The organism is Ruegeria sp. 6PALISEP08, assembly GCF_001238295.1.
Classification (GTDB): domain Bacteria; phylum Pseudomonadota; class Alphaproteobacteria; order Rhodobacterales; family Rhodobacteraceae; genus Ruegeria.
This window is the reverse complement of record NZ_LGXZ01000018.1, coordinates 1-84,005: the sequence shown is the minus strand read 5'-3', so window position 1 is coordinate 84,005 and position 84,005 is coordinate 1. Positions and strand designations below refer to the sequence as shown.

The following is an 84,005-nucleotide window of genomic DNA, read 5'->3' as shown; positions in this document are numbered from 1 at the left end:
CTTGAGCCTAGCTAAGTGCGATTCCGCAGAAATTACGAGGCGACCAATTCAAACGGAGCACAAAAAAATGGCGGCTATGTTGGCGGGTAGCTGGTAAAACCGCCATTTTTTCCAATGAATTCAAAGGAAAGTGGCGAACCGAGGAGCAACCATATATTTTCTTTAATTTTTTGTTAAATATATATAAAAAGAAATGCACTCACACGCATACCACCAAATATACCACACTGAACATTGGAACTGGCGTTTCAAAGCCTCAGGTTCGAGCATGACGGAACGACCGGCAAACATAAGAATAGCAGACATTCACACAAAGTGCAGCGAACGTCTTCTCCGAGCCCAAAACGGAAGTTCACCCGCCTAAGGCGAAACAATTGGCTTTGCACGACTTTGCATTAGGCTAAACCCAAGTAGAAAAGATAGAAATCCCAATGCCAACCCGATTGCGAGGGCATTGACGGCGAATAGACCGCCAAACAGGGATGCCGCTGTTCTTCCCGCCTGTTCGATAGACGTGTCTGCTACGACTGATACCCAGTCTTGTAGGTATAGTGCGAACAGGACCGCGATCCCCACTGGTGAAATAATTAGCGCTGCGCCGAGGGAGGCCAATCCTCGCCCAAGGACGGCCCGCAGTGTTGACCCTTTCAGTACTATTGCGGCTGTGGAAGCAAAAACGACAAGCGCAGAGAGCAGGGCGAGTAACATGTCCACAACAGGGGAGAGGTCTTTCGTGGCAGTTCCCGTAAGGGCCGAGGTGAAGGGCAACAGAACGAAGGTCGCAAGCCCTGCAGCAAGAAGCCCAGTTAGCAACTTTGGCAACATGCTAGACGAGCGGCTAGCGCCACGTTTCTTTTGCTGAGGTGGAGTGGGCAGAGCCGGATCGATCTGATCCCAATGCACGGATATTGATTTTGGACGAGAAAGCATCACAGCCTCCTTGAATTATCAAAAATGAGACGACCCAGCAAGCCACGTGTTATTGGGAATATGGTAAGCTGGAACGGGGTTTCTTTCTGCGCTTGGACTAATGTTTGCGCGAGCTGGACATGCCGACGCGCGAGCATTGGTATCTTTGCGATTTCAGGTGATGAACAACCTGATTGCGTAAGCGACAGTAGCAAGGCACAAGACGCTGCCAAACCAGATTGCGCCGAACCAGAAAACTTGCTTTAGCAGTTTCAATGGTAGTTCTCCTCTGGATCGATCTTCCCGCGGAAAACCCAGTATGTGTAGGCGGTGTAAGCCAGGATCACAGGTAGCAGAATGACAGCTCCGACCAGAGCAAATGCCAAACTGCTGTCTGGCGCCGCGGCTTCAGCAATCGTGAGGCTTGGGGGTAGCATATAGGGATAGAAGCTGATCCCAATGCCGATGAAGCAGACGACGAACAGAGCAACGGCGCAGAAGAAGGGTTGATAGTCTCGCTGTTCCCTCAGGCTGCGATCAAGCATCCATGCAATGACAGCAACGATAGCCGGCACTAGCACAGAGAAAACAACACCGGGCCAGGAAAACCATCTGATCAGATAGATCGGGTCTTGGAATGGGGTCAAAAGACTGACCGGACCGATCAACGTAAGCGTCATCAGCATCAGCGGGCGGGCATAAGAACGCATCCGGCGCTGTATCTCGCCCGTGGTTTTCATATTGAGCCAGGTCGCGCCCAGCAAAGCGTACCCGATCACCAAGGCCAAACCCGTCAGGACTGAGAACGGCGTCAGCCAATCCCACTGTCCACCTGCGTACACCCGATCCTCGATCGGGATACCCTGAACCAGCGCGCCAAGCGTGATGCCTTGGCCGAAGGCGGCCAGGGTTGACCCACCGTGAAACGCAACATCCCAGAGCCAACGCCCGCGAACCGTTCGCCACCGATATTCAAAGGCGACACCGCGAAAAACAAGCGCAAGAAGCATGATGATGATGGGAATATAGATCGCAGGCATCACCACAGAATAGGCCAGCGGGAAAACTGCGAACAAACCGCCGCCTCCCATGACCAGCCAGGTCTCGTTCCCATCCCATACCGGTGTAACCGAGTTCATCATGACATCACGATCTTTGTCGGTTTTCGCGAATGGAAAGAGGATTCCAATTCCAAGATCGAACCCGTCCAAGATCACATAAGTCAGAACGGCAAAGGCAATGATACCTGCCCAGATTGTCGAAAGTTCAAGCATTACGCTGCCTCCGCCAAGGTAGAGACTTCAATGGGTTTGTGACTTTGCTGGATACCTTCGACAGGTGGTTTTCCCATGAGGCGCAGCATGTAGAACGTGCCAGCTCCGAACACGGCGAAATACACGACGATGAAGGCAACCAGAGACGCTGCAACAGCGGGCCCATCCACTTGTGAAAGGGAGTCCGACGTCCGCAACAGCCCGTACACTGTGTACGGCTGGCGCCCCACTTCGGTGGTGATCCAACCGGCCAGTACCGCCACAAACCCGCTGGGCGCCAACAGAACGGAGGTCCGGTGCAACCAGCGATCTTCGTTGAGGCGGCCGCGAACGCGCTGAATAAGCGACCACAAGCCGACGCTCAGCATGGCTAAACCGATAGCGAGCATGATGCGGAAGCTGTAGAACACGATCGCGACCGGGGGTTCTTCGTCGTCTGGGATAGTGTCCAGCCCGTCAAGCGGCGCGTTTGGGTCATGTTTCAGGATCAGGGATGATAGTTTCGGGATTTCGATAGCATAGTCCACACGCTTTTCATCCTCGTTCGGAATGCCAAAAAGGATCAGCGGTGCACCTTTGGGATGGCTGTTAAAGTGACCTTCCATCGCCATCACTTTCTGCGGCTGATGTTCCAGCGTGTTCAAACCATGAAGGTCGCCGGCAACGATTTGCAGAGGGGTGACAAGAACGGCCATCCACATTGCCATCGAGAACATTCGGGTAACTTCAGCCGTGCGATTGCGGCGTAGCAAGTGCCAGGCAGCAACCCCGGCCACCACGAAAGCAGTGGTGAGGTAAGCGGCAAGAACCATGTGTATCAGGCGGTAGGGGAAGGACGGACTGAAGACGATCTCCCACCAGTTAACGGGAATGAATTGCCCCAGCTCGTTGATGTCGAACCCAGCCGGGGTTTGCATCCAAGAATTGACCGACAAAATCCACGTAGCCGATATCAGAGTGCCAAGAGCGACCATCCCAGTGGCCATCATGTGCAAACTGGGACCGACGCGTTCGCGACCGAAAAGCATAATGCCGAGGAAACCTGCCTCAAGAAAGAAGGCTGTCATGACCTCGTATGCCATCAAGGGCCCGATTACAGGGCCTGCGGTATCCGAGAATGTGCTCCAGTTCGTGCCGAATTGGTACGACATCACGATGCCCGACACGACACCCATTGCAAAACCAACTGCGAAAATCTTTTTCCAGTAGTTGAACAGGTTGAGGTAAGTCCTGTCGCTGCGCCATAGCCAAAGGCCATTGAGAACGGCCAAGAAGCTTGCCAAGCCGATTGAGAAGGCTGGGAAGATGATGTGAAACGACACAGTAAAGGCAAACTGAATGCGTGCCAGGGTCTCTGCGTCGAAGTTTGCAAGTAGGTTCATTGCCGTTTCCTTTGGCGTTGGATTGCAAAGCGCGGCATTCACCAGAGTTGCGTCTGTTGCCGGCCCGCCGATGTCGTTCGGATGAGCCAGATTTGGGGTCGTTGCCTGTTTCAGTCCTTTGGGTTCTGGACGGTTGTTTTTGGGTTTTGGACAAAACCCGGGTCGCGTTGGGTGGGGCTGAGGTTGAAATTTGAACCCGCGCCTTCAGGAAACGCGTTGCGTTCGAGGGCTCAAAACAAAGTTGCCACCCGGCTCGTTTATGAGCTGGATGGCAACCTATCAGAAACTGTGCGAGTTCTGTGTGGGGGTTGGTCAGCCAAGTTGCGTCTGGATGCTAACGGTGCATATTCAAGGGAGCTTGTGCTGACCAGTCAGGTTTGTTGGGCTTTGCTTCCTCCTTTTTTGTTGTGCTGGCGGTCGAGTTTCAGTCTTTCCAATCCCTGCGGTCTTCTTTGAAATCGTCACGGCGCTCTTGTGCTTCGTCCTGCGCGTCTTCGAAATTGTCCTTCTGGATCGCACCGCCCACAGCGCCAACTGCGGCGCCGGCGGCCGCGCCACCAACGATGCTTTCGCCTGCGATACCGGCGACAGTAGCGCCGACAACTGCGCCTTTGATCGCTTTGTCGGTGACGTAGTCAGCATGGGCTGTAGCAGCCATGGTGATCAGAAGGGCGCCTGAGATCGGGGCGATAAAGAATTTTTTCGAGGTCTTCATAGGGTTCATCCTTGTTCTGGGTCAGCAACCATTGCGGCTGCTGTGTGCCATTGAACTAGGTGACCCGATGGCCTGCTTTCTTTTGGAAGCGGGACAAGGTTTTGTGGATCTTGGACATCTTCCACTCCCGCACGCTGCAGGAGGAAGGGCTACTAGCGGCCAGCTTTACGGAACCTAGCGGGCGTTTCACCCGTCCATCGCTTGAATGCCACTGAAAAGGCGGCCTGATCCGCGAACCCAAGCATGAATGCCACGCGAGCGACACCCTCGCCGCTACGAAGCATCCGCTTGGACAGGTCGCACAACACCCCTTCCAGTAGTGCCTTAAAACTTGTTCCCTCAGCCGACAGATGCCGGGTCATAGTGCGCCGCGTTAGTCCAAGCTCTCCGGCTATATCGTCGCCGTTTGGTATCGGCCCGGGAAGACGCTCCCCGAGCATGTCCACAATGCGGTCGGACAGACTGCGGACTGCATCAGGCTGAGCCTTCAGTTGCTCTTCCCCGTGCCTACGTAAATGCCCCAATAAGGTGGGGTCTGCCGTTGGTATCCGAAAACTCATGCCGTTTGAAGGCAGCGCCAAGGCGTATCCGGACTTGAAGCCTAAGACTTCACATCCCGCCAAGTCCGCCAGCAGTCGGCAGTGCTCGGCATCGTCCGTTTCCAACTCGACAGAGATCGGGGAAAGCCCGCCAGAGGTGATTTGTTGAACGCGCTTATAAAGGCCGAATATCAGCATTTCGCGATGGCGAGGATATTGATGCGCCGGGATTACACTGCTCTCCAGAGTGATCTTTGGCTCATCAGGTGCACCCACGACGGCGAGGCGCAGGTCAGGGTCTTGAATTGCATAAAAGCGCTGCGTCAAAGCCAGCGCGTCTTCCACCGTTTCGGCTGCCCGGACGATGTAAGCCAGAAGTGTCCCGGGACCCTGCGCTGATAGCCCCACGCGAGCAGCAAAGGTTTTATCTTCCAGAACCCGGCACGCAGTTTCAACTGCGCCCGCCTCATGCAGCAACTCGACAGTGGCGTCGGGGCTGCCGCCAATATCAATTGGTGCCCCTGCCATTTCCAAGACTTCAGGAAACGGAATGCACGCGCCGGGTTCTTGCGAGTAACGCAGCCCGACGTTTTGCAGTCTGTAAGCGCTGATGCGTGGCACTTTTGCGTCCTCCCCTGAATTGCACGCAACTCCCTGCAGTCACTGCAATTGTCCAGAAGCCAACAACAAATGTCCAGAACCCTCAGGATCGCAGGCCCGATGACGGTTAGGTCCCGGTCATCAGAAAGGAAACGACCATGAACTACTTCGCAAGGTACTACCGCGTTATGAAGGCAATCCAAAACTCCGCCAAACGAGAGTGGTCCGGGGAACACATCCACGGTCTGCACACTTCGCCACTTGGTGAGAAAACACCGAACGGGCGTCGTTGGGATCCCCCCTATGCCCCGCAGGAACAGCCCTCAGAACCCGCACAACAACCAACCGAGTATTGACGTTCTCAAGACACCGAAATCTACACGCGCAGCTTGGCTGCGCAAAAAAAAGGACCTGAATTATGAAACCACTAGCGTTCGTGATGGCGCCAATACTTGGCCTCATCTCAACTCCTGCCTTTGCCGCTGGCGGCGATCCCAGATGGTGGGTCGCGCCAAATCAAACTGACACCTACGCGTGGGTCGGCTTGGTCGTTCTCGCCCTTGCGATCCTGCTGGTCGTACACCTCTATGCACGCTTTGAACGTTACACCGAACACAAATCAATCGGCACTCCTCTGCGTACAACTATTCCGACGATGCTTACCGTAGCCTTGGCTTATGAGCTGATGCCTGCCCTTAGCCACTTCAGCAGTCTACTGCCGGGCGCCCTAATCCTAACAGCAATCGCTCGCGACTTCATGTTGTGGTGGCGTCCTTCGAAAAAGGAGTTGGTAAAATGATTGAGCTGCTCGTCACATCTTTTCCGTTTGTCCTGCGCGTGATCTATCTGAAATGGCGCGGGCTGCCAGTCACCCTGTACAATGTTCACCGTGCGCTGTTTATGTGGTTCGTCCTGGCCCTGATCGTGTTCTTTGCTGTATTCTACTATTATCCCAAGTCCTACACTGGCCTTGTGCCCTTTAGAACTGTTCCGGTTGTTGCTGAGAACGGCGGAACAGTGACCGATATCTACGTAAAGGGTGGAGATCATGTTGAACCGGGCGATCCACTGTTTGCCGTCGAGAATGCGTCGGAACAAGCCGCTGTAGATCTCTCGATGCGCAAAGTTGAAGAGATTGAAAGCGCGAAACTGGCAGCTGAGTTGCAAGTCCAGACCGCGCAGGCCGTTCTGGATGCCGCGATCACCGCTAGAGAACAGGCCGAGTTGGTGCTTATGGACCACGAGGCGCTTCGAGCAAAAGACTCTGCGGCATTTCAAGTAAGCCAACTGGAACGCGCGCAGGCGACCTTGAGCACTCGAGAAGCAGAGGTTGAGGCTTCTGAAACGCAACTTGGTGTGGCACAAGTTCAGGCAACTGCTGTTCTGCCCGCCCAACTTGCATCAGCGCGTGCATCGTTGAAGCAGGCTCAAGTGGAGCTGTCAAAGACTCTGACTCTCAGCTCTGTCGACGGTGTAGTTGAACAAGTCACCCTAAACGTTGGGTCACGCGCAGCGCAAGCTGCAATGAGTCCCGCCATGCTGATCGTACCAGACCGAAAAAATGTAGAGAAAGGACGTATCGTAGCCGGTTTCTCACAGGTTTCTCGCACCGAACTGTACGAAGGTATGGCCGCAGAGGTGGCATGCGAAAGTAACTTCAACATCTCGATGCGCAACACCGTTCTTCCTGCAAGGATCGTACGTATTCAGGAGCAGATTTCTTCGGGTCAGCTAGCGCCTAGCGGTCGCCTGATCGAGCCCAGTGAAAAGGCGAAACGGGGTCAGATCGTTGTGCATCTCGATCTAGTGCACCCAGAACACCGCGAACTTTTGGTGCCAGGTAGCGGTTGCATCGTCCAATCCTACACCACCAATTTTGAAGGTGAAATGGAAGGAACACTTGTCGCCCACGGGATCCAGGCTATGGGAATCATCAAGGCGGTCGGTCTGCGGGTTAAAGCTTGGTTCGGTCTGACTTCGGGTATCGGCTTGATCGGCGGTGGACACGCCTGACTTCCCAAAGACCCTCCTGTTTAATTAACACGGCTCCCGATAAACGTTGGGTGCCGTTTCTTCTGTTTTGGGGACAGATCACATGCAATTAATGTGATTTCAGTTACAGCTTTCTGCTACCCGGCGAAAGGTTGGCAGGTCTGCTCAGGTCGTCATATGCAGGAAAATGACGACCACATACTGTAGCACGGAATGTCCGTTTCGTCCGCATAGCGGTTATTGACGCGCTTCGTAGCGAACGTCTGCTCCGAGCCCAAAGTGGCGGATGCTGCGCTCGGCACAAACGGGTGCGAAGCGCGCATTGCAGCCATTGGACATCGCAAGGGCGGCCCTTAGCTGCCATTCAAGAGATCGATATTGCTGCTGGCGGCGCGCCAGAAAGCGGACGTTCGTAGAGACCTAGTTCTCTTTGATGAATATTTGAGGACGGCGTGCCTTTGGGTTCAGTTCGTTTGCTCTGTGCGTTCTCCGCAAACACAAAGAAACGAACGGGACAACTGTGGCGCAGTATTGTCAACACTCAGGAAATGAACTTCCTGCGAATGTACGTCCGGGCAGTCCAATCATAGAACGACATTTTTCTGATCGAACTCAAAAGACTGAGTTAGTGCTTTCTTCACAATGTGCATCATCCCAGCTTAGTCTGCCCAATAATCTGGATTGAGCTGTGTGCCGGGTGTCGCCGCGCGGAGATTACCGCGCATTCTCCTCCAAAGATGCAGGTTCCTATTCCATCGTTCGAAGCAATCGATACTTCAAAAATGTCCCCCACTATTGGGTCCGTATCCACTTCACAACAGAAGCCCGTTTGGCGTCCATGTGTTGCAAAAGGGTGATAGCAAGATTTTTGCCGTCCCGGGCGACGAGATATTCGAGAATCTTCTCGTGCTCCTGCACAGCATCGTACCAACGGCCATCGGTCATATTTGCCAGGTAACGGGCCCGCTGCATCCGCAAAGACAGGGCTTGGCAAGAGGTCCTCAATGTCCCGTTTCGGGCCGCAAGCAGGATGGCACGGTGGATCTTCTGGTTGATGCTAAAATAGGCGCCCAGATCCCTGCTTTCATAGCTTTCGATCATTTGTGCGTGCATTGAGCGCACTTCTTCTATTTCAGTGTCCGTAATATGCTTGCAGGCCAATTCGCCAGAGAGCGCTTCAAGCGCGCCCAGCACAGGAAAGACATCTTGCACCTCTTCTTCGGTGACCTGCGTGACCCAAGCCCCTCGATTTGGCTCCAGCCGCACAAGCCCATCGGACGCAAGCACCTTCAGCGCTTCTCGGAGCGGTGTTCGTGACACACCGAACCGATCACACAGTTCCTTTTCGGGCACCTTGGCCCCGGGCTTTAATTCGGAGTTGATGATCAAGGTCTGGAGCCTCTCAACCAGCTCGTGATGCAGAGACTTCCGCATGATTGTCTGAGACGTGTGAAGTGTCATAGCGTTACCTCAGGGCTTCAATGCACGTTCCAGCAGACGCGCGATATGGATAGGTTGACGATCCGTCAAGTCGGCTACTTGATGACGGCATGACGTGCCATCGGCAACAACAATCGTGTCTTCTGAGGCCGCACGCACCGCAGGGATGAGATCAAGCTCGGCCATCTTGCGAGATACTTCGTGTGTTTCGACGCCATAGCCAAAGGCACCCGCCATGCCGCAGCAGCTGGTCTCGACCACCTCAATCTCCGTGTCGGGTAAACGGGCGAGTGTCTTTTTGATTGAGGACATCACGCCCATCGCCTTTTGATGACAATGACCATGCAGCAGTACTTTTTGCGTAGGAGAGGTCAAAGGAAGGACAAAGTCAGGGTTTTCGGCTTGGTCTGCGATGAACTCTTCCAACATGCGGGCGTATTTGGCCAACAGCTTGGTATCTTCACCGGGCAACAGGGCTGGAATTTCATCCCGGAGAGTCAGCAGGCAGCTGGGTTCCAAACCTATGATCGGAATACCGCTTTTGGCATGGGGCAACAGGGCGTCGACAAGGCGTTGTGCTTCCTGCTTTGCTTCCTCAATCAGACCAGCCGATAGGAAGGTCCGCCCACAACACAATGGCCTTTCGCCTTTCGCAGGGGATGCAATCTGCACCGGTACATTGGCGGCCCTGAGCACCTTCAACGTCGCCCGAAGGTTTTCTGGTTCGAAATATCGGTTGAACGTATCGGCAAAAAGAACCGCTTCAGGCGCTTCTTGCGGTGCGACCTCGGCGTCTTTGAATGGCCGCGCATGCCATTTTGGTAAATCGCGCGTTTCGGTAAACCCGCTGAATTTCTCGGTCAACTTTGCAAGCCCCGGGACGCTGTTGCGCAGGTTCAGCAGGAACGGCATCCGCGCTGCCCAGCGGGCGTAGCGCGGCAGGTACGCAACCAGCCTGTCATGCAGGCTGAGCCCATTTTTCTTGGCCCTGGCTGACTGCACTTCGATTTTCATCCGGGCCATGTCCACGCCGGTCGGACATTCCCGTTTGCATCCTTTGCAAGATACGCAAAGCTTCATCGTCTCTGCCATCTCATCAGACGTCAGTGCATCCGGCCCCAACTGACCCGAAATCGCCAAACGCAGAGTATTCGCACGCCCGCGTGTCAGATCCTGCTCCTTGCGAGTCACCCGGAAAGATGGGCACATAACGCCGCCTTTCAACTTGCGACAGGCGCCGTTGTTGTTGCACATCTCAACGGCGCCCTGAAAGCCTCCGCCACTGCCTGTCCATTCTGACCAATCAAGGCCAGTCCGAAATTCAGGCACGTTGTAAACCGGGCTGTACCGGAAGAGCGAGCGGTCGTCCATTTTGGGCGCGTCGACGATCTTTCCGGGATTAAAAAGACCGTCGGGGTCGAACCGTCGCTTCACCTCGGAAAAATTTGCCACCATTCGCGGTCCGAACATCTTTTCATGAAATTCCGAGCGCACCAGCCCGTCGCCATGCTCACCTGAATGCGAGCCCTTGTAGCGCGCAACCAAATCAAAGCATTCCTCCGCGATTGCGCGCATCTTTTTGACGTCCTGATCCAGCTTGAGGTTCAGGACAGGCCGCACGTGCAAACAGCCAACGGATGCATGCGCATACCACGTGCCGCGCGTGCCATGTTTTTCGAAAATCTCTGTCAGACCCGCCGTGTATTCGGCCAAATCAGGCAATTCGACCGCGCAATCCTCAACAAAGGATACTGGCTTTCCGTCCGCTTTCATTGACATCATGATGTTGAGGCCGGAGCTGCGCAGATCGGCGATGCGTGCCTGCATCTTCGGATCGGGCACCGCCGTCACACCGCCCCAGTTCTTGCCGCTCTTGTCCCAGGCAAAGCCCAGATCGCCCATAAGCTCCTCAAGCTCTTTCAGCTTTCGGGGGTGCGTGCTGGTGTCTTCTTCGGCGAACTCCACCAAGAGGAGCGCGTCCGGTTTACCCGTCACGAATTCCTCAATCGTGTCGCGGAACATCGGTATGTCGCGGGCCAACGCAATCATCGTTGCATCGACCAGCTCCACTCCCTGCGGGTTCAGCTTGACCAGATGTTGGGCTGCATCCATCGCCTGATGGAAGGTGGGGAAGTGACAGACGCCCAGCACCTTCTCTGACAGAATGGGCCATAGCTTCAGCTCGATCGCGGTAGAATAAGCCAACGTGCCCTCTGACCCCACCAACAGATGCGCAAGGTTTTGAGGCGTGTCGCGAGGCACTAGCGCGTCGATGTTATACCCCCCGACCCTGCGCATCACATTGGGGAATCGGGAATCGATCTCAGCCGCTTCCCGCGCGCCGAGCCCCAGCAGGTCATCGCGCAACGCTGCAAATTCGAGGTCCCCCGCGTTTGCAACCAACCTGAAATGGTGCTTGCTGCCGTCTGCCAGAAAGGCCTCTATCGACAGAACATTGTCACGCATCATTCCGTAGCGCAGAGATTTACCGCCACAGGAATTGTTTCCCGTCATCCCCCCAATCGTCGCCCGCGACGCGGTGGAAACATCGACCGGGAACCATAGCCCATGCGGTTTCAGCGCACGGTTCAACTCATCCAGCACGATGCCGGGTCGCACAACGCAGCGCATCCCCTCGACATCCAGCTCAAGAATATCATTGAAATACTGCGTGTTATCCAGCACCAGCGCGGTGTTTACAGTCTGGCCGCATTGCGATGTACCACCGCCGCGCGCCAACACCGGGACGCTGTGCTCTTGCGCGATATCAAGAGCCGCTCGGATATCATCCTCGGACTTCGGTGACATTACACCAACCGGCATCATCTGATAAAGTGACGCATCCGTCGCATAGCGCCCGCGCGAAAATGCGTCGAACAACACATCACCCTCAACACGTTTTTTCAGGGCTTCGGCAAGCTGCGGCATGGGCGGTCCATTATGTTTTGAAGGAGTCTTTTTCGTTTGACTTAATTATGAATTCAAAATTACGCTGGCACAACAGAAATCAAAACCTGTGGGCCCAAGCACTGTGCGATGCCCTCCAAAACGTTTGACTGTGAGACCTGCAATCATGAGAAAAGCCGGCCGCCATTTTCTGCAAATCCCCGGCCCCAGCGCTGTTCCGGATCGCATCCTTAGCGCGATTGGTCAGCAAACCATCGACCACCGCGGCCCGGACTTTGCCAAGGTAGGTCTTCGTGCGCTGGAGGGGATGAAAAGCATCTTCAAGACCGATGAACATGTGTTCATCTATCCGGCTTCAGGCACTGGCGCATGGGAGGCTGCATTGGTCAATACACTCAGCCCCGGCGACCGTGTCTTGATGTTTGAAACAGGGCATTTTGCGACGCTCTGGAAAAAGCTGGCAGAGAAACTGGGTCTGAAGGCTGAATTCATCGAAGGTGACTGGCGTGGGGGCGCGAACCCCGATCAGATCGAAGCCTATCTGGCCGAAGACAAGTCACATGAAATCAAGGCTGTCTGCGTTGTGCACAATGAGACCTCGACCGGCTCCGTCTCCCCTATTGCGGAAGTCCGCAAAGCGATTGACCGCGCGGGGCACCCCGCCTTGTTTATGGTCGATACGATTTCGGGTCTGGCGTCGCTGGATTACCGCCATGACGAATGGGGCGTGGATGTTACGGTTTCAGGCTCTCAGAAAGGTCTGATGCTGCCCCCCGGTCTTTCATTCAACGCCGCAAGCGCCAAGGCGATGGACGCGAACAAGAACGCCAAATTGCAACGCTCTTACTGGGATTGGGCCGACATGGTTGGCCCGAACAAAACGGGATACTTCCCCTATACGCCCGGCACAAACCTGCTGTACGGCCTGAACGAAGCCATCGACATGCTGCACGAAGAAGGGTTGGACAATGTCTTTGCCCGTCATGCCCGCCACGGTGCAGCGGCGCGCGCAGCGGTGCGCACTTGGGGGCTGGAAGTGCTTTGTGCTACTCAAGGTCAGGAAAGCGGCGTACTTACGGCTGTAAAACTGCCCGAGGGCCACAGCGCCGATGCTTTCCGCGCCACTACGCTAGAGCACTACGACATCTCCTTTGGCAATGGCCTGTCCAAGGTCGCAGACAAAGTGTTCCGCATCGGCCATCTAGGTGATTTCAACGACTTGATGTTGCTTGCAACCCTTGCCGGTGCCGAAATGGGCCTGAAACAGGCGGGAGTGCCCCATGCGACTGGTGGCGTGCAGGAGGCGATGACCCACCTCAGCTAACCGAATGCGCAGCAGACTTCCGCGCCAAGACCGACAACAATAAACATCGACGCTCTGGGAGGAGAAAACCATGAAAGTAATCTCAAGACTGCTTGCAGCCACCACAGCCATTGGCATGGCGACAAGCGCATTTGCTGCTGATGTGACCATGAAATTCGGCCATGTTGGCAACCCCGGCTCGCTCTTCGAAGCCTCGGTCAACAACTTCGCTGAATGCGTCAATGGCGCGATGGAAGGCAAGGTCGAAGTGCAAACCTTCGGGTCTTCGCAGTTGGGCAAAGACAAAGAACTGCTGCAAAAGCTCAAGCTGGGACAGGTTGACTTCTCGTTGCCGTCGTCGGTGATGTCTTCAGTCGATGACACCTTCGGTATCTTTGAGATGCCCTACATCATTTCTGACCGCGACCACATGCGCCGCGTGCAGGGCGAGATGATGGATGTCTTCCAGTCCGCAGCAAACGACAACGGCTATCACATCGTCGGTCTGGCCGAGAACGGCTTTCGCAACATCACCAACAATACCCGCCCGATCAACGTGCCGGGTGATCTTGAAGGCATCAAGCTGCGCACGCCCAACGGCGTCTGGCGTCTGAAGATGTTCCAGGAATACGGCGCAAACCCCACGCCGATGGCTTTCTCCGACGTGTTTACCGCGCTGCAGACCGGCGTGATCGACGGTCAGGAAAACCCATACGCGCAGATCGCTTCTGCCAAGTTCCAGGAAGTGCAGAAGTATCTTTCCGTCACCGGCCACGTCTACACGCCGGCATACATCCTGATGTCGAAAACAAAGTTCGACGGTCTGGACCCGGACATTCAGGCGGGCCTGACCGATTGCGCGAACAAGACGCAGGACTTCACCTACGAGAAAGCTGCCGAGCTGGAAGCGAGCTTGCTGAAGGTGATCGAAGACGCGGGCGTTGAGGTGAACACCGCTGACAAGGCTGCGTTCATCGAAGCCTCTGCACCGATCTACGAACAGTTCGCGGCTGAGGTCGAAGGCGGTCAGGCAATGATCGACAAAGTTTTGGGTCTCGGCTCAGGCAGCTAAGCCTTCAGCCGCACAACACAAGAGTTTTCTCCGTCCGTGTCATGCGGGCGGAGAAATGATGTCACTCTTCCACAGGTTGCCCCTCATGGAAAACGAAGCCTACCCGACCCTGTCGCGGATCAACCAGGGTCTCAGCAAGGTGCTGGAATGGATCACCATCAGCCTGATGGTCTTGCTGACCGTCGTCGTCACCGCCGCGGTGATGGCACGTTTGATGGGGCAGAGTGTTTCCTGGTACGATGAGGTCGCTGCAATCATGCTGGCTTGGATCACCTACTACGGCTCGGCCCTTGCAGCGCTGCACCGTCGCCACATCGGCTTTGACACAGTGCTTTTAAAGCTACCGCCTAACCTGCGCCTGGCAGCCGTAATGTTGGGTGAGGCCATTGTGCTGATATTCTTCTTCCTGATGGCGCGCGCCGGTCTGCAGGTCCTCGAAGTTCTCGCAGGCGACACGCTCATTTCGCTTACATGGATGCCCATCCAAGTCACCCAATCCGTCATCCCAATCGGGGCCATACTCTTTATCATTTGCCAACTGCTCAGCCTGCCGAGCTACCTCAAGCTCACGGCGGCGGGCATATCGCTGGAGCATGCAGAGATCGAGGAAGAGGTTGAAACCGAGCTCGAAAAGAACAAGGATCGCGTCTGATGTTGATGGCAGGTATTTTCATCGCGATGCTGCTTATGATCTGCATCAACATCCCTATCGCCGTCGCTTTGGCTATGGCCGGGGTTCTGGGCCTGCTGGCCACCGAAGGCCCTGGCAGCCTCGTCACCATCGCGCTTGATATGTACGACGGTTCCACGAAATTCTCGCTGATTGCGATCCCGATGTTCGTGCTGGCCGGGGCCATCATGAACGCAGGCGGCATAACCGACAAGCTGATCAATTTCGTCGGTGCCATCATCGGCTTTATCCGAGGCGGTCTTGCGATGGTAAACATCGGCGTTTCGCTGTTCTTTGCAGAGATCTCGGGCTCTGCCGTGGCGGATGTGGCCGCGATGGGCTCTATTCTGATCCCTCAAATGAAGAAGCGCGGGTATTCCAAAGAATTCTCTGCGGCGGTCACTTCATCCTCTGCATCACTTGCCATCATCATCCCGCCTTCAATCCCGATGATCCTTTATGCGGCCTCGGCCAATACCTCTGTCGAGCAGCTTTTCATTGCAGGCATCGTGCCCGGCCTGCTGGGCGCGGGTGGGCTTATGACCGTCGCCTACATCTTTGCGAAACGCTACAACTTCCCGACCGAAGAGGCCTTCCGCCTTGCCCGGCTGCGCGAAACCTTTGTGGATGCGTTGCCCGCCTTCACCCTACCGGTGATCATTCTGGGGGGTATTTTTGGCGGCTACGTCACCGCGACCGAAGCGGCAGGCCTAGCTGTGCTGGCGGCTTTGCTGGTTTCTGCGTGGTACGGCAATCTAGATTTCATCCACCTGCGCCGTGCGATGCTGGATGGTGGAATCCAGACCGCTGTGGTCATGCTGCTGGTCGCAGCCTCTGTCCTGATGGGGGGCTTCCTGACACGGGCGCAGATCCCACAACAGCTGGCCGAAGGCATCCTGTCGATCACAACCCAGCAGTGGGCCATTCTGCTCATCCTGAACTTCTTCTTTCTGATCGTCGGTTTCTTCCTCCACTCTGCAGCGGCAATCATTCTGGTGATTCCGATTGTCATCCCGCTGATCACCGCCGCTGGCATTGACCCGGTCCACTTCGGTCTTGTCGTGACACTGAACCTTGCTATCGGACAGCAGACGCCGCCCGTGGCTTCGGTGCTGGTCACCGCGTGCTCAGTGGCAAGGGCAAACATTTGGGAAGTCTCCAAGGTCAACATCTGGTTCATCATCGTGCTCTTTGCCGTTCTGATGCTCTGCACCTACGCGCCGTCCGTGCCGATGTTCCTAGTGGAGCATTTCTACCGATGACCGCAGAGATCACCGATGAACTGAAGGACGGCATCCTCTGGGTCACCTTCAACCGCCCCGAGACGCGCAATGCGCTGACCTTTGGCATGTATGACCAGCTGGCTGAGCTGTGCAGTACCATGCCAAGCAACGGCTCGGTCCGCGCTGTCGTGATTTCCGGAACGGGCGGCAAAGCCTTTGCTGCAGGCACCGACATGACACAGTTCCGCGCGTTTGAGACACCGCAAGATGCGCTGGACTACGAACACCGCATAGACGAAGTGCTCGAAGCCGTGGAGCGATGCCCGTTGCCCACGATAGCTGCGATCCATGGCGCCTGCACAGGCGGTGGCGGGTCCATTGCGGCGGCTTGCGATATCCGCATTGCCTCCACCAGCCTCAAGTTCGGCTTTCCCATCGCCCGCACGTTGGGCAATTGCCTTGCCGCAGGAAACCTAGCGCGCCTCTCCGAATTGATCGGTGCTGCGAAGGTGCGCGAGATCATCTTCACCGCGCGCCTGATTGAAGCAGATGAAGCGCTCTCTGCTGGATTGGTCAGCGAAGTGCTGCCCGATGAAGCCGCCCTCATGGCCCGCGCGTTAGAGCTTGCAGAACGCGTGGGAAGCATGGCACCACTGACCTTGCGCGCAACCAAAGAAGCCCTGCGCCGCAACCGCGCCGCGACGCAGGTTGACGACTCGGATCTGATAATCTCCTGCTATATGAGCGAGGATTTCCGCACCGGTATGGAAGCTTTTCTCGCCAAGCAAAAGCCTGTGTGGAAGGGCAAATGACCGCTAAGACCGGCCCCCTCAGCGGTATGCGCGTCATCGAACTGGCGCATATTATGGCAGGCCCCGTCTGTGGGCTGATGCTGGCCGACATGGGTGCTGATGTCATCAAAGTGGAGAAACCCACCGGTGATGACAGCCGCCGCTTCACCCCGCCCGAGATCGAGGGTGAGGCTGCCGCCTATATGATGATGAACCGCAACAAGCGTGGCATTTCCCTGAACCTCAAGGACCCAGTTGCGGTCGAGGTTCTGCGCAAACTGCTCGCGGACGCGGATGTAGTCGTCGAAAACTACCGATTGGGCACAATGGAAAAACTCGGTCTTTCTTATGAAGACCTCGCCGCCGTGAATCCGCGCATCATCTATTGCGAAATCTCCGGGTTTGGCCGCACTGGACCCTACGCCGAACGCGGTGGGTTTGATTTGATCGCACAGGGCATGTCGGGCCTGATGTCGATCACGGGTGAAGGCCCGGGCCGTCCACCCATCAAGGTCGCCGCCCCTATCTCGGACATCAACGCCGGTATTCTGGGAGCCATGGGCGTCTCCGCCGCCTATGCCAACATGCTGCAAACGGGACAGGGACAGAAAGTTGACACGTCTCTCTTTGAAGCAGCGATCACGCAAACCTACTGGCAATCCGCGATCGCTTTTGCCACCGGCATCAAACCTGAACCGCTCGGCTCTGCTCATCCCTTAAACGCGCCCTATCAGGCATTCCGCACCAGCGATGGCTGGATCAACGTCGGTGCCGCCAATCAATCCAACTGGTTGCGCTTTCTGGATGTCATCGCCGCCCCTGAGTTGAACGAAGATCCGCGTTTCAACTCAAATGCAAATCGCATTCAGAACCTCTCGACGCTTATAGAAATCCTCAACCGGCATATGGCAAAAGAAACTACCGCAACTTGGCTGGCCCGCATGGAGGCAGCACAGCTGCCAGCCGGACCGGTCAACGATATTCTGCAGATGCACCAAGACCCGCAAGCGATTGCGCGCGAGATGATCATTGACGTGGACCACGCCACCGCAGGTGCAGTCAAAACCATCGGCCACCCTGTGAAATACAGCAAAACGCCTGCGAAAACTGACAGAGCCGCGCCGGTGCTCGGCCAACACAGCCGGGAAGTATTGGCTGAGATTGGTTATACAGCTGACCACATTGAAGCGCTTGTCCAGTCAAACGCAGTAGTCGCTGCTTAGCGGGCTTTCCTTTCTACCACTTTACGTGAATTTCATATGGCATCTGGGGAAACGACAATGACGATAACACTGACGCAAGCACAAAACATCATCCAGGATTGCCTGGATTGGCGCAAAGCACATGATCTCAAACCGCTGACAGTGGCCGTGCTTGACAGTGCAGGCTCTTTGGTGGCTCTGGCGCGCGAAGATGGAACGAGCACATTGAGACCAGACATTGCTCAGGGCAAAGCGCGGGGCGCGGTCGCGATGGGTCTGGGATCAAGAGCGCTCTACGAACGGGCGAAGCTGGAACCATTCTTCATCCAAGCCATGAACACCTTGTCAAAAGGATCACTCGTTCCCGTCGCAGGAGGTGTGCTGATCAAGCACGACGACACCATCATTGGTGCCGTGGGCATTACTGGAGACAATTCAGACAACGATGAAGCCTGTGCGATCGCAGCAATCGAACAGGCAGGGTTCGTCGCGGACGGAGGATAGTGTCCTATGCTTTGAGGTCCGAGAAACCGTACAAAAGCGCCGGGTTGTCGACTAGGATCTGCTTTCGCAGCGCCGCATCGCAGGCCCAATCGCCGAGCATATCAAGCAACGCACCATCGTTTGGCATGAAGCCCGGCAGGCGCACATGGGGCCAATCCGTTCCCCAAACCAGACGAGAGTGGTTAGCCGCAATCAAGGCGTCGGCCATCGGATCGATATCTGCGTATGGTGGGCCGTCCGCCTTGCTGATCCGGTAAGGCCCTGTCAGTTTGACCCAGGCTTGCCCCTCTTTGAACGCATCAAGAAAGCGCCGAAAACCCGGGTCGTTTACGCCTTTGCTTGCGTTGGTGTAGCCAAGGTGCCCGAACACCACAGGCACTTTTGAAGTTGCAAGAAGCGCTCCGATATCTTCTATTTTTTCGACATGGGCGAGGAATTCTATGTGCCACCCCAAATCCGCAATGCGTGAGGTAAAGCTGATTGCGTCATCCACAGACGGAAACGTCATCCCGCCACTGTCAACGACGTTCACGCGTATGCCGCGTGCTCCGGCCGCGTGAAACACCTCAAGTTCAGCGTCCGTGACATCCTTTGTGACAGAAACAATAGCGCGAAGCGTCTCCGGGTGCGCCGCCGAAAACGACAGAGTTGCTGCGTTATCTTCAGCAAAGACGCTCGGCTGAACAACGACACCGCGTTCCAGCCCCAGAGTTTGAGCGACTCTTCGATATTCCGTAATCTCTGCCGGCAGAGGCGTGTAACTCCGCTCTGGCACGTAGCGCTCTTCATAGCCGGTCGGGAAAATGTGGAAATGCGTGTCACATGCGCCTGTCGGCATCTGAAAAGCAGGCTTGCGAGGGACCGGGTCGGGAGCTGCGCAAAAAGGGATGTCGTCATGCCGATCCATCATTCTTCCCCCGTTCGGCTTTTGCTACAATGAGCGCGTCAGGTGCGTAACTCATATTACTACTACATGCTTGGAATATTGCACCAGCAGCGCGCGGTAGCTCAAGCCATTCCAGGCCATGCACAGGTTGCCGGAGTGTGTAGTGGACACTCAGATGAGAGCGCCGTTTTTAATGAGTGCTCTGAAAGCTCGACCGGAGCTGCGTCAGCCAAATCACCGCCAAATTCACACCCCCGGTAGCAGCGCGAGGTAGGAAGGCATGAACATCAGGCGCTCCGAAATCGCTCAATGGCCCGAGACGTCAGAAGTCATGTTAGGAAGGATTGAGGTGAACGAATGCCAAATCAATCATAATGGTTCTCAGACTTTGGCATTGCAAAACGGTCCGCATCCGGACGTGAATGGCAGCACTCTAGAGATCGCGAACAGCACTTTGCGCCAGCCGCCAAAGTCCGCTTCCCGCCCTTGGTGCTTTTCACTGCTGACGCGATGCGCAGAATGCGGCCGTTGGGGCGGGCACGACGAATTGCTGCTTCGTCCGCAAAGTGGACATTCGCCAAGATTGAGCGAATGTCGGCTCAGAGCCCATTTTTCACCGATGCTGCGCGATGTCCCAATGACAGCAATGCGCAGGAAGCGGACTTTGCAAACTCACGTTGGCCACGGCGGCGTAAGATGAGCAATCGGCCTATTACCCACTTTCGACGGCAGGTGATAAGCTTGCGACATAGTATTTCAAAGCGGTCGTTCGCGGCTGGCATGCGGTCCAATCCAAGCTGAGCTCGCGCGTGCCAAAGCGGCGTTCAGGGGCCGCCACCTAAAGCATGACCAGCGGATACTTCCTGCTTTGAAAATTTGACTGCGATGAACTTCGGCTACATTCCAGAAAGCCCAGCATTGGTATTCAATAGAAACTGGCGGAAAATTGGGCTGCTAGCCGCCCCAATGCCGCGAGCGTTTTCCCCAACCGCAGCGGCCTCAACGACCGGAGGAATCAAGCCGCGTTTGTCTTGGTTGACTAAGTAACGGCGAACCCTTGACACCAGTTCTTCCCGAACCTCAGGCGGGAACGCGCCATCGATGAAAATGGCCTCAAAGTCGATGACAGCACAGATTGAAAGAGCGGCCTTAGCTAATTCTTGCGCCGTGGTGCCAATCCACGGCTCGACATAGCGAGAAATGCTGCTCCAATCCTGGGGCTTCTCCCATAGAATCCCCGGGTCGACACCCGCTTCGATCAATCGGTCCTCGAGCAAAAACAGCGACGCCGTGTCGATCAGTTGTTGGCTTTCACCCAAAGGACCGGTCGTGCGCATGGCGCCCAATGCACCAGCATTGCCTTGGTTGCCTTCGAACACGGTGCCGTTCAGTGCAACACCGCCGCCGATCATTGAGCCAATATAGAAGTAGAAATAGTCACGGTATTCCGCCCCACGCCCATAGATATGCTCTGCGTGACATGCGGCTGTCGCGTCGTTGACCACAAAAACCGGCAAGTCGCTGAACTTGGCGATCTCGGAAAAGAAGTTCACGTTTCTCCAAGACCGGAATTTTTTTGCAGCAAACCCAGACAGATCGTGCCATTTCCAAAGTTCGAATGGGGTTCCGATCCCGATCCCACAAACACGATCACGAAGCCTCTGAGGTTCGTGGGACAGAAGCGTTTCTAAACCAGACTCCAAAAACCCGAAAATGACCTCTGGTAACGGATAGTCATAAGTCGTGGAAAGTTGGCGGCGCGGCGTGCCCGTAAAGTCGATCAAGAGCAGATCGGCGCTACGCCGCCCGATCTTCATCCCAACCGACAAGATGCCTTCCGGGTTTAATTTCATAGGGATTGAAGGCTTTCCAACCTTCCCGCGCAGTGGGGTTCCACGCTTGAGAATCGAGTCCTTTTCAAGCTTGCGCAGAATGATTGATACAGTCTGAGGAGACAGGCCCGTTAATCGCGCGACGTCGGCGCCTGCGGCGGGTCCATGCCGCTGTAAAACCGTCAAAATCAGACGTTCGTTGTGATCGCGAACCCCGCTTTGACTTACCCCACCGGTCAGTGTGTTGAGCGCCTCTCTCTCCATAAGCCTGAACATAAACACCTTGTTTTCTTATGAAAAGATGCTTGGGTAAATTAATAAATAAACTTTATTTATTTATTGACAAGGGAATCAGAATCACAGTTTCTTGAATTAGACCTTCATTGGAGGATGAGGGCGAGTCTCGTTGGTGCGCAATGCGGGGCATCAACAATTTTCTGGGAGGAATACATGAAAAATCTATTCAAGATTGCCGCGTCTGCTACCGCGCTTACGGTGGCTGCTGCATCTGCTCACGCGGCCGGAGAGACCGTTTGTCTAATCACGAAGACAGATACCAATCCATTCTTTGTAAAGATGAAGGAAGGCGCAACGGCCAAGGCAGAAGAACTTGGTATGACTTTGAAGGCCTTTGCCGGTAAAATCGACGGCGACCATGAAACTCAAGTTCAGGCCATTGAAACTTGTATTCTCGACGGCGCAAAAGGAATTCTCCTGACGGCCTCGGACACAAGCTCGATTGTCCCCGCTGTTCAGCAGGCGCGTGATGCTGGCCTCCTGGTTATTGCTCTGGACACGCCGCTAAGCCCGATTGATTCCGCTGACGCAACCTTTGCGACAGACAACTACAAAGCTGGCCTGTTGATCGGACAATGGGCGAAGGCAAAGATGGGCGACGCAGCGGCAGACGCAAAAATTGCGACGCTTGATCTGAACGTCAGTCAGCCAACCGTGGACGTTCTTCGCAATCAGGGCTTCCTCGACGGCTTTGGTGTGGACCTGGCAGACCCCAATGTCATCGGCGATGAATCTGATGCACGATTGGTCGGCAGTGACGTGACCGACGGCAACGAAGAAGGTGGGCGCCGCGCCATGGAGAACCTTCTGGCCAAGGACTCGGCGATCAACGTTGTTCACACGATCAATGAACCGGCAGCGGCAGGTGCCTATGAGGCTCTGAAATCCATTGGACGTGAAAACGATGTGCTGATCGTTTCGGTCGACGGTGGCTGCCCCGGTGTACAAAATGTGCAGGCCGGAGTTATTGGAGCTACAAGCCAGCAGTATCCGCTTTTGATGGCTTCGCTTGGGGTCGAGGCTGTCAAAAAGTGGGCTGAGGAAGGCGTAAGGCCTGAAAACACGCCCGGAAAAGACTTCTACGATACTGGAGTCGCGCTCATCACGGACCAACCTGTTGATGGCGTGGAATCGATTTCGGTCGCCGATGGCTTGGAGCTCTGCTGGGGCTAAAACAGACCTAATGTATGAGGCGCATGAGAGCGCCTCATCACTCCTTTCACCAGCAAACTGAAACTTCCTGTACACTCATCTCGTGGGCGTAACGCCGCCCGCGAAAAGGGGGAGATATGTCCGAAGCAAACCAAAGCGCCAAGGAATTTGAATCCGCTGCCAGCAGAACAGAAACTGTTGCGGCTTTTGAGGACCATCGGCGTGGCGTTCTGGGGAGGTTACAGCATCTTCTCCACGTCAACCCATCCTTTGTGCCGCTTATCGTTCTGGTCGGTGCGATATTGATTTTCGGACTGCTATTGGGGTCAAAGTTCTTCTCGCCCTTTGCCATGACCTTGATCCTTCAGCAGGTTCAGATCGTCGGAATCGTGGCCGCAGCGCAAAGCCTGATCATTCTGACCGCCGGCATCGATCTGAGCGTCGGCGCAATCATGGTATTTTCTTCTGTTATCATGGGGCAGTTCTCTTTCCGATACGGCATTCCAGTGCCAATAGCTGTAATGTGCGGGCTTGCAGTTGGAACCTTGATCGGAGCACTGAACGGCTGGCTTGTCAGCCGCGTTAAACTCCCCCCCTTCATTGTCACACTCGGGATGTGGCAGATCGTACTGGCGACCAACTTCCTGTATTCCGCGAACGAGACTATTCGCAGTCAGGACATCGAAGCCAACGCTCCCTTCCTTCAATTCTTCGGAACCAAGTTCAGCATTGGTGGAGCGACCTTTACTGTTGGCGTCATTTTCATGCTGGCCCTGATTTTTGTGTTGGCCTATGCACTTAAACACACGGCTTGGGGAAGGCATGTCTATGCCGTGGGTGACGATCCTGAGGCCGCCGAACTATCAGGGGTCAACGTCCATCGAACGCTCATGTCCGTCTACATGTTGTCTGGCTTGATCTGTGCCTTCGCGGGCTGGGCTCTGATTGGGCGCATCGGATCAGTTTCGCCAACGTCCGGCCAATTGGCCAACATTGAAAGCATCACCGCTGTTGTGATCGGAGGCATCTCTCTGTTCGGCGGGCGGGGCTCCATTTTGGGATCGCTATTCGGCGCACTGATCGTCGGAGTGTTTACTCTTGGGCTAAGGCTCCTTGGTGCCGATGCGCAATGGACCTTCCTATTGATCGGTCTTCTCATCATCGCAGCGGTCGCTGTCGACCAGTGGATCAGAAAGGTATCGGGCTAATGTCAGGCACAACTCCAGTCGTCCAAGGGCGCGGGATCGTGAAGCGCTACGGCCACGTCACCGCCATCGACCATTCCGACTTTGAACTGCGGCAAGGAGAAATCCTAGCCGTTATCGGAGACAACGGCGCTGGCAAATCTTCCATCGTCAAGGCGATATGCGGGGCCACAATCCCGGATGAGGGCGAGATCCTGATCGAAGGAAAGAAGGTAAACTTTAACTCTCCTATCGACGCCCGGAATATGGGTATCGAAATCGTCTATCAGCAGCTTGCCATGTCTCCTGCACTTTCGATTGCGGACAACATGTTCATGGGGCGGGAGATCCGCAAAAAGGGTTTCATGGGCAAATACATGCGTCAGCTCGACCGGCCAGCTATGGAGAAGTTCGCCCGCGAAAAACTGACTGAGCTTGGCCTCATGACCGTGCAGTCAATCAATCAGGCGATAGAGACGTTGTCCGGCGGCCAGCGTCAAGGCGTTGCCGTCGCGCGGGCAGCCGCCTTTGCGACCAAGTTCATCATCATGGATGAGCCCACAGCAGCTTTGGGCGTGAAAGAGAGCCGCAAGGTGCTTGAGCTGATCCAGGACGTACGCGCACGTGGTATTCCGATCATCCTGATCAGCCACAACATGCCACATGTCTTCGAAGTCGCTGACCGAATTCATGTGCACCGGCTCGGCAATAGGCTCTGCACGATTGATCCCAAGGACTACACGATGTCCGACGCCGTGGCCTTTATGACCGGTGCCAAAGAACCACCAAAAGAAGGTACCGCGTGATCGAGCAGGATGCAAAGCGCGTGTGCGACCTGATCTCCTCCCGGAAGCAGGTTGGGGTTCGGACGATTGTCGCAATCGCCGGCCCCCCTGCATCCGGAAAGTCGACCCTGGCAGAATCCGTTGTGAAATCGCTGAACGCACAACAGAACTCGTCGGTTCCGTTAGCCACGTTAGTGCCTATGGATGGCTACCATTTAGACAATCGTGTACTTGAAGCGCGAGGATTGCTGGCGAGAAAAGGCGCGCCAGAAACCTTCGATGCAGTTGGGTTTTGCAATGCAATACAAAAGTTGCAATCCGCGCAGCATGAATCCTTTCACCCCAGATTTGATCGTCAAATGGATCTCGCCATTGCCAACGCGATTGCGGTTCACCCGGACACTCCGACTGTTGTTGTTGAAGGGAACTACCTTCTGATGGATAGCGACCTGTGGAGAACATTGGCGGATGTCTATGCCGCAACGGTTTTTGTCAGCCCAACTTTGGAAGAACTCGAAAAGCGGTTGCAACACCGCTGGATCAAGCATGGATTTGATCCGAAAGCCGCGTTGCAACGCGCGAAAACGAACGATCTGCCCAACGCTGAACGTGTCATCCGTGATAGCCGGAAAGCCGATCTTACACTGAACCAGAATTACACCGAATTCGGGATGCGCTACGCATTCTGAATTTGCGCATTGGATTCACCCATCCGTTAAAGCAGCACCTCTAGGCGGGTTCAGGTGCAACCAAAATCACTCCATTCACGATGAGGAAACCTCATGAAGTTCTTTGTGGACACAGCAGAAGTAGACGAGATTAAAGACCTTATAGCCTTTGGATTAGTAGATGGTATCACCACCAATCCAAGCCTGATTGCCAAGTCCGACCGCAATTTCAAAGAAGTTATCGCCGAAATTTGCACCCTGACAGATACACCCGTGTCGGCAGAAGTTGCAGCCCTTGATACTGCGGGAATGATTGCAGAGGGAGAGCATCTTGCAGCAATCGCCGACAACGTCGTTGTCAAACTGCCGCTGACACTGGATGGCCTCAGGGCCTGTGCTCATTTCAAAAAGGAAGGGATCAGCACGAACGTCACACTCTGTTTTTCAGCCAATCAGGCACTCTTGGCGGCGAAAGCGGGTGCGACCTATATATCGCCTTTCATTGGCAGATTGGACGATATCAATCTGGATGGGGTCGACCTCATTAGTGATATCCGGAGCATCTTCGACAATTATGACATTGAAACTGAAATCATTGCAGCATCCATCAGAAGCTCCAATCACATAACTGAGGCTGCTTTGGCCGGATCCGACATTGCCACGATACCCCCGTCCGTCATCCGCAAACTAGTCACGCATCCGCTGACAGACGCCGGCATTGAACAGTTTCTTTTTGATTGGAAGTCTACAGGGCAATCGATTCTTTAATGGCCTTTCATTTTGATTGAAACGGGATGACCTGAACCAGACCTTGAACGGCTGAGTAGCAAGGCCATGTTTCGGGACTTAAAACTAAATGAGACGCTCCTTGATTTGACGAACAGGCCGAGTTTCGTGGGAAACTGTCAAAACTCCTCTTCAATAGCGGCATGAACACTGCGGCAACAGCAGACCGCTCCAACGTCCGCTTTGTTGAAGTGACTGGAGACTTTGGCGCGGTCGCAGCGACACGTCCGCTTCCGGCCCCGAGCGTCGGACTCAAACGTCCGCTATGGGCTGAGACCAGTCATCAGAAAGCGATGAGACTACGGCAACTTTGTCCGCAAAGCGGTCACTCACGCCGAGTGCGGCGAAGGTCTTCTTCGAGCCCAAAGCAGAAACGCCATGCGATTAAGCAGAAGAACCTGCTAGCACCAAAAATCAGTGGTCAACAATCTTACTCAATTTCCGAGGATCGCGCCCAGAGATTGATTTCCTCTTCCGAGCTGACCTCGTCAATCTTAGCGAGTTCCGCTTCGGTAAATTCCAAATTCTGGACCGCACCTACGCAATCCACGATCTGCTCAGGACGCGAAGCGCCAATAAGGGCTGTCGTAATCCGGTCACCTCTCAGCACCCAAGCAAGCGCCATCTGAGCTAATGATTGACCGCGTGACGCCGCTATATCGTTTAGAGCCCTGACACTCGTCAATGAACGTTCGTTGATCATGCCGTCCAATAGAGACTTGCCTTGGGTCGCACGACTGTCTTCGGGAATGCCGTTCAGATACTTCGATGTCAAAATACCCTGGGCAAGTGGCGTGAACGCAATCGATCCCACGTTCAATTCGTCAAGCGTATCCAACAGCCCGTCCCGCTCAACCCAACGGTTGAGTAGGTTATACGACGGCTGATGAATCAGGCACGGCGTGCCAAGGTCTTTCAAGATGGCCAGCGCTTCGCGCGTTCGTTGCGAGTTGTAGCTTGAAATTCCGACGTAAAGTGCGCGCCCAGAGCGCACTATATAGTCTAATGCCCCCATAGTTTCTTCCAGAGGGGTATCTGGATCGTAACGGTGGGAATAAAAGATATCTGCGTATTCTAACCCCATCCGCTTGAGCGACTGATCACAAGAGGCCACAAGATACTTTCGTGATCCCCACTCCCCATAGGGGCCCGGCCACATATCATACCCTGCCTTGGTAGATATGATGAGTTCGTCCCGATAACCTGCGAAATCAGTTTTTAAAATTTCACCGAATGCTTCTTCCGCCGATCCCGGCGGCGGGCCATAGTTATTTGCTAAATCAAAGTGCGTTATACCCAAGTCAAAAGCAGTGCGGCAGAGATCGCGCTTTGTCTGGTGCGGGGTATCCCCACCAAAGTTGTGCCATAGCCCAAGGCTTATCGCGGGTAGCTTTATGCCAGACTGCCCACAACGGCGATAGACCATTTGCTCGTAGCGGTCCGGATTAGGAAGAAATGGGCGTGGCCGAGGCTTCGGAGGGCGTTGTAATTTGCTCATCTGTCCATAATCCGAGATCATCACCCTGTGTCAATTCAACGAGATAGTAATCGGCAATCAGCGAAGCCTGCCGTATAGACGGAACATGCCTCAGGCATTGCCAGCGCAAATTGTCAAACTGCAAACTAGTCCTCGAATAACGCGCGAACCTTCGACATATCATAGGCATGTTCCGTCAGGTTTTCAGGATCCCATTCGCTCCGCTCAGCTTCAAAAAAATCCCCGCCGTATACGTGGATTGCTCCGGTCAACTTGGGGATAGGGTTTGTAACCGAGTGAATGAGCTCCTTACCAAGCGGAGCATATTCACCCGTCGACAATGCTCGAGCCCCCGCCGCTTCAATGCGTCCGTTAGGGTCATCTGCTACGCGCCGCCAAAAAATGTTATCTTCTCGACCACCATAAATACCGATCACGGCCCACATTTCGTGATTGTGGGGCATTATGGTCATTCCTGGCTTCCATACGACGTTGACGATTGTCAGATCACCTGACTTGTAAATGGGAAAGATACCGCTTTCGGTCGGCTCTCCCAAGGCTTGCGTCACGCCCGCGGGATCGCGCATCGCCCGGTCCACCACTTCAGCCACCGATTTGTGAGACGCGTCCTGATCTACTGCGGTCCGGCAGTCCGCTACAAACTGTTCCATGTTCCACAAATCTTCAGCCCCCAATTGCATACGATAAATGCAACAGGGTAGCACAGGCAGTAAAATAGACGAAATTGGGACCCAGATTGCAGCTGCATGTATCGGGTATCTAAGACTTCCAATGACTGCTTGGCCTGCTTAGCGTTCTTTCGCCAGATCGGGGCGGATGTCTACTTTGCGGAACCATCCGTCGATTGCATCGCATACATTAGGCTGTCTGTTTGCTTAATCGAAAATGCGTTCGCCCTGCTCGTCGATCACCTGTTTCGCCTTTGCGATGCTGAAGCTTTCGCCCTGATCCCGGGTCTCAAAAACATCCGCCCGGATCACAGTATGGGCCTTGCGATCTCCGTCGATGGTCTTTTCGATACGGGCTAGAAGGCGGTATTTGCCACCTTCGGGCATCAGGTCCGGATAGATTTCGAACCCTCTGTAAGAGACTGGCTCCAGCTCCGACTTTTCACCACCACCGAAGAGTTTAGAGAAGAGGGACATTGGGCGGCTCCTTTCAGCGTTGCTATGACGGGAGACTAGCGCCGCTTAGGACAGGCGTGAAGCATGTCGTGCTATCACAACATTTGCCTTCGATCCGTTGGCACGCTCCTTGCGTTGCCTCATACGTTCAGATCCGCAGTAAAAGTCCATTCCCCACACCACGCTCCCTTGTAAGACTGTCCAGACCGCCATTCTGACACGCCGCCGACGACGACCGCTTTGAGCCCAAATTGTTCAATGCTGCATGCCCTACAAACGACCGCTCTCCAAAGGAGCCTTCCTAGTTGACGAGCTTTTGGGCACGTTCAACGATGTCTTCTCGTGAAAGAACACTCGGAGGTTCCAACAAGTGGGTAACATTTACACTTAAGCGGTGAATTTCGGCATCTGTCTCAGCCAGTTTTCGGATTGCCGCTCCCATCTTCCAACGGTTTTCGATATCTGCGGGGCGCTCGCCGACCGTACTTGGGTGTTCCAGGTCACGGGTTTCCATGACATACCAACCAACTTGATTGAGCGCTTCAGATGCTTCGAAGTAGCGCGGTGCCAGACGATCCAAGCCATCGGTCATCCCGGAACGCAACGCCCGCGCTTGGCCTGCGGACAGGCTTATGCCTTGTCCATACATCGGGTTAAAGCTTGTCACCGCTTCACCCATGGGAATTACCCCCCGTGGAAACCGGTCCATTTGGTCATAGCGAAGCCATATACCTTTTGGAATTTTGTAGGAGCGAAAGTCGGAAACCGGTTCTGCACGGCGCAACTTTTCGTGGATGATTGGGTGGGCAAGGCCCTTCGTCCATTCAACGAATCCTTCTACCTCGCGTGGAGCCATGTCGCCACCTCTTCCGTACATGGTCGCAAGCCAAAGCCCGCCGTCGACGGGTGTTAGATAGGCCGCGCGAGTGTTGGGCGGAATTGCAAGCATAAGGCAGGCCCAAGTATCACCTGCCAAATCAGGAGGTGGGCGGAATAGCCCGGACGTGTATGACATGCCGATGCCCAGTTCCTGACGTTCGACGTCACCATAACCGTGATCGACGAGCCAACGCGGCAAAGTTGTCGCGCGACCGGAACAATCAACGACCAGGTCGGAGTCGATTTCCATACCGTTGTCGCCTGTTTGAACTTTCACGCCAGATACGTCGTTGTTGCCATCAGTGCAAAACTGCGTAAATCTAGTGGCTTCCTTGATTGATACATTTAGCAACGCGAGAACACGCTGGCGCGTCACGTGTTCCAACAAAGGCCGAGTCACCGACGGTGTAAGGATACCTGCATCTCGAATTGGAGTCGGGCCAGCCGCATCGTGGAACCAGATATCCTTGTTTCTGCGAATTTGAACGGCACCCGCCGCATAGAGTTCGGCCATGATGCCTGGCAGAAAATCCTCCATGGCTTCAACTGCATATCCAAGGAACGTATGTACGTGTGCACCTTGCGGGACTCCTTTTCGAACTTGAGGCGTGCGCGGCAGATCATCCTTTTCGATGATTATGACATCAGCAAATTGGTCTGCGAGCACTACTGCTGCCATCAAACCGGCCATGCCTGCCCCAATTATAATGACTCGTTGTTGTTGTCGGCTTGTCATAACTGTGTCCCACATTTCCGTTAGAAATGAAGACTAGCATTTTCTTGATTTTTTTTCAGAAGCCGACATTTTCTCTCAAATATTGGGTGTCCGAATTGTCCGTACTGCCGCCGTTGACCAGGTCGGGACAGCTCATATGCCCAACCAAAACTGTCACATGACCACTGTGAGCCCAAAGCTACATGTATGTCTTTACCTCTGCGGGAACAAAAGAAGCTGTGCACTGCTGCCAGAATTGCCGGTATTCGGTTTTTAAGTTCGAGTGAACTTGTAGTCTTTCCAAAGGTCGAGACTGAGCGGAGAGGATACATCGCAACAACTTTTGATTTTCACGGCAAGACGGCGGTCGTCACCGGTGGAACGAAAGGTATCGGCTATGGAATTTCATTGAGCCTGCAAAAGGCAGGAGCAAACGTCCATGTACTGGATATCGAGGCGTTAGAAGAAGACGGCATTCACTCACATGTTTGCGATGTGACAGATACCCAATCCATTACCCGAGCAATTCAAGCTGTAGTTTCATCAGACCAAACTGTTGACGTGCTCATCAACAACACCGGGTCGGGGGCGGGAAGTAAATCCGTGATCGAAACTGATCCGGATCAATGGAAAAAACTAATCGATATCAATCTGGTGAGTGTTTTCGAAGTAACACGGCAGATTTTACCATTTATGATTAGCCTAGATTACGGTCGTATTGTAAACATGGCATCTTTGGCTGGCAAAGAAGGCACGCCCAATCTCTCCGCATATTCAGCCGCAAAAGCCGGGGTAATTGCTCTGACTAAGTCACTCGGGAAAGAACTCGCGCTGACCGGCATCCGCGTTAACTGCATCGCACCAGGTCCGATCGAGACCAAGCTTTTGAAACAATTGGATAGCAAGGACCTCGAAGCGATGCTTGCCAAGTCACCGATGAAAAGGGCCGGGACTGTCGAGGAACTTGTGCGCATCGTTCTTTTTCTCGCAGCGGATGACAATACCCTCAACACCGGTGCGGTCTTCGATGCATCTGGGGGACGAGCGGTCTATTAGGTGGAATTTAACGGATCGCATGGAACTTGAATTGCGGCTTTGTCCGCATACCGGTCGTTTGCTGCAACTTGCTTGAATGACCACTGTGCGGACGAAACAGACGTCACTACAGGCGACTAAGCGTTGTCCGCCCAATTACTCTAGATTGCCTGCGCGCTATCTGCCGGAAATCTGATGCTCTATAACTTCGGTCTTTGGCTATTCTGGCTGACAAACAACTTTGAAACTGCGAAGCGGTGTGGCAACGTTTGGCTATCCTGCGAAACTGTGTGATACTTTGCAGACTTCCATCATCAATCTCATTGGGAGAAGACATGCTAACCAAACTTCTTGCGCCCGCATTTTTCTTGATTTTGCCCGCGCTCAGTTTTGCTCAAACAGCTGAGCGCAGCGTGACCATCGAAGCCGACGCGACAGTTAAGTCGGTTGATCCGGACACTCGGCTTATCGTGCTGCAAAACTCAGAGACGGGCGAAGAAGAAACCATTGTTGCAGGACCGGAAGTCGTAAACTTCGACCAAATTGAAGAAGGCGACACAGTCAAAGCGGTATACACACTGGGGGTAGCCGCAAACATGGCGTTCCCCGGCGAGGTTGACAGTATGGTTGAATTGGAAGGCCAGGCTGCAGAGGGATCAACACCGGGCGTAGCTGCCGGAACGATGGTCACGTTAATTCTGACTTTTGTTTCCTTCGACGCCGCGAGCTCAATCGCCACTGTGACAGACAGCAGCGGCACTGAACAAATGATCGAGGTTGAAACGGATGTTGGTCGTGAGTTTGTTGAACAGCTTAGCCCGGGAGACAGAGTAGCTCTGAGCTTCACGGAAGGTCTCGCTGTGGGAATTGTTGAAGAATAGGTGTCCGCGGCGCAGCTTCATCAGGCCTACGTTCTGTTCCTTTTGCCGCCACCATTGGAACAATTTGTCCCACCGCTACCGGCGCCCCAAAGCTCTTAGCATTGTTGGTCCAAACTGGGCGTTGAACGGCGGAGAAAACCCGCCAACGCGGCTACGGCCATAAAACACTAAGGTTTTAGCAACCTAATATGTCTAACCAAAATTTCGGAAAATCACCAAGTGGCGGACCGAGGAGGATTCGAACCCCCGACCCCTTGATTCGTAGTCAAGTACTCTATCCAGCTGAGCTATCGGTCCGCGTTGGTGAGGCGGTATTTAGACCTGCCGCCCAGAACGTGCAAGTCGATTCTTCAAAAATAATTCAAAAAGTCATGTCACCACGGGGAAGGCTTATTTCGAACACGGTTCCTTCGGATCCGGTCTGTTTCAGTGTCAGGTCTCCACCATGCCCACGCACGAGTTCCTGGGAAATCGCCAGACCCAGACCAGACCCCCCTTTTCGAACCCCACCCTGAAACGGAGTGAACAGGTTTTCGCGCGCTTTTGGCGGCAGGCCCGGACCCGTGTCGCGGATTTCAATGCACCAGGTGTCCTCATATTCGCAGCCAGCAATCGTGACACGCCCAGGCTTGGCAGATGTCACCAAGGCCTGACGCGCGTTGCGCACAAGGTTCATGATGACCCGGAACAATTGTTCGGGGTCTGCGCGGACGATCAGATCCTCAGGCACTTCGTTCACGATTTCGACGCAGGCATCAGCAACGGCAAGCTGTTCACTGGCTGCCACATCTGCAGCCAGCGACCGCACAGGGACCATAGTCAGTGTGGGGGCAGGCTCTTCCGCGCGACCAAAGGCCAGCGTGCTTTCACACAACGATACCGCGCGTGTAATGGAATTCACCAGTTTCGGTGCCATCCGACGAACCAGAGGATCGTCGCTGGATTCGATTCTGTCCGTGAACAGCTGTGCCGAGGTCAATATGTTGCGCAAGTCGTGACTGACCTTGGCAACCGCCCCGCCCAGCTGTGCCAGCCTCTCGCGTTGTCGCAGTGCCTGTGTCAGATCCGTCTGCAGCATTTGCAGCGCCTCCTCGGCCTCACGCAGTTCAGTCACTTTCGAGTTCGGCGAGATGATGCCCCGCGCGTCTTCGGGCGCGCTGGCATAGCGCTGCATATACCCCACGACGCTTTTGATCGGCCGCACAAGAACCACGCGCACCGCAAGAAACAAAAGCGAAGCGGTGATGATCGAAATGACAAAAGACAAACCAAGAATACGCAGACCGTAGTCCACCATCGCCATGCGCAGTGGCGCGCTGTCCGTGGTGACTTCGATCAACAGCCCAGCGCCTTTGACCGGTTCGCCAATGACTCGAATGATTTCGTTCTCGGGCGTGAAAATCCGGCTCATCGCATCACGGATCAATACCAAGGGACCCGCATCGCGCAAATCGTATGTCTGGGCAATTGATTCCGGAATCGGAGAAGACAACATAAGTTGCCGAACCTCATCTCGGCGCAGCACGACGTTATACACACCGGCATTTGCCAACAGCTCTGCCTCAAGGTCCTCAGCCAGCATATCGTCTGCCAACAACGCCAGCGAGGCAATCTGGGCGCGTTCCAGCCGGTTCAGCAGAAAATCTTCGCGGAAGCGAGCGATAGACGGGACAAAAATCAGGACTTCGGCCAACATGACGAAGACCGTCGTCAGGATTAGAAATCGGCCCGACAGCGAGTTCAAAATGCGCCCCTCCTCAGGTCAGGGTATCCAGCGCTGGACGAACCTGACCACCCGTTTAACTGTCTGATTCTCAAACAGCCTTGGCGTGAAATAAGCACCAGCCACACGTTTGTTAAGCTCTCCGATCGTCGGATAGGGCGAAACCATCGCAGCGATCTGCCCCATTTTCAGATTATTGGCCAATGCCAGCGACCACAAGTTGATCAATTCGCCTGCCTGATGACCGACGATTGTGGCCCCAACGGGTCGACCTTTGACGACCATGACTTTGATGAAACCATTTGTCTTACGTTGGGAAATGGCACGATCGTTGTGATGGTAGTCAAAGCGGGCAATCTCGAGCCTGTCACTATGTTGATCGCGGGCTTGTGCTTCGGTCAGACCAACCTGCGACAATTCCGGGTCGGTATAGGTGGCCCACGGGATATGTGCCGTTTTGGCCTTAGACGGCAGGCCAAACAGTGCCGAGCGAATGATGACGCCCGCGTGATACCCCGCCACATGGGTGAATTGCAGCCCACCTGCAACATCGCCAATGGCATAGACTTGGCGGTTTGTCGTCCTCAGGGCCTCATCCGTCTTTATGCCGGTCCGGGTGCGATCAATTCCCGCCTCCTCCAGATTCAGGCGTTCTATGTTGGCCTTGCGCCCGGCTGCGATCAAAAGATGAGAGCCTCTGTAAATTTCACCGATCTCGGTCACGACCTCAACTGCGCCTTCGCTTCCTCGGATTTGCGCAACCATTGCGTCTTCCCGGATGTCGATGCCTTCACTGCGCAACGCCTCCAGCACCACTGAAGCAGCTTCGGGGTCGTCTTTGCCCAACGCCTTTTGGCCTTCTATGACCGTGACCTTGCTGCCAAGGCGTTGATGGGCCTGCGCCATTTCCATGCCGATAGGGCCACCGCCAATGATCAACAAATGATCCGGCCGCTCGCGCAGTTCGAAAATGGTTTCATTCGTATAGTAAGGAACCGTATCCAGCCCCGGGATCGGCGGCACCAGTGGCGAAGACCCGGTTGCGATCACGATCCGCCGTGCAGTGATGACGTGGGCCCCCGCCTGCACTTTGTTGGAAGAGATAAAGGTGCCGTATTCGCGGATCACCTTGACGCCAAAGCCCTCGAACCGCTCCTGGCTGTCCATCGGCTCGATCTGGGCGATGACGTCATGTACATGATCCTTGGCCGCCGCATAGTCGATCTGAGGGGTGACATCCGAGATCCCGAATGCCGCGGAATGCGCCTGACCATAAGCGGTCTTCCCGCTTGCAATCAGCGCTTTGGACGGGATGCAGCCGAAGTTCAGGCAATCGCCCCCCATCTTGTGGCCTTCCAGGAGCACGACATCAGCACCCATTTGGCTGGCCCCAGCGGCAACCGAAAGTCCGCCGGACCCGGCCCCAATGACCAGGAGGTCTGTTTTCAGTTCGGTCATGGCTCAGCTGTCCTTATTTGCGCGCAAGGCTTTGATGACGATGGGCAAAGCTGCCAAAACGCACAACCCGATGATCGGCCCGATCACGAACGGCTCCCACAACAGGGACACATCCGGGGTTTCGCCGCGGTCGAACACTCCGCCAAGCCCGACACCAATCCAGGTGTAGACAATCCCACCCGGGATAATGCCCAGCGCCGTGGTGATCAGGAAGTTGCGAAACTTCACGCCAACCAATGCAGGCACCAGATTGGCCACAAAGAACGGGACAACCGGCACAAGCCGCAACAGGAACAGGACCGAGATCTCATTTTCGCGCAGACCGTCCTTCAGCTTCTTGACCGTCCCCTCCGAAGATTCCAACCGTGCAGTCAAAGACTCACCCAACCCCCAGCGTGCCGCCAGAAAAATGGCCGAGGCTCCGATAGTCGCTGCCACAACGTTGAAGACCGTACCTGCAAACAGGCCAAACAAGAATCCACCCGTCATCGACGCGACCGCCGCCCCGGGCAACGAAAACGCCACAATAACGATGTAAACAGTCACAAACGCGGCAGCCATGACCCAATAGTGACCATCGCGCCATGCCAGAAGCGCCTCACGATTGTCCCGCAAGGTTTCAAAGCTCAGGTAATCCCCCAGCGTGAAAAAGCCAGCTACGGCAACACCAAGGATAACCAGCAATGGAATATGGCGCGCAAACCCGCTGCGCGGGGCCTGGCTTGTTTCGGACATCAGGTTTTCCGGTTCTTTCTGTTTCATCTTGTGCCCAAGATGCGCTGCCCGACGGTCCAGCAACAGGGGGATCACGGGGCCTTGATCTTTGTGGCACCGAATGTGAGAGATTTCTTCGATAAACGGGTGTTTTGAAACCTTTTCGCCGCTGCGGTTACAGAATTGTTGCAAAAGGCGCGAAAACCCGGTTGTTGGGGTTTGACTTACCCCCCGCTTAGCAGTAGAGGACGGGCTTCGAACACTAGGGCCAGGCGAATCCGCGCCGCACCCCACCGCTATTGATTGGAGACGGAGCGATGAAACGCACCTATCAGCCTTCGAACCTGGTTCGCAAACGCCGCCACGGTTTCCGCGCGCGCATGGCCACCAAGGCCGGCCGCAAGATCCTGAACGCACGCCGTGCACGCGGCCGCAAATCGCTGAGCGCGTAAACCGCTCACCGATCAGGTTATGAACATGACGCCGCCGGAGGCCCCTGTGGATGGTAAGAACCAGCCCGGGAACACGCCCCCGGCGGCGTCCGTTTGTGCGCCTGAACCATTGGCCGTACTCAAAAAACGTTCGGATTTTCTGAAAGCCGCCCGTGCACGCAGGCAGGGTACGTCCTCGATGATGGTACAGGCCCGCAGACGTTCAGCCGACGAAGCCTGCGGGATTCGCGTGGGGTTTACCTGCTCCAAGAAGGTTGGCAATGCCGTGGCCCGCAATCGCGCCAAACGCCGTCTGCGCGAAGCTGCCCGTGCCGTTTTGCCTGAGTTTGGCCGCGATGGATGGGATTACGTGCTGATCGGCCGTGCCGAGGTCACCGCCGACCGGCCCTTTGAAGCTCTGTTGGGCGACTTGCGCTATGCACTCCGCAAGGTTCATACTTCGGGCAAATGACCTTTCTGTCCCATATCGTCGCCCTGCCCGTTCGGGCATATCGGCTGATCTTCAGCCCATGGGTCGGCTTCAATTGCCGATATCAGCCCACATGCTCTGCATATGCGCTTGAGGCACTTGAGAAACACGGGTCGGTCAAAGGATCATACTTGACCGCTCGACGAATTTGCCGCTGCCACCCCTGGGGGGGCGATGGGTATGATCCGGTACCTGATTGCGAGCATCACGACGCCTCCGCCTGATTCTTCATCAGACTTGACCAGCCCCCTTAATGCTTGAACAACTCGCCGCAGTTATCAGGTGATAGCAGTCCCTCCTCTGGCACGCCCTTAGGTTGGATACTCACGCGCCGCTGACCCACCACTTGCCCGGTTGCGCCATCTGCTGTAGGGGCTGCGCATGTTTGATGATGCAGACGATATCCACCCGCTGTTTGCTGGCGCGCCCTCGACCACCGAGTTCAAGAAGCTGCGCAAGCGCATCGTGCGTCAGACCCGCGAAGCGATCGAGCAATATGGGATGGTGGACCCGTCCGCCCACGACAAGGATGGCAAACCGCCCCGCTGGCTGGTGTGTCTGTCAGGCGGCAAGGACAGTTATACGCTGTTGGCTGTTCTCTACGAACTGAAATGGCGCGGTTTGTTGCCCGTCGATCTGCTGGCTTGCAATCTGGATCAGGGTCAACCCGGTTTCCCGGCCACTGTGTTGCCAGAATTTCTGAACCGGATGGGTGTGCCACACCGGATCGAATATCAGGACACCTATTCCGTTGTGATGGACAAGGTTCCGCAGGGTCGAACCTATTGCGCCCTATGTTCGCGCCTGCGCCGCGGCAACCTGTATCGTATCGCACGGGAAGAAGGATGCTCTGCGGTTGTTCTGGGCCATCACCGCGACGATATTCTCGAGACGTTTTTCATGAACCTCTTCCATGGCGGCCGCCTGGCCACCATGCCGCCGAAGCTGGTGAATGAAGAGGGCGATCTTTTTGTCTTCCGACCGCTTGCGCATGTTGCCGAGGCCGATTGCGAAAAGTTTGCCAACGCAATGCAATACCCAATCATCCCCTGCGACCTATGCGGCAGTCAGGACGGGTTGCAGCGTCAGCAGGTGAAACAGATTCTCGATCAGTGGGAAAAGAACAGCCCAGGCCGTCGCCAAGTTATGTTCCGCGCGTTAACAAATGCACGCCCTTCGCACCTTCTGGATGCGAAACTGTTTGATTTCCTTAACCTTTCAATAAAATCTGGCAAAAATACTGAAAACTCGGGTGAAATTCCGCAGCTGCGTTAACGACTGACTCAGACTGGTTTCTTAGGCTCGATAGCATGTCATTCATGCCAAGGCCTAAAGCACGATGTGGAACCAATTTTCATTCAATCGTTTTTTCCACTCTTTGAAAACTATTGTGAACGGGCCCGCCGTGCTGGCGTTTGTTCCGGCGCTCAGTTTAGGCGCGTTCTGGGTGGGTGGTGAACGGGCCTTGGTTTCGATGGCTCTGGGCTTACCCTTGGCGATCGCCGGGCTGGGGGCAATATCAACCACACCGACACGTCCGGGACGAAGGGCATCGGGTGGCCTGGTGTCAAATGACCACTTCGCATCCGCCTTGACAGATGTTTTTGCTGAAACCCGCCGCAAAGGCGAGGATTCAGCCTGTTTCGCCCTGGTTCTAGATGACTACACGCAGCTGCTCGATCTTCACGGACAGGCGGCTGCAAACCATGTGGCACAACAATTCTGTGCGCGTGTCATGTCAATGATCCGCAACCGTGACTGCGCGACTCGAATCGGTGGGAACAAAATGATGGTTGTCTTGCGCCCGGCTCGGCAACTGGATCTGGAAGCGTGTATCCAGCTATCCGGTCGAATGCAATCCGCCATTGAAGAGCCGATCATGTTGAACGGAACCGGCGTTTATATGTCCTGCTCAATCGGGTTCAGCCTGAGCGACAGTTTCCCCAGCGGATCCGCGTTGGATTGGCGCGATGCCGCAAACAATGCCTTGCTTGAGGCGCAACAAAACGGCCCATCCACGATCCGGGCCTTTTCGTCTGAGACACGTCGCCGGGCACAGGTACGCACCAATCTTCGTAAAGAATTTGATGCGGCGGTGGACAGCGGTGAGATTCGCCCGTGGTTTCAGCCTCAAATTTCGACCGACACCGAGCGCGTTACCGGTTTTGAGGCGCTGGCCCGGTGGGAACATCCTTATAAGGGGGTTCTCAGCCCCAATGTCTTTCTGCCCTTTGCCGAACACGCCGAACTCATGGGGAGGTTGGGACAGACGATGCGGCACTACGCGTTTTCGGCTATGCGCGACTGGGATCAGGCTGGGCTGTATGTGCCGCGCATAGGAATAAATTTTTCCTCTGATGAACTGCGTGACCCGGGCCTGATCGACCGCCTGAAATGGGAATTGGATCAATTCGACATGACACCAGACAGGCTGGCAGTCGAGGTGCTGGAAACCGTTTTCTCCCGTCGGCCCGATGATGTCATCACCCGCAATGTCACCGGGTTGGCCGCCATGGGCTGCTGTATCGATCCGGACGATTTCGGGACAGGCCACGCCTCAATCGCGTCAATCAAACGGTTCAACGTGTCCCGCATCAAGATCGATCGTTCCTTTGTCACCAAATCTGATCAGGACCCAAGCCAACAACAGCTGGCTAGTGCCATCCTAACCATGGCTGAGCGTTTGAATCTGGAAACATTGGCGGAAGGCGTCGAAACGCCGGGTGAGCACGCATTGATGGCTCAGCTAGGCTGCGACCACGTTCAGGGTTTTGGTATCGGCAAGCCGATGCGCTTCGAAAAAACCGAGGGCTGGATCAAGTCTTATCGCAACAAGATCGACGGGGTGCCTAAAATCGGACGGGAAACAGGCTGAGGAACCCGAAATCAGCCCAAAGAAGACCAGTACGTGACGAAATGACGGGCGATTCCGCTTGACCTTTGGGCCCGCACTCTGTTGAACCCTGCGGGTGTCTTTCACTGCTCAAGGTGGCTGTCCCCGATGGACGATCAGAACAAGAATCTCATCCTCGCAACCGCGCTCAGCTTTCTCGTGATCCTGGTCTGGTTTGTGCTGTTCCCCCCGCCGGAACCGACGCCTGCACCGGAACAGGCTGAAATTGCCAATGTCGAAGGCAATGAGGTTCAGACGCCAAGCGCTGCTGAAACAGGCGCTGTGGGGGAAGCAACCGCAGCTGCGACCGAAGCTGAACCCGAGGCTCAGGCCCCGCGGATCAGCATCGACACGCCGCGCCTGACCGGAAGCCTGTCGCTCGCCGGTGGTCGCATCGATGAGCTGTCGCTGAAAGACTACAAGGTTTCGCTGGCCGACGATTCTCCGATTGTCGAACTGTTGGCACCGGTGGGGTCAGAGTCCGCGTATTACGCACTATACGGCTGGGCTCCTGGCGCGGGCCTGAGCGGTGCCGACGTACCCGGCCCCAACACCATCTGGTCCGTTGAGCAGGGTGAGACCCTCGGCGTCGACAGTCCGGTGACGCTTGTTTGGGACAACGGCAACGGCCTGACCTTCCGCCGCACCATCTCGGTGGATGATAACTACATGTTCAGCGTCACGCAGTCGGTTGAAAACGCCACCGAGGCCGAGGTCGGCATGGCCCCCTACGGCATCCTGGCACGCCACGGTATTGGCGAAGACGGTGATCTGCCTGGCCTGAAGAACTTCTTCATTCTTCATGAGGGCGTTATCGGCATGGCTGACGGCACTCTGACAGAAGTGGATTACGGCGACGTTCGTGATTTCGACATCGATCCGAACGAACGCGCGCAGGCCGAGGTATATCAGGTCAAGGAAAACGGCTGGATCGGTTTCACCGATCACTACTGGATGACCACGCTGATCCCTGAGCCTGGTTCCGCGTTCAAAGCAGCCGCCAAGTATGACTCGCGCCGCAAGATCTATCAGACAGAGACCGTTCTGCCGACGCTGACCGTTGCGCCGGGTGCGACCGAGCAGGTCACGACTCGCCTTTTTGCCGGTGCAAAAGAATGGGAGGCTATTCGGGAATACCAGTCCGAAGGCGTTCAGAAATTCATCGACAGCATCGATTGGGGCTGGTTCTTCTTCCTGACCAAACCGATCTTCTGGCTTCTGCACAACATCAACGTGCTGATTGGCAACATGGGTTGGTCGATCATCGGTCTGACGCTGATCATTAAGGCGATCCTGTTCCCGCTGGCCTACAAATCCTACGTCTCGATGGCCAAGATGAAGGAATTGCAGCCGCAGATGGAGGCTCTGAAAGAAGCCGCTGGCGACGACCGTCAGAAGATGCAGCAAGGCATGATGGAACTGTACAAGAAGGAAAAGGTGAACCCGGCCGCAGGCTGTCTGCCGATCCTGTTGCAGATCCCAATCTTCTTCTCGCTATACAAGGTGATTTTCGTCACGATCGAACTGCGTCAGGCACCCTGGTTCGGACCGTTCCAGGACCTGAGCGCGCCTGACCCGACCTCGATCTTCAACTTCTTTGGCTGGCTGCCTTGGGCGACACCCGCACCTGAAAGCATCATGGCGTTGATCTTCATCGGTATTCTGCCGCTGCTGCTGGGTATCTCGATGTGGCTGCAACAGAAGCTGAATCCGGCACCAACCGACGCCACTCAAGCGATGATCTTTGCTTGGATGCCCTGGGTCTTCATGTTCATGCTAGGCGGTTTTGCCAGCGGTCTGGTCGTCTACTGGATTGCGAACAACACGATCACGTTCACACAGCAATACCTCATCATGCGCAGTCAGGGCTACAAACCGGACGTGTTCGGGAATATCAGATCCGGCTTCAAGAAGACGCCAAAAACGGACAACAAATGAGCGGAACAGTCTCAAATCTCTGGCGTCACCCGATCAAAAGTCACGGGCACGAAGCCCTGAGCCAAGTTACAGTCATCCCCGGGCAGACCATGCCCGGGGATCGCGTTTGGGCGGTTGCTCATGAAGCCGCCAAGACAGATGGGTCGGACTGGGCCCCTTGTTCGAATTTCAGCCGCGTCGCAAAGGCACCCGAACTGGCGGCGATCTCTGCCGAGTTGCACGGAGATCAGGTGACACTCCGGCACCGCGACAGACCCGATCTGAACTTCACCCCGGATGCCGAACAAGAGGTTTTTCTGGATTGGGTAAAGCCGCTGATGCCCACTGATCGCGCAGCATCTGCCCGGATAGTCCGGGTTCCGGGACGCGGAATGACGGACAGTGATTTCCCATCCATCAGCCTGTGCAACATGGCTTCTCACCGCGCGGTCGAACAAAAGCTTGGCCAAACGCTGTCGATCATACGCTGGCGCGGGAACATCTGGATTGACGGCCTGCCCTTGTGGGAAGAGTTCGACTGGTTGGGGCGCGAAGTCCGCATTGGGCAGGCCGTGTTCCGTGTGCGCGAACGTATCACCCGCTGCAAGGCCACCACCGCCAACCCCGAAACCGGTGCGCGCGACGCGGACACTCTGGGCACGCTGAGCAGCTGGGGCCATCAGGATTTCGGTGTTTACGCCGAAGTCGTTCAAGGCGGTGAGATCCGTCTGAATGATGAGGTGTGCGTGCTATGACATCACTTCCGTTTCCACTGGCTGAAGAGCCGGATGACCTTTCCAAGGAACGCGGGCGCAAACTGTTCGCAGGCCCTTCTGAATTTGTCAAAGGCGTGGTCGCCATGAACGGCCTGCCCGCCCCTGATCGGTTGGAGGTCTGCTTCGCAGGCCGGTCGAATGTCGGCAAGTCCAGCTTGATCAACGCGCTGACCGGAACCAAGGGTCTGGCACGGGCTTCAAACACGCCCGGGCGCACGCAAGAGATCAACTTTTTCACCCAGGGCCCCGAACTCTATCTGGTGGACTTGCCTGGCTATGGCTATGCGAATGCCCCGCTGAAAGTGGTGGAGAAGTGGCAGAAACTGCTGAAACAGTATCTCAGCGGTCGCCAGACACTGCGCCGCGCCTTTGTACTGATCGATGCGCGCCACGGCGTGAAACCGGTTGATGCCGAGATCATGAAACTGCTGGATACCAGCGCCGTAACCTTTCAATGCGTTCTGACCAAGTCGGACAAGGTCAAGGCCAAGGATCGCGAGAAGGTGCTGGACCAGACGCGCGCTGCCTTGTCCAAGCACCCCGCAGCATTCCCGGAAATCGTGCTGACCTCTTCCGAGAAAGGCGACGGCATCGCGACCTTGCGGTCCATCATCTCGCATCTGGAATAGCTTCGCCCTTGGCAGGGCCGTGCAAAGGCCCTAACACAGGTCTCCAAAGGGACTTTAGCCATGAAGACACGAGATATGAACCGGGACTGGATTGCCACCGCAGCTACACTCAACAGCGCTCTGCCCTATCTGCAGCGCTATGACGGAGCCATTGTCGTCATCAAGCTGGGCGGCCACGCGATGGGCAGCGATGAGGCGATGGAAAGCTTTGCCCGTGACGTGGTTCTGATGCGTCAGGTTGGGGTCAATCCAGTCGTTGTGCATGGCGGCGGTCCGATGATCAACGCCATGTTGGATAAGCTGGATATCCAGTCCGAGTTTGTGAACGGCAAACGTGTGACTGATACCGCAACCGTCGAAGTGGTCGAGATGGTTTTGTCCGGTCTTGTGAACAAGCGCATTGTCCAGGCGATCAATGATCAGGGCGGTTCGGCGGTTGGCTTGTCTGGCAAAGATGCAAACCTGATGACCTGCGACCAGACAGACACGTCGCTGGGATATGTGGGCACACCCGCCGAAATGAATCCCAAGATCCTGCAAGACCTGTTCTCACATGACGTAATCCCGGTGATTGCTCCGCTGGGCGCAGGTCGTGATGGCGAAACATTCAACGTCAATGGCGACACAGCGGCGGGTGCAATTGCCTCGGCGCTAAAGGCCGACCGGCTGCTGCTGCTGACCGATGTCTCGGGTGTCAAGAACGCCGCCGGAGATGTTGTCACCGAACTGAAGGCCGGGCAAATTCGCGAAATGACCCGCGAGGGCACGATCGCAGGAGGCATGATCCCCAAGACCGAGACGGCCCTTGACGCGCTGCACAGCGGTGTTCGGGCCGTGGTGATCCTGGACGGACGCGCGCCAAACGCCGTGCTGCTCGAACTGTTCACGGAACACGGGGCCGGGTCGCTGATACGGCCGGACTGACCCGTTTAAGGAAGGAAGAGACATGACCAATCTTGCACAACCTTCCTCTGACCCAAATACAGCGCCTTATGACCACGTCACTGAGGCAGCCCGTTGTAATGGGCTGATTGTCATGGGGGCACTGCATCCCCGCAAGGTGGATGCCAAACAGCTTGAAACCGGCACGCTGGTCCTGTTGGGGGTCGGGGGGGACTTTTGGCCAGTCTTGAAAGCAGCCCCAGAGTGGGGCGCACCCGATCCGGTTGACCGGTGGTCCACCAGAGTGATTGGCGGGATGGCCCGGACACTTGGTGCAGATGCCTTTTTTCCCTTTGGCGGGCCTCCTTATGCTCCTTTCATCGACTGGGCGCTGAAATCAGGACGGACTTTCAGCAGCCCGGTCGGGGCGTTGGTGCACGATACCGTTGGCATGATGATCTCGTATCGCGGTGCACTACATTTTGCCGACGAATTCGATATCCCGAACACATCCGGGCAATCCCCCTGCACCACCTGCGACGCACCCTGCACGCGAGCCTGCCCTGTCGGCGCCCTGAACGCACAAGAGTTCTACGACGTCTCGGCCTGCCACAGCCATCTGAATACGCCCCGAGGGCAGACCTGCATGACCGGCGGATGTCTTGCCCGCCTTGCCTGCCCTCTTAGCGCGGGCTCGGGACGCACATCAGAACAGTCGGCCCATCACATGAGGTCGTTCCACCCGTCATGACCCACACCTTGATCCTGACACGCCACGCCAAATCCAGCTGGGACAATCCGATGCTGGACGACCATGCACGTCCGCTAAGCAATCGAGGACGCAAGTCTGCCCCCGCAATTGCCAAATGGTTGCGTGCACATGGTTGGGTGCCGGATGAGGTTCTCAGCTCGACCTCAACCCGAACCCGCGAAACCTGGGGTAGGATGGCGATGACAGCTGAGTATGTCCGTTTTCAGGATGCGCTTTACCTGGCGGGTCCCGACCAGATGATACGCCAGTTGTTCGAAGCGAAGGGTCGGACCGTCTTGATGCTGGGACACAATCCGGGGATTGCCCAGTTTGCTCGCCAACTGGTGCAGGACACTCCGGCACATTCGCGATTTCTGGACTATCCGACCTGCGCAACAACCGTCATGGAATTTGACGTTGCCAGTTGGACCGAGGTCCAATGGCACACCGGGAAAGTTCTTGGCTTCGCAATTCCGCGCGAATTGCTAGAATAGAAAAAGGCGGGGCAAAACCCCGCCTTTCCTTTGAGTTTAGGCCGGTTAGTGGCCCAGAATCTGGCTGAGGAACAGTTTGGTCCGTTCGCTCTGCGGATTGTTGAAGAACTCTTCCGGTTCGTTCTGTTCAACAATCTGACCGGCATCCATAAAGATCACCCGGTTGGCCACCTGCCGGGCAAAGCCCATCTCGTGCGTCACGCACAGCATGGTCATGCCTTCCTCGGCCAGCTCAATCATGGTGTCCAGCACCTCTTTGATCATCTCGGGATCCAGCGCCGAAGTTGGTTCATCGAACAACATGATCCGCGGCATCATGCAGAGTGAGCGGGCAATCGCCACACGCTGCTGCTGACCACCTGACAGCTGGCCGGGATACTTGTCGGCTTGCTCGGGTATCTTAACCTTTTCCAGGAAATGCATCGCACGCTCTTCGGCCTCTTTCTTGGGCGTCTTGCGCACCCAGATCGGGGCCAGCGTGCAGTTTTCCAGAATGGTCAGGTGCGGGAACAGGTTGAAGTGCTGGAACACCATGCCAACCTCGGACCGGATCTTGTCGATGTTCTTGAGGTCATTCGACAACTCGATCCCGTCCACAACGATCTTACCCTGCTGGTGTTCCTCCAGCGCGTTCAGGCAGCGGATCAGGGTGGACTTACCCGAACCCGACGGGCCCGCGATAACAATCCGCTCGCCCTGGTTGACGGTCAGATTGATGTCGCGCAGCACGTGGAACGACCCGTACCACTTATTCATGTTGTTAATGTCGATGGCGATCTCGTCGCTCACCTGCATCTTGGAACGGTCGATTTCACGGTCAATTGCAAGTTCAGACATATGTTGAACTCCTTAGTGATGATCTGTGGCAAGGCGACGCTCGAGCCACTGAGAATATTGAGAGATGCCGTAGCAGACGACGAAGAACAGAAGCGCGGCGAAGCCCAGAAGCTCCCAATAGACGCCGTTCCATTCGGTCGACGCCAAGATGGGACCCCGGATCATGCCCACCAGATCGAACATCGAGATGACCGAAACCAGTGTGGTATCCTTGAACAGGCCGACGGCAACGTTCACGATACCGGGGATCGAGATCTTTAGCGCCTGCGGCAGGATGATCAGCCGCATTGCCTGCGGGTAATCAAGGCCCAAGCTGTCTGCTGCCTCGTACTGTCCACGTGGAAGCGCTGCCAGACCGCCGCGGATCACCTCGGCAATATAAGCTGCCGAGAACATGGTGATCATGATCACAACGCGTAGGAACAGGTCGACCGTGCTGTCAGGCGGGAAGAAATACGCCAGCATCACCGAAGCCACGAAAAGCAGCGTGATCAGAGGCACGCCTCGGATGAATTCGATGAAGATGACACAGACCCATTTGATCAGCGGCATGTTCGACTGACGGCCCAAAGCCAGCGCGATACCCAGAGGCACTGACAAAGACACACAGGTCACACCCAGCATCATGTTCAGCATGAATCCACCCAGATCACGGCTGGGAACAGCTGTGAGCCAAGCGTTCTCGGATAAGCCTTCGGGGATCAGAGCTCCGCCGACGTTCCAGATTACCAGCGCGGTCACGATGGCCCCAAAGAACCCGGCCGCAAAGCTGTTGTTACCCAGTTTCTGGAACACAGCACCCGCAGCAATGAAACCGACAAGCGCCACCACAGGAACCAGAATCGTGCCCCCCCAGATCAGCCAGAAAGCCACAAAAGGATAGACTGCGGTAAACAGCAACATCTTGCGCGGCAGATCAAAGAACAACACCGGTGCAAGGGCGACCAACATCAGCACTAAGGCTAGGTTCGGTCGCCAGTAAGCGTCGGCAGGGTACTTGAAGCCATAGATCAGCTGAGGCCAGCGTTCGGTCAGAACCGCGAAACAGGCACCGGTCTTACCTGCCAGAATCTCACGGCATTCCGCCAAAGAGTTGGCATTCCACACCCCGTTAAAGATCCACGGCAACGTGTTCTTCAATAGAATGTAGATCAGCACCAGCGACAGCACCGTCAGGACAGTGTTTGTCACGCCCGAGAACAGATTCTCGCGCAGCCACTTAACCACCCCTGTCTCACGTGCTGGCGGAGGCGAGGGCGGGATTGTGTCTTCGGCCACGAAGGCGATCGGGTTTGTTGTTTGATCACTCATGGCTCAGCGCTCCTTCAGCTTGACGGAAGCGTTATAGATGTTCATCGCCATCGAAATCAGCAGGGAGGCCGTCAGATAGAACAGCATCAGCAGCAGAACACATTCGATCGCGCGTCCGGTCTGGTTCAGCGTAATACCACCCAGCGTCGCTGTGATATCCGCATAACCCACTGCAATCGCCAGCGACGAGTTCTTGGTGATGTTCAGATATTGCGAAATCAGCGGCGGGATGATGACCCGCAGCGCCTGAGGCAAAACGACAAGGTTCATGATCCGTCCCGGACGCAGACCCAATGCAGCCGCAGCTTCGGTTTGGCCTTTGCTGATTGCCTGAATACCCGCGCGAACGTTTTCCGCAATGAACGCACCAGTGTAGATGGAAAGAGCAAACCACAATGCAATCAGCGGGCCACCAACCTTGATGCCGCCACTGAAATTGAACCCTTTCAAAGCGGGAATATCCCAAGTCAGACCCATGATGAGCATCAACACGGCAAAAGGCATCAGCCAAACAGCCAGCTTGACCAAGAACGTTTTTGGGCGCTCACCAGTCGCTTCCTGCTTCAAGGTTGCCCGCTTTTCGATCTCTCGCGATGCAAACCACGAGCCGATCAGAACAACGATGACCAGCAACCAGTTCAGAATGGTTGCGCCAAACAGCCCGTTTGCGAATACGGGGCGCGGAACATAGACACCCCGGTTGGTAAAGGCGAAAGCATCGAACAACATGCTGGATGTTGCGTTGTCACCCCGGAACGCGCGCGGTCCGGGCAGCACAGCCGTCATGACGGTGAAGATGATGATGATCCAGATCAGAACCGGAATATTCCGAAAGATCTCGACATAGACTGCCATCAGTTTGGACACCAGCCAGTTGTTGGAAAGCCGCAGAACACCTGCGATCACTCCGAATATCGTGGCCGTGATACAAGCCAGAAAGGCGACCAATAGCGTGTTGAGAATACCAACAACCGCAGCACGCCCGTGGCTGGATTGACTGTCGTATTCAACCAGACGCTGGTTGATGTCATACCCGGAAGAGTCACCTAGAAAAGAGTAGGAAATGTTGAGCCCAGCGGCCCGCAGGTTCTGGATCAGGTTGTTACCGAGATACCAGATGGAAAGCGCAATAACGATCGCCGCGATCACCTGAAACGTCAGGGAGCGATAGCGGGTGTCGTTAATGAGCATGGACAACCGAAAGTCAGCTTTCGGTGGATCAGTCATAGTCGACATATTTTGAAATCCCCGTAGCGTGCGAATTTGTTTTCTTGGCGGGTTTCTCCCCGCTCTAGATATTTCCGCAGCTTTTTGATGCGAAGAGGGCGCAGGTTACCCCACGCCCAATTCCTTACATTTTAGCGGAACGGCGGCGAGTACAGCAGGCCACCTTCGGTCCACTGTGCGTTCAGGCCGCGTGCCAGGCCGATCGGGGTTTCTTCACCGATGTTCTTGGCAAACACTTCGCCATAGTTGCCGCCGGCCTTGATGGCTTTCGCAGCCCAGTCAGCGTCCAGGCCCAGCATCTCGCCCAGGGTGCCTTCGGTACCCAGCAGACGGTTGATTTCCGGGTTGTCGGTGCCAGCGCTCAGCTCATCGATATTGGCCGAGGTCACACCCAGTTCTTCCGCCGAGACCAGCGCGTTCAGAGTCCAGCGAACAACGTCACCCCATTCGTGGTCGCCGTGACGGACCAGCGGGCCCAGCGGCTCTTTCGAGATGATTTCGGGCAGCAGAACGTGCTCGTCCGGTGCTTCAAACGTGGCGCGGGTTGCGGCCAGACCGGATGCGTCGGTGGTATAAACGTCGCATGCGCCAGCCAGATACTGCTGCTGCGCTTCGGCGTTGGTTTCGATCGGAACCGGCTCATAGCTGATGTTGTTCGAGCGGAAGAAGTCCGCCAGGTTCAGCTCGGTCGTGGTACCCGTCTGGATACAGACAGTTGCGCCATCCAGTTCCTTGGCCGAGCTCACGCCCAGCGCCTTGGGAACCATGAAGCCCTGACCATCATAATAGTTCACACCAGTGAATTCAAACTTCAGGTCGACGTCGCGGCTGAAGGTCCAGGTGGTGTTACGGGCCAGCATGTCGATCTCGCCGGACGCCAAAGCGGTAAAGCGTGTCTTACCGGTGGTCGGAACGAACTCGACGGCGTTTGCATCGCCCAGAACAGCAGCGGCGACAGCACGACAAAGCGAAACGTCAAAGCCTTGCCACTCGCCATTGGCGTCGGGTGCAGCAAAGCCAACCAGACCGGTTGTCACGCCACAGTTCAGCTTGCCGCGCGCTTTAACGTCGTCAACGGTCCCTGCCATGGCTGCGCCAGCAGAAAGACCGGCAATCGTTGCCGCGCCCAAGATTACGGATTTTTTCATTTTTACCTCTTCCTGATTTTCCACCTCTTGCGAGGCGGCTCTGCCCGGCAAGTGGATGCCGGAAAGGTTACCCCAAAGGTGTCTCCCCTTTAGTGGGACCGAGTTTGGGCGTATTCATAAACAAACGTCAAGGGTCGGATCATCGAAAACGATGGATCACACCCCAAGCCCATTGCGCAATTGCCCAAATATCAGGAATTAAGGCTCAAACAGACATATCGAAGAAGCGTTTCGCGTGCAGAAACGCCGCCCTTTTGGTTTCAGCAACCTCATGCGCCTCGTCGTCGTGGCCCCATTGTTCGATCTGCCAGCTTTCATCCAACCGCGAAATGCGCCATATCTCGTCCGGTTTGCGCCAATCCAAGGCTGCCGCGAACCCGAGAATCAACGACCCGGACAGGCTGACCAGATCATGGAAGGCCGCCAGTTGAAACGCATCCAGCGCACGGACGCGCGCGCGCAGCGTCGCGAGGGCAGCGCCCGATTGCGGTTGATGCAGCACGCCCACGACTGGCACCAGACGGACGGACAGTGTTGACTCAGCCCAATTCAGTGCCGGGTCCCATTCGGCGCTTTGACGGTTCTGCAGCTCCTGCGGGTGTGTGGCCCGATAACACAGCAGATCTGAATCACCGTAATCGGCCAGCATTTCGGCCACTTCGGCGTGCTGAACACGCACTTTGTCGATTGCGGCATTGGCAGACCTGGTGAACGGCATTGTTGCGGGATCAACCATTTTTTCCTGCGCGTCCCATTCCGCCGCGACTGCTTCGGCCATCGGGCGGGTTGGCAAGATCAAACCTTGCTTGGCTGGGGTTTTGACACGCCGGCCGTCCAATTCAACCGTAAACCCGCCATCGGAGTTAACAACGGCACTTTCTTTCCAGAAGCGTTTTGGTTTCCAGTCGCTCATAGTCTAGTTCCATATTCCAGCCAGCGCCGTGGGCAACTGGTCAAACCTCTCGATTAGGCATGTGGCCGAAGTCAAAGCCGAGCGATCATGGTATCCCCAGGTCACACCAATTCCCCGCACCCCCGCCGCGGCTGCCATGTCCATATCAAAGCTCGTGTCACCGATCATCACGGCACAATCCGGATCAACGCCGGTTTCCGACAATGCGGTCTGTACCATCGACGGGTGTGGCTTGGAGGGGTGATGATCTGCAACCTGACGCGTTACGAAATAAGCCTCAAGCTCATGTGCCTCGATCAGCGCATCGAGACCGCGCTGTGATTTTCCGGTGGCAACCCCCAAAAGCACTTCGGGCACAGCGTGCAACGCTTCAATTGCCTCACGCGCGCCTGGATAAAGCGGAGAACTGGCTGCCCCCAAGTCAAGCCGATGCGCATGGTAAGCCTCTTTGTACCCTTCAACCAGATCGTTCTGGACCAAAGATGATTGATCCGGCGCCAGCCGGGCAATGGCGTGCGGCAAGGAAAGACCAACAATTGACAGGATCGCGCCGCGCGATGGCACGGGCACGGATGCCGCCTGAAAGCTGGTTGTCATAGAGTGAACGATACTGCCCTGACTGTCGACCAATGTGCCGTCGACATCAAACAGAACCAACCGCAAGGGTGCGCTCATTGCAGCTCCTCAAACGGGTCTTCAGCTGCCAGGTCCTCGGCCCAGCCGAACGTGTCCCAGCTGTGTTTCATGTGTTCTGGCAAGGGGGCAGTCACTGTCACAGGTTTTCGCGTAATCGGGTGCAGGAATGATAGCTGCCGTGCGTGCAGGTGCAGCTTTTTGCTGATAATCCCGCCCAGTTGCGCACCCCAACCATCGCCCAGGTTTTCCTGACCCGAGCCGCCGTATTTGCCATCCCCGATGATCGGATGCCCAATAGCGGCCATATGAGCCCGAAGTTGGTGAGTCCGCCCGGTAATCGGCTCCATCGCAACCCAAGCCGCGCGGCCAGCGACACGGTAGAGAGTCGCGTAAAGCGTATGCGCTCGCTTGGCCCCCGGAGTACTGTCGATCTCGTTCATATGCACGGGGATCATCTTTTCACCCTCACCGTGCTTGCCATGACCGGGCGCTTTGACAAGACCCGTCTTGATCTCACCCAAATATGGCGTCGGAACACCGGCCACCAGTGCCCAGTAGATTTTACGCGTATCGCGGTGACGGAAAGCTGCTGTCAAACCCTTGGCAGCCTCACGCGTGCGTGCCAGCAACAAGACACCTGACGTGTCCTTGTCCAAGCGGTGAACCAGACGCGGGTTCTCGTCATAGCCAAACCGCAGCGCCTCGGACAGGCTGTCGACATGCCGGGTCTGCCCGCTGCCACCCTGCACCGGCAAACCATGCGGCTTGTTCAGTGCCAGAATGTGATCGTCGCGGTAGATCACGCAGGATTGGATCATCTTGGCATCCGCATCCGAGACACGGTGTTTGACCTCAACCGGTTTGTGATCAGCGTCCGGCAAAGGCGGCACGCGAACCACTTGCCCGACTTCCAGCCGGGTCGAGGCTTTGGCGCGGCTGCCATCCACGCGCAACTCGCCCTTGCGGCACATTTTTTCAATGCGGCCCTGACTAACATGCGGAAACAGGCGACGCAGCCAGCGGTCCACGCGCTGGTCTCCATCGCCTTCAGCGACTGTAATCATCTGTACGCCACTCATGCCATTGCCCCTTGCACCGCGCGGGTGATCCGCCCGGATTGCACCTTTGTCCGTGTCCCAGAAATCATGGGCGTCTGTCGCGCGCTATGCGGCAAGAGTCAAGGTATCAGGCCGTTGTGCTCAGATGTTCGAGAAGTCTCCGTGTCGACCCGCCCCATCCCGGAAACGACCCGCGCCCGGTGTTCCTTCGCGGCGGATCGCCTCCAACCCGTTCGCCCATTCGACCTTGAGCGCCTCACGGACCGGCATTCCGCGGGTTTCGATGATCGACCGCCGGTCGGCCCGAACAGCCTCCTGCGGAAAGCGCGCGATTTCATGAGCCATTGCTTCGGCTGCAGAACGCGCTTCGCCATGCGGGGCGACTTTTTCCGCAAGCCCGATCCGATAACACTCCTCAGCCTCGACCCTGCGACCTGTCAAAGCGATCTCCAGCGCCTTGCCCTGTCCCACCAGACGCGGCAACCGGACCGAGCCGCCATCCATAAGGGTGATCCCCCAACGGCGGCAATAAACGCCCAAATACGCCGTTTCCGCCATCACTCGGATGTCACACCATAGGGCAAGTTCCATACCTCCGGCCACGGCTGCGCCTTCAATCGCGCCGATGATGGGTTTCGAAAGCTCCAGCCTAGACGGCCCCATCGGCCCAAGTGTCGAGGTGGCCGAACCAATCGGGAAGGTATGCTTGTCAAAATATACCTCGCGCAGTTCCGGATCAACCAGCGAGGCGGCAAGCTTCAAATCCCAGCCCGCACAGAAATTACCGCCTTTGCCCCAGAACACCGCAGCTTTGGCTGCACTGGACTCAAAACTCAGAAAAGCCTCGACCAGAGCCTCGGCATGGTCCGTATCAACGGCATTCCGCGCATCCGGTCTGTCGTGGATGATGGTCCAGACGTCCTGGGTCTTTTCAATAGAAACCGGCATAATTTGTCCTCCCTTGCAGGTATTGACCCAAGGGAAGCGTTCAATTGCAAACCTGTCGCCTGTGACGCCGCGGCACGTCCAAAACTGACCCTGCGTAACTAGCTGTTGCGCTGTGTCCGTAGCTTGGCGAAATAATCGAGGCGCTTTTTCAGTTCCCGCTCGAACCCGCGCTCAACCGGCTGATACAGGACCGGGCGTTTCATTGTCTCGGGGAAGTAGTTCTGTCCGGAAAACCCATCCTCGGCATCATGGTCATACGCATAACCTGCACCGTATCCGTGATCCTTCATCAGAGATGTGGGCGCATTCAGGATATGTTTGGGCGGCGGCTCGCTGCCCGATTGTTTGGCCAGCCGCATCGCCGCCTTATAGCCGACATAGGCCCCGTTGGATTTAGGAGCCAGCGCCAGATAAACCAGCGCTTGGGCCAGCGCCAATTCCCCTTCGGGAGATCCGAGACGTTCGTAGGTTTCCCACGATTGCAAGCAAATGGCCTGAGCTTGTGGGTCGGCCAGGCCGATATCCTCGACCGCCATCCGCGTAATCCGGCGCGCCAAGTAACGTGGGTCTTCGCCCCCGGTCAGCATGCGCGCAAACCAATACAGCGCCGCATCCGGGTCGGACCCGCGCACCGACTTATGCAGGGCCGAGATGAGGTTGTAATGCTCATCCCCCGATTTGTCATACTTCGCAGCCCGCCGCATCAGGCGTGTCGACAACGCATTCGGCTCCAGCGGCGCGTCCACCTTCCAGGCCGAGACCTGCTCGATCAGGTTCAGCAACGCCCGCCCATCACCATCGGCCATTTCCTGCAACGCATCGCGGGCAGCGGGGGTCAAAGGCAATGCACGGTCCAACTCTTTCTCGGCACGCTGCGTCAGACGTTCAAGGTCGGCAAGGCTGAGTCGTTCCAGTACCAGAACCTGCGACCGGCTCAGTACGGCGGCATTCAGTTCAAAGGACGGGTTCTCGGTCGTAGCCCCGACCAACAGGATAGTGCCGTCTTCCATATGAGGCAGAAACCCGTCCTGCTGCGCCTTGTTGAAACGATGGATCTCGTCCACGAACAACAACGTCCCTTGCCCGTTCCGGCGGCGGATTTTTGCAGCCTCGAAGACTTTCTTCAGATCCGGCACACCGGTGAAAATCGCACTGATCTGAACAAAATGCAGATCGGTTTCCTGCGCCAAAAGGCGCGCAATCGTTGTCTTTCCAACTCCGGGTGGTCCCCAGAAGATCAGGCTGGACAGGCTGCCCGCCGCCAGCATCACACCCAGCGGGGCCTCAGGCCCCAGCACCTGCTCTTGACCGATGACGTCACCCAGCGACTGGGGCCGCAAACGATCTGCCAGAGGGCGATGCGGGGCAGCAGCGGGTTCGGTTGGATCGGTGTCGAACAGATCACTCATGCGTTACAGCCGGAATCGCAGAGACACAGACCGGCCTTCGCGCTGAAGACCCATCTGCACGCGGCGTCCCGGGTCTGTCATAGCGCGTTCAACGTCACCGGGGCGCTGAATATCGACCGCGTTGATGGTTTCGATCACATCGCCAGGCCGCAACCCCGCCCGCGCGCCGTAAGGGCCCGGATCGATCACAACAACGCCGCTCAGCGACAGAGGTAGGCCCAGCTTGGTGATCACCGCCGGATTGATCCGTGACACAACCAAGCCCGGCAGAACTGTATTATCGTCCAGCGCGGTTTCTTCGGCAGCGGGCGTTTCGGGCGCTTTGATCAAGGCCACCTCGACCTCATCGCTTTGTTCACCACGCAACCGCGTCAGAACAGAGGTTCCCCCCACACCAGCGATGGACATGCGGAACTTCATTTCGGCGGGTGAGTTCACCTCGTCCCCGTCCACATGAGTGACGACATCCCCCACCTTCAGCCCCGCCTCACGCAGCGGACTGAGGTCATGCAGGTCCGAGATCACGACACCCAATGGAATAACCAGACCCAGAGATTCAGCGATATCTGCGCTCATGTGCTGACCCGACATTCCGGCCCAGGGGCTGACAAATCTGTCATTGCCTTGCTGCGCCTGTTTCAAGAATTCAGCCACCAGATTGGCCGGGATAGCAAAGCCGATCCCGTTGGAACCGCCCGATCGCGTCAGAATGGAAGTGTTGATTCCGATCAGATCGCCATTCACATCGATCAATGCGCCACCGGAATTTCCCGGGTTGATCGCAGCATCCGTCTGAATGAAATACCCACGTGCATTACCGGTTGCCGTGCCTGTTCGGGCCAGGCCCGAGATGATGCCTGACGACACCGTTTGCCCAACACCAAAGGGGTTTCCGATGGCCAGGGCCAGCTCGCCCACTTCGACCTGATCGGAATCCCGCAGGTTCAGGAAAGGCAGGTTTTCGGCCTCTTCCAATCGCAGGATAGCAATATCGCTTTCCTCATGGCCCAAAACAACGGTGGCCGAAAACTCGCGCCGGTCCGTGGTGACCACCCGGATCTCTGTCGCGGACCCAACCACGTGATAATTGGACACGACATAGCCGTCCTCGGACAGGATCACCCCAGAACCCAATGAGTTTTGCACCCGGGGTTGTGGCGCGCCAAAGCCCCGGCCAAAGAAGTCCTGAAAGAATGGGTCCGAGAAGAAAGGGCTGGCCCGCCCCTGCCGCACGATCTTGGCGTAAATGTTCACCACCGCAGGCGAGGCTTTCTTAACGACAGGAGCAAAGCCCAGAGAAATCTCGGCCTGCGACTGTGGCACACGTGTTTCAGCCGTCGCAATTGTGGAAACCGCACAGGTCAAAGCGATAAGTGTCGCGCGAAGCATGGATACCTCTACCTCAAAAGCTGCGTAGGATATGCGACTACGGGCGCGGTAATGCAAGCACATGTCCGGGGCGTTCAATCCAGCGGCGCGTGCAGACGGGTTCCTTTTGTAATGATCCCACCCCTATTGCCCACTTCGATCGACCCGTAACGCTGTTTGAAAACGTCAGGCAACTCCCGGTCTCCGTCGGGTGAGAGCCAAAGGCGGAAAAGATGCCGGCGCTCGGATGGATCAGGCCAGTCCACAAACCCCGTCCGGTCATGTAACTGAGAATGGTTGTAAACAAACTGCATATCGCCGGGTTGCAACCGCATGGTCAGGTATAGATCAGGGTCGTTTGCCAAGGCGTCGAAATTGTCCAAAGCGGCGACATGATCAGGGGTCAGGCGCATGGCTTCGGGAAACCGTTGCGCGCTGTCGATATATTGGCGCTGATAGAATACGGTCAGCTTGCCATCATGCCAGCTGAAGGGCGGAATAGTCATGAAGGGCTGCATGCCTTCCGGCACTTCACCACGCCTGTCAGTCGCTATCGGGTCGAACAACCTCTCTAGCAGATCCGGGCAATCGTTGCGCATCCGGTTGTAGATTGCTTCGGCGCTGACCAGCAGTGAATCCCCACCCTCTTTCGCGTCCCGAAGGCACAAAAGCCCAACGATATCGGCGCTGTCTGTATGAAAGGTCTGACGCTCATGGGTCTGATAAATCCGCGTATTCGGATCATTTGCATTCGCACCGATGTCCCGGACATGACCCAGAATGTGCCCCTGCGCATTTTGGGACCGCGCTGATCCCAAATGGGCACCCACCCCGCAGAAAACCGCGGCGGCCATCTCCTGAGAATAGCTCTCGACCGGCAGGCCCCGGATCACCTCGAACCCGATACCGTTGATCAGTGTGTCCTTTAGGATCTCAAGGTGGCGGTCGAACCGATGCAGCGGAAAGTCTGCTTTGGTGATTTCGCCGATATCTCGCCCTAGGCTTAGGTAATGCCGCGCGGCTTGCTCGAGGTCCGCGATATCTTCGGGGCTAAGATGCAACAGCCATTCATTCTGCCGCGCTGCCATTTCTTGTCCGGTCCAAACGGATGGACCGGTGATTTGTGCCGGTCTCTCTGAAAAAACTGTCATCGCTGCCGCCCCTCACGCTGTCTCTGTTTTCACGTGCAAAAAGGCACAGTTCATCACCTCTAGTCACCGAAGGTTTTCAAAATACGACAGCCGTTCGGTGCGCTTTCGCAAACACCTCTGACTCTACTCCGCAAGCGACCAATCAGGACCCGGGTCATACTCCAAAATATTTGCCGTGCGTTCGAGCGTGTTAGGACCAAAGTCTGCCTCGAAAATGATCCCGTTTTCGCCAACCAAAAACGAGTGAATTCCGGTCTCGCCGTATTCCGAAGGAACGGCCAGTAGCGCATGGCCTGCCACAAAATGCCCCCCAACAAAGTACGAATACGCACCGCCCGGAGCATTGGAACCCTGACCTTGAAGAATCGTATAGTAATAACCAAGGAAGGGTTCAGGTTCGTAATCCTCTTCTCCGTCGCTCCACCCCGAGGCCACGGCCCGTGCAAGTGCCGCGCCGACAAAGCTGTCTTCTTCCGGCCAGAACAGACCATCTTTCACACCCGGATCGGAAATGATGTTGCGCGCGAACTCCATAACACCGTCGCCATTGTGGTCGGCCAAACGAAACGCTGCCTGAAGATCGACATATGCGTCGAGCAACTCCATCACTTCCAGCTCATTCAACCCGATCTCACGGGCCGAAACTTCTTCGATGCCCGCGTCGAGGTCGAAGTGCCAATCCTCGCCAGCTCGAGAGATCGGTATAGGGAAAGGCCAACTATCCTCCCCCAGCAAAACGACGACACCGTCCTCGTCCGGCTGAAAGCGATAGCCCTCGGCATACATGCCAAGCACTTCCTCTCGTCTGGCCCGGTCTTCCTCGGGGTCACCGGTTGCAAGCAGGTCTTCGGCTTCAGCTCCGAAAACATCCAACAACTGGTCCCGATCATCCGATTTCAACGCACTGACAAACGCATCCAACGCCGCTTGAGGGCTGTTGAAATGGGCCCCCTCAGACGCGGCTGCGCTGGCCGTGGCGAAAAGAAGGGCAGAAGAAACTATGAAATTTCGCATCTTATCTCCTCCGCTTTCCTTTGGCCGCGTGCCCACGTTTTGACGCGCTGTGGGTTCTTTTGCCGGACGCTTTCTTTTGCATGGCTTTGCCTTTTGACGCAGATTTATTGTGCTGAACCGCAGCCTTTTTGGCCTGGGGTTTCTTGGCGGCCTTCGCATTGCTTTTGACTGGTTTCTTGGCGGCACCAGAAGACTGTTTGGTTCGGTCTACAGCCTTCTGTTTCGCGGCGGCTCTGTCAGTGTCGACATTCCCGCGGTTGACCTTAGGCAATTGCTTGTCATTGCCCCGGTTGGCCAATGCGCCACCTGCAATCGCTCCGGCACCCGCCCCGGCTGCCAGCGCAGCAGCGCCCGAACCATCCCGACTTATGTCTGCGGCCCCGGATTCGCGGCTGAGCTTCGCACGAAGCTCATCTGTGCGCCCTGCTGGCCGGTCTACAGGCAAGGTGCCAGCGCCGCCGCCAGTGCGTTTATGATCGGCGATTTTGTTCCGCGCTTCTTGCTGACGGTTAGAGTCGGGTTTCCACTCGATGTCCGTGCGGTCACCCAGATCAATGTCGTTGCCAATATTGACGTTGCCATCGACGTCTATGTCGATGTTCGGATTCCTGTAAATCGGACCCCCGCCCCATCCGCCGCAGTTTCGGCAACCCCAGTAACCGTACCAATCGTCATCATCATCAAAAATCTCGTCGATCAGAGCCACGGCCCCAAATGTGAGCAGAGCGGCACCAACAACATCACCCGTTGATGGCCCGGTATACACGGTCGCAGGATCGTATTGCGGAACATAAACCGTTTCGGTGTTGGTCGGTGTGATGACAACGGTTTCATCCTCTTCGACTTCGACCGTTTGTTCGGGGCCAGACACCAGTGCACCGCTGTCAATCGCCTGATCCCGCATCACCTGAACCGCGTCCATCACGTCGTCAGATTGGGCCAGCATCGCTGTACCCACCGTTTCTGTCCAATCGACATGCGTTGCCATTTGTCCAACGACCTCAGGAAACGCCGTCGCAAGAACGCCGACGGACGGGTCCCAGCCCATCGCTTCGATTTCAGGTTCAAGCTCAGCCGGGTCTCGATCGGCATTGTCGATCAAAAATCGCTCGGCCTTCACAATCTCCAGCGGTTGTGTCGAGGCAACGAGTATCTGGATAAGCAAAGTATCCGGATACAAAGCAACCGGCGCGACCAGCGTCTGAAGTTCTGCATCGGTCAAAAGGTCAGTCGCTTCTTGTGACGCGACTTCGGTTGTTTCATCAGTGTTTTCTTGCGCAAAAAGCGCAGTACCTGCGCAAATCAGAGGCGCAAAAATCAGAAATCTAAACATATTGCGATCCTTCAATTTCTTTGAGGATTGCCCAAGTTCATGATTCTGGCAACAAATCTCGAAATAAGAGCCTCAGTAAAAAACAAAAAAGCCCCCGCGTCCGGGACGCGGGGGCTGAAAATCAGAAAGTCAGACTTTCTTATTCTTCGTCGGCAGTCTCTTCGGTGGCAACGCGGGCCTTGTCGGCCGCGCCTTTGGCGTCGATGTCACGATCAACGAATTCGATGATCGCCATCGGTGCCATATCGCCATAGCGGAAGCCCGCTTTCAGGATGCGGACGTAACCGCCCTGACGCTCGGCATAGCGGGGGCCCAGAATTTCGAACAGCTTGGCGACGTCTTTGTCTTCTTTCAGCTGCGATGCGGCCTGACGGCGGGCGTGCAGGTCGCCGCGCTTGCCCAGAGTGACCAGCTTTTCGATGATCGGGCGCAGCTCTTTTGCCTTGGGCAGAGTTGTTTTGATCTGCTCATGTTCGATGAGCGAGCCTGCCATGTTCGCAAACAGAGCCTTACGATGCTCATGAGTACGGTTCAGGCGGCGGTAACCACGTGCGTGACGCATTTTCTAGTTCCTTCTTTCGCGTTTTGCTTTGTCTGGCCGGCGATGCGTGTCACCGGCTCTCCTTGGGGCAAGTTCGCCCATATATTCCCCGGCAACCCGGGCATTGGGGAAGACGCGCTTAGAACGCGTCTTCGAATTTCTTCGCCAGATCTTCGATATTGTCGGGCGGCCAGTCCTCGACATCCATGCCGAGGTGCAGACCCATGCCGGACAGCACTTCCTTGATCTCGTTCAGCGACTTGCGGCCGAAGTTCGGAGTGCGCAGCATCTCGGCTTCGGTCTTCTGGATCAGGTCGCCGATGTAAACGATGTTGTCGTTCTTCAGGCAGTTTGCCGAACGGACTGACAGTTCCAGCTCGTCCACTTTCTTCAGCAGCAGCGGGTTGAACTCCAGACCATCGTCTTCGTCCTGACGGCTTGCCGATTCGGGCTCGTCGAAGTTGACGAAGATCGACAACTGGTCCTGCAGAATACGCGCAGCAAAAGCCAGCGCGTCTTCGGGCGTGATCGAACCATCGGTTTCGATCTTCAGGGTCAGCTTGTCATAGTCCAGAACCTGACCTTCACGGGTCGGCTGAACGTCATAGGCGACCTTTTTGACCGGCGAATAGATCGCATCGATCGGGATCAGGCCGATAGGTGCGTCTTCGGGCTTGTTCTTTTCAGCCGAGACATAGCCTTTGCCAGTGTTGACGGTCAGTTCCATGAAAAGATCGGCGCCATCATCCAGGTGGCAGATGACATGATCGCGGTTCAGAACCTCGATGCCGGCGCTTTCGCTGATGTCACCAGCGGTGACAATTGCCGGACCTTTGGCATTGATCGACAGGCGCTTGGGGCCTTCGACTTCCATGCGCAGGGCAACTTGTTTGAGGTTCAGAATGATGTCGGTGACGTCTTCACGAACGCCCGCGACCGAGGAGAACTCGTGCAGGACGTTGTCGATCTGAACGCTGGTGATAGCCGCACCTTGCAGCGAGCTCATCAGAACGCGGCGCAGGGCGTTGCCCAGAGTCAGACCAAAACCACGCTCCAGCGGTTCGGCAACCAGGGTCGCCTGACGTGCGGGATCGTTGCCCGGCTTGGCTTCCAGCTGGGTCGGCTTGATCAATTCAGCCCAATTCTTGTGGATCATGTAATCCCTCCATTCCTGTCCGCGCCCCATGACCAACAAGGTGCAGACGCCCGAGGTTCAAAATGACGTGCTGGGGCCGCGCAAAAACGCAGCCCCAGCTCAATTCAAAATCGCTTAGACGCGGCGACGCTTCGGCGGGCGGCAGCCATTGTGAGCAATCGGTGTCACGTCGCGGATCGACGTGATGTTGAAGCCCACTGCAGCCAGCGCGCGCAGCGCCGATTCACGACCCGAACCGGGGCCCTGAACTTCGACTTCCAGTGTCTTGACGCCGTGATCCTGCGCCTTTTTGCCTGCGTCTTCCGCAGCCATCTGAGCAGCATACGGAGTAGATTTACGAGACCCTTTGAACCCCATCGTCCCAGCTGACGACCATGCAATGGCGTTGCCCTGCACGTCCGAGATCAGGATTTTGGTGTTGTTGAAGGTCGAATTCACATGGGCCACGCCCGATGCGATATTCTTGCGCTCTTTTTTCTTGGTACGAGTCTTTTCGCGTGCCATCAGTCAGACCCCCCTTATTTCTTCTTACCAGCAATGGCCTTTGCGGGGCCTTTGCGGGTACGAGCGTTGGTGTGAGTACGCTGACCGCGAACGGGCAGGTTACGGCGATGGCGCAGACCGCGATAGCAGCCCAGATCCATCAAGCGCTTGACGTTCATCTGAACTTCACGACGCAGGTCACCTTCAACGGTGAAGTTTGCATCGATGTGCTCGCGGATGGCCAGAACTTCGGCGTCGGACAGTTCGTTGACGCGACGAGACGCTTCAATGCCCACGGCTTCGCAGATCGCTTTGGCCGAGGTGTTGCCGATACCGGTGATATATGTGAGGGCGATTGGTACCCGCTTTGCAGTCGGGATATTTACGCCGGCAATACGTGCCACGTGTCACTTTCCTTTTCGTTGCGGTTCCGTAACTCCAGAACCTTTTTTCACAACGCTTTACCGTGGCAGTGTCGCCAGAGGGCTCAGCATTATTCGAGGTGGTCGGGGCATTAGGGACGAATCCCTCATGCAAACTTGATTCCCTTTAGGGATGGGGGTCGATATGGGGTTTTAGTGGGGCCGTCAAGCCCCAACCTCAAGTCAGCCCAGAATGGCTTCGATCGAGGCTCTGACTTCGTCGATGCTGGCCAGACCATTGACCGGGCGCAGATCGCCCTTGGCATGATAGTAGCCGATCAACGGAGCGGTCTTTTTGTAGTACTCCATCAGGCGAATACGCACACTCTCTTCATTGTCGTCTGCCCGAACTGGTTTGCCTGCCGCCCGCGCCTCTTCTGCACGATTGACGATGCGCTTGATCAGCGTTTCATCATCGACGCGCATTTCGATCACAGTATGCAGCGACTGACCCAGCTTGGTCAGCAAAGCCGCCAGTGCATCGGCTTGCGCCAGAGTACGAGGGAAGCCATCAAAGATAAAACCTGCACCCTTTTCGGTCATCAGCTTTTCTTCGATCAGGCCAATCACAATCTCATCGGTGACGAGCTTGCCCGCGTCCATGATCGCGGCGACCTTCTGACCCATTTCGGTACCCGAGGTTTTTGCCTCGCGCAGCATGTCTCCGGTGCTCAGCTGAACCATACCACGGGATTCAACCAAATACTGAGCTTGCGTGCCTTTTCCGGCCCCCGGGGGCCCCAGAAGAATTATGTTCATCGACGAGCGGGTCCCTTCCTGCCGCGTTTCTTGCTTTTGCCGCGCAGTTGGGACTTTTCGATCAGCCCTTCGTATTGATGCGCCAGAAGATGGCTCTGTACCTGTTGGATCGTGTCCATGGTCACAGAGACAATAATCAGAACCGAGGTGCCGCCGAAATAGAACGGGATAGCAAACTGACCCCGAAGGATCTCAGGCAGCAGACAGACCGCCGCCAGATAGGCCGAGCCCAATACCAGAACGCGGTTGACCACGTACTCCAGGTACTCGGCGGTCTTCTTGCCCGGACGGATACCCGGCACAAAACCGTTTTGCTTTTTCAGGTTGTCCGCCACGTCATCAGGTTTGAACGCCACGTTGAACGTGTAGAAATACGCAAAGAACACGATCATCGACGCGAAGAACAGCAAGTACAGCGGCTGGCCGGGACCAAAATTGGCAAGCAGCCACGACATGATCGGCCCGTTTGCAGCACCCGACGAGAAGGTCGAGATCGTCACCGGCAACAGTAGCAGTGAGCTGGCAAAGATTGCCGGGATCACGCCCGCCGGGTTCACTTTCACCGGCAGGTGGCTAGAGCCGCCCTCATATACCTTCATACCGGCCTGACGGCGCGGGTACTGGATATGAACCTTGCGCAGCGCGCGTTCCATAAAGACCACAAAGGTAATCACGGCGATAACCATCACGATCACACCAACGATCACGGCGGGGCTGATTGCGCCGGACCGGCCAGAGGCAAAGAACTGCGCCAGTGCGGCCGGAACCTCGGCAATGATGCCGACGAAGATGATCAGAGAGATACCGTTGCCAATGCCGCGCGCGGTGATCTGTTCACCCAACCACATCAGGAACATGGTGCCGCCAACCAGAGTAATCATGGTCGACATGCGGAAGAACAGCCCCGGATCTGTCGCCAGATCACCAGCCTCAAGTGAAACCGCCAGACCATAGGCCTGCACAGTGGCCAACGCCACGGTGCCGAACCGGGTGTATTGGTTGATCTTCTTGCGGCCTTGCTCACCTTCTTTCTTGAGCTGCTCAAGCGCAGGAACCATTGATGTCAGCAGCTGCACGATGATCGAGGCCGAGATATAGGGCATGATGCCAAGGGCAAAGATACCCATCCGCCCCAGCGCTCCGCCGGTGAACATCGAAACCATGCCGCCGATGCCCTGCCCCGCCTGCTCCATGAACTCGCGCAATGCTGCTCCGTCGATCCCCGGCACCGGGATAAAAGTGCCCAGGCGATAGACGATCAGCAAACCCAGCGTGAACAGGATGCGGTTGCGCAGATCGGTGGCTTTGCCCAGAGCAGCCCAGCTTGTGTTGGCTGCCATTTGTTCTGCTGCTGATACCATAAATCGGTCTCTCTTATGCAAACGCCGCCCGGAACCGTTTTCCGGCTCGGACGGCGTCTTGGAAAACTCTGAGGTCTATGTAAGCGGGTCTTTGCCCGCTCACAAGCGATTACTCTGCCGCAGCAGCTTTTGTGACCTTCAGTGAACCGCCCGCTTTTTCAACTGCCTCAACGGCAGACTTCGAAGCTCCGGTCACTTCCAGGTTCACTTTGGTGCTGATTTCGCCTTTGGCCAGGACGCGGATACCGTCCAGCTTGCGGCGGACCAGACCGGACGCAACCAGAGCGTCTTCGGTGATCGCGGCCGAAGCGTCCAGCTTGCCAGCTTCGACAAACTTCTGGATCAGGCCCAGGTTTACAACGGCGAATGCCTTGCGGTTCGGCTTGCTGAAGCCACGCTTGGGCAGGCGCTGGTACAATGGCATCTGACCGCCTTCGTAGCCGTTGATGGCCACACCCGAGCGGGATTTCTGGCCTTTGATACCACGGCCACCCATTTTACCTTTGCCGGAACCCGGACCACGACCAACACGAGTGCGTTTGGATGTGGCGCCAGGATTGTCGCGCAATTCGTTCAGTTTCATTTCGCTTCTCCTAAGCCGGATATGACCCCGAAGCGTGATGGGCCAAACACGGCATTTCTTGGTTTTGATTCTCATGGCAAAAAGCCACCGCAGGCGTATAGGCCCGATGGCGGGGCTTGGCAAGTCTGTAGATTGCCGTCCGCTCTGCGGTGCGGTCAAAGGTTCCCGGACCAGACTTCAAACTGTTCCCAAAATGACGACTTCACCGGTTTCTGACCGTTATTTGAGCAAGAATTGCATCAACTTTGACAGAAACCACTTGCCATGCCGGGGTGGTAGTCTATCCGGTTGCCTGAAGACACCAGACTGGCAGGCGCATGACTCACCCATCTCTCTCGCTCCGTGAAAAACCGGAGACAACCGCCGCGCGTGACTGGGTAACAACGCTTGCCAAATATCGCGAACCGAACCAGCTGCGCAGCGCGTTCGAGTTGGGCGTCAGCATTATTCCCTTTTTCGCGTTATGGGCTTTGTCCTGGATGTCGCTGTCGGTCAGCTATTGGCTGGCCTTTGCGATTTCCGTGCTCAACGCAGCCTTTCTGTTGCGACTGTTTGCCATCCAGCATGATTGCGGGCACGGCGCGTTCTTCAAAAACCGGTCGGTCAGTGACTGGGTCGGGCGGGGAATCGGAGTTCTGACGCTGACACCTTATGATGTATGGCGCCGCACGCATTCCACCCACCACAACAGCTCCGGCAACCTGGGCAAGCGCGGGATGGGGGACATCCATACCCTGACCGTGGCTGAATATCGGGCGAAAACGCCGATGAACCGGCTCTGGTATCGGGTTTATCGGAACCCGATCACCCTGTTCGTGTTTGGCCCTGGCTATCTGTTCCTGTTTCAGAACCGCCTGCCGCTGGGTCTGACTGACAGCGTCAGGTTCTGGGTCAGTGCGATGGCCACCAATGTCGCGATTCTGGTTGCACTAGTGGCCATCTACTATTTTGGCGGGCTGATGCCGGTACTGCTGATCTTTCTGCCCTCAACCCTTATTGCCGCTACAGCCGGAGTTTGGCTGTTCTATGTGCAGCACCAGTTCGAGGACACGCATTGGGAATCGGATGAGAACTGGCAGTTGCACGAAGCGGCCCTGCACGGAAGCTCTCATTATATATTGCCGTCCGTGTTGCAGTGGTTCACCGCCAATATCGGCATCCACCACGTACACCACCTGTACAGCCGCATTCCGTTCTACCGCCTGACCGAAGTGCTGCGCGACCACGACGAGTTGGCCAACAGCAACCGGATGACCATTCGCGAGAGCCTGGCCAACGCGCGACTGCATCTATGGGATGAGAAAAACCGCCGCCTGCTGTCCTTCGCCGAGGCCCGCGCGCTTTACGGGTAAGCGGTAGGTTCCGCGACCTGTTGGGCTGTCGGAAAGCAGCCGTTGCTCCGGGCGCGTGATGCGGATAGCGTCACCTTCATGAAACATGTCCCCAAAGAAACGACAGATGAGGCCCTTATTCAGGAGTTCCTGGATAAAGGCGGCAAAGTCAGCGTCGGCAAGACCAAACCTGCGCCTGCAGAGCTAGGTTTGAGCAAGAATGTCTGGAACGCCAAACTGACCAAAGAAGAGAAGGCCGCGCGCGACAAGAAGTGATCGTGCGAGGCCGGTTGGGCAAGCGGAAAGACGTTAAGACAGTATGTGTGACTCTAAAAGAGGGGAGCACCATCGACGTGTCCACCGGCCTCTGATCGGAACTGCCCTTGGAAAAAGATGAAAGCCCCCACGCAAGCGGGGGTTTTATGCCTATTCTCCTAGTTCGAATGCGGGAATTTCATTTGCGTGCTGAGGTTCGAGCGACCATCTATATGCCGGATGAATTTCCCATTTAAATCCAAAGTGGGCTTTTGGTTCAGCCAAAAGCTGATTGTCGGAGAAGTGTAGGCGAGTAATTTCATTTTCCTTGTCCAATCGCGCGGTAATAAAGTCACAGCGATAGAGGAAGCGGGCCAGCGCAATTGGTGTCATCGGATCGCCGTTACTAAATGTAATGTTTCCCGAGTTCAAAACTGTTTTGAGTTTTGCGACGAGTTGGCCATCATCGAAAATTGGCCCAATTCCTTGCTCGCGCTCCTTCTTGGTTTGCCTCATGCCGAGAAGAACATCTTTTAGTCTCGGCACTTCGGTTTTAAATTCGTTAATAACGTCGGTAAGTCGTTCGTTGCTGTACCTTACGAAGATGTTTTGCAAATGGGTGGAGCGTATTTTCTCTGAGTCATGTTTGTGCGCTTCTTTTGCCGAATAGTAAAATAGCTTCACCAAGTCACGCGGCCGCTTTCGCGTAAGTGTCATCAAGATTCTTCGTGTGGCGATGTTCTCCCACCTCCCGCGGCCGTGAAATCGGACGTCAATAATTGGTTCCAACAAAAGAGCTAAATCGCTCTGTTGTAGTGAAACAAGACTTTCTTGTGATCGGTCTTCACCAAAAAAGGTAGAGACGCGCTTAACCATTGTGGCCAAAATTTCGTGGTTTGACCATGCCAACCAAACTAGGTTGCTTTCTATTTTGTCAGTGGACTCGTCGGATGTTCGCACCAAATGATACACATCTGTTCTCAACCCAATCCGAAACTGAACTCTACGGTCTTCGCCAGCCATATCTCTAACAGCATTTAGTAGCGCGGAGATATTCTTAATGTCGCTTAGTCGACCTTCCCAGCCTCGATCTAAGTCGTCCAAGTAAACTCTAATCTTCTTCTCTTGGGTGAAGCGTTTAACTAGCTTTGCCACGTCTTGACTTTGCGCGCCTGAGTAGCTCTGCAACCGTTCGTAAAGCGATCCCAAAATATGTCGGACGCCTCCGGTGATTTTTTCCACCTTACTCGCTTCGTCGAAAAGGTCGCAGCCTTCGAGGGCTTTTCGAACGATTAGTGTAGAAAGGCCAACTTTCCAGTTTTCAATCAGTTGAAGAAAACTACCTGCTTCTGTGTTTATACTGCCAAAAACATCGTTCGGACGAACCCACAAGGAAATAACGTCTTCTTCAAGGTCCTCCAAATGACAAATTTTTAGAAGAGCGCTTTTGCCAACACCTTTGTAGCCCACTAACACTCTGATCGGCAGATCTGCTTTTAAGCTGTCATACGCTTTGTTTCGGAAGAAGTACTCCTTTAGTCGTTCCGGTTGTTCATTTTCTGCGTCTTCTGCTCCGAATAGGTGCGCGATCGTTTCGTCATTAAAATCAAGCATGTAGTCAGTTCCTTGGTGTTTGGCCAAAGGTTCTTTGAAACTGATTGAAAAAACAACAGCAAAAGTCATTGGGATGTAACGATTAGAGATGCCGAGAAACTAATGCCCAGCCTATAGACACCCACCCCCAACACTGCTAAATGCACCCAATCTTGCGGCCTCGGATTCGTTCCGGGGCCTAAGATATTTGAAACCGGGGACCTTCGGGGCCCTATACCTTTGGCACCTACGGGGGCCTATCACATAGCGGGGAAATCCCCGCACTTGCTAAACGGAAGACAGAAAGCATGGCACTCAAGTCGTACAAGCCGACGACGCCGGGCCAGCGCGGGCTGGTGCTGATCGACCGTTCGGAGCTTTGGAAAGGACGTCCGGTCAAGTCTCTCACTGAGGGTTTGACCAAATCGGGCGGCCGGAACAACACCGGACGGATCACTTCACGCCGCCGCGGCGGTGGCGCAAAGCGTCTCTACCGGATCGTTGACTTCAAACGGAACAAATTTGATGTCGCGGCAACCGTCGAACGGATCGAATATGACCCGAACCGGACCGCATTCATCGCACTGGTAAAATACGAAGACGGCGAGCAGGCATATATCCTGGCTCCGCAGCGTCTGGCTGTTGGTGACAAAGTCGTGGCTTCGGCCAAGGCAGACATCAAGCCGGGCAACGCAATGCCGTTCTCGGGTATGCCCATCGGTACCATCGTCCACAACATCGAGATGAAGCCTGGTAAAGGCGGTCAGATCGCACGTGCGGCCGGTACTTACGCTCAGTTCGTTGGTCGCGATGGCGGCTACGCTCAGATCCGTCTGAGCTCGGGCGAACTGCGCCTGGTCCGTCAGGAATGCATGGCCACCGTCGGTGCCGTGTCCAACCCCGACAACAGCAACCAGAACCTCGGTAAAGCCGGGCGTATGCGCCACAAGGGCGTGCGTCCGTCGGTTCGTGGTGTCGCTATGAACCCGATCGATCACCCGCACGGTGGTGGTGAAGGTCGTACCTCGGGTGGCCGTACACCGGTTACGCCTTGGGGTAAGGACACCAAGGGTAAGCGTACCCGCAACAAAAACAAAGCGTCCCAGAAGCTGATCATCCGCTCGCGGCACGCCAAGAAGAAGGGACGTTAATCCATGTCTCGCTCTGTTTGGAAGGGTCCTTTCGTCGATGCTTACGTGCTTAAAAAAGCCGAAGCAGCGCGCGAGTCGGGCCGCAACGAAGTCATCAAGATCTGGTCGCGTCGTTCCACCATTCTGCCCCAGTTCGTGGGTCTGACCTTTGGTGTGTACAACGGCCACAAGCATATCCCCGTCAACGTCTCGGAAGACATGATCGGTCAGAAGTTCGGTGAGTATTCGCCGACCCGGACCTATTATGGCCATGCCGCAGACAAAAAAGCGAAGCGGAAGTAAGTCATGGGCAAGGAAAAGAACCCCCGCCGCGTGGCTGAAAACGAAGCAATGGCGAAAACCCGCATGCTTCGCACCAGCCCGCAGAAACTGAACCTGGTTGCGCAAATGATCCGCGGCAAGAAAGTCGAGAAGGCTCTGACCGACCTGACTTTCTCGAACAAGCGTGTCGCGCAGGACGTCAAGAAGTGCCTGCAATCCGCAATCGCCAACGCCGAGAACAACCACAACCTGGACGTTGACGAGCTGATCGTCGCCGAAGCCTGGGTTGGCAAAAACCTGATCATGAAACGCGGTCGCCCTCGGGCCCGTGGCCGTTTCGGCAAGATCATGAAGCCGTTCTCGGAGATCACCATCAAGGTGCGTCAAGTTGAGGAGCAAGCCTAATGGGACATAAAGTCAATCCGATCGGCATGCGCCTTCAGGTCAACCGCACCTGGGACAGCCGCTGGTACGCTGACACCAAGGATTACGGTGATCTTCTGCTGGAAGACATCAAGATCCGTGAGTTCATCAATAAAGAGTGCAAGCAGGCCGGTGTTGCACGTGTGATCATCGAACGTCCGCACAAAAAGTGCCGCGTCACGATCCACACCGCACGTCCTGGCGTCATCATCGGCAAGAAAGGTGCGGACATCGAAGTTCTGCGCAAGAAGCTGGCCGCAATGACCGACAGCGAACTGCACCTGAACATCGTCGAAGTGCGCAAGCCCGAGCTTGACGCGCAGCTGGTTGCCGAGTCCATCGCTCAGCAGCTGGAGCGTCGTGTTTCGTTCCGTCGCGCCATGAAGCGCTCGGTTCAGAACGCCATGCGCATGGGCGCCCTGGGTATCCGGGTGAACGTCGCTGGCCGTCTGGGCGGTGCTGAAATCGCACGGACCGAGTGGTACCGCGAAGGCCGCGTGCCTCTGCACACTCTGCGTGCCGACATCGATTACGCACATGCCGAAGCGATGACCCCCTACGGGATCATCGGGATCAAGGTCTGGATCTTCAAAGGTGAGATCATGGAGCACGATCCGCAGGCACGTGACCGTAAAGCACAGGAACTCCAGGACGGCCCTGCACCTCGTGGTGCTGGTGGCGGTCGTCGCTAAGGAGGGAAAGATATGCTTCAACCAAAGCGTACTAAATTCCGCAAGATGCACAAAGGCCGGATCAAGGGCGAAGCCAAAGGTGGCTCTGATCTGAACTTTGGCACTTACGGTCTGAAAGCTCTGCAGCCTGAACGCGTCACTGCGCGTCAGATCGAAGCTGCACGTCGTGCCATGACCCGTCACATGAAACGTCAGGGTCGTGTCTGGATCCGTATCTTCCCCGACACTCCGGTCACTGCAAAGCCGATCGAAGTTCGTATGGGTAAAGGTAAGGGTTCGGTGGACCGTTGGGTTTGCAAGGTCAAGCCCGGTCGCGTGATGTTCGAGATCGACGGCGTCAATGACGAGATCGCCCGTGAGGCTCTGCGCCTTGCCGCGATGAAACTGCCGATCAAGACCCGCGTAGTGGTTCGCGAAGACTGGTAAGCGATCCGGGGGCAACCCCGTTCGTGCCAAGATTGACCCCCGTCGAGAAATCGGCGGGGGTTTTCTGTTGTTTTGGGCATATGTGATCCGGATGGCCGTGAAAATAGTCGACCTTCGATCAAAGCGTTTCTAGGCTGCGTCGAGGACTGGGAGGGTTTTATGGATCAGCCGCGCAAGAAGGTGTTTGTCAAAGAAGTCGTGACCACGGATCAATTGGGGCAACCTTGTGATCCGATCAGTCGCGTCGCGGTTATGGCCGTCATCCGGAACCCCCTGGCAGGTGCGTTTTCAGAGGATCTGTCCGAGCTGTTCGAAATCGGTGGTTCTTTGGGCGCGGAACTTGCCGCCGAGGCAGTGGCGCAACTGGACGGTGCGCCGGTTTCATACGGCAAAGCGGCGATCGTTGGCGTGAATGGTGATCTTGAACAGGGCGGGGCAGTGATCCACCCTAAACTCGGAGCGCCCATGCGTGCAGCGGCGGGCGGAGGAGAGGCGGTGATCCCCTCTAACGCCAAGTTGGGCTCACCGGGTTGCGCGATTGATCTACCTCTTGGGCACAAGGACAATCCCTGGTCGTTCGACCATTTCGACACGATGACGTTGAACATCCCTGACGCGCCAAAACCGGATGAGATCGTGCTGTGCCTTGCCTATGCCGATGGCGGCCGTCCGATCCCGCGCTGTGGCAAAGGGCCCGTCAAAAGCTAAACGGCTGGTCTTGCCGAAAACACTGGGGTATGCCCGGCCCATGGCACAGATTGAATCACTCTTCGTTACCCGTCTCTATCGCGCAGCTTTGTCCGAATTCGGTCCCAAGATCGATGCGGAGGAGCTGGAAAATTCCTGCCTTGTCATCGCCGAAGATGACGAAGCCGGTCAGGACTGGTGTGAAGAAAACGGTTATCCCGGCTACACCAGCTATGCGTCGCTGACCGATCTGCCCTGGCGGTTCCCGATCTTTGCCGATCTGGTGAAGGTGCTTGATCAGCACGTGGCGGCCTTTGCCAAGGATCTGGAGTTTGATCTGGGCGAAGGTGAACTGAAACTGGAAGATCTGTGGATCAACATCCTGCCCGAGGGCGGAATGCACTCCAGCCACCTGCACCCGCACAGCGTGATCTCGGGCACGACCTATGTGGCGATGCCTGAAGGGGCCAGCGCGCTGAAACTGGAAGACCCCCGCTCGGGCCGCATGATGGCCGCACCGACGCGGCTCAAGGGTGGACGGCGCGATTTGCAGCCGTTCATCTACATGAAACCACAGGTGGGCGACGTCCTGCTTTGGGAAAGCTGGTTGCGCCACGAGGTGCCGATGAACATGGCGGAAGATGAGCGGATCAGCGTGAGCTTTAACTATAAGTGGGACTGACGCGGCCGTCTGTCACGATCACAATTCAAGATTAAATGCAAAAAGTCCTTGCAATGTGCCGCCACATCAACGATGTGAGGCACGCTTTCGTTTTTCTCTTTCGACCACTGTCTCCCGATTATTCGGCGTTCAGTCTCTCGATCCAGACCGACAACGCCGCGCTGTCGCAATCCCGCGGACAGCAATAAACTAGGAGACTACGGATATGGCCAATGGCACCGTAAAATGGTTCAACACAACTAAAGGTTTTGGCTTCATCGCACCGGAGTCCGGTGGCAAAGACGTGTTTGTACACATCTCTGCTGTTGAGCGCTCGGGTCTGACCGGCCTGGCCGACGACCAGAAAGTAACATTCGACATCGAGCCCGGCCGTGACGGTCGCGAGTCGGCTGTGAACATCGCTCTGGCGTAAGTCACTCAGACTTAGACAGTTGAAGACGCGGTCTCGTGCAAACGAGGCCGCGTTTTGTTTTTTGCAGATTACTTGGCAGACACTCGAGCGCGAAACTTTGGGAACCCGATGCAGTTGCCATTCACGGAGCCGGATCTGTAGGCCCCGTTTTTGAATTTAAGGTCAAACTTCATCACGCTTCCCGATGAACAGCTGCCCTGCTTGGAGATCGTTGCATCGAATTGCAGCCGATCGTCTGTGACTTTTCGAACCTTGATGCCTTCTGGCGTAATTCCATGAGCCGCAAGAACCTGTGGTGTGTTGTTGTTGACGGCGATATCCATCTGCCAGGGTCGGCTGGAATTGATGGTCAGGGTCCATTTGCCGTCGGGCGCAGCCGTCGCAAGGGATGCGGACATCAACATTGTAAATGTAAAGATCGATAATTTGGAACGTTGCATAAGGCACCTCTCTGTTAAACAATCACTAAAATCAGACGATGATGATAGATCGGCATACGTTCAAAGGCCAACAGTTTGAGAATCACGGGTAGATCTGACCAAAGCGTCTGGAAAACTACCGACGATTTGAAACTTCGATTTCAGAGCGAAACACTCACTCAGAATGAGTGTGCAATCTTTCCCTTGCCACCCACCCCTGAACCCCCTATAGAGCAGCATCTTGCGGTCCCCCGGCTGAGTCGGGGGATTCGTATGTCTATCATTCATCCACCAGGTCAAAGGTGACCCGAGTTCGGGGCCTTCTGGTGTTTTGAGCAAAGGAAAAAGGCGATGAACGCCCAAGAACTGCGTGACAAGACCCCGGACCAGCTCCGCGAGGAACTGGCCAACCTGAAGAAAGAAAGCTTTAACCTGCGCTTTCAACAGGCAACCGGTCAGCTGGAAAACAATGCCGGCATCAAAGCGGCCCGCCGTAATGCTGCCCGCGTCAAAACCATTCTGAACGAAAAGGCCGCTGCCGCGGCATCCGAGGAGTAATCAGATGCCCAAGCGTATCCTGTCCGGAATCGTAACCAGCGACGCCAACGAGCAAACCGTGACTGTTTCGGTTGAACGCCGTTTCAAGCACCCGCTGCTGCACAAAACCGTTCGTAAGTCCAAGAAATACCGGGCTCACGACGAAAAGAACGCCTTCAAGGTCGGTGACACCGTACGCATCATCGAATGCGCGCCGAAATCGAAGACGAAACGTTGGGAAGTTCTGGAAGCGTAAGCTTCCGGGATTTTTCATTTGTCGAAACCCTGGGGGATTTAACAAGACCAGCCCCCACAGGTCGGGAGAAACCACATGATCCAGATGCAGACCAATCTGGATGTCGCTGACAACTCAGGCGCACGCCGAGTTCAGTGCATCAAGGTCCTGGGTGGTTCCAAGCGTAAATACGCCTCCGTCGGCGACATCATTGTCGTCTCGGTGAAGGAAGCCATCCCACGCGGCCGCGTAAAGAAAGGTGACGTCCGCAAGGCCGTCGTCGTACGCACCGCCAAGGAAGTCCGTCGCGAAGACGGCACCGCGATCCGTTTCGATCGCAACGCCGCCGTCATCCTGAACAACAACAATGAGCCGATCGGTACCCGTATCTTTGGCCCCGTTGTTCGCGAACTGCGCGGTAAGAACTTCATGAAAATCATCTCGCTGGCTCCGGAGGTGCTGTAATCATGGCTGCTAAACTCCGCAAAGGCGACAAGGTCGTCGTGCTGGCCGGCAAGGACAAGGGCAAAGAGGGGACTATCACCTCGGTTGACCCGAAAGCCGGTAAAGCTGTTGTTGATGGCATCAACATCGCCATCCGCCACACCCGTCAGTCGCAAAACTCGCAAGGTGGTCGCCTGCCTCAGGCAAACCCGATCGAGCTGTCGAACCTGGCACTGCTGGACAAGAACGGCAAAGCAACCCGCGTTGGCTTCCGCCTGGAAGGTGACAAGAAGGTCCGCTTCGCCAAGACCACAGGGGACGTGATCGATGCTTGATAACGCAACCTACACCCCGCGTCTGAAAGCTCAGTACGCCGAAACCATCCGTGCCGCTCTGAAAGAAGAGTTCGGATACAAGAACGACATGCAGCTGCCCAAGCTGGAAAAAATCGTTCTGAACATCGGTTGTGGTGCTGAGGCCGTCAAAGACTCGAAGAAAGCGAAAGCTGCTGTCGAGGATCTGACTGCGATTGCCGGTCAAAAGGCCGTTGCAACCAAGGCGAAGAAGTCGATCGCGGGATTCCGCGTCCGTGAAGACATGCCGCTAGGCACGAAAGTGACCCTGCGCGGTGACCGGATGTACGAATTCCTGGATCGTCTGATCACCATCGCGCTGCCGCGCGTTCGTGACTTCCGCGGTGTTAAGCCTTCTTTCGATGGTCAGGGCAACTTTGCCATGGGCATGAAAGAGCACATCGTGTTCCCGGAAATCGACTTCGACAAGGTCGACGAGGTCTGGGGCCTGGATATCGTAATTGCCACCACAGCGAAAACCGACGCTGAAGCAAAGGCATTGTTGAAAGCTTTCAACATGCCGTTCAACGCGTAAGCGCCGGGAGGATTGAGACATGGCTAAAAAAGCAATGATCGAACGCGAGAAGAAGCGCGAACGCCTGGTGGCCAAATATGCCGCAAAGCGTGCCGAGCTGAAAGAAATCGCGAATGACGAGAGCAAGCCGATGGAAGAGCGTTTCAAAGCGCGTCTGAAACTGGCGAAACTGCCGCGCAACAGCTCGGCTACCCGTCTGCACAACCGTTGTCAGCTGACCGGTCGTCCTCACGCTTACTACCGTAAGCTGAAGGTCAGCCGTATCGCGCTGCGCGAGCTGGGTTCTGCTGGTCAGATCCCCGGCATGGTGAAATCGAGCTGGTAAGGGAGACATAGATATGAATGATCCTATCGGCGATATGCTCACCCGTATCCGCAACGCGCAAATGCGCGGCAAGTCCACCGTTTCCACCCCAGCTTCCAAGCTGCGTGGTTGGGTTCTGGACGTGCTGGCGGACGAAGGTTATATCCGTGGCTACGAAGCGACGACCGGAGAAAACGGTCATCCGGCCATCGAAATCAGCCTGAAATACTACGAAGGCACCCCTGTCATTCGCGAACTGAAGCGGGTCTCGAAGCCCGGTCGTCGCGTATACATGGGCGTCAATGACATCCCGCAGGTCCGTCAGGGTCTGGGCGTGTCGATTGTCAGCACTCCGAAAGGTGTGATGTCGGACCAGAACGCTCGCTCCAACAATGTTGGTGGCGAAGTGCTCTGCACCGTCTTCTAAGGAGGTCTGCAATGTCTCGTATTGGTAAAAAACCGGTCGAGCTGCCCAGCGGCGTAACCGCCTCTGTGTCGGGTCAGACCATCGAAGTCAAAGGTCCGAAAGGCACCCGCAGCTTCACCGCGACTGATGATGTAACGCTGTCGGTTGAAGACAACGTTGTGCAGATCAACCCCCGTGGCATGTCCAAACGTGCCCGCCAGCAGTGGGGCATGAGCCGCACCATGGTTGCCAACCTGGTAACCGGTGTGACCCAGGGCTTCAAAAAAGAGCTGGAGATCCAGGGTGTTGGTTACCGGGCTCAGATGCAGGGCAACACCCTGAAGCTGAATCTGGGCTACAGCCACGATGTTGATTTCACTGCTCCGGAAGGTGTCACTATCACCGCACCGAAGCAGACCGAGATCGTTGTGGAAGGTATCGACCAGCAGCAAGTGGGCGAAACCGCGGCCAAAATCCGCGAGTGGCGCCGTCCCGAGCCGTACAAAGGCAAGGGCATCCGCTATAAGGGCGAGTTCATCTTCCGCAAGGAAGGCAAGAAGAAGTAAGGACGCAAACAATGGCAAACAGCAAAAGAACCCTGTTTCTGAAGCGCCGCCTGCGCGTTCGGAACAAACTTCGCAAGGTCAACGCGGGTCGTCCGCGTCTGTCCGTACACCGTTCGAACAAGAACATTTCTGTTCAGCTGATCGACGACGTGCGTGGCGTGACCCTGGCCTCGGCCTCGACCCTGGAAAAAGATCTGGGTGTTGTTGGCAAGAACAACGTCGAAGCGGCCACCAAAGTGGGCGCGGCCATCGCCGAGCGTGCCAAAAAGGCAGGCGTCGAAGAGGCCTATTTCGATCGTGGCGGCTTCCTGTTCCACGGCAAAGTGAAGGCTGTCGCCGACGCTGCGCGTGAAGGTGGTCTGAAGATCTAAGACTAAGCGCATCCCGAAAAGTGGGAACCTGTTTTCGGGTCAAGATGCGCAATGCCAAAGATTGAGGGCGGGTTTCGATCCGCCCCGACGATCCGGGGGCCTCGGCAGTAGTCGGGGCTCACTTGGATTGAAGTAAACGGCGCCGTATGCGCCACATGAGAAAAGGGATGCCAAATGGCAGAACGTGATAACCGCCGGGGCCGTGGTCGTGACCGCGATGAAACTCCGGAATTCGCAGATCGTCTGGTTGCGATCAACCGTGTGTCGAAAACCGTAAAAGGTGGTAAGCGCTTTGGCTTCGCCGCTCTGGTGGTCGTAGGCGATCAGAAAGGCCGCGTCGGCTTTGGCAAGGGTAAAGCGAAAGAAGTACCCGAAGCCATCCGCAAGGCAACTGAACAAGCCAAACGTCAGATGATCCGCGTTCAGCTGCGCGAAGGTCGGACCCTGCACCACGACATCGAGGGCCGTCACGGCGCCGGTAAAGTGGTCATGCGCACAGCACCTGAAGGTACTGGTATCATCGCCGGTGGTCCGATGCGTGCCGTGTTCGAAATGCTGGGCGTTAAGGACGTTGTATCCAAGTCGCTGGGCTCGCAGAACCCGTACAACATGATCCGTGCCACCATCAACGGCCTGCAGAAAGAGCAGAGCCCGCGTTCGGTCGCACAGCGTCGTGGCAAAAAGGTTGCTGACATCCTGCCCAAGCGGGACGAAGCACCGGCAGCTGCTGAAGCAGAAGCATAAGGAGAGCGACCCATGGCAAAAACCATCGTCGTAAAGCAGATCGGCTCGCCGATCCGCCGCCCCGCCGAACAGCGCGCGACCCTGATCGGTCTGGGCCTGAACAAGATGCACAAAACCCGTGAGCTGGAGGATACTCCTTCGGTGCGCGGCATGATCCGCAAGATCCCGCATCTGGTAGAGATCGTCGAAGAGCGCGGGTAAGCGCGATACCTTCGAAGAACTACAAGCGCCTCCGATCAATTCGGGGGCGTTTTGTTATTGATAGGTCTTGTTAGCCTCATTACTCGGACGAAGCGGCGTCAGTTGAACCTGAACGCATTCCGTCGATTGTCCGACGCATATAGTCCATGAATTGCGCGCGCTCAGCTACGCTCAAAACCCCCAGCGCATCAGCATTCACGTTCTGAGCGGCTTCATAGGCGCTGTCTCGAGGTGCAGCGGCTTTCTCGGTCAACCAGATCAATTGAGCCCTGGCATCAGCGGGATTCTTTGTTCTCTTGATCAAGCCGTCACGTTCCATTCGGTTGAGCGTGTTGGCCAGGGTCGCCTGCTCAACATCGATTTTGCCCAGCAGATCCTTTTGCGTCACACCGTCTTTCAGCCAAAGCTCCAGCAAGATCGGGAACTGGCCGACAACGATGCCTAAGGGTGCGATGCGGTGTTGCAATTCCTTCGCGAACAATCGCGCCATGTGATTGACCAGATATCCGGCCGAGGTCTCTTTTTCGAATTTCATGCTCTAGATTTACTCTTGAATAGCATGCTATGCAATATTATATAGCTTGCTATATAGTAGAATCGAAAGGAATCGAAATGGCTCGTATCGAAGATTTGGACAATATCGTCACGCTGGCAGATCAGATGCAGACCGAGGAAGGTCCGGTGGTGCTGATCAACCTGTTTACGGTGGACGCCGAAGACGAAGCGGCGCTGCTTCGGGCCTGGGCGCATGATGCAGACTTCATGAAGTCTCGGCCGGGATATATCTCGACCCAACTCCATCAGGGCATCGCGGGCAGTTCGACCTTCGTGAACTACGCGATTTGGCAGGACGTACAGAGCTTTCGAGACGCGTTCACTCATCCTGAGTTTCAGCGTCGGATTGCGGACTATCCATCAAGCGCAGTAGCCCGGCCACATCTTCTTCGAAAACTCGCAGTCGAAAACCACTGCACCGCCTGAAACGAAAACCGGAGCAGTCACATGTTAAGAGCAATTCACCCCATCGCCGGAGTATTGGGTTTTCTTACAATCCTCGTATTCTGGACATCAACCCTGTACAGCGAGTTGTTTGCAACCCATGCGACTGTCGCTGCTGTAAAGTCCATGATCGTCAGCGGTCTCTTTGTTCTGGTGCCTGCTATGATAATTGTCGGTGCGTCCGGCATGTCCCTTGGGCGCCGCCGCAAAGATGCGCCAGCGCTTGCCAAGAAGAAGCGGATGCCGATCATAGCGATGAACGGGTTGCTCATCCTGGTTCCGGCCGCCATCTACCTCAGCGCAAAGGCAAACGCTGGCTCCTTTGACACCAGCTTCTATACTGTACAGATCGTCGAACTGATTGCTGGTGCAACCAATCTGACGCTGATGGGGCTTAGCATTCGTGACGGTCGGGCGATGACTGCCCGCAAACGAAGTGCGTGGAAGAAATGAAAGCAGCATGTGATTGCGACGGGACGGCAACGTGTACAGCTATTCAATAGATGCATATCGGCTAGACCAAAAGTTCCGTTGTTAGCGATACCGAACACACCTATCTCAGCTTTGTCCAAATAAGGAACACACAAGGAAACGTCAGGGAATTCGCCCTGATTAGAGAAAGGAATATAGAAATGACAACCGCAACACTGACAAATACCGGCTTCAACTTCGGCACCCGGATCGCGGACATGATCGCACGGATCAAAACGGCGCGTGCACGTGCCGCTGAGTATCAGCGCACCTATTCCGAGTTGCAGCACCTGAGCAACCGCGAATTGGATGACATTGGCGTCCGCCGTTGCGACATCGCAGACATTGCGCACCGGCACGTATACTGCTCGTAACCGCAAATACCTGCAAACCAGCTCAAAGGCGCCATTCGGCGCCTTTTCTGTTTTCTGAAATAGACTCCCGCCTGGCACACAGGGCTTTCAGGTGCGCTCTGAGGGCTAAAACATGTGCGGCATGCCCTCTTTCCCGGATCCAACCATTTCGTCGCCCTACGACGCTAAAATCAACGCAATGGTTCCATTGAAGCTGCGAAGCGGCCCTGCAGCACTTGGGAAACACTACGAAGAAACAATCTCGGCAGAAACCTGGGCTGCGCCAATCAGTTTTTTCACCACGATCCATAGGGCAAGCGCGAGCGTCCTTAAACGCGACACACGACGCAGAATACTACCGTCACCTGAGGAAGGTTTGATCCAACGACCTGCGGCCCTACTGCGGCCTCTCACAGGCGGTTCAGATCCTTCTCATTTCAAACCGTCCAGCCACAGCCCGCCTGAATCGTCCTGGGCAGCATTCAATCCGGTTCCAGTACCTGAAACGAAATCGGCCCCGGCGGGTTGAACCGCCGAGGCCGTGAATAGTCGCAGTAAGCGTCGGATCAAAGACCGGTGCTTACGTCGATGGTGTTACCCTCTTCCAGGGTCACATATGCTTTTTTGACGTCTTTCCGACGGCCCAGCTGGCCGCGGAACCGCTTGACCTTGCCTTTGGTCACGGTGGTGTTCACCGCTTTGACCTTCACACCAAACAGCGCCTCAACGGCCTCTTTGATCTGCGGCTTGTTGCTGTCGATCGCCACTTCAAAGACAACCGCGCCATTTTCGGACGCCATGGTCGACTTTTCGGTGATGATCGGCTTGCGGATCACGTCGTAGTGTTCTGCCTTCGCGCTCATTTCAGACGAGCCTCCAGTGCTTCGACAGCCGCTTTGGTGAGCACCAGGGTATCACGCTTGAGGATGTCATAAACGTTTGCACCCATCGACGGCAGGATATCCAGACCTTCGATGTTGCGCGACGCCTTCAGGAAACCTTCGTTCACGGTCGCCCCGTCGATGACCAGAGCGCGCTTCCAGCCCAGGTTTGCAACCTGTTTGGCCAGTGCAGCGGTCTTGCCTTCGGCTTCGGCGTTTTCGATCACAACCAGTTCACCAGCTGCCATTTTGGCAGACAGCGCGTGGCGCAGACCGAGTTTACGGAACTTTTTCGGCAGGTCGTGACCATGCGAACGCACGACCGGACCCTTGTAAACGCCACCACCCCGGAAGATCGGTGCCGAGCGTGCGCCGTGGCGTGCGCCACCGGTGCCTTTTTGGCGATAGATCTTCTTGGTCGAGTAGGACACTTCCGAGCGGGTCTTCACCTTGTGGGTGCCGGCCTGCGCGTTGTTGCGCTGCCAACGGACCACACGGTGCAGGATGTCCGCGCGCGGCTCCAGGCCGAACAGGTCTGCATCCAGCTCGATGTTGCCGGCTTTCCCGCCGTCCAGTTTGATTACATCAAGTTTCATGCTTCACCACCTTCCGCGGGAGCTTCTTCCGCAGGTGCTTCAGTTGCAGCACCTTTTACGGCTGCCGGGAAAGGCAGACCTTCGGGTGCTTTCTTCTTGACGGCGTCCTTGACAGTAACCCAGCCCGATTTCGGTCCGGGAACGGCGCCTTTGATGAAGACCAGACCACGGTCGGCGTCAGTTTTGACGACTTCCAGGTTCTGGGTGGTTACACGGGCAGCACCCATGTGACCGGCCATCTTCTTGCCTTTGAACACCTTGCCCGGGTCCTGACACTGACCGGTCGAACCGTGCGAACGGTGGCTGATCGAAACACCGTGCGAAGCGCGCAGACCACCGAAGTTGTGGCGCTTCATTGCACCGGCAAAGCCTTTACCGATCGAGGTGCCCGAAACGTCAACCTTCTGACCTTCCAGGAAGTGTTCTGCCGAAATTTCGGCACCCACTTCGATCAGGCCGTCTGCGGAGACGCGGAACTCGGCCAGCTTACGCTTGGGCTCGACCTTGGCAGCGGCGTAGTGACCGCGCATGGCCTTCGAGGTGCGTTTTGCCTTGGCAGCACCAGCACCCAGCTGAACGGCGGTGTAGCCGTCTTTGTCATCGGTGCGCTGTGCAACGACCTGCAGGTTGTCCAGGTGAAGAACGGTCACAGGGATCTGCTTGCCGTCTTCCATGAACAGGCGGGTCATGCCAACTTTTTTTGCGATAATACCAGAGCGCATATTCTATACCCTCCGATCTTACGACTGCAGCTTGATCTCGACGTCCACACCAGCAGCGAGGTCGAGCTTCATCAGCGCGTCAACGGTCTGGGGGGTCGGATCAACGATGTCGAGCAGACGCTTATGCGTACGGATCTCGAACTGGTCGCGGGATTTCTTGTCAACGTGAGGGCCACGGAGAACCGTGAACTTCTCGATCTTGTTCGGCAGCGGGATCGGGCCACGCACGTTCGCGCCGGTCCGCTTGGCAGTGTTGACGATCTCTTGCGTGCTGGCATCCAGAACGCGATAGTCAAATGCCTTCAGCCGAATACGGATATTTTGGCTTTGCATAATAACAGCCTTTTATCAGGCGTTGAGGTTGAGAGGAGGATAAGCGCGCATCGCCAACCCTCATCGAACCCAAAAGGCGGGAATCACCCCGCCTTGATGTTCTTAGTGAGAACTCGCGCGAGATACAGGGGTGTGTGGGGTTTGGCAAGAGGGGAAATTCATCTCTGCTCCGGGAAGGCAGCCCGATATCAAAGCATTTGCCTGTCACCGTGGGTCAGCCATTGATTTGGCTCAATACGCACAAAGGGCGCAGCCACTAGACTCTGGCTTGGATAACCTAAGACCGGAGCGAACTGTCACTCCCAAGGGGAAGTGCCTGGTCCATCTTGACCAAAGGAAAACCACGATGCTTAAACATGTTGTAACTGCTGCGTTCCTTGGCGCAACGCTAACGGTGCTGTCGAGCGACGCCGCAGCCCAACAAGGCGCATCAAACGACCTTAGAAAGTTCTTTGAAAGTCGCGAAATTCCAGTCTCAACCGATAACTTTGTGCGTGCTGCCACAGACATCGAATTTGGAAAATACGTTGCGCTGTCAGGTGGCATTAACAAAGTTCTGCACATACGAGAACCTACCCCGATTGACCAACAGCCCACGATCCGCATGAACCGGGACACCCTTTATAGCATGGCAGTCATTGACATCACCGAAGGAGCAACCCTTACCTTGCCGGATGGAGGGGACCGCTACATCTCGGCACAAATCGTCAACCAGGATCACTATATGAACAAGGTGTTCCTAGGCGCAGGAACGTATGAGTTGGACACAGGCACGTTCGACACACCTTTCGTTGTGATGATTGCCCGGCTTTTAGTGGACGCCAGCGACCCCGACGACATCGCGCAAGTTTCTGCGCTACAAGACAAGATCATTCTAGAAGCCAAGTCTGAAACCCCCTTTATTGTGCCAAATTACGACGAGGAAAGCTTTGATGGCGTTTTGCAAGCTGCGCTATCACTTAGCCGGTTTATTCCTGATAGCCGGGACACGTTTGGCGCCAAAGGCGAAGTGGACCCGATCCGCCACTTTTTGGGAGCCGCCTTCGGCTGGGGCGGGTTGCCGGAGGAATCCGCCTTTTACCTGTCAATTGACCCCAATCGCCCTATTGGAGAATATGAAATCAATGTCCCGGCCTCAGTCCCAGTGGACGCCTTTTGGTCCGTTAGCGTCTACAATGCAGATGGCTTTTTTGAGGAAAACGAGATCGGTGTATACAATGTGAATTCTGTTTCGGGCACCGAGAACGACGATGGCAGCATGACCGTTCATCTTGGCGGATGCGATGACGGACGGATAAACTGTATCTCGCTTACAGATGGATGGAACTATGCGGTGCGCCTATACCAACCTGGCCCGGAAATCCTCGATGGAACATGGGCCTTCCCTGAGGCGGTTCCGGTGTCCATGGACTGAAAGCAAAGGCCTGATGCAAAAAACTGCTATGTAAAAAGGCCGCCCCTTGTGGGACGGCCTTCTTTAGTCTCACCGATGTGCCGGGCTGAAGCCCGGCCTATCGATTATTCTACGATCTTCGACACAACGCCGGCGCCAACGGTGCGG

General features: G+C 55.9%; 95 protein-coding genes and 1 tRNA gene. 52 read left to right on the top strand and 44 right to left on the bottom strand.

The genetic code is table 11. The features are described 5' to 3' along the window. Positions 1-1,083: 1,083 nt before the first annotated feature. The 5 genes from ALB80_RS22945 to ALB80_RS20185 all read right to left on the bottom strand — a co-directional run bounded on the left by ALB80_RS22945 (position 1,084) and on the right by ALB80_RS20185 (position 5,440). A complete protein-coding gene (locus ALB80_RS22945) occupies positions 1,084-1,185 on the bottom strand; it encodes a DUF2474 family protein (RefSeq protein WP_157054289.1) in 102 nt (33 codons plus the stop codon). After that, positions 1,182-2,183, bottom strand: a complete 1,002-nt coding sequence (cydB, locus tag ALB80_RS20205; RefSeq protein WP_050605901.1) for a cytochrome d ubiquinol oxidase subunit II — start codon at positions 2,181-2,183, stop codon at positions 1,182-1,184. The genes ALB80_RS22945 and cydB overlap by 4 nt, the downstream gene beginning before the upstream one ends. Further along, positions 2,183-3,565, bottom strand: a complete 1,383-nt coding sequence (locus ALB80_RS20200) for a cytochrome ubiquinol oxidase subunit I (protein ID WP_050605900.1) — start codon at positions 3,563-3,565, stop codon at positions 2,183-2,185. Before ALB80_RS20200 ends, cydB begins: the two co-directional genes overlap by 1 nt. A gap of 424 nt (positions 3,566-3,989) precedes the next feature. Beyond that, positions 3,990-4,280 (bottom strand): glycine zipper domain-containing protein, encoded by a 291-nt coding sequence (locus ALB80_RS20190; RefSeq protein ID WP_050605898.1) that lies wholly within the window; start codon positions 4,278-4,280, stop codon positions 3,990-3,992. Between the two features lie 152 nt (positions 4,281-4,432). Beyond that, positions 4,433-5,440 (bottom strand): AraC family transcriptional regulator, encoded by a 1,008-nt coding sequence (locus tag ALB80_RS20185; RefSeq protein WP_050605897.1) that lies wholly within the window; start codon positions 5,438-5,440, stop codon positions 4,433-4,435. A gap of 397 nt (positions 5,441-5,837) precedes the next feature. Between ALB80_RS20185 and ALB80_RS20180 the strand changes: the two genes are divergently transcribed. Together ALB80_RS20180 and ALB80_RS20175 are read left to right on the top strand one after the other, a co-directional pair. After that, positions 5,838-6,218: a hypothetical protein gene (locus ALB80_RS20180; protein ID WP_050605896.1), complete on the top strand. Its 381-nt coding sequence runs from the start codon at positions 5,838-5,840 to the stop codon at positions 6,216-6,218. Beyond that, positions 6,215-7,432, top strand: coding sequence for an HlyD family secretion protein (locus ALB80_RS20175; protein WP_050605895.1), 1,218 nt, complete (start codon positions 6,215-6,217; stop codon positions 7,430-7,432). The genes ALB80_RS20180 and ALB80_RS20175 overlap by 4 nt, the downstream gene beginning before the upstream one ends. Before the next feature lie 771 nt (positions 7,433-8,203). Here the strand turns inward: ALB80_RS20175 and ALB80_RS20170 are convergent. Together ALB80_RS20170 and ALB80_RS20165 are read right to left on the bottom strand one after the other, a co-directional pair. Then, complete coding sequence (locus tag ALB80_RS20170; protein WP_050605894.1) at positions 8,204-8,872, bottom strand: GntR family transcriptional regulator; 669 nt, start codon at positions 8,870-8,872, stop codon at positions 8,204-8,206. Positions 8,873-8,881: 9 nt separating this feature from the next. After that, positions 8,882-11,779 carry an FAD-binding and (Fe-S)-binding domain-containing protein gene (locus ALB80_RS20165; RefSeq protein WP_050605893.1) on the bottom strand — a complete coding sequence of 966 codons (2,898 nt, stop codon included), beginning with the start codon at positions 11,777-11,779 and terminating at the stop codon, positions 8,882-8,884. A gap of 145 nt (positions 11,780-11,924) precedes the next feature. Here ALB80_RS20165 and ALB80_RS20160 point away from each other — a divergent pair, with 145 nt between their 5' ends. The 7 genes from ALB80_RS20160 (at position 11,925) to ALB80_RS20130 (ending at position 18,523) form a co-directional block, all read left to right on the top strand. After that, positions 11,925-13,082 carry an alanine--glyoxylate aminotransferase family protein gene (locus ALB80_RS20160; protein WP_050605892.1) on the top strand — a complete coding sequence of 386 codons (1,158 nt, stop codon included), beginning with the start codon at positions 11,925-11,927 and terminating at the stop codon, positions 13,080-13,082. Positions 13,083-13,152: 70 nt separating this feature from the next. Beyond that, positions 13,153-14,133, top strand: coding sequence for a TRAP transporter substrate-binding protein (locus tag ALB80_RS20155; RefSeq protein ID WP_050605891.1), 981 nt, complete (start codon positions 13,153-13,155; stop codon positions 14,131-14,133). Positions 14,134-14,218: 85 nt separating this feature from the next. Then, positions 14,219-14,785: a TRAP transporter small permease gene (locus tag ALB80_RS20150; protein ID WP_050605890.1), complete on the top strand. Its 567-nt coding sequence runs from the start codon at positions 14,219-14,221 to the stop codon at positions 14,783-14,785. Further along, positions 14,785-16,065, top strand: coding sequence for a TRAP transporter large permease (locus ALB80_RS20145; protein WP_050605889.1), 1,281 nt, complete (start codon positions 14,785-14,787; stop codon positions 16,063-16,065). Before ALB80_RS20150 ends, ALB80_RS20145 begins: the two co-directional genes overlap by 1 nt. Then, entirely contained in the window at positions 16,062-16,838 is a 777-nt protein-coding gene (locus tag ALB80_RS20140) for an enoyl-CoA hydratase/isomerase family protein (RefSeq protein WP_050605888.1), read from the top strand. Before ALB80_RS20145 ends, ALB80_RS20140 begins: the two co-directional genes overlap by 4 nt. Further along, entirely contained in the window at positions 16,835-18,040 is a 1,206-nt protein-coding gene (locus ALB80_RS20135; protein ID WP_050605887.1) for a CaiB/BaiF CoA-transferase family protein, read from the top strand. Before ALB80_RS20140 ends, ALB80_RS20135 begins: the two co-directional genes overlap by 4 nt. 57 nt (positions 18,041-18,097) lie before the next feature. Then, the gene (locus ALB80_RS20130) at positions 18,098-18,523 is read left to right on the top strand and encodes a heme-binding protein (RefSeq protein WP_050605886.1); all 426 of its coding nucleotides are present in this window, start codon (positions 18,098-18,100) and stop codon (positions 18,521-18,523) included. 4 nt (positions 18,524-18,527) lie between these two features. Here the strand turns inward: ALB80_RS20130 and ALB80_RS20125 are convergent, their stop codons facing one another. Continuing rightward, complete coding sequence (locus tag ALB80_RS20125) at positions 18,528-19,433, bottom strand: amidohydrolase family protein (protein ID WP_050605885.1); 906 nt, start codon at positions 19,431-19,433, stop codon at positions 18,528-18,530. 872 nt (positions 19,434-20,305) lie between these two features. Next, positions 20,306-21,505, bottom strand: a complete 1,200-nt coding sequence (locus ALB80_RS20120) for an ROK family transcriptional regulator (protein ID WP_050605884.1) — start codon at positions 21,503-21,505, stop codon at positions 20,306-20,308. 186 nt (positions 21,506-21,691) lie between these two features. Between ALB80_RS20120 and ALB80_RS20115 the strand changes: the two genes are divergently transcribed. From ALB80_RS20115 to fsa, 5 genes are all read left to right on the top strand, one after another. Further along, positions 21,692-22,711, top strand: coding sequence for a sugar ABC transporter substrate-binding protein (locus ALB80_RS20115; protein ID WP_050605883.1), 1,020 nt, complete (start codon positions 21,692-21,694; stop codon positions 22,709-22,711). A 116-nt stretch (positions 22,712-22,827) separates the two neighbouring features. Next, on the top strand, positions 22,828-23,898 hold the full coding sequence (locus ALB80_RS20110) for an ABC transporter permease (protein WP_050605882.1): 1,071 nt from the start codon (positions 22,828-22,830) through the stop codon (positions 23,896-23,898). Continuing rightward, positions 23,898-24,680, top strand: a complete 783-nt coding sequence (locus ALB80_RS20105) for an ATP-binding cassette domain-containing protein (protein ID WP_050605881.1) — start codon at positions 23,898-23,900, stop codon at positions 24,678-24,680. The genes ALB80_RS20110 and ALB80_RS20105 overlap by 1 nt, the downstream gene beginning before the upstream one ends. Further along, on the top strand, positions 24,677-25,348 hold the full coding sequence (locus ALB80_RS22940) for a hypothetical protein (RefSeq protein ID WP_050605880.1): 672 nt from the start codon (positions 24,677-24,679) through the stop codon (positions 25,346-25,348). The genes ALB80_RS20105 and ALB80_RS22940 overlap by 4 nt, the downstream gene beginning before the upstream one ends. A 93-nt stretch (positions 25,349-25,441) precedes the next feature. Next, entirely contained in the window at positions 25,442-26,095 is a 654-nt protein-coding gene (gene fsa, locus ALB80_RS20095) for a fructose-6-phosphate aldolase (protein ID WP_050605879.1), read from the top strand. Positions 26,096-26,543: 448 nt separating this feature from the next. Here fsa and mgrA read toward each other — a convergent pair whose 3' ends face one another. From mgrA to ALB80_RS20075, 4 genes are all read right to left on the bottom strand, one after another. Next, on the bottom strand, positions 26,544-27,611 hold the full coding sequence (gene mgrA / locus ALB80_RS20090) for an L-glyceraldehyde 3-phosphate reductase (RefSeq protein WP_083445396.1): 1,068 nt from the start codon (positions 27,609-27,611) through the stop codon (positions 26,544-26,546). 125 nt (positions 27,612-27,736) lie between these two features. Then, positions 27,737-28,261, bottom strand: a complete 525-nt coding sequence (locus ALB80_RS20085) for a hypothetical protein (protein ID WP_253276935.1) — start codon at positions 28,259-28,261, stop codon at positions 27,737-27,739. Positions 28,262-28,486: 225 nt separating this feature from the next. Continuing rightward, positions 28,487-28,756, bottom strand: coding sequence for an HlyU family transcriptional regulator (locus ALB80_RS20080; RefSeq protein WP_050605877.1), 270 nt, complete (start codon positions 28,754-28,756; stop codon positions 28,487-28,489). 280 nt (positions 28,757-29,036) lie between these two features. Further along, entirely contained in the window at positions 29,037-30,350 is a 1,314-nt protein-coding gene (locus ALB80_RS20075; RefSeq protein WP_256364032.1) for an NAD(P)/FAD-dependent oxidoreductase, read from the bottom strand. Positions 30,351-30,536: 186 nt separating this feature from the next. On the opposite strand from ALB80_RS20075, the gene ALB80_RS20070 reads away from it, so the two are divergent. Together ALB80_RS20070 and ALB80_RS20065 are read left to right on the top strand one after the other, a co-directional pair. Further along, the gene (locus ALB80_RS20070; protein WP_050605875.1) at positions 30,537-31,385 is read left to right on the top strand and encodes an SDR family NAD(P)-dependent oxidoreductase; all 849 of its coding nucleotides are present in this window, start codon (positions 30,537-30,539) and stop codon (positions 31,383-31,385) included. 392 nt (positions 31,386-31,777) lie between these two features. After that, the gene (locus ALB80_RS20065; protein ID WP_157054286.1) at positions 31,778-32,245 is read left to right on the top strand and encodes a hypothetical protein; all 468 of its coding nucleotides are present in this window, start codon (positions 31,778-31,780) and stop codon (positions 32,243-32,245) included. A 220-nt stretch (positions 32,246-32,465) separates the two neighbouring features. Here ALB80_RS20065 and ALB80_RS20060 read toward each other — a convergent pair. The 4 genes from ALB80_RS20060 to ALB80_RS20045 form a co-directional block, all read right to left on the bottom strand. After that, positions 32,466-32,542: transfer RNA gene (locus tag ALB80_RS20060), tRNA-Arg, on the bottom strand. Between the two features lie 64 nt (positions 32,543-32,606). Beyond that, positions 32,607-33,992, bottom strand: a complete 1,386-nt coding sequence (locus ALB80_RS20055) for a HAMP domain-containing sensor histidine kinase (RefSeq protein ID WP_050605873.1) — start codon at positions 33,990-33,992, stop codon at positions 32,607-32,609. A 15-nt stretch (positions 33,993-34,007) separates the two neighbouring features. Further along, positions 34,008-35,426 (bottom strand): NAD(P)/FAD-dependent oxidoreductase, encoded by a 1,419-nt coding sequence (locus ALB80_RS20050; protein WP_050605872.1) that lies wholly within the window; start codon positions 35,424-35,426, stop codon positions 34,008-34,010. Positions 35,427-35,429: 3 nt separating this feature from the next. Continuing rightward, a complete protein-coding gene (locus tag ALB80_RS20045) occupies positions 35,430-36,161 on the bottom strand; it encodes a TVP38/TMEM64 family protein (protein ID WP_172677927.1) in 732 nt (243 codons plus the stop codon). Between the two features lie 296 nt (positions 36,162-36,457). On the opposite strand from ALB80_RS20045, the gene rpmH reads away from it, so the two are divergent. The 11 genes from rpmH to ALB80_RS19995 all read left to right on the top strand — a co-directional run bounded on the left by rpmH (position 36,458) and on the right by ALB80_RS19995 (position 45,403). Next, positions 36,458-36,592: a 50S ribosomal protein L34 gene (gene rpmH / locus ALB80_RS20040; protein WP_005980833.1), complete on the top strand. Its 135-nt coding sequence runs from the start codon at positions 36,458-36,460 to the stop codon at positions 36,590-36,592. Positions 36,593-36,617: 25 nt separating this feature from the next. Then, positions 36,618-37,043, top strand: a complete 426-nt coding sequence (rnpA, locus tag ALB80_RS20035; protein ID WP_050605907.1) for a ribonuclease P protein component — start codon at positions 36,618-36,620, stop codon at positions 37,041-37,043. Beyond that, positions 37,040-37,285 (top strand): membrane protein insertion efficiency factor YidD, encoded by a 246-nt coding sequence (gene yidD / locus ALB80_RS22010; RefSeq protein WP_083445393.1) that lies wholly within the window; start codon positions 37,040-37,042, stop codon positions 37,283-37,285. Before rnpA ends, yidD begins: the two co-directional genes overlap by 4 nt. A gap of 157 nt (positions 37,286-37,442) precedes the next feature. Further along, complete coding sequence (gene ttcA / locus ALB80_RS20030; RefSeq protein ID WP_050605871.1) at positions 37,443-38,336, top strand: tRNA 2-thiocytidine(32) synthetase TtcA; 894 nt, start codon at positions 37,443-37,445, stop codon at positions 38,334-38,336. A gap of 64 nt (positions 38,337-38,400) precedes the next feature. Then, entirely contained in the window at positions 38,401-39,936 is a 1,536-nt protein-coding gene (locus ALB80_RS20025; RefSeq protein WP_083445392.1) for a bifunctional diguanylate cyclase/phosphodiesterase, read from the top strand. Between the two features lie 126 nt (positions 39,937-40,062). Then, positions 40,063-41,892: a membrane protein insertase YidC gene (gene yidC / locus ALB80_RS20020; RefSeq protein ID WP_050605870.1), complete on the top strand. Its 1,830-nt coding sequence runs from the start codon at positions 40,063-40,065 to the stop codon at positions 41,890-41,892. Further along, positions 41,889-42,626, top strand: coding sequence for an MOSC domain-containing protein (locus ALB80_RS20015; RefSeq protein ID WP_050605869.1), 738 nt, complete (start codon positions 41,889-41,891; stop codon positions 42,624-42,626). The genes yidC and ALB80_RS20015 overlap by 4 nt, the downstream gene beginning before the upstream one ends. After that, the gene (gene yihA / locus ALB80_RS20010) at positions 42,623-43,276 is read left to right on the top strand and encodes a ribosome biogenesis GTP-binding protein YihA/YsxC (protein ID WP_050605868.1); all 654 of its coding nucleotides are present in this window, start codon (positions 42,623-42,625) and stop codon (positions 43,274-43,276) included. Before ALB80_RS20015 ends, yihA begins: the two co-directional genes overlap by 4 nt. A 60-nt stretch (positions 43,277-43,336) precedes the next feature. Beyond that, the gene (gene argB / locus ALB80_RS20005; RefSeq protein WP_050605867.1) at positions 43,337-44,200 is read left to right on the top strand and encodes an acetylglutamate kinase; all 864 of its coding nucleotides are present in this window, start codon (positions 43,337-43,339) and stop codon (positions 44,198-44,200) included. A gap of 22 nt (positions 44,201-44,222) precedes the next feature. After that, positions 44,223-44,909, top strand: coding sequence for a hypothetical protein (locus ALB80_RS20000; protein WP_050605866.1), 687 nt, complete (start codon positions 44,223-44,225; stop codon positions 44,907-44,909). Continuing rightward, complete coding sequence (locus tag ALB80_RS19995) at positions 44,906-45,403, top strand: histidine phosphatase family protein (RefSeq protein WP_050605865.1); 498 nt, start codon at positions 44,906-44,908, stop codon at positions 45,401-45,403. The genes ALB80_RS20000 and ALB80_RS19995 overlap by 4 nt, the downstream gene beginning before the upstream one ends. 45 nt (positions 45,404-45,448) lie before the next feature. Here ALB80_RS19995 and ALB80_RS19990 read toward each other — a convergent pair whose 3' ends face one another. The 20 genes from ALB80_RS19990 to rplO all read right to left on the bottom strand — a co-directional run bounded on the left by ALB80_RS19990 (position 45,449) and on the right by rplO (position 65,061). Next, positions 45,449-46,240, bottom strand: coding sequence for an amino acid ABC transporter ATP-binding protein (locus ALB80_RS19990; protein WP_050605864.1), 792 nt, complete (start codon positions 46,238-46,240; stop codon positions 45,449-45,451). 12 nt (positions 46,241-46,252) lie between these two features. Next, positions 46,253-47,551 (bottom strand): amino acid ABC transporter permease, encoded by a 1,299-nt coding sequence (locus ALB80_RS19985; RefSeq protein WP_050605863.1) that lies wholly within the window; start codon positions 47,549-47,551, stop codon positions 46,253-46,255. A 3-nt stretch (positions 47,552-47,554) separates the two neighbouring features. Further along, positions 47,555-48,787 (bottom strand): amino acid ABC transporter permease, encoded by a 1,233-nt coding sequence (locus tag ALB80_RS19980; RefSeq protein ID WP_050605862.1) that lies wholly within the window; start codon positions 48,785-48,787, stop codon positions 47,555-47,557. A 122-nt stretch (positions 48,788-48,909) separates the two neighbouring features. Further along, positions 48,910-49,926, bottom strand: a complete 1,017-nt coding sequence (locus tag ALB80_RS19975; protein WP_050605861.1) for an amino acid ABC transporter substrate-binding protein — start codon at positions 49,924-49,926, stop codon at positions 48,910-48,912. Between the two features lie 205 nt (positions 49,927-50,131). Next, positions 50,132-50,839 carry an ATP12 family chaperone protein gene (locus ALB80_RS19970; RefSeq protein WP_050605860.1) on the bottom strand — a complete coding sequence of 236 codons (708 nt, stop codon included), beginning with the start codon at positions 50,837-50,839 and terminating at the stop codon, positions 50,132-50,134. 3 nt (positions 50,840-50,842) lie between these two features. After that, positions 50,843-51,514 (bottom strand): HAD-IA family hydrolase, encoded by a 672-nt coding sequence (locus ALB80_RS19965; protein WP_050605859.1) that lies wholly within the window; start codon positions 51,512-51,514, stop codon positions 50,843-50,845. Continuing rightward, positions 51,511-52,554, bottom strand: coding sequence for an RluA family pseudouridine synthase (locus ALB80_RS19960; protein ID WP_050605858.1), 1,044 nt, complete (start codon positions 52,552-52,554; stop codon positions 51,511-51,513). Before ALB80_RS19960 ends, ALB80_RS19965 begins: the two co-directional genes overlap by 4 nt. A gap of 120 nt (positions 52,555-52,674) precedes the next feature. Next, positions 52,675-53,481 carry a crotonase/enoyl-CoA hydratase family protein gene (locus tag ALB80_RS19955; RefSeq protein ID WP_050605857.1) on the bottom strand — a complete coding sequence of 269 codons (807 nt, stop codon included), beginning with the start codon at positions 53,479-53,481 and terminating at the stop codon, positions 52,675-52,677. A gap of 98 nt (positions 53,482-53,579) precedes the next feature. Then, the gene (locus tag ALB80_RS19950; RefSeq protein ID WP_050605856.1) at positions 53,580-54,890 is read right to left on the bottom strand and encodes a replication-associated recombination protein A; all 1,311 of its coding nucleotides are present in this window, start codon (positions 54,888-54,890) and stop codon (positions 53,580-53,582) included. 3 nt (positions 54,891-54,893) lie between these two features. After that, positions 54,894-56,279: a trypsin-like peptidase domain-containing protein gene (locus ALB80_RS19945; protein ID WP_050605855.1), complete on the bottom strand. Its 1,386-nt coding sequence runs from the start codon at positions 56,277-56,279 to the stop codon at positions 54,894-54,896. Between the two features lie 74 nt (positions 56,280-56,353). Then, positions 56,354-57,409: a TauD/TfdA family dioxygenase gene (locus ALB80_RS19940; RefSeq protein ID WP_050605854.1), complete on the bottom strand. Its 1,056-nt coding sequence runs from the start codon at positions 57,407-57,409 to the stop codon at positions 56,354-56,356. 123 nt (positions 57,410-57,532) lie between these two features. Beyond that, positions 57,533-58,423 (bottom strand): DUF2950 family protein, encoded by an 891-nt coding sequence (locus ALB80_RS19935; protein WP_050605853.1) that lies wholly within the window; start codon positions 58,421-58,423, stop codon positions 57,533-57,535. A gap of 1 nt (position 58,424) precedes the next feature. Further along, positions 58,425-59,756: a DUF3300 domain-containing protein gene (locus ALB80_RS19930; protein ID WP_050605852.1), complete on the bottom strand. Its 1,332-nt coding sequence runs from the start codon at positions 59,754-59,756 to the stop codon at positions 58,425-58,427. Between the two features lie 139 nt (positions 59,757-59,895). After that, positions 59,896-60,318: a 50S ribosomal protein L17 gene (rplQ, locus tag ALB80_RS19925; protein ID WP_050605851.1), complete on the bottom strand. Its 423-nt coding sequence runs from the start codon at positions 60,316-60,318 to the stop codon at positions 59,896-59,898. A 118-nt stretch (positions 60,319-60,436) separates the two neighbouring features. Next, the gene (locus ALB80_RS19920; protein ID WP_050605850.1) at positions 60,437-61,453 is read right to left on the bottom strand and encodes a DNA-directed RNA polymerase subunit alpha; all 1,017 of its coding nucleotides are present in this window, start codon (positions 61,451-61,453) and stop codon (positions 60,437-60,439) included. Between the two features lie 114 nt (positions 61,454-61,567). Then, positions 61,568-61,957 carry a 30S ribosomal protein S11 gene (gene rpsK / locus ALB80_RS19915; RefSeq protein WP_037311698.1) on the bottom strand — a complete coding sequence of 130 codons (390 nt, stop codon included), beginning with the start codon at positions 61,955-61,957 and terminating at the stop codon, positions 61,568-61,570. Between the two features lie 14 nt (positions 61,958-61,971). Next, the gene (rpsM, locus tag ALB80_RS19910; protein ID WP_050605849.1) at positions 61,972-62,340 is read right to left on the bottom strand and encodes a 30S ribosomal protein S13; all 369 of its coding nucleotides are present in this window, start codon (positions 62,338-62,340) and stop codon (positions 61,972-61,974) included. Positions 62,341-62,541: 201 nt separating this feature from the next. Beyond that, positions 62,542-63,117, bottom strand: a complete 576-nt coding sequence (locus ALB80_RS19905; RefSeq protein WP_050605848.1) for an adenylate kinase — start codon at positions 63,115-63,117, stop codon at positions 62,542-62,544. Continuing rightward, positions 63,114-64,478, bottom strand: coding sequence for a preprotein translocase subunit SecY (secY, locus tag ALB80_RS19900; protein WP_050605847.1), 1,365 nt, complete (start codon positions 64,476-64,478; stop codon positions 63,114-63,116). The genes ALB80_RS19905 and secY overlap by 4 nt, the downstream gene beginning before the upstream one ends. A 109-nt stretch (positions 64,479-64,587) precedes the next feature. Beyond that, positions 64,588-65,061 carry a 50S ribosomal protein L15 gene (gene rplO / locus ALB80_RS19895; protein ID WP_050605846.1) on the bottom strand — a complete coding sequence of 158 codons (474 nt, stop codon included), beginning with the start codon at positions 65,059-65,061 and terminating at the stop codon, positions 64,588-64,590. Between the two features lie 317 nt (positions 65,062-65,378). Between rplO and ALB80_RS19890 the strand changes: the two genes are divergently transcribed. Together ALB80_RS19890 and ALB80_RS22455 are read left to right on the top strand one after the other, a co-directional pair. Beyond that, positions 65,379-66,413 (top strand): fatty acid desaturase, encoded by a 1,035-nt coding sequence (locus ALB80_RS19890; protein WP_050605845.1) that lies wholly within the window; start codon positions 65,379-65,381, stop codon positions 66,411-66,413. Between the two features lie 78 nt (positions 66,414-66,491). Then, complete coding sequence (locus ALB80_RS22455) at positions 66,492-66,668, top strand: hypothetical protein (protein ID WP_050605905.1); 177 nt, start codon at positions 66,492-66,494, stop codon at positions 66,666-66,668. Positions 66,669-66,818: 150 nt separating this feature from the next. On the opposite strand, the gene ALB80_RS19880 is transcribed toward ALB80_RS22455, so the two are convergent. Further along, positions 66,819-68,330, bottom strand: coding sequence for a P-loop ATPase, Sll1717 family (locus ALB80_RS19880; RefSeq protein ID WP_157054285.1), 1,512 nt, complete (start codon positions 68,328-68,330; stop codon positions 66,819-66,821). A 218-nt stretch (positions 68,331-68,548) separates the two neighbouring features. On the opposite strand from ALB80_RS19880, the gene rplB reads away from it, so the two are divergent. The 8 genes from rplB (at position 68,549) to ALB80_RS19840 (ending at position 72,974) form a co-directional block, all read left to right on the top strand. After that, positions 68,549-69,391: a 50S ribosomal protein L2 gene (rplB, locus tag ALB80_RS19875; protein WP_050605843.1), complete on the top strand. Its 843-nt coding sequence runs from the start codon at positions 68,549-68,551 to the stop codon at positions 69,389-69,391. A 3-nt stretch (positions 69,392-69,394) separates the two neighbouring features. After that, positions 69,395-69,673, top strand: coding sequence for a 30S ribosomal protein S19 (rpsS, locus tag ALB80_RS19870; RefSeq protein WP_010437056.1), 279 nt, complete (start codon positions 69,395-69,397; stop codon positions 69,671-69,673). 3 nt (positions 69,674-69,676) lie between these two features. Further along, complete coding sequence (gene rplV / locus ALB80_RS19865; RefSeq protein WP_050605842.1) at positions 69,677-70,057, top strand: 50S ribosomal protein L22; 381 nt, start codon at positions 69,677-69,679, stop codon at positions 70,055-70,057. Beyond that, positions 70,057-70,767 (top strand): 30S ribosomal protein S3, encoded by a 711-nt coding sequence (gene rpsC / locus ALB80_RS19860; protein WP_050605841.1) that lies wholly within the window; start codon positions 70,057-70,059, stop codon positions 70,765-70,767. Before rplV ends, rpsC begins: the two co-directional genes overlap by 1 nt. Positions 70,768-70,779: 12 nt before the next feature. Continuing rightward, complete coding sequence (gene rplP, locus ALB80_RS19855) at positions 70,780-71,193, top strand: 50S ribosomal protein L16 (RefSeq protein WP_050605840.1); 414 nt, start codon at positions 70,780-70,782, stop codon at positions 71,191-71,193. A gap of 159 nt (positions 71,194-71,352) precedes the next feature. Then, the gene (locus ALB80_RS19850; protein WP_050605839.1) at positions 71,353-71,901 is read left to right on the top strand and encodes an amino acid synthesis family protein; all 549 of its coding nucleotides are present in this window, start codon (positions 71,353-71,355) and stop codon (positions 71,899-71,901) included. Positions 71,902-71,941: 40 nt separating this feature from the next. After that, positions 71,942-72,562, top strand: a complete 621-nt coding sequence (locus tag ALB80_RS19845) for a 2OG-Fe(II) oxygenase family protein (protein ID WP_050605904.1) — start codon at positions 71,942-71,944, stop codon at positions 72,560-72,562. A 205-nt stretch (positions 72,563-72,767) separates the two neighbouring features. Further along, positions 72,768-72,974 (top strand): cold-shock protein, encoded by a 207-nt coding sequence (locus ALB80_RS19840; RefSeq protein ID WP_050605838.1) that lies wholly within the window; start codon positions 72,768-72,770, stop codon positions 72,972-72,974. A gap of 68 nt (positions 72,975-73,042) precedes the next feature. Here ALB80_RS19840 and ALB80_RS19835 read toward each other — a convergent pair whose 3' ends face one another. Next, a complete protein-coding gene (locus ALB80_RS19835; protein ID WP_157054284.1) occupies positions 73,043-73,414 on the bottom strand; it encodes a hypothetical protein in 372 nt (123 codons plus the stop codon). A 330-nt stretch (positions 73,415-73,744) separates the two neighbouring features. On the opposite strand from ALB80_RS19835, the gene rpmC reads away from it, so the two are divergent. The 11 genes from rpmC (at position 73,745) to rpmD (ending at position 78,089) form a co-directional block, all read left to right on the top strand. Next, positions 73,745-73,951 carry a 50S ribosomal protein L29 gene (rpmC, locus tag ALB80_RS19830; protein WP_050605836.1) on the top strand — a complete coding sequence of 69 codons (207 nt, stop codon included), beginning with the start codon at positions 73,745-73,747 and terminating at the stop codon, positions 73,949-73,951. A gap of 4 nt (positions 73,952-73,955) precedes the next feature. Beyond that, positions 73,956-74,186, top strand: a complete 231-nt coding sequence (rpsQ, locus tag ALB80_RS19825; RefSeq protein ID WP_039538279.1) for a 30S ribosomal protein S17 — start codon at positions 73,956-73,958, stop codon at positions 74,184-74,186. A gap of 75 nt (positions 74,187-74,261) precedes the next feature. Continuing rightward, the gene (rplN, locus tag ALB80_RS19820) at positions 74,262-74,630 is read left to right on the top strand and encodes a 50S ribosomal protein L14 (protein WP_039523372.1); all 369 of its coding nucleotides are present in this window, start codon (positions 74,262-74,264) and stop codon (positions 74,628-74,630) included. Between the two features lie 2 nt (positions 74,631-74,632). After that, positions 74,633-74,944, top strand: a complete 312-nt coding sequence (rplX, locus tag ALB80_RS19815) for a 50S ribosomal protein L24 (protein WP_050605835.1) — start codon at positions 74,633-74,635, stop codon at positions 74,942-74,944. Further along, positions 74,937-75,497, top strand: a complete 561-nt coding sequence (gene rplE / locus ALB80_RS19810) for a 50S ribosomal protein L5 (RefSeq protein WP_050605834.1) — start codon at positions 74,937-74,939, stop codon at positions 75,495-75,497. The genes rplX and rplE overlap by 8 nt, the downstream gene beginning before the upstream one ends. A 19-nt stretch (positions 75,498-75,516) precedes the next feature. Next, positions 75,517-75,822, top strand: coding sequence for a 30S ribosomal protein S14 (gene rpsN / locus ALB80_RS19805; RefSeq protein WP_010437098.1), 306 nt, complete (start codon positions 75,517-75,519; stop codon positions 75,820-75,822). Between the two features lie 13 nt (positions 75,823-75,835). Next, the gene (rpsH, locus tag ALB80_RS19800; RefSeq protein ID WP_008757119.1) at positions 75,836-76,228 is read left to right on the top strand and encodes a 30S ribosomal protein S8; all 393 of its coding nucleotides are present in this window, start codon (positions 75,836-75,838) and stop codon (positions 76,226-76,228) included. Positions 76,229-76,239: 11 nt separating this feature from the next. After that, a complete protein-coding gene (gene rplF, locus ALB80_RS19795; protein ID WP_050605833.1) occupies positions 76,240-76,773 on the top strand; it encodes a 50S ribosomal protein L6 in 534 nt (177 codons plus the stop codon). 11 nt (positions 76,774-76,784) lie between these two features. Further along, positions 76,785-77,144: a 50S ribosomal protein L18 gene (gene rplR / locus ALB80_RS19790; protein WP_010437103.1), complete on the top strand. Its 360-nt coding sequence runs from the start codon at positions 76,785-76,787 to the stop codon at positions 77,142-77,144. Positions 77,145-77,318: 174 nt separating this feature from the next. Further along, positions 77,319-77,888, top strand: a complete 570-nt coding sequence (gene rpsE / locus ALB80_RS19785; RefSeq protein WP_050605832.1) for a 30S ribosomal protein S5 — start codon at positions 77,319-77,321, stop codon at positions 77,886-77,888. 12 nt (positions 77,889-77,900) lie between these two features. After that, positions 77,901-78,089: a 50S ribosomal protein L30 gene (gene rpmD / locus ALB80_RS19780; RefSeq protein WP_050605831.1), complete on the top strand. Its 189-nt coding sequence runs from the start codon at positions 77,901-77,903 to the stop codon at positions 78,087-78,089. 79 nt (positions 78,090-78,168) lie between these two features. On the opposite strand, the gene ALB80_RS19775 is transcribed toward rpmD, so the two are convergent. Continuing rightward, on the bottom strand, positions 78,169-78,624 hold the full coding sequence (locus ALB80_RS19775; protein ID WP_050605830.1) for a MarR family winged helix-turn-helix transcriptional regulator: 456 nt from the start codon (positions 78,622-78,624) through the stop codon (positions 78,169-78,171). Between the two features lie 77 nt (positions 78,625-78,701). Here ALB80_RS19775 and ALB80_RS19770 point away from each other — a divergent pair, with 77 nt between their 5' ends. From ALB80_RS19770 to ALB80_RS19760, 3 genes are all read left to right on the top strand, one after another. After that, on the top strand, positions 78,702-79,070 hold the full coding sequence (locus tag ALB80_RS19770) for an antibiotic biosynthesis monooxygenase (RefSeq protein WP_050605829.1): 369 nt from the start codon (positions 78,702-78,704) through the stop codon (positions 79,068-79,070). A 21-nt stretch (positions 79,071-79,091) separates the two neighbouring features. After that, positions 79,092-79,541 carry a hypothetical protein gene (locus ALB80_RS19765; protein WP_050605828.1) on the top strand — a complete coding sequence of 150 codons (450 nt, stop codon included), beginning with the start codon at positions 79,092-79,094 and terminating at the stop codon, positions 79,539-79,541. A gap of 179 nt (positions 79,542-79,720) precedes the next feature. Continuing rightward, positions 79,721-79,933 carry a DUF1127 domain-containing protein gene (locus tag ALB80_RS19760; RefSeq protein WP_050605827.1) on the top strand — a complete coding sequence of 71 codons (213 nt, stop codon included), beginning with the start codon at positions 79,721-79,723 and terminating at the stop codon, positions 79,931-79,933. Between the two features lie 545 nt (positions 79,934-80,478). Here ALB80_RS19760 and ALB80_RS19755 read toward each other — a convergent pair. The 4 genes from ALB80_RS19755 to rpsJ are packed head-to-tail and all read right to left on the bottom strand — an operon-like array spanning position 80,479 to position 82,444. Beyond that, a complete protein-coding gene (locus tag ALB80_RS19755; protein WP_008757532.1) occupies positions 80,479-80,775 on the bottom strand; it encodes a 50S ribosomal protein L23 in 297 nt (98 codons plus the stop codon). Then, positions 80,772-81,389 (bottom strand): 50S ribosomal protein L4, encoded by a 618-nt coding sequence (rplD, locus tag ALB80_RS19750; RefSeq protein WP_050605826.1) that lies wholly within the window; start codon positions 81,387-81,389, stop codon positions 80,772-80,774. Before rplD ends, ALB80_RS19755 begins: the two co-directional genes overlap by 4 nt. Beyond that, on the bottom strand, positions 81,386-82,111 hold the full coding sequence (gene rplC / locus ALB80_RS19745; RefSeq protein WP_050605825.1) for a 50S ribosomal protein L3: 726 nt from the start codon (positions 82,109-82,111) through the stop codon (positions 81,386-81,388). Before rplC ends, rplD begins: the two co-directional genes overlap by 4 nt. Before the next feature lie 18 nt (positions 82,112-82,129). Then, positions 82,130-82,444 (bottom strand): 30S ribosomal protein S10, encoded by a 315-nt coding sequence (gene rpsJ, locus ALB80_RS19740; RefSeq protein WP_008756422.1) that lies wholly within the window; start codon positions 82,442-82,444, stop codon positions 82,130-82,132. A 346-nt stretch (positions 82,445-82,790) separates the two neighbouring features. Between rpsJ and ALB80_RS19735 the strand changes: the two genes are divergently transcribed. Beyond that, complete coding sequence (locus ALB80_RS19735) at positions 82,791-83,858, top strand: DUF1214 domain-containing protein (protein WP_083445389.1); 1,068 nt, start codon at positions 82,791-82,793, stop codon at positions 83,856-83,858. The last annotated feature ends 147 nt before the right edge of the window (positions 83,859-84,005 follow it).

Excerpts from the sequence above, each read along its gene's own strand:
- ALB80_RS19880 (WP_157054285.1), bottom strand. The coding sequence starts at position 68,330 with ATGACTTTTGCTGTTGTTTTTTCAATCAGTTTCAAAGAACCTTTGGCC.
- ALB80_RS19970 (WP_050605860.1), bottom strand. The coding sequence starts at position 50,839 with ATGAGCGACTGGAAACCAAAACGCTTCTGGAAAGAAAGTGCCGTTGTT.
- ALB80_RS20120 (WP_050605884.1), bottom strand. The coding sequence starts at position 21,505 with ATGGAGAGAGAGGCGCTCAACACACTGACCGGTGGGGTAAGTCAAAGC.
- rplQ (WP_050605851.1), bottom strand. The coding sequence starts at position 60,318 with ATGCGTCACGCACGTGGTTACCGCCGCCTGAACCGTACTCATGAGCAT.
- ALB80_RS20085 (WP_253276935.1), bottom strand. The coding sequence starts at position 28,261 with ATGGAACAGTTTGTAGCGGACTGCCGGACCGCAGTAGATCAGGACGCG.
- argB (WP_050605867.1), top strand. The coding sequence starts at position 43,337 with ATGAAGACACGAGATATGAACCGGGACTGGATTGCCACCGCAGCTACA.
- ALB80_RS19840 (WP_050605838.1), top strand. The coding sequence starts at position 72,768 with ATGGCCAATGGCACCGTAAAATGGTTCAACACAACTAAAGGTTTTGGC.
- ALB80_RS20170 (WP_050605894.1), bottom strand. The coding sequence starts at position 8,872 with ATGACACTTCACACGTCTCAGACAATCATGCGGAAGTCTCTGCATCAC.
- ALB80_RS19760 (WP_050605827.1), top strand. The coding sequence starts at position 79,721 with ATGACAACCGCAACACTGACAAATACCGGCTTCAACTTCGGCACCCGG.
- yidC (WP_050605870.1), top strand. The coding sequence starts at position 40,063 with ATGGACGATCAGAACAAGAATCTCATCCTCGCAACCGCGCTCAGCTTT.
- rplV (WP_050605842.1), top strand. The coding sequence starts at position 69,677 with ATGGGCAAGGAAAAGAACCCCCGCCGCGTGGCTGAAAACGAAGCAATG.
- ALB80_RS20070 (WP_050605875.1), top strand. The coding sequence starts at position 30,537 with ATGTCTTTACCTCTGCGGGAACAAAAGAAGCTGTGCACTGCTGCCAGA.
- ALB80_RS19950 (WP_050605856.1), bottom strand. The coding sequence starts at position 54,890 with ATGAGTGATCTGTTCGACACCGATCCAACCGAACCCGCTGCTGCCCCG.
- ALB80_RS20200 (WP_050605900.1), bottom strand. The coding sequence starts at position 3,565 with ATGAACCTACTTGCAAACTTCGACGCAGAGACCCTGGCACGCATTCAG.
- ALB80_RS19835 (WP_157054284.1), bottom strand. The coding sequence starts at position 73,414 with ATGCAACGTTCCAAATTATCGATCTTTACATTTACAATGTTGATGTCC.
- yidD (WP_083445393.1), top strand. The coding sequence starts at position 37,040 with ATGACCTTTCTGTCCCATATCGTCGCCCTGCCCGTTCGGGCATATCGG.
- ALB80_RS20105 (WP_050605881.1), top strand. The coding sequence starts at position 23,898 with ATGTCAGGCACAACTCCAGTCGTCCAAGGGCGCGGGATCGTGAAGCGC.
- ALB80_RS19985 (WP_050605863.1), bottom strand. The coding sequence starts at position 47,551 with ATGAGTGATCAAACAACAAACCCGATCGCCTTCGTGGCCGAAGACACA.
- ALB80_RS19845 (WP_050605904.1), top strand. The coding sequence starts at position 71,942 with ATGGCACAGATTGAATCACTCTTCGTTACCCGTCTCTATCGCGCAGCT.
- yihA (WP_050605868.1), top strand. The coding sequence starts at position 42,623 with ATGACATCACTTCCGTTTCCACTGGCTGAAGAGCCGGATGACCTTTCC.
- rpmD (WP_050605831.1), top strand. The coding sequence starts at position 77,901 with ATGGCAAAAACCATCGTCGTAAAGCAGATCGGCTCGCCGATCCGCCGC.
- ALB80_RS19935 (WP_050605853.1), bottom strand. The coding sequence starts at position 58,423 with ATGCGAAATTTCATAGTTTCTTCTGCCCTTCTTTTCGCCACGGCCAGC.
- ALB80_RS19765 (WP_050605828.1), top strand. The coding sequence starts at position 79,092 with ATGTTAAGAGCAATTCACCCCATCGCCGGAGTATTGGGTTTTCTTACA.
- rpsH (WP_008757119.1), top strand. The coding sequence starts at position 75,836 with ATGAATGATCCTATCGGCGATATGCTCACCCGTATCCGCAACGCGCAA.
- rpsK (WP_037311698.1), bottom strand. The coding sequence starts at position 61,957 with ATGGCACGCGAAAAGACTCGTACCAAGAAAAAAGAGCGCAAGAATATC.
- ALB80_RS20165 (WP_050605893.1), bottom strand. The coding sequence starts at position 11,779 with ATGCCGCAGCTTGCCGAAGCCCTGAAAAAACGTGTTGAGGGTGATGTG.
- ALB80_RS20050 (WP_050605872.1), bottom strand. The coding sequence starts at position 35,426 with ATGACCGAACTGAAAACAGACCTCCTGGTCATTGGGGCCGGGTCCGGC.
- ALB80_RS20190 (WP_050605898.1), bottom strand. The coding sequence starts at position 4,280 with ATGAAGACCTCGAAAAAATTCTTTATCGCCCCGATCTCAGGCGCCCTT.
- rplX (WP_050605835.1), top strand. The coding sequence starts at position 74,633 with ATGGCTGCTAAACTCCGCAAAGGCGACAAGGTCGTCGTGCTGGCCGGC.
- ALB80_RS20140 (WP_050605888.1), top strand. The coding sequence starts at position 16,062 with ATGACCGCAGAGATCACCGATGAACTGAAGGACGGCATCCTCTGGGTC.
- ALB80_RS20045 (WP_172677927.1), bottom strand. The coding sequence starts at position 36,161 with ATGTCCGAAACAAGCCAGGCCCCGCGCAGCGGGTTTGCGCGCCATATT.
- ALB80_RS19850 (WP_050605839.1), top strand. The coding sequence starts at position 71,353 with ATGGATCAGCCGCGCAAGAAGGTGTTTGTCAAAGAAGTCGTGACCACG.
- rnpA (WP_050605907.1), top strand. The coding sequence starts at position 36,618 with ATGACGCCGCCGGAGGCCCCTGTGGATGGTAAGAACCAGCCCGGGAAC.
- ALB80_RS20125 (WP_050605885.1), bottom strand. The coding sequence starts at position 19,433 with ATGATGGATCGGCATGACGACATCCCTTTTTGCGCAGCTCCCGACCCG.
- rplN (WP_039523372.1), top strand. The coding sequence starts at position 74,262 with ATGATCCAGATGCAGACCAATCTGGATGTCGCTGACAACTCAGGCGCA.
- ALB80_RS19965 (WP_050605859.1), bottom strand. The coding sequence starts at position 51,514 with ATGAGCGCACCCTTGCGGTTGGTTCTGTTTGATGTCGACGGCACATTG.
- ALB80_RS20025 (WP_083445392.1), top strand. The coding sequence starts at position 38,401 with ATGTGGAACCAATTTTCATTCAATCGTTTTTTCCACTCTTTGAAAACT.
- ALB80_RS19770 (WP_050605829.1), top strand. The coding sequence starts at position 78,702 with ATGGCTCGTATCGAAGATTTGGACAATATCGTCACGCTGGCAGATCAG.
- ALB80_RS20160 (WP_050605892.1), top strand. The coding sequence starts at position 11,925 with ATGAGAAAAGCCGGCCGCCATTTTCTGCAAATCCCCGGCCCCAGCGCT.
- rpsJ (WP_008756422.1), bottom strand. The coding sequence starts at position 82,444 with ATGCAAAGCCAAAATATCCGTATTCGGCTGAAGGCATTTGACTATCGC.
- ALB80_RS20000 (WP_050605866.1), top strand. The coding sequence starts at position 44,223 with ATGACCAATCTTGCACAACCTTCCTCTGACCCAAATACAGCGCCTTAT.
- ALB80_RS20115 (WP_050605883.1), top strand. The coding sequence starts at position 21,692 with ATGAAAAATCTATTCAAGATTGCCGCGTCTGCTACCGCGCTTACGGTG.
- ALB80_RS20130 (WP_050605886.1), top strand. The coding sequence starts at position 18,098 with ATGACGATAACACTGACGCAAGCACAAAACATCATCCAGGATTGCCTG.
- ALB80_RS19960 (WP_050605858.1), bottom strand. The coding sequence starts at position 52,554 with ATGAGTGGCGTACAGATGATTACAGTCGCTGAAGGCGATGGAGACCAG.
- ALB80_RS19930 (WP_050605852.1), bottom strand. The coding sequence starts at position 59,756 with ATGTTTAGATTTCTGATTTTTGCGCCTCTGATTTGCGCAGGTACTGCG.
- ALB80_RS20015 (WP_050605869.1), top strand. The coding sequence starts at position 41,889 with ATGAGCGGAACAGTCTCAAATCTCTGGCGTCACCCGATCAAAAGTCAC.
- fsa (WP_050605879.1), top strand. The coding sequence starts at position 25,442 with ATGAAGTTCTTTGTGGACACAGCAGAAGTAGACGAGATTAAAGACCTT.
- ALB80_RS19945 (WP_050605855.1), bottom strand. The coding sequence starts at position 56,279 with ATGCTTCGCGCGACACTTATCGCTTTGACCTGTGCGGTTTCCACAATT.
- ALB80_RS19975 (WP_050605861.1), bottom strand. The coding sequence starts at position 49,926 with ATGAAAAAATCCGTAATCTTGGGCGCGGCAACGATTGCCGGTCTTTCT.
- rpsE (WP_050605832.1), top strand. The coding sequence starts at position 77,319 with ATGGCAGAACGTGATAACCGCCGGGGCCGTGGTCGTGACCGCGATGAA.
- ALB80_RS22455 (WP_050605905.1), top strand. The coding sequence starts at position 66,492 with ATGAAACATGTCCCCAAAGAAACGACAGATGAGGCCCTTATTCAGGAG.
- ALB80_RS19755 (WP_008757532.1), bottom strand. The coding sequence starts at position 80,775 with ATGAGCGCGAAGGCAGAACACTACGACGTGATCCGCAAGCCGATCATC.
- rplP (WP_050605840.1), top strand. The coding sequence starts at position 70,780 with ATGCTTCAACCAAAGCGTACTAAATTCCGCAAGATGCACAAAGGCCGG.
- rpmC (WP_050605836.1), top strand. The coding sequence starts at position 73,745 with ATGAACGCCCAAGAACTGCGTGACAAGACCCCGGACCAGCTCCGCGAG.
- ALB80_RS20145 (WP_050605889.1), top strand. The coding sequence starts at position 14,785 with ATGTTGATGGCAGGTATTTTCATCGCGATGCTGCTTATGATCTGCATC.
- ALB80_RS20155 (WP_050605891.1), top strand. The coding sequence starts at position 13,153 with ATGAAAGTAATCTCAAGACTGCTTGCAGCCACCACAGCCATTGGCATG.
- ALB80_RS20135 (WP_050605887.1), top strand. The coding sequence starts at position 16,835 with ATGACCGCTAAGACCGGCCCCCTCAGCGGTATGCGCGTCATCGAACTG.
- ALB80_RS19995 (WP_050605865.1), top strand. The coding sequence starts at position 44,906 with ATGACCCACACCTTGATCCTGACACGCCACGCCAAATCCAGCTGGGAC.
- ALB80_RS20180 (WP_050605896.1), top strand. The coding sequence starts at position 5,838 with ATGAAACCACTAGCGTTCGTGATGGCGCCAATACTTGGCCTCATCTCA.
- ALB80_RS19955 (WP_050605857.1), bottom strand. The coding sequence starts at position 53,481 with ATGCCGGTTTCTATTGAAAAGACCCAGGACGTCTGGACCATCATCCAC.
- ALB80_RS19940 (WP_050605854.1), bottom strand. The coding sequence starts at position 57,409 with ATGACAGTTTTTTCAGAGAGACCGGCACAAATCACCGGTCCATCCGTT.
- rpsN (WP_010437098.1), top strand. The coding sequence starts at position 75,517 with ATGGCTAAAAAAGCAATGATCGAACGCGAGAAGAAGCGCGAACGCCTG.
- rplF (WP_050605833.1), top strand. The coding sequence starts at position 76,240 with ATGTCTCGTATTGGTAAAAAACCGGTCGAGCTGCCCAGCGGCGTAACC.
- secY (WP_050605847.1), bottom strand. The coding sequence starts at position 64,478 with ATGGTATCAGCAGCAGAACAAATGGCAGCCAACACAAGCTGGGCTGCT.
- ALB80_RS19890 (WP_050605845.1), top strand. The coding sequence starts at position 65,379 with ATGACTCACCCATCTCTCTCGCTCCGTGAAAAACCGGAGACAACCGCC.
- mgrA (WP_083445396.1), bottom strand. The coding sequence starts at position 27,611 with ATGAGCAAATTACAACGCCCTCCGAAGCCTCGGCCACGCCCATTTCTT.
- ALB80_RS20110 (WP_050605882.1), top strand. The coding sequence starts at position 22,828 with ATGTCCGAAGCAAACCAAAGCGCCAAGGAATTTGAATCCGCTGCCAGC.
- rplC (WP_050605825.1), bottom strand. The coding sequence starts at position 82,111 with ATGCGCTCTGGTATTATCGCAAAAAAAGTTGGCATGACCCGCCTGTTC.
- rplO (WP_050605846.1), bottom strand. The coding sequence starts at position 65,061 with ATGAAACTGAACGAATTGCGCGACAATCCTGGCGCCACATCCAAACGC.
- rpsQ (WP_039538279.1), top strand. The coding sequence starts at position 73,956 with ATGCCCAAGCGTATCCTGTCCGGAATCGTAACCAGCGACGCCAACGAG.
- ALB80_RS20075 (WP_256364032.1), bottom strand. The coding sequence starts at position 30,350 with ATGACAAGCCGACAACAACAACGAGTCATTATAATTGGGGCAGGCATG.
- ALB80_RS19920 (WP_050605850.1), bottom strand. The coding sequence starts at position 61,453 with ATGATCCACAAGAATTGGGCTGAATTGATCAAGCCGACCCAGCTGGAA.
- ALB80_RS19735 (WP_083445389.1), top strand. The coding sequence starts at position 82,791 with ATGCTTAAACATGTTGTAACTGCTGCGTTCCTTGGCGCAACGCTAACG.
- ALB80_RS19980 (WP_050605862.1), bottom strand. The coding sequence starts at position 48,787 with ATGTCGACTATGACTGATCCACCGAAAGCTGACTTTCGGTTGTCCATG.
- rpsS (WP_010437056.1), top strand. The coding sequence starts at position 69,395 with ATGTCTCGCTCTGTTTGGAAGGGTCCTTTCGTCGATGCTTACGTGCTT.
- ALB80_RS20080 (WP_050605877.1), bottom strand. The coding sequence starts at position 28,756 with ATGTCCCTCTTCTCTAAACTCTTCGGTGGTGGTGAAAAGTCGGAGCTG.
- ALB80_RS20150 (WP_050605890.1), top strand. The coding sequence starts at position 14,219 with ATGGAAAACGAAGCCTACCCGACCCTGTCGCGGATCAACCAGGGTCTC.
- rpsC (WP_050605841.1), top strand. The coding sequence starts at position 70,057 with ATGGGACATAAAGTCAATCCGATCGGCATGCGCCTTCAGGTCAACCGC.
- rpmH (WP_005980833.1), top strand. The coding sequence starts at position 36,458 with ATGAAACGCACCTATCAGCCTTCGAACCTGGTTCGCAAACGCCGCCAC.
- ttcA (WP_050605871.1), top strand. The coding sequence starts at position 37,443 with ATGTTTGATGATGCAGACGATATCCACCCGCTGTTTGCTGGCGCGCCC.
- ALB80_RS19990 (WP_050605864.1), bottom strand. The coding sequence starts at position 46,240 with ATGTCTGAACTTGCAATTGACCGTGAAATCGACCGTTCCAAGATGCAG.
- rplD (WP_050605826.1), bottom strand. The coding sequence starts at position 81,389 with ATGAAACTTGATGTAATCAAACTGGACGGCGGGAAAGCCGGCAACATC.
- rplE (WP_050605834.1), top strand. The coding sequence starts at position 74,937 with ATGCTTGATAACGCAACCTACACCCCGCGTCTGAAAGCTCAGTACGCC.
- rplR (WP_010437103.1), top strand. The coding sequence starts at position 76,785 with ATGGCAAACAGCAAAAGAACCCTGTTTCTGAAGCGCCGCCTGCGCGTT.
- cydB (WP_050605901.1), bottom strand. The coding sequence starts at position 2,183 with ATGCTTGAACTTTCGACAATCTGGGCAGGTATCATTGCCTTTGCCGTT.
- ALB80_RS19775 (WP_050605830.1), bottom strand. The coding sequence starts at position 78,624 with ATGAAATTCGAAAAAGAGACCTCGGCCGGATATCTGGTCAATCACATG.
- ALB80_RS20175 (WP_050605895.1), top strand. The coding sequence starts at position 6,215 with ATGATTGAGCTGCTCGTCACATCTTTTCCGTTTGTCCTGCGCGTGATC.
- ALB80_RS19905 (WP_050605848.1), bottom strand. The coding sequence starts at position 63,117 with ATGAACATAATTCTTCTGGGGCCCCCGGGGGCCGGAAAAGGCACGCAA.
- rplB (WP_050605843.1), top strand. The coding sequence starts at position 68,549 with ATGGCACTCAAGTCGTACAAGCCGACGACGCCGGGCCAGCGCGGGCTG.